This is a genomic window from Mesorhizobium sp. FG116, from assembly GCF_057809835.1.
Genome location: NZ_JBMDKS010000004.1, coordinates 113,722 through 223,550, shown reverse-complemented (window position 1 = coordinate 223,550; position 109,829 = coordinate 113,722). Strand labels below are relative to the sequence as shown.

113 protein-coding genes, 1 tRNA gene, 1 pseudogene and 1 riboswitch (1 of these 116 running past the window's edge) are annotated in these 109,829 nt (G+C 59.7%); of the genes and pseudogenes, 74 read left to right on the top strand and 41 right to left on the bottom strand.

Annotation, left to right across the window (positions count from 1 at the left end; genetic code table 11):
* Positions 1-112: 112 nt before the first annotated feature.
* The 5 genes from ACODTY_RS06030 to ACODTY_RS06010 are packed head-to-tail and all read right to left on the bottom strand — an operon-like array spanning position 113 to position 4,781.
* Positions 113-487, bottom strand: a complete 375-nt coding sequence (locus tag ACODTY_RS06030; RefSeq protein WP_488993374.1) for a bleomycin resistance protein — start codon at positions 485-487, stop codon at positions 113-115.
* Positions 484-798 carry a heme-degrading protein HmuQ gene (hmuQ, locus tag ACODTY_RS06025; RefSeq protein WP_488993373.1) on the bottom strand — a complete coding sequence of 105 codons (315 nt, stop codon included), beginning with the start codon at positions 796-798 and terminating at the stop codon, positions 484-486. The genes ACODTY_RS06030 and hmuQ overlap by 4 nt, the downstream gene beginning before the upstream one ends.
* Before the next feature lie 51 nt (positions 799-849).
* Positions 850-2,172, bottom strand: a complete 1,323-nt coding sequence (locus ACODTY_RS06020) for a TonB family protein (RefSeq protein ID WP_488993372.1) — start codon at positions 2,170-2,172, stop codon at positions 850-852.
* An 18-nt stretch (positions 2,173-2,190) separates the two neighbouring features.
* The gene (locus ACODTY_RS06015; RefSeq protein ID WP_488993371.1) at positions 2,191-2,625 is read right to left on the bottom strand and encodes a hypothetical protein; all 435 of its coding nucleotides are present in this window, start codon (positions 2,623-2,625) and stop codon (positions 2,191-2,193) included.
* Between the two features lie 14 nt (positions 2,626-2,639).
* Positions 2,640-4,781 (bottom strand): TonB-dependent hemoglobin/transferrin/lactoferrin family receptor, encoded by a 2,142-nt coding sequence (locus tag ACODTY_RS06010; protein ID WP_488993370.1) that lies wholly within the window; start codon positions 4,779-4,781, stop codon positions 2,640-2,642.
* Between the two features lie 199 nt (positions 4,782-4,980).
* Between ACODTY_RS06010 and hemP the strand changes: the two genes are divergently transcribed.
* Genes hemP through ACODTY_RS05985 form a run of 5 tightly spaced genes read left to right on the top strand, consistent with a single transcriptional unit; the run spans position 4,981 to position 9,122 of the window.
* Complete coding sequence (gene hemP / locus ACODTY_RS06005; RefSeq protein ID WP_488993369.1) at positions 4,981-5,190, top strand: hemin uptake protein HemP; 210 nt, start codon at positions 4,981-4,983, stop codon at positions 5,188-5,190.
* Between the two features lie 52 nt (positions 5,191-5,242).
* A complete protein-coding gene (locus ACODTY_RS06000; RefSeq protein ID WP_488993368.1) occupies positions 5,243-6,301 on the top strand; it encodes a hemin-degrading factor in 1,059 nt (352 codons plus the stop codon).
* Positions 6,302-6,311: 10 nt separating this feature from the next.
* Complete coding sequence (locus ACODTY_RS05995; RefSeq protein WP_488993367.1) at positions 6,312-7,205, top strand: heme/hemin ABC transporter substrate-binding protein; 894 nt, start codon at positions 6,312-6,314, stop codon at positions 7,203-7,205.
* A 13-nt stretch (positions 7,206-7,218) separates the two neighbouring features.
* Complete coding sequence (locus tag ACODTY_RS05990; protein ID WP_488993366.1) at positions 7,219-8,322, top strand: FecCD family ABC transporter permease; 1,104 nt, start codon at positions 7,219-7,221, stop codon at positions 8,320-8,322.
* A gap of 11 nt (positions 8,323-8,333) precedes the next feature.
* Complete coding sequence (locus ACODTY_RS05985; protein WP_488993365.1) at positions 8,334-9,122, top strand: heme ABC transporter ATP-binding protein; 789 nt, start codon at positions 8,334-8,336, stop codon at positions 9,120-9,122.
* 66 nt (positions 9,123-9,188) lie between these two features.
* On the opposite strand, the gene rirA is transcribed toward ACODTY_RS05985, so the two are convergent.
* Complete coding sequence (gene rirA / locus ACODTY_RS05980; protein WP_488993364.1) at positions 9,189-9,650, bottom strand: iron-responsive transcriptional regulator RirA; 462 nt, start codon at positions 9,648-9,650, stop codon at positions 9,189-9,191.
* Between the two features lie 276 nt (positions 9,651-9,926).
* Between rirA and ACODTY_RS05975 the strand changes: the two genes are divergently transcribed.
* Entirely contained in the window at positions 9,927-10,478 is a 552-nt protein-coding gene (locus tag ACODTY_RS05975; RefSeq protein WP_488993363.1) for a GNAT family N-acetyltransferase, read from the top strand.
* A 77-nt stretch (positions 10,479-10,555) separates the two neighbouring features.
* Here the strand turns inward: ACODTY_RS05975 and ACODTY_RS05970 are convergent, their stop codons facing one another.
* Positions 10,556-11,749 (bottom strand): hypothetical protein, encoded by a 1,194-nt coding sequence (locus ACODTY_RS05970; protein WP_488993362.1) that lies wholly within the window; start codon positions 11,747-11,749, stop codon positions 10,556-10,558.
* A gap of 258 nt (positions 11,750-12,007) precedes the next feature.
* On the opposite strand from ACODTY_RS05970, the gene parC reads away from it, so the two are divergent.
* Both parC and ACODTY_RS05960 read left to right on the top strand, forming a co-directional pair.
* Entirely contained in the window at positions 12,008-14,266 is a 2,259-nt protein-coding gene (gene parC / locus ACODTY_RS05965; RefSeq protein ID WP_488993361.1) for a DNA topoisomerase IV subunit A, read from the top strand.
* A gap of 174 nt (positions 14,267-14,440) precedes the next feature.
* A complete protein-coding gene (locus ACODTY_RS05960) occupies positions 14,441-15,625 on the top strand; it encodes an AI-2E family transporter (RefSeq protein WP_488993386.1) in 1,185 nt (394 codons plus the stop codon).
* Here ACODTY_RS05960 and ACODTY_RS05955 read toward each other — a convergent pair.
* The 8 genes from ACODTY_RS05955 to hemB all read right to left on the bottom strand — a co-directional run bounded on the left by ACODTY_RS05955 (position 15,613) and on the right by hemB (position 22,420).
* Positions 15,613-16,509, bottom strand: a complete 897-nt coding sequence (locus ACODTY_RS05955) for a DMT family transporter (RefSeq protein ID WP_488993360.1) — start codon at positions 16,507-16,509, stop codon at positions 15,613-15,615. The two genes, ACODTY_RS05960 and ACODTY_RS05955, sit on opposite strands and share 13 nt — an antisense overlap.
* A gap of 106 nt (positions 16,510-16,615) precedes the next feature.
* The gene (locus tag ACODTY_RS05950) at positions 16,616-17,368 is read right to left on the bottom strand and encodes an arginyltransferase (protein ID WP_488993359.1); all 753 of its coding nucleotides are present in this window, start codon (positions 17,366-17,368) and stop codon (positions 16,616-16,618) included.
* Between the two features lie 55 nt (positions 17,369-17,423).
* The gene (crcB, locus tag ACODTY_RS05945) at positions 17,424-17,876 is read right to left on the bottom strand and encodes a fluoride efflux transporter CrcB (protein ID WP_488993385.1); all 453 of its coding nucleotides are present in this window, start codon (positions 17,874-17,876) and stop codon (positions 17,424-17,426) included.
* Positions 17,877-17,957: 81 nt separating this feature from the next.
* Positions 17,958-18,020, bottom strand: a riboswitch (Fluoride riboswitch).
* Positions 18,021-18,055: 35 nt separating this feature from the next.
* Complete coding sequence (locus ACODTY_RS05940) at positions 18,056-18,526, bottom strand: RDD family protein (RefSeq protein ID WP_488993358.1); 471 nt, start codon at positions 18,524-18,526, stop codon at positions 18,056-18,058.
* Positions 18,527-18,596: 70 nt separating this feature from the next.
* Positions 18,597-18,962: a DUF423 domain-containing protein gene (locus tag ACODTY_RS05935; RefSeq protein ID WP_488993357.1), complete on the bottom strand. Its 366-nt coding sequence runs from the start codon at positions 18,960-18,962 to the stop codon at positions 18,597-18,599.
* An 18-nt stretch (positions 18,963-18,980) separates the two neighbouring features.
* Entirely contained in the window at positions 18,981-20,201 is a 1,221-nt protein-coding gene (locus ACODTY_RS05930; RefSeq protein ID WP_488993356.1) for an MFS transporter, read from the bottom strand.
* Positions 20,202-20,213: 12 nt separating this feature from the next.
* On the bottom strand, positions 20,214-21,263 hold the full coding sequence (locus ACODTY_RS05925) for an aldo/keto reductase (RefSeq protein ID WP_488993355.1): 1,050 nt from the start codon (positions 21,261-21,263) through the stop codon (positions 20,214-20,216).
* 125 nt (positions 21,264-21,388) lie between these two features.
* The gene (gene hemB, locus ACODTY_RS05920) at positions 21,389-22,420 is read right to left on the bottom strand and encodes a porphobilinogen synthase (RefSeq protein ID WP_488993354.1); all 1,032 of its coding nucleotides are present in this window, start codon (positions 22,418-22,420) and stop codon (positions 21,389-21,391) included.
* Positions 22,421-22,642: 222 nt separating this feature from the next.
* Between hemB and ACODTY_RS05915 the strand changes: the two genes are divergently transcribed.
* From ACODTY_RS05915 to ACODTY_RS05860, 12 genes are all read left to right on the top strand, one after another.
* On the top strand, positions 22,643-23,686 hold the full coding sequence (locus ACODTY_RS05915; RefSeq protein WP_488993353.1) for an enoyl-CoA hydratase/isomerase family protein: 1,044 nt from the start codon (positions 22,643-22,645) through the stop codon (positions 23,684-23,686).
* Complete coding sequence (locus ACODTY_RS05910; RefSeq protein ID WP_488993352.1) at positions 23,683-24,105, top strand: DUF6163 family protein; 423 nt, start codon at positions 23,683-23,685, stop codon at positions 24,103-24,105. The genes ACODTY_RS05915 and ACODTY_RS05910 overlap by 4 nt, the downstream gene beginning before the upstream one ends.
* Before the next feature lie 200 nt (positions 24,106-24,305).
* Entirely contained in the window at positions 24,306-24,821 is a 516-nt protein-coding gene (ldtR, locus tag ACODTY_RS05905; RefSeq protein ID WP_488993351.1) for a transcriptional regulator LdtR, read from the top strand.
* 315 nt (positions 24,822-25,136) lie between these two features.
* Complete coding sequence (locus ACODTY_RS05900; protein ID WP_488993350.1) at positions 25,137-26,390, top strand: L,D-transpeptidase family protein; 1,254 nt, start codon at positions 25,137-25,139, stop codon at positions 26,388-26,390.
* A 167-nt stretch (positions 26,391-26,557) separates the two neighbouring features.
* Positions 26,558-27,871 (top strand): serine hydroxymethyltransferase, encoded by a 1,314-nt coding sequence (gene glyA, locus ACODTY_RS05895; RefSeq protein WP_488993349.1) that lies wholly within the window; start codon positions 26,558-26,560, stop codon positions 27,869-27,871.
* Between the two features lie 126 nt (positions 27,872-27,997).
* Positions 27,998-28,462: a transcriptional regulator NrdR gene (nrdR, locus tag ACODTY_RS05890; protein WP_488993348.1), complete on the top strand. Its 465-nt coding sequence runs from the start codon at positions 27,998-28,000 to the stop codon at positions 28,460-28,462.
* A gap of 51 nt (positions 28,463-28,513) precedes the next feature.
* The gene (gene ribD / locus ACODTY_RS05885) at positions 28,514-29,590 is read left to right on the top strand and encodes a bifunctional diaminohydroxyphosphoribosylaminopyrimidine deaminase/5-amino-6-(5-phosphoribosylamino)uracil reductase RibD (protein WP_488993384.1); all 1,077 of its coding nucleotides are present in this window, start codon (positions 28,514-28,516) and stop codon (positions 29,588-29,590) included.
* A complete protein-coding gene (locus tag ACODTY_RS05880) occupies positions 29,590-30,207 on the top strand; it encodes a riboflavin synthase (protein WP_488993347.1) in 618 nt (205 codons plus the stop codon). The genes ribD and ACODTY_RS05880 overlap by 1 nt, the downstream gene beginning before the upstream one ends.
* Before the next feature lie 96 nt (positions 30,208-30,303).
* Positions 30,304-30,759: a 6,7-dimethyl-8-ribityllumazine synthase gene (locus ACODTY_RS05875; RefSeq protein WP_488993346.1), complete on the top strand. Its 456-nt coding sequence runs from the start codon at positions 30,304-30,306 to the stop codon at positions 30,757-30,759.
* 5 nt (positions 30,760-30,764) lie between these two features.
* Positions 30,765-31,271: a transcription antitermination factor NusB gene (gene nusB, locus ACODTY_RS05870; protein ID WP_056244396.1), complete on the top strand. Its 507-nt coding sequence runs from the start codon at positions 30,765-30,767 to the stop codon at positions 31,269-31,271.
* The gene (locus tag ACODTY_RS05865; protein WP_488993345.1) at positions 31,268-32,479 is read left to right on the top strand and encodes an MFS transporter; all 1,212 of its coding nucleotides are present in this window, start codon (positions 31,268-31,270) and stop codon (positions 32,477-32,479) included. Before nusB ends, ACODTY_RS05865 begins: the two co-directional genes overlap by 4 nt.
* Positions 32,480-32,730: 251 nt before the next feature.
* Complete coding sequence (locus tag ACODTY_RS05860; protein WP_488993344.1) at positions 32,731-34,872, top strand: sodium-translocating pyrophosphatase; 2,142 nt, start codon at positions 32,731-32,733, stop codon at positions 34,870-34,872.
* Positions 34,873-34,945: 73 nt separating this feature from the next.
* On the opposite strand, the gene ACODTY_RS05855 is transcribed toward ACODTY_RS05860, so the two are convergent.
* On the bottom strand, positions 34,946-35,395 hold the full coding sequence (locus ACODTY_RS05855; protein ID WP_488993343.1) for a BA14K family protein: 450 nt from the start codon (positions 35,393-35,395) through the stop codon (positions 34,946-34,948).
* A gap of 383 nt (positions 35,396-35,778) precedes the next feature.
* On the opposite strand from ACODTY_RS05855, the gene ACODTY_RS05850 reads away from it, so the two are divergent.
* Positions 35,779-35,853: transfer RNA gene (locus tag ACODTY_RS05850), tRNA-Lys, on the top strand.
* A 534-nt stretch (positions 35,854-36,387) separates the two neighbouring features.
* Here the strand turns inward: ACODTY_RS05850 and dprA are convergent.
* Genes dprA through ACODTY_RS05830 form a run of 4 tightly spaced genes read right to left on the bottom strand, consistent with a single transcriptional unit; the run spans position 36,388 to position 40,389 of the window.
* Positions 36,388-37,497 (bottom strand): DNA-processing protein DprA, encoded by a 1,110-nt coding sequence (gene dprA, locus ACODTY_RS05845; RefSeq protein WP_488993342.1) that lies wholly within the window; start codon positions 37,495-37,497, stop codon positions 36,388-36,390.
* A 23-nt stretch (positions 37,498-37,520) separates the two neighbouring features.
* Positions 37,521-38,108 (bottom strand): glycerol-3-phosphate 1-O-acyltransferase PlsY, encoded by a 588-nt coding sequence (plsY, locus tag ACODTY_RS05840; RefSeq protein ID WP_488993341.1) that lies wholly within the window; start codon positions 38,106-38,108, stop codon positions 37,521-37,523.
* A gap of 35 nt (positions 38,109-38,143) precedes the next feature.
* The gene (locus ACODTY_RS05835) at positions 38,144-39,430 is read right to left on the bottom strand and encodes a dihydroorotase (RefSeq protein WP_488993340.1); all 1,287 of its coding nucleotides are present in this window, start codon (positions 39,428-39,430) and stop codon (positions 38,144-38,146) included.
* On the bottom strand, positions 39,430-40,389 hold the full coding sequence (locus ACODTY_RS05830; protein WP_488993339.1) for an aspartate carbamoyltransferase catalytic subunit: 960 nt from the start codon (positions 40,387-40,389) through the stop codon (positions 39,430-39,432). The genes ACODTY_RS05835 and ACODTY_RS05830 overlap by 1 nt, the downstream gene beginning before the upstream one ends.
* A 174-nt stretch (positions 40,390-40,563) precedes the next feature.
* Here ACODTY_RS05830 and ACODTY_RS05825 point away from each other — a divergent pair, with 174 nt between their 5' ends.
* Both ACODTY_RS05825 and ACODTY_RS05820 read left to right on the top strand, forming a co-directional pair.
* Positions 40,564-42,195, top strand: a complete 1,632-nt coding sequence (locus ACODTY_RS05825) for a DNA alkylation response protein (protein ID WP_488993338.1) — start codon at positions 40,564-40,566, stop codon at positions 42,193-42,195.
* A gap of 229 nt (positions 42,196-42,424) precedes the next feature.
* Positions 42,425-42,712 (top strand): annotated as a pseudogene (locus tag ACODTY_RS05820) (DUF6105 family protein); the annotation flags it as partial.
* Here ACODTY_RS05820 and ruvX read toward each other — a convergent pair.
* A complete protein-coding gene (ruvX, locus tag ACODTY_RS05815) occupies positions 42,713-43,189 on the bottom strand; it encodes a Holliday junction resolvase RuvX (RefSeq protein WP_488993337.1) in 477 nt (158 codons plus the stop codon).
* A gap of 75 nt (positions 43,190-43,264) precedes the next feature.
* On the opposite strand from ruvX, the gene ACODTY_RS05810 reads away from it, so the two are divergent.
* The 5 genes from ACODTY_RS05810 (at position 43,265) to ACODTY_RS05790 (ending at position 47,227) form a co-directional block, all read left to right on the top strand.
* Positions 43,265-43,972 (top strand): metal-dependent hydrolase, encoded by a 708-nt coding sequence (locus ACODTY_RS05810; protein ID WP_488993336.1) that lies wholly within the window; start codon positions 43,265-43,267, stop codon positions 43,970-43,972.
* Between the two features lie 107 nt (positions 43,973-44,079).
* Positions 44,080-44,367, top strand: a complete 288-nt coding sequence (gene gatC, locus ACODTY_RS05805) for an Asp-tRNA(Asn)/Glu-tRNA(Gln) amidotransferase subunit GatC (protein ID WP_488993335.1) — start codon at positions 44,080-44,082, stop codon at positions 44,365-44,367.
* Positions 44,368-44,370: 3 nt separating this feature from the next.
* Positions 44,371-44,838 carry a GNAT family N-acetyltransferase gene (locus tag ACODTY_RS05800; RefSeq protein ID WP_488993334.1) on the top strand — a complete coding sequence of 156 codons (468 nt, stop codon included), beginning with the start codon at positions 44,371-44,373 and terminating at the stop codon, positions 44,836-44,838.
* The gene (locus tag ACODTY_RS05795; RefSeq protein ID WP_488993333.1) at positions 44,838-46,403 is read left to right on the top strand and encodes an amidase family protein; all 1,566 of its coding nucleotides are present in this window, start codon (positions 44,838-44,840) and stop codon (positions 46,401-46,403) included. The genes ACODTY_RS05800 and ACODTY_RS05795 overlap by 1 nt, the downstream gene beginning before the upstream one ends.
* Before the next feature lie 26 nt (positions 46,404-46,429).
* Complete coding sequence (locus ACODTY_RS05790) at positions 46,430-47,227, top strand: YdcF family protein (protein WP_488993332.1); 798 nt, start codon at positions 46,430-46,432, stop codon at positions 47,225-47,227.
* Positions 47,228-47,230: 3 nt separating this feature from the next.
* On the opposite strand, the gene ACODTY_RS05785 is transcribed toward ACODTY_RS05790, so the two are convergent.
* Both ACODTY_RS05785 and ACODTY_RS05780 read right to left on the bottom strand, forming a co-directional pair.
* A complete protein-coding gene (locus ACODTY_RS05785; RefSeq protein ID WP_488993331.1) occupies positions 47,231-47,935 on the bottom strand; it encodes a TIGR02281 family clan AA aspartic protease in 705 nt (234 codons plus the stop codon).
* Positions 47,936-47,940: 5 nt separating this feature from the next.
* Positions 47,941-48,174 carry a DUF1289 domain-containing protein gene (locus tag ACODTY_RS05780; RefSeq protein WP_488993330.1) on the bottom strand — a complete coding sequence of 78 codons (234 nt, stop codon included), beginning with the start codon at positions 48,172-48,174 and terminating at the stop codon, positions 47,941-47,943.
* Between the two features lie 149 nt (positions 48,175-48,323).
* Here ACODTY_RS05780 and ACODTY_RS05775 point away from each other — a divergent pair, with 149 nt between their 5' ends.
* Positions 48,324-49,319, top strand: a complete 996-nt coding sequence (locus tag ACODTY_RS05775; RefSeq protein WP_488993329.1) for a nicotinate-nucleotide--dimethylbenzimidazole phosphoribosyltransferase — start codon at positions 48,324-48,326, stop codon at positions 49,317-49,319.
* Positions 49,320-50,633: 1,314 nt separating this feature from the next.
* Here ACODTY_RS05775 and ACODTY_RS05770 read toward each other — a convergent pair.
* On the bottom strand, positions 50,634-52,157 hold the full coding sequence (locus tag ACODTY_RS05770) for a sensor histidine kinase (protein ID WP_488993328.1): 1,524 nt from the start codon (positions 52,155-52,157) through the stop codon (positions 50,634-50,636).
* Positions 52,158-52,293: 136 nt separating this feature from the next.
* Between ACODTY_RS05770 and ACODTY_RS05765 the strand changes: the two genes are divergently transcribed.
* From ACODTY_RS05765 to ACODTY_RS05750, 4 genes are all read left to right on the top strand, one after another.
* The gene (locus ACODTY_RS05765; protein ID WP_488993327.1) at positions 52,294-52,848 is read left to right on the top strand and encodes a thermonuclease family protein; all 555 of its coding nucleotides are present in this window, start codon (positions 52,294-52,296) and stop codon (positions 52,846-52,848) included.
* A gap of 144 nt (positions 52,849-52,992) precedes the next feature.
* On the top strand, positions 52,993-53,604 hold the full coding sequence (locus ACODTY_RS05760; protein WP_488993326.1) for a glutathione S-transferase: 612 nt from the start codon (positions 52,993-52,995) through the stop codon (positions 53,602-53,604).
* A gap of 27 nt (positions 53,605-53,631) precedes the next feature.
* A complete protein-coding gene (locus tag ACODTY_RS05755) occupies positions 53,632-54,249 on the top strand; it encodes a uracil-DNA glycosylase family protein (protein ID WP_488993325.1) in 618 nt (205 codons plus the stop codon).
* 105 nt (positions 54,250-54,354) lie between these two features.
* Positions 54,355-54,846, top strand: coding sequence for an Lrp/AsnC family transcriptional regulator (locus tag ACODTY_RS05750; protein WP_488993324.1), 492 nt, complete (start codon positions 54,355-54,357; stop codon positions 54,844-54,846).
* 17 nt (positions 54,847-54,863) lie between these two features.
* Here ACODTY_RS05750 and ACODTY_RS05745 read toward each other — a convergent pair whose 3' ends face one another.
* Positions 54,864-55,418 (bottom strand): hypothetical protein, encoded by a 555-nt coding sequence (locus tag ACODTY_RS05745; protein ID WP_488993323.1) that lies wholly within the window; start codon positions 55,416-55,418, stop codon positions 54,864-54,866.
* A 302-nt stretch (positions 55,419-55,720) separates the two neighbouring features.
* Between ACODTY_RS05745 and ACODTY_RS05740 the strand changes: the two genes are divergently transcribed.
* The 3 genes from ACODTY_RS05740 to ACODTY_RS05730 all read left to right on the top strand — a co-directional run bounded on the left by ACODTY_RS05740 (position 55,721) and on the right by ACODTY_RS05730 (position 58,420).
* The gene (locus ACODTY_RS05740) at positions 55,721-57,124 is read left to right on the top strand and encodes an L-serine ammonia-lyase (protein ID WP_488993322.1); all 1,404 of its coding nucleotides are present in this window, start codon (positions 55,721-55,723) and stop codon (positions 57,122-57,124) included.
* 75 nt (positions 57,125-57,199) lie between these two features.
* A complete protein-coding gene (locus ACODTY_RS05735; RefSeq protein WP_488993321.1) occupies positions 57,200-57,637 on the top strand; it encodes a DUF1489 family protein in 438 nt (145 codons plus the stop codon).
* Positions 57,638-57,727: 90 nt separating this feature from the next.
* Entirely contained in the window at positions 57,728-58,420 is a 693-nt protein-coding gene (locus tag ACODTY_RS05730) for a J domain-containing protein (RefSeq protein ID WP_488993320.1), read from the top strand.
* 46 nt (positions 58,421-58,466) lie between these two features.
* Here ACODTY_RS05730 and ACODTY_RS05725 read toward each other — a convergent pair whose 3' ends face one another.
* On the bottom strand, positions 58,467-59,834 hold the full coding sequence (locus ACODTY_RS05725) for a serine hydrolase (protein WP_488993319.1): 1,368 nt from the start codon (positions 59,832-59,834) through the stop codon (positions 58,467-58,469).
* A gap of 262 nt (positions 59,835-60,096) precedes the next feature.
* Here ACODTY_RS05725 and ACODTY_RS05720 point away from each other — a divergent pair, with 262 nt between their 5' ends.
* From ACODTY_RS05720 to clpA, 3 genes are all read left to right on the top strand, one after another.
* A complete protein-coding gene (locus ACODTY_RS05720; protein ID WP_488993318.1) occupies positions 60,097-60,429 on the top strand; it encodes a phasin family protein in 333 nt (110 codons plus the stop codon).
* Between the two features lie 265 nt (positions 60,430-60,694).
* Positions 60,695-61,021, top strand: coding sequence for an ATP-dependent Clp protease adapter ClpS (clpS, locus tag ACODTY_RS05715; protein WP_488993317.1), 327 nt, complete (start codon positions 60,695-60,697; stop codon positions 61,019-61,021).
* Positions 61,022-61,027: 6 nt separating this feature from the next.
* A complete protein-coding gene (clpA, locus tag ACODTY_RS05710) occupies positions 61,028-63,487 on the top strand; it encodes an ATP-dependent Clp protease ATP-binding subunit ClpA (RefSeq protein WP_488993316.1) in 2,460 nt (819 codons plus the stop codon).
* A 130-nt stretch (positions 63,488-63,617) separates the two neighbouring features.
* On the opposite strand, the gene ACODTY_RS05705 is transcribed toward clpA, so the two are convergent.
* Positions 63,618-64,040: an HIT family protein gene (locus ACODTY_RS05705; RefSeq protein ID WP_488993315.1), complete on the bottom strand. Its 423-nt coding sequence runs from the start codon at positions 64,038-64,040 to the stop codon at positions 63,618-63,620.
* Positions 64,041-64,111: 71 nt separating this feature from the next.
* Between ACODTY_RS05705 and ACODTY_RS05700 the strand changes: the two genes are divergently transcribed.
* Positions 64,112-64,447 (top strand): DMT family transporter, encoded by a 336-nt coding sequence (locus tag ACODTY_RS05700; protein ID WP_488993383.1) that lies wholly within the window; start codon positions 64,112-64,114, stop codon positions 64,445-64,447.
* Here the strand turns inward: ACODTY_RS05700 and ACODTY_RS05695 are convergent.
* The 3 genes from ACODTY_RS05695 to ACODTY_RS05685 are packed head-to-tail and all read right to left on the bottom strand — an operon-like array spanning position 64,416 to position 66,910.
* Complete coding sequence (locus ACODTY_RS05695) at positions 64,416-65,654, bottom strand: GNAT family N-acetyltransferase (protein ID WP_488993314.1); 1,239 nt, start codon at positions 65,652-65,654, stop codon at positions 64,416-64,418. The genes ACODTY_RS05700 and ACODTY_RS05695 overlap by 32 nt on opposite strands.
* A 54-nt stretch (positions 65,655-65,708) precedes the next feature.
* Entirely contained in the window at positions 65,709-66,434 is a 726-nt protein-coding gene (locus tag ACODTY_RS05690) for a glycerophosphodiester phosphodiesterase (RefSeq protein WP_488993313.1), read from the bottom strand.
* A gap of 11 nt (positions 66,435-66,445) precedes the next feature.
* Positions 66,446-66,910, bottom strand: a complete 465-nt coding sequence (locus ACODTY_RS05685; protein WP_488993312.1) for a RidA family protein — start codon at positions 66,908-66,910, stop codon at positions 66,446-66,448.
* Positions 66,911-67,048: 138 nt separating this feature from the next.
* On the opposite strand from ACODTY_RS05685, the gene ACODTY_RS05680 reads away from it, so the two are divergent.
* The 15 genes from ACODTY_RS05680 (at position 67,049) to lpxB (ending at position 81,603) form a co-directional block, all read left to right on the top strand.
* The gene (locus ACODTY_RS05680) at positions 67,049-67,882 is read left to right on the top strand and encodes a cell envelope integrity EipB family protein (protein ID WP_488993311.1); all 834 of its coding nucleotides are present in this window, start codon (positions 67,049-67,051) and stop codon (positions 67,880-67,882) included.
* Positions 67,883-67,897: 15 nt separating this feature from the next.
* Positions 67,898-68,176, top strand: coding sequence for a DUF4031 domain-containing protein (locus tag ACODTY_RS05675; protein ID WP_488993310.1), 279 nt, complete (start codon positions 67,898-67,900; stop codon positions 68,174-68,176).
* Positions 68,177-68,393: 217 nt separating this feature from the next.
* Positions 68,394-69,176 (top strand): 30S ribosomal protein S2, encoded by a 783-nt coding sequence (gene rpsB / locus ACODTY_RS05670; protein ID WP_488993309.1) that lies wholly within the window; start codon positions 68,394-68,396, stop codon positions 69,174-69,176.
* Between the two features lie 117 nt (positions 69,177-69,293).
* Complete coding sequence (gene tsf, locus ACODTY_RS05665; protein WP_488993308.1) at positions 69,294-70,214, top strand: translation elongation factor Ts; 921 nt, start codon at positions 69,294-69,296, stop codon at positions 70,212-70,214.
* 148 nt (positions 70,215-70,362) lie between these two features.
* The gene (pyrH, locus tag ACODTY_RS05660) at positions 70,363-71,085 is read left to right on the top strand and encodes a UMP kinase (RefSeq protein ID WP_488993307.1); all 723 of its coding nucleotides are present in this window, start codon (positions 70,363-70,365) and stop codon (positions 71,083-71,085) included.
* 86 nt (positions 71,086-71,171) lie between these two features.
* Positions 71,172-71,726 carry a ribosome recycling factor gene (gene frr / locus ACODTY_RS05655; protein ID WP_488993306.1) on the top strand — a complete coding sequence of 185 codons (555 nt, stop codon included), beginning with the start codon at positions 71,172-71,174 and terminating at the stop codon, positions 71,724-71,726.
* Positions 71,727-71,767: 41 nt separating this feature from the next.
* Positions 71,768-72,487, top strand: a complete 720-nt coding sequence (locus ACODTY_RS05650; protein WP_488993305.1) for an isoprenyl transferase — start codon at positions 71,768-71,770, stop codon at positions 72,485-72,487.
* Complete coding sequence (locus ACODTY_RS05645) at positions 72,484-73,299, top strand: phosphatidate cytidylyltransferase (RefSeq protein WP_488993304.1); 816 nt, start codon at positions 72,484-72,486, stop codon at positions 73,297-73,299. Before ACODTY_RS05650 ends, ACODTY_RS05645 begins: the two co-directional genes overlap by 4 nt.
* A 95-nt stretch (positions 73,300-73,394) precedes the next feature.
* Entirely contained in the window at positions 73,395-74,537 is a 1,143-nt protein-coding gene (rseP, locus tag ACODTY_RS05640) for an RIP metalloprotease RseP (RefSeq protein WP_488993303.1), read from the top strand.
* A gap of 217 nt (positions 74,538-74,754) precedes the next feature.
* Entirely contained in the window at positions 74,755-77,109 is a 2,355-nt protein-coding gene (gene bamA / locus ACODTY_RS05635) for an outer membrane protein assembly factor BamA (RefSeq protein WP_488993302.1), read from the top strand.
* A 74-nt stretch (positions 77,110-77,183) separates the two neighbouring features.
* Entirely contained in the window at positions 77,184-78,236 is a 1,053-nt protein-coding gene (gene lpxD, locus ACODTY_RS05630) for a UDP-3-O-(3-hydroxymyristoyl)glucosamine N-acyltransferase (protein WP_488993301.1), read from the top strand.
* Positions 78,229-78,693, top strand: coding sequence for a 3-hydroxyacyl-ACP dehydratase FabZ (fabZ, locus tag ACODTY_RS05625; protein WP_488993300.1), 465 nt, complete (start codon positions 78,229-78,231; stop codon positions 78,691-78,693). The genes lpxD and fabZ overlap by 8 nt, the downstream gene beginning before the upstream one ends.
* Before the next feature lie 13 nt (positions 78,694-78,706).
* Positions 78,707-79,540 carry an acyl-ACP--UDP-N-acetylglucosamine O-acyltransferase gene (gene lpxA / locus ACODTY_RS05620; protein ID WP_488993299.1) on the top strand — a complete coding sequence of 278 codons (834 nt, stop codon included), beginning with the start codon at positions 78,707-78,709 and terminating at the stop codon, positions 79,538-79,540.
* Positions 79,527-80,426 (top strand): LpxI family protein, encoded by a 900-nt coding sequence (locus ACODTY_RS05615; RefSeq protein ID WP_488993298.1) that lies wholly within the window; start codon positions 79,527-79,529, stop codon positions 80,424-80,426. Before lpxA ends, ACODTY_RS05615 begins: the two co-directional genes overlap by 14 nt.
* On the top strand, positions 80,416-81,603 hold the full coding sequence (gene lpxB, locus ACODTY_RS05610) for a lipid-A-disaccharide synthase (protein WP_488993297.1): 1,188 nt from the start codon (positions 80,416-80,418) through the stop codon (positions 81,601-81,603). The genes ACODTY_RS05615 and lpxB overlap by 11 nt, the downstream gene beginning before the upstream one ends.
* Positions 81,604-81,679: 76 nt before the next feature.
* On the opposite strand, the gene rpmG is transcribed toward lpxB, so the two are convergent.
* Both rpmG and ACODTY_RS05600 read right to left on the bottom strand, forming a co-directional pair.
* Complete coding sequence (rpmG, locus tag ACODTY_RS05605) at positions 81,680-81,847, bottom strand: 50S ribosomal protein L33 (RefSeq protein ID WP_006201775.1); 168 nt, start codon at positions 81,845-81,847, stop codon at positions 81,680-81,682.
* Positions 81,848-81,969: 122 nt separating this feature from the next.
* Positions 81,970-83,808, bottom strand: coding sequence for an LTA synthase family protein (locus ACODTY_RS05600; protein WP_488993296.1), 1,839 nt, complete (start codon positions 83,806-83,808; stop codon positions 81,970-81,972).
* 297 nt (positions 83,809-84,105) lie between these two features.
* Here ACODTY_RS05600 and fabD point away from each other — a divergent pair, with 297 nt between their 5' ends.
* From fabD to gmk, 7 genes are all read left to right on the top strand, one after another.
* Positions 84,106-85,047: an ACP S-malonyltransferase gene (gene fabD / locus ACODTY_RS05595; RefSeq protein ID WP_488993295.1), complete on the top strand. Its 942-nt coding sequence runs from the start codon at positions 84,106-84,108 to the stop codon at positions 85,045-85,047.
* A 53-nt stretch (positions 85,048-85,100) separates the two neighbouring features.
* Positions 85,101-85,838: a 3-oxoacyl-[acyl-carrier-protein] reductase gene (gene fabG, locus ACODTY_RS05590; RefSeq protein WP_488993294.1), complete on the top strand. Its 738-nt coding sequence runs from the start codon at positions 85,101-85,103 to the stop codon at positions 85,836-85,838.
* Between the two features lie 198 nt (positions 85,839-86,036).
* Positions 86,037-86,273: an acyl carrier protein gene (locus ACODTY_RS05585; protein WP_006203723.1), complete on the top strand. Its 237-nt coding sequence runs from the start codon at positions 86,037-86,039 to the stop codon at positions 86,271-86,273.
* Positions 86,274-86,307: 34 nt separating this feature from the next.
* Complete coding sequence (gene fabF, locus ACODTY_RS05580; protein WP_488993293.1) at positions 86,308-87,570, top strand: beta-ketoacyl-ACP synthase II; 1,263 nt, start codon at positions 86,308-86,310, stop codon at positions 87,568-87,570.
* 107 nt (positions 87,571-87,677) lie between these two features.
* A complete protein-coding gene (mltG, locus tag ACODTY_RS05575; RefSeq protein ID WP_488993292.1) occupies positions 87,678-88,877 on the top strand; it encodes an endolytic transglycosylase MltG in 1,200 nt (399 codons plus the stop codon).
* 27 nt (positions 88,878-88,904) lie between these two features.
* Positions 88,905-89,795 carry a YicC/YloC family endoribonuclease gene (locus tag ACODTY_RS05570; RefSeq protein WP_488993291.1) on the top strand — a complete coding sequence of 297 codons (891 nt, stop codon included), beginning with the start codon at positions 88,905-88,907 and terminating at the stop codon, positions 89,793-89,795.
* Between the two features lie 3 nt (positions 89,796-89,798).
* Positions 89,799-90,455 (top strand): guanylate kinase, encoded by a 657-nt coding sequence (gene gmk / locus ACODTY_RS05565; RefSeq protein ID WP_488993290.1) that lies wholly within the window; start codon positions 89,799-89,801, stop codon positions 90,453-90,455.
* Positions 90,456-90,476: 21 nt separating this feature from the next.
* On the opposite strand, the gene rsmA is transcribed toward gmk, so the two are convergent.
* The 6 genes from rsmA to lptF all read right to left on the bottom strand — a co-directional run bounded on the left by rsmA (position 90,477) and on the right by lptF (position 98,034).
* Positions 90,477-91,301 carry a 16S rRNA (adenine(1518)-N(6)/adenine(1519)-N(6))-dimethyltransferase RsmA gene (rsmA, locus tag ACODTY_RS05560; protein WP_488993289.1) on the bottom strand — a complete coding sequence of 275 codons (825 nt, stop codon included), beginning with the start codon at positions 91,299-91,301 and terminating at the stop codon, positions 90,477-90,479.
* The gene (gene pdxA, locus ACODTY_RS05555) at positions 91,298-92,326 is read right to left on the bottom strand and encodes a 4-hydroxythreonine-4-phosphate dehydrogenase PdxA (RefSeq protein ID WP_488993288.1); all 1,029 of its coding nucleotides are present in this window, start codon (positions 92,324-92,326) and stop codon (positions 91,298-91,300) included. Before pdxA ends, rsmA begins: the two co-directional genes overlap by 4 nt.
* A gap of 5 nt (positions 92,327-92,331) precedes the next feature.
* Complete coding sequence (locus tag ACODTY_RS05550; RefSeq protein ID WP_488993287.1) at positions 92,332-93,261, bottom strand: SurA N-terminal domain-containing protein; 930 nt, start codon at positions 93,259-93,261, stop codon at positions 92,332-92,334.
* A gap of 89 nt (positions 93,262-93,350) precedes the next feature.
* Positions 93,351-95,756, bottom strand: coding sequence for an LPS-assembly protein LptD (locus ACODTY_RS05545; RefSeq protein WP_488993286.1), 2,406 nt, complete (start codon positions 95,754-95,756; stop codon positions 93,351-93,353).
* Positions 95,756-96,844, bottom strand: coding sequence for an LPS export ABC transporter permease LptG (lptG, locus tag ACODTY_RS05540; RefSeq protein ID WP_488993285.1), 1,089 nt, complete (start codon positions 96,842-96,844; stop codon positions 95,756-95,758). Before lptG ends, ACODTY_RS05545 begins: the two co-directional genes overlap by 1 nt.
* Positions 96,841-98,034 (bottom strand): LPS export ABC transporter permease LptF, encoded by a 1,194-nt coding sequence (gene lptF, locus ACODTY_RS05535; protein WP_488993284.1) that lies wholly within the window; start codon positions 98,032-98,034, stop codon positions 96,841-96,843. Before lptF ends, lptG begins: the two co-directional genes overlap by 4 nt.
* Positions 98,035-98,348: 314 nt before the next feature.
* Between lptF and ACODTY_RS05530 the strand changes: the two genes are divergently transcribed.
* From ACODTY_RS05530 to ACODTY_RS05505, 6 genes are all read left to right on the top strand, one after another.
* A complete protein-coding gene (locus tag ACODTY_RS05530) occupies positions 98,349-99,854 on the top strand; it encodes a leucyl aminopeptidase (RefSeq protein WP_488993283.1) in 1,506 nt (501 codons plus the stop codon).
* Positions 99,855-99,874: 20 nt separating this feature from the next.
* The gene (locus ACODTY_RS05525) at positions 99,875-100,324 is read left to right on the top strand and encodes a DNA polymerase III subunit chi (protein ID WP_488993282.1); all 450 of its coding nucleotides are present in this window, start codon (positions 99,875-99,877) and stop codon (positions 100,322-100,324) included.
* 92 nt (positions 100,325-100,416) lie between these two features.
* Positions 100,417-101,043 (top strand): hypothetical protein, encoded by a 627-nt coding sequence (locus ACODTY_RS05520; RefSeq protein ID WP_488993281.1) that lies wholly within the window; start codon positions 100,417-100,419, stop codon positions 101,041-101,043.
* Complete coding sequence (locus tag ACODTY_RS05515; RefSeq protein ID WP_488993280.1) at positions 101,040-101,888, top strand: 23S rRNA (adenine(2030)-N(6))-methyltransferase RlmJ; 849 nt, start codon at positions 101,040-101,042, stop codon at positions 101,886-101,888. The genes ACODTY_RS05520 and ACODTY_RS05515 overlap by 4 nt, the downstream gene beginning before the upstream one ends.
* 64 nt (positions 101,889-101,952) lie before the next feature.
* The gene (locus ACODTY_RS05510; protein ID WP_488993279.1) at positions 101,953-102,396 is read left to right on the top strand and encodes a hypothetical protein; all 444 of its coding nucleotides are present in this window, start codon (positions 101,953-101,955) and stop codon (positions 102,394-102,396) included.
* A 118-nt stretch (positions 102,397-102,514) separates the two neighbouring features.
* Positions 102,515-103,111: a glutathione S-transferase family protein gene (locus tag ACODTY_RS05505; RefSeq protein WP_488993278.1), complete on the top strand. Its 597-nt coding sequence runs from the start codon at positions 102,515-102,517 to the stop codon at positions 103,109-103,111.
* Positions 103,112-103,174: 63 nt separating this feature from the next.
* Here the strand turns inward: ACODTY_RS05505 and ACODTY_RS05500 are convergent, their stop codons facing one another.
* On the bottom strand, positions 103,175-103,837 hold the full coding sequence (locus ACODTY_RS05500; RefSeq protein WP_488993277.1) for an outer membrane protein: 663 nt from the start codon (positions 103,835-103,837) through the stop codon (positions 103,175-103,177).
* 407 nt (positions 103,838-104,244) lie between these two features.
* On the opposite strand from ACODTY_RS05500, the gene ACODTY_RS05495 reads away from it, so the two are divergent.
* The 6 genes from ACODTY_RS05495 to ACODTY_RS05470 all read left to right on the top strand — a co-directional run bounded on the left by ACODTY_RS05495 (position 104,245) and on the right by ACODTY_RS05470 (position 109,356).
* The gene (locus tag ACODTY_RS05495; RefSeq protein WP_488993276.1) at positions 104,245-105,009 is read left to right on the top strand and encodes an SDR family oxidoreductase; all 765 of its coding nucleotides are present in this window, start codon (positions 104,245-104,247) and stop codon (positions 105,007-105,009) included.
* A complete protein-coding gene (gene uvrC / locus ACODTY_RS05490; protein WP_488993275.1) occupies positions 105,006-107,048 on the top strand; it encodes an excinuclease ABC subunit UvrC in 2,043 nt (680 codons plus the stop codon). Before ACODTY_RS05495 ends, uvrC begins: the two co-directional genes overlap by 4 nt.
* Before the next feature lie 109 nt (positions 107,049-107,157).
* The gene (gene pgsA, locus ACODTY_RS05485; protein ID WP_488993274.1) at positions 107,158-107,754 is read left to right on the top strand and encodes a CDP-diacylglycerol--glycerol-3-phosphate 3-phosphatidyltransferase; all 597 of its coding nucleotides are present in this window, start codon (positions 107,158-107,160) and stop codon (positions 107,752-107,754) included.
* Positions 107,755-107,758: 4 nt separating this feature from the next.
* A complete protein-coding gene (gene moaD, locus ACODTY_RS05480; RefSeq protein WP_488993273.1) occupies positions 107,759-108,010 on the top strand; it encodes a molybdopterin converting factor subunit 1 in 252 nt (83 codons plus the stop codon).
* Between the two features lie 5 nt (positions 108,011-108,015).
* Entirely contained in the window at positions 108,016-108,483 is a 468-nt protein-coding gene (locus ACODTY_RS05475) for a molybdenum cofactor biosynthesis protein MoaE (protein WP_488993272.1), read from the top strand.
* Positions 108,484-108,588: 105 nt separating this feature from the next.
* Positions 108,589-109,356, top strand: a complete 768-nt coding sequence (locus tag ACODTY_RS05470; RefSeq protein WP_488993271.1) for a YbaY family lipoprotein — start codon at positions 108,589-108,591, stop codon at positions 109,354-109,356.
* Positions 109,357-109,401: 45 nt separating this feature from the next.
* Here the strand turns inward: ACODTY_RS05470 and ACODTY_RS05465 are convergent, their stop codons facing one another.
* Both ACODTY_RS05465 and ACODTY_RS05460 read right to left on the bottom strand, forming a co-directional pair.
* On the bottom strand, positions 109,402-109,641 hold the full coding sequence (locus ACODTY_RS05465) for a DUF2188 domain-containing protein (protein ID WP_488993270.1): 240 nt from the start codon (positions 109,639-109,641) through the stop codon (positions 109,402-109,404).
* A 114-nt stretch (positions 109,642-109,755) separates the two neighbouring features.
* Positions 109,756-109,829 carry the 3' end of an NADH:flavin oxidoreductase/NADH oxidase gene (locus ACODTY_RS05460; protein WP_488993269.1) on the bottom strand. 1,030 nt of this gene lie beyond the right edge of the window, so 74 of the gene's 1,104 nt are visible here — the last part of the coding sequence; its start codon lies beyond the right edge, outside the window; the stop codon is at positions 109,756-109,758.

The following is a 109,829-nucleotide window of genomic DNA, read 5'->3' as shown; positions in this document are numbered from 1 at the left end:
GCCGAGCAAAGCGATGGCGATGCTGTCCGGGATCCATTCCGTGACATCGCGGCAGCGCGCTGCCGATGCAGAAGGTCGCCCAAACAGCGTCGTAGCAAAAATCCAGCTGCGCTTAGATTTCCTCTGGAGCGCAGCCGAACTTCAGCAGGTTGCCGTGCGGGTCCCAGACATAGAATTCCTTCATCTTCCAGGGTCGCACGGTAAACGCGCTGAGCTTCTCGACGCCGCGCGCCGAGAACTCGGCATGGAGGAATGGCACCTCGCCGCCGCGAATGTAGCAAGCCGACACTTCAGGCAGCTTGCGGTCGTCGGTTTTCCAGAAATGGATTTCCATCTCGTTGCGGCGAACGATCAGATACTGCTCGGCCTCATAGACGGTAACCGTGAAGCCGAGTTGGTCTTGATAGAATGCCTTCGTGACCCCGATATCGAGCGAAGGCAGAATCGGAATTGTTCGCGCCGGATCGGCTGGTGCCTCTGTGGTCATGCGCCCTCTACTGAAGCAAAGCCTTCGAACTGCGGGTGACCGAAGACGGTCAGCTTGCTGGTGCCGGCGTTCTTGTGCGAGTCGCGGAAATTCTGCGACTTGGTCCAGGCGACGAAATCGGCTTCGCTCTTCCAAACGGTATGAGACGCAAACAGCGTGTAGTTCTCGGCTTCGTTGAAAGCACCGCGCAGCAGGTGAAATTGTTCGAAACCGTTCATCTCGTTCAGGGTCGAGTTTCGGTTCTTCCAGACGTTTTCGAACTCTTCTTCCATGCCCTTGATGACCTTGAAACGGTTCATGGCAACATACATTGTGGCTATCCTCTCTGATTTATGCCGGATGGCTGTTGGAAACTTGGCTCCTCAGCGAACGCCGAGTGGCAGGGTAAACGCCCAACTGGATCGTCCAGCTTCGGGCGGGATTGGCGGGAAGGGCGCGGCGCGGCGCACCATGGCAATGGCTGCCTGGTCGAGTTCCGGCGAGCCTGAGCTGCGCACCACGCTGACGCCGCCGACACCGCCGCCGGCGTTGACGACGAACGTCACGTGGACGTCGCTGCGGGCCTTGGAGCGCGCGGCGCGCGAGATGGAGCGAACGGCGCGGCGCAATTTGGCGGCGACCTTGCCGGGGTAGTTGGAAACGGCGGCGTTGCCCGCGCTCGAGCTTGCGCCCTTGTTGGCGGCGCTGGCCGTCTTGCCCTGCGCATCGCCGTCCACGACACCGCGCTTGCTGTCGGTCTGGTTCTTGCCGCCGGAACCGGACGCGGCCTTTTCCTTCGCCGGCTGCTTTGCTGGAGCTTTTTTCTCCTGCGGCTTTTTCTCAGTCTTTTTCACCGACTCCGGTTTCTTGGCCTCGGCGGGCTTGGGCTTTTCGACCGGCTTGGGCTCCGGCTCGGCTTCGGCGGTCACGCGCTCGGGCTTCGGTTCCGGCACAACCTCCACGACCTCGGGGGTCTCAGGCTCGGCTGCTTCAACCACCGGCGCGACGACATTTTCAGTGTTCTCGGGCGTGACCGTCGTCGCTGTCAGCACTTCGGGCATCGGGCTTGCGGCGGCAACCTGCGTCGGCTCCTCGGTAACCGGTTCGACCTTGTCGGGAACGGCTGCCGCGTCCGGGACGTCCTCAGCCACTGGCTGGACGGTCTCCTGGACCGCCACCTCGGGCGTGACCTCTTCGACCGGCTCCACTGCCTCGGCGGTTTCCACCGGCTTTGCCTCGACCGTCTCAACGGGCTTGGCGTCGAGGAAGGGGATGATCGTCACCTTGGTGGCATCGGCCTCAACTGCGATGTCGCCGGCAGCGCTCTGGTCTTCGGGCGCATTGCCGAGCAGCACCAGTCCTGCTTCCTCACCGCCCTCGATGAGGATTTCGTCGGAACCTGTGGCGATGAAGGCAAACGCGACCGCAGCATGGAACACGCACGATGCGATCAGCGAAGCTTTCCACTTGCGGCTGCGGGAATTCGGCTTGGCGCGTGCCGGATCGAGCGGCTCAAATGCGGCCGGCGCAAGCTCAGCGCTTGTTCCCGAAAGTGTCGCATGTTCGGACTTGTCGCGCGTGCATATCTGGAGCGACCCGCGCGGGATGGCGAAGTCGGGATCGTCCGGCTCGGGCTGCAAGACGGATAGCCCGGCCAGTGGCCAGACCGCCGTCGTGCTACGCGAAAATGCCGGTTCCAGACCCAACGCCACAAAACCCCAAGATCATATGCCGAAGGCTATGCCCGTCTTCGTGCTGGTCTTCAACCGCTGCATGCAGGTGGCCGGTTCAATGCCTGCGCCTGCACATTCGGTGGAGTTGTTGACCAGCGCCCGCGAAATCTTGGCGCAATCCGTGCCGGCAAGATCGAAACGGACCACCTTCGTCTTTCCAGCAGGAAGCTCCTTGAAGTCGAGAACGGTCAGGCGATCGACCACACCAGTTTCGTTGAACAGCGCGATCTCGTAGGCCGCCTTGGAAAGATCGGACCCGAGGCCGTTGTTGACCACGAAGGTGAGGCGGCAGCCCTTGTCGGAGGGCTGCGCACCGTTGAGCTCAAGCGATAGGGTAGGACCGGGCGCAGCTTCCTGGGCAAGAGCTGCGCACGTCATCGAAGCCATGATTGCGGTGGCCGTCAGGAAACGGTTTCTTTGTCTCATGGCTCTTGCTCCCACTACCAGCCGAATTGCTTGGACAGGGACACCTTGAATGTCCGGCCCTTCGCGGCATCGTTGTGGAGGAACTCCTTGTATTGGGTGTTGAAGATGTTCTCCACGCCCGCCTCCGCGCTCCAACCCGCCAATTGTCCTTCTTGCGGCGTCCAGGACAGGAAGACATCGTGGACATTGAACGATTCCGCGAAACGAGTAGACCTTGGCGGCGGCACCGACGTATCCCTTGCCGGGTCCTGGGGTCCGGCAACAAATCGGGCCGTCCAACCGAATTTGAGATCGTGCTCGGGGATCTTTCCGCCCAAGGTCAATGAGAATTCGTGGGGCGCAACGGTAGTCAGATATGCACCCGTAATCTTGTTCTTGCCGATCACATGGGAATATCCAGCGTTGGCGAAGACATAGTCGGAATCGTAAGCAGCTTCGACTTCAAAACCGTAGATCTCTGCCTGATTGATATTTACGTAACCAGGTAGCGCGTTGGGTCCGCTCAGCAGTGCAGGGTTCAGGCTGATGAGATCCTTGATATCGTTGTAGAAGCCGGTGGTCTTGATTTGCAGGCCGTCACCTTGCTGAAGCAAATCGAATGCGGAAACGGCAAAGCCAAGTTCGTAGTTATTCGAACGTTCCTTAGATAGGTCCAGGCTTGGGTTGAAGGTGTTGCTGTTGCCCCCCGTTGAATAAACTTCGTCAAGCGTGGGAAAGCGTTCGGTATGCGCGATTGAACCGAATACTGCCAAGGTGTCGTTGAATTTGTAATGCGCGGCAATCTTTGGCGACAAAGCGGTATCGGTATCATCTTCCGTCAGGAGAGTTGAATCGCTGGGTGACAAGCGATGCCAATCGACTCTCATACCCGGAATGATTGTAAGACGCTCGTTCCAGATGAATTCGTTCTGGACAAATACACCTGTCTTCAGATCTGAACCTTCCGGATGGAAGTTTATGCCGGACGGAGTCCCAGCGACAGTGGTGGATTCAGCACTACGTACCTGGTAGCCGCTTTGCCAGCCATAGGTCAGGAAATTCTGCCAGCTATCGCCGCTCCATTCGCTGGTGTTCTGTGCATTGAATTGCCAGGTCTGGTAGCCATATTCCGTGTCGCAGATGAGCAGGCTGGTCGCGCAGGTGATCCCGAACATCGGGTTCCCACTGGCGTTGGTCTGGTCAACGGTCGTATCAGAAAATGATGCTGAAACCTTCAGGTCGAGCATGTCGCTGTCGCTGAACGGGTTCTCGTAGGATACGACGGCTGTCTTATCTATAACATGACGGTCAACCGTACCGAAAGTGGCGTCCGTACCGACTTGGGCATAGTTCTGGTCATCGGCATCCGAGTCCCACTGCTGGTATGAGACGCGCAGTTTTCCTTCGTCGCCGACGTTGAAAGTGCCCTTGGCCAGTCCTGACCATGCGGCGAAATCAGAACTAGGCACCAATGTTCCGTTGCCGGTTTCGTAAGAGTCGGCGCGACGGTAGTTGCCTGCAAACAGAAATTCCGCATTTTCGCTCAGCCGCTGTGCTAACACCGCAGAGCCTAGCCAACCGTTCTTGTTGCTATTGTAGGCGCCCTTCAATTTCAAAGCGCCGTTCTGGCCTTCTCCGATAAAGTCGGACGCGTCTTTCGTAGAAAAGTTGATGACACCGCCAATGGCGCCTGAGCCATAAAGTGTTGACGATGCGGGTCCACGCAGTACTTCGACCTTCTTGTAGAGTTCGGGATCGGAGAAAAATCCGCCCATACGGTACTGCTCGTAGTACTTATTGGCACCATCCACGGTTACGATAATTCGACCTTCTTCATTTGCAGATTCGGGAGCGCCGATGCCTCGAATGTTAAAAGTCTGGCCAAATACACGGTCCGAGCCGGAGGTGTTGACGCCTGGAATGCGCTTCAGAACATCGCCAACAGTGGTGGCCTGTTCCCGGTCGATATCCTCTTGCTCAACAACCGTAACCGACTGAGGGGTATCGATTGCAACTTTTTCGACGCCAGCCCCCAGGATCAAACGCTGGAGCAGGGTAACGCGCCCTTTCTTCTCAGCTTCGTTTGTTTGCTGTGCATGGGAGACCTGAACCCCCACAAGAACCGCTATTGCCGCTCCGCACATCAGAGCAGCCGTATTCCGAGCCACCAGCCCCATGTCCCAACTCCTGGTGTTTAAAACCATCTGTTGCTGGCTCGCGTACGCTTGCTGGCATTTTTGATCACTTACCGCACGTTAAATGTTGACTCATTTGGTCCGGTATTGCACTGACTAATAAACATGATTATTCGAGTCAAGAAATGAATTCGTCATTTCTGAAGTACCCGTGGCTACCTAACGAAAGGGACCGAGACCGATGAATGCTCATACTCCCAACGATTTCCGCTATCGCTTCCGCCGCCCAGAACAGGCGACGACGGTCCGGGTCGAACGCGCTCCGTTCTCCGTCAGGACGCTTTCGAGCAACAGCCTGTTTCAGGGCGAGCACGAAATCGGCATCGAACATCACGGTGCGCTCTACCGGTTGAAGATCACCCGGCAGGGGAAGCTCATCCTCAACAAATAATACAAGCGTCGCAAAAGCAGCCGATGCGGTGCGTCGCGAATACAGGTGAACAATGGACCAGCGCGTAAAACCAAGCCCGAACGAAATTCGTAGGGCTCGATCCGATAATCCCAAAATGCGTGAGCGCGACCTCTCCAGTCAGCTCGGTATCTCTGAAGCCGAGTTGGTCGCTGCTCATTGCGGCGAAGGGGTGGTTCGGATCGAACCGCGCGTCAGCGCCGTCCTCAATGGCTTGACCGCAGTCGGCGAGGTCATGGCGCTGACGCGCAATGAAAGCGCGGTCCATGAAAAGATTGGTGTTTACGACAAAGTATCGGTAGGTGAACACAACGCCATCGTTCTCAATCGCGACATCGATCTACGGATATTCCCGAAGAGCTGGGTACATGGCTTTGCCGTGGAGAAGCGAAGCGAAGGCGAAGTTCGCCACAGCCTGCAATTCTTCGACGGTGCAGGCGATGCGATTCACAAGATTCATCTGCGCCCGGCCTCAAACCTATACGCATTCCAGAAACTGGTTGCAGATCTGCAATCGACAGATCAGGGCCCGTCGATCGATGTGTTTCCACAGGCCGCGACAGATATTGAGGAATCGCCTGAGGCTGCCGGCACCGAGGATTTGCGCGATCGGTGGAGCAAGCTGACCGACGTCCATCAGTTCTTCGGCATGCTGAAGGCGCTGAAGCTTAACCGCCGCCAGGCTGTGCGGATGGTAGGGCAGGACTATGCTTGGAAGATCGACAATGAGGCTGTAGCGGCCCTTATGCATCATGCCGCCGCCGAAGCTACACCGATCATGTGCTTTGTCGGCAATCGGGGTTGCATTCAGATTCACTCCGGCCCGATCAAGGCGATCAAGCCGATGGGGCCGTGGTTGAATGTCCTCGATGAGACCTTCCACTTGCATTTGCGCCTGGACCACATCGATGAGGTCTGGGGCGTACGCAAACCAACCAAGGATGGCTTTGTCACCTCGGTAGAAGCATACGACGCGCAAGGCCGCATCATCATTCAATTCTTCGGCGAGCGTCATGAAGGCGAAACCGAGCGGGCGGATTGGCGTTTCCTGGCGGAGAACCTGCCGAAAGTTTCCACCTCCAAGGCGGGTTGAGGGCATCGGTATGTCAGTATTTTCGCGGTTTCTCGCAGGGGCTTCCGTAGGATTTGCGATTTTTCTGGCGGCTAACGCGCCTTCAATCGCCGATGAAGCCGTGGGCGCATTCAAGGACCCCTCGAAGGTTGCTTCCATTGGAGGATCGATTACTGAGATCGTCTACGCATTGGGCGAGGAGCATCGTCTTGTTGCGCGTGACTCCACCAGCACGTTCCCGGAAGCCGCATTGAAGCTTCCAGACGTCGGCTACATGCGCCAGCTTTCGCCGGAAGGTGTCTTGTCGGTCAATCCCAGCGGTATTCTGGCACTTGAGGGAAGTGGCCCGAAGGAGGCTATCGATGTCCTGAAGAAGGCGAGCGTACCCTACATCGAGGTGCCGGAAACATTCGACAACCAGGGCATCCTCGACAAAATTCGCGTCGTCGGTTCTGCTCTCGGGGTTCCCGAGAAAGCTGCGACACTCGCCTCCGAAGTTGACGGCAAGCTCAAGAAGGCCGAAGCGCAGACCGCCTCGATCAAGGAACGCAAGCGCATCCTTTTTGTCTTGTCGATGCAGGGCGGAAAGATACTTGCGTCTGGTTCAGATACGGCTGCGGATGGCATCATCCGCCTGGCCGGCGGCGTGAACGCGATCGATGGTTTTTCGGGCTACAAACAACTGGCCGATGAGGCGGTTGTCACGGCACGTCCCGATGTCATCTTGATGATGGATCGGGGCGGCGACCACTCGGTTGCAAATGACGATCTGTTCAAACACCCGGCAATCGCACCGACTCCAGCAGGACAGGCGCACGCAATCCTTCGGATGGAAGGTGGCTACCTGCTTGGCTTTGGTCCTCGCACTGCCGATGCCATCCATGACCTCGCCGTATCGCTCTACGGCGACAAGATCACTGATTGAACGGGCGCCGAAGATGGTCGATCAGACTGCCGGCGGTATGCCGGGCACGTTGAGATACGTGGCTGCCGGTGACCGTTCGTCCCGGGCGCGCCTTGTCATACTTCTGCTCGGTGTCGTGCTTGTGTTCACCATGCTGTTCAGCCTCGCGTCTGGCGCTTCTGATGCATCGGCCCTCAGTGTCGTTCGCAACTGGTTGTTTGGCGGAACGGCCGGCACAGATTTGCTGAGCATTCGTGACAACATCATTGTCTACGATATCCGCTTGCCACGTGTTGTCCTTGGCGCGCTTGTCGGTGCGGCGCTGGCGGTATCGGGCGCCGTCATGCAGGGGTTGTTTCGCAACCCGTTGGCAGATCCTGGTCTGATAGGCGTTTCGGCGGGTGCCAGTCTCGGTGCTGTCGCAGTCATCGTGCTCGGTGGCACGATGCTCGCACCGCTTACGGCGATATTCGGCACATTTACTTTGCCACTTGCGGCATTCATCGGCGGGCTTATCACGACGCTGGTGCTTTATCAGGTAGCAACACGACAGGGTCGAACCTCGGTGGCAACCATGCTTCTTGCCGGCATCGCGCTTGCGGCGCTTGCGATGGCGTTGACTGGCGTTCTGATATTCATGGCTGATGATCGCCAATTGCGCGACCTTACGTTCTGGCAACTGGGTTCGCTTGCAGGCGCGACCTGGCAAAAGATCGGTGCTGTCGGACCGGTGATCGTGGCGGCGATGGTTGCGATGCCATTTCTGGCACGGGGGCTGAATGCGTTGGCCCTTGGTGAGGCAACGGCCAGCCATCTCGGCATATCCGTGCAGCGGCTGAAATATATCGCTATCCTGAGTGTCTCGGCTGCGGTTGGCGCTGCGGTTGCAGTCAGCGGCGGCATCGGATTCGTTGGTATCGTCGTACCTCATCTTCTGCGACTGCTGATCGGGCCGGACAATCGCTATCTCTTGCCCGCTTCAGCGTTGCTGGGGGCTGCCTTGCTGTTGCTGGCAGATTCCGTTGCACGCACCATTGTTGCGCCTGCTGAACTGCCAATCGGCATTGTGACGGCACTGGCAGGCGCGCCGTTCTTCCTCTGGATATTGCTGCGCAAGCGCGGCATCATTGATTTGTGAGCGAGCCCGCAATGATTGAAGCTCGTGGCGTATCGGTATCGATCGGCAGGAAGTGCATCGTTTCGGATATCGACTTCGAAGCCCGGCCGGGCGAAATCGCGACGATGGTTGGCCCGAACGGGTCGGGCAAGACGACCTTCCTCAAGGCGTTGTCGGGAGAATATGCCTATAGTGGCCGCATCGCCGTCAACGGCAATGACCTGTCAGATTTGGCACCGGCACAAGCAGCTAGCGTGCGCGCGGTTTTACCTCAGGCAACGAGCTTGTCCTTTCCGTTTACGGTTCGTGAAATTGTCAAGCTTGGCCTGGTTGGCGGGCGTTCTGGCGTGTCGCCCAGCGAGGCGGAGCATCTGCCGGAGCAGGCTCTGGCGAAGGTTGACCTACAGGGTTTTGCCGGCCGTTTTTATCAGGAGTTGTCCGGTGGTGAGCAGCAGCGCGTGCAGCTCGCGCGCGTGCTTTGTCAGGTTTGGGCACCGGTTATCGATGGGCAGCCGAGATACTTGTTTCTGGACGAGCCCGTATCCAGCCTCGACATAAAGCATCAGCTGATCATCATGAACATTGCTCGCGACTTCGCCCAGCGCGGAGGTGGCGTTGTGGCCATTCTCCATGACCTCAACCTGACGGCAATGTTTGCTGATCGCATCTACGTCATGCACCGGGGCAACCTTGCTGCGGCCGGAACGCCGCGTGACGTTCTCAAGGATACGTTGATCGAGCAGGTATTTGGTTGCCGGTTGCGGGTAGGGGCGTTGCCGGCCGGCAATGCTCCTTTCGTGTTGCCGCAGTCTGCCATCTAGCAAACCGACAAAGCAAGTTCAGGCACGTCGCGTGACGACGGCTCTAACGCGAAGCGCCTGGCAGACCTATGCCGCTGGCGCGCGCTGGTCGAGATGGTCTATGCCCAGCGCCATGCGCATATTCGGGCGTGCAGCGATCAGGTCCGCGATGGTATGACGCTCGAGTACGGCGAAGAACGCGCCAAGCGCCTCGCGCAGGGCTGAATTGAGGCCGCAACTGTCGACGAGTGGGCATTCGGCGGCATCATTGTCAAAGCACTCGGCCATCGAAAAACTGTCTTCGGTGACACGAACCACATCAAACAATGTGATTTTTTCGGCAGGCCGGCCAAGACGCACACCGCCATTGCGACCGCGCACCGTCTCTACCAGACCGTTCTCCACCAAGGGCTGAAGGATCTTGAACAGGAACAGTTCCGATACCGAATAAGCTGCAGCGATTTCCGGAATGCGGCTCAACTTGTCCTTGTTGGTTCCGCAATACATCAGGATGCGCATAGCGTAGTTGGTCTGGCGCGTGAGCCGCATGGTCATTCCTCGCAAAACTGCTTGCCGGAATATGGGGTATACCTTGGAATAGTTCTAGACAAGCCAAAACAGGATAGATGAATTAATTTGTCACCTTATTCCGGAAATTCCGGGCATCAAGCCCGGAATCCCGGTGTTGCGCATTCCGCGACGTCATATCAGCCATCCACTTCCGACATGGCATATCGAGCCTGCCTCACTTGATGTTTATGGTGCAATGCACAATATTCATGCCGTCGACGAGCGACTCGGGGAGGAACCCACGAGGAGTGCGACATGGAACAGGATCTTCAAAGAGCCGTTCCCTTGATGGGGACGATCCGTCAGCTAAGACCTTCAGATCTTCCACGGTTTCGGGATCACCTTCTAAGACTTGATCCGGAGAGCCGGCGTGACCGCTTCAACGGCGTGACCGACAATACTTTTATCGAACGCTACGCCAATCGTTCCTTTGCCTCGGGTACCACCGTCATTGGTTATGTCGAGAATGGCGATGTTCTGGGGGCTGCTGAACTGCATGAGCGCGCCGAAGAGGCTGAGCCGACAGCAGAAATTGCCTTCAGCGTCGAACGGCATTTGCAGGGTCGAGGCATCGGGGCAAGCTTGTTCGAGCGTTTGATCATGCAGGCGCGGGGACTGGGCTACACCCAATTGCGGGTCACCACCCATCCGCAGAACGCAGCGATGCGGGCACTGGCCCGGCGCTACAATGCTATGCTTGTGTTTGAAGACGGAGAGACCGTCGGCACGATCCATCTTGACCCGCTGATGCCGCTCGGTCTGATCGCCTCTGGTGCGGTGCCGAAGCGGCCGCTTCGATTTGGCTGACCCGACTGCAGGCCGCCCAAAAAAGAAAAGGCCGCGCGTTTGCCCGCGCGGCCTTCGCTTAATTCAAGTGCCTAACATCAGTTCTCGTTTGCCTTGACTGCGACGCCAAGGGTCTTCGTGAGATTGAGCGGATTGGACATGGCATCCGCCATGATCATCGCAAAAGGAACCGGGGAGGCCGGCTGCGCCGAGATCGCAATGCTTTTCGGGTCGTCGAGATACTGGCTGACGGCAGCGGCAGCCTGTGCAGTCAATTCGGGGTTGTTCAGCTGAGCCAAACCGAAAGGCACGATTGCCTTTGCCTGGTTGGCGACATCCTTGGCGGACATGCCTTGCTGCTTGCCGAAGTACTCCAGAAGCCGGTTGGTCAGCGAATCGTCCGCGAAACGGATTGAAGCGCCATTGAAGGTCAATTGCTGCATCAGGCCGAGCATCGCCATACCTTGCGCGGAACTGTCCGCCCCCTCTGGCTGCGCGGCCATTTGTTTCTGCATATCCTGCAGTGACTTGATGAAGTCGACAGTGTAGCCGCTGATATCGAAGGTCATGCCGAAAGTGCCGGCATCATCGACTGTGATGTCATATTGCGAAAGCTTCATCTTGCCGTCGCTTGGCTGCCATGAGCCAGCAAGGCCGAGGCTGCCCGAAATTGTCTGGTAACCGAGAGCGTCGATGATTTCGCGGGACTTCGGATCTTCGACCAGCGAGAGGTCTCCGGTAAACTTTTTTGCCGAGCCGGTGAAAGCCATTGCCTCGCCATCGGCAGGCGGAGTGACATCCACCGTGAAGTTTTCCATTGAAAACGCGGTCTTGTCGGCAATTTTTACGGAAAGATTGGCCAGCTCGGCCGACTTATAGATCATCATTGAAGCCAGCGGATCAGTGCTGCCTTCGGCGGCAAGGGTCATGTCGTGAATGATGAACGGGCTTACATCCACGGTCGCGCCGTCCTCGCTTTTGGAGAACGGTTCCGTCGAAACCGTTTCGACCAGATAGCCGCCATCGGCCTCGATGATCCCCTCCAGCGTTATGTTGCCGATGGCCAGCCCTTCTTTTTCGGCAGGCGGCTTCACCGTTACGCCTTCAAGAACCATGCTGGACGCATCACCCGATATTCCGGTCCAGCTCATTTCCATGCCCTGATTTGAAAGCAGAGCCTTCAGTCGTTCGGCAACCGCCGCTGTGTCCTGGGCGAGTGCAGGGCTCAAGCTCATGCTGAACAGGAAGGTGGAGAAAGCCAGTTTCTGAAAAGTCGTGCGGTGGATGATCATCGCGGGCTCCAAAAGTGCCTGAGGCTGGTGGGATTCTTCATCTGTCATTTCAGTCCGGAAAGAACTGGACCGGAGCAAGGCGTTCGCGACACATTGGTCGAAATTCGCGAAAAAAGGCAATTGCCGCTACGCGGCACCTTGGCTGTTGTTTAACAGGTCCTGACTTGCCCCTAAGCCTGTCTGTGGAAACTGGGGCGTGGATTTCACCGATTGCGTCTTGCCCTTGCCGCGAATCAGTGCCTCGGCTAGTCCAAACTCATGGGAAAGAGCCTTTTGCCGCCTGACAATGGCGGTGGTGACAATATCGAGCCGGTCGATCTGAAGAAGGCGTTGGAAGAGCGCTATCTCGCTTATGCGCTGTCGACCATCATGCATCGTGCCTTGCCCGACGTGCGCGACGGGCTGAAGCCGGTCCATCGGCGCATCATGCATGCCATGCGGCTCCTGCGTCTCAATCCGGATCAGGGTTTTGCCAAATGCGCCCGCATCGTCGGCGAGGTCATGGGTAAATTCCACCCGCACGGCGACCAGTCGATCTACGATGCGCTGGTCCGGCTGGCGCAGGATTTTTCCATGCGCTACCCGCTGGTCGACGGGCAAGGCAACTTCGGTAACATTGACGGCGATAATGCTGCCGCCATGCGCTACACCGAAGCGCGCATGACAGACGTGGCCAGCGAATTGCTGGCAGGCATCACCGAAGACGCTGTCGACTATCGCCCGACCTACAATGAGGAAGACGAGGAGCCGGTCGTGCTGCCCGGCGCGTTCCCGAACCTGCTGGCCAACGGCTCGTCCGGCATCGCGGTCGGCATGGCGACCTCTATCCCGCCGCACAACGCGGCGGAACTCTGCGACGCGGCGCTGCACCTGATCGACAATCCGGATGCGACCGACGAAAAGATGATGGACTTTGTCCAAGGGCCGGATTTCCCCACCGGCGGCATCGTCATCGACAGTCGCGCCACTATCCTTGAATCTTACAAGACCGGCCGCGGCAGCTTCCGCGTCAGGGCGAAATGGCATCAAGAAGACCAGGGCAGGGGAACCTGGGCGATCGCCGTCACCGAAATTCCCTATGGCGTACAGAAGTCGCGCCTGATCGAGAAAATCGCCGAGCTGTTGATGGCGCGAAAGCTGCCCTTGCTCGATGATGTCCGTGACGAAAGCGCCGAAGATATCCGCATTGTTCTTGTTCCCAAGAGCCGCAGCGTCGATCCGGGCATCCTGATGGAGTCGCTGTTCAAGCTCACCGAGCTTGAAAGCCGTTTCTCGCTCAACATGAATGTGCTTTCGCGCGGCCGCGTGCCGAACGTCCTTTCACTGAAGGGCGTGCTCCAGGAGTGGCTTGACCACCGCCGCGACGTGCTCATCCGCCGCTCGCGCCACCGCCTTGGTGAAATCGAACGGCGGCTGGAGATCCTTGCCGGCTATCTCGTTGCTTACCTCAACATCGACGAGGTAATCAGGATCATCCGCGAGGAGGACGAGCCCAAGCCGGTAATGATGGCGCGCTGGTCGCTGACCGACACGCAGGCCGAAGCCATCCTCAACATGCGGCTGCGGGCCCTTCGCAAGCTGGAAGAATTCGAGATCCGCAAGGAATTCGACGGTCTGTCTGCCGAGAAGAAGCAGATCGAGGCACTGCTCGAGTCCGAAGCGAAGCAATGGAAGACGATCTCTTGGGAAATCCAGAAGATACGTAGGGATTTCGGACCCGAAGAGAACAAGGAGCTTGGGCCGCGCCGCACCAAGTTTGCAGAGGCCCCCGATCACGATCTTACCGACATTGCCCAGGCGATGATCGAGAAAGAACCGGTCACGGTGGTCGTCTCCGAAAAGGGTTGGTTGCGTGCGATGAAGGGGCATCTGACGGACCATGCCCAGCTTACGTTCAAGGAAGGCGATAGCCTGAAGCTGGCCTTTAACGCGCAAACCACGGACAAAATCCTAGTCTTCACCACGGGCGGCAAATTCTACACCATCGGCGCTGATCGTCTTCCGGGCGGGCGTGGACATGGCGAACCCATCCGCATCATCGTCGATATGGAAAACGACCAGGATATCGTCACCGCCTTCGTGCATGAGCCAAAGCGCAAGCTTCTTCTCGCGTCGCATCAGGGTAATGGCTTCGTGGTTGTGGAAGACGAAGTCGTCGCCAATACCCGCAAGGGCAAGCAGGTAATGAACGTAAAGACGCCGGACGAGGCAAAGTCCTGTATCCCGGTGGCGGGTGATCATCTCGCTGTCGTTGGCGAGAACCGCAAGATGCTTGTGTTTCCGCTTGCGGAAATCCCGGAGATGGCGCGTGGCAAGGGTGTTCGCTTGCAGAAGTACAAGGACGGCGGCGTGCTCGACCTCAAGACATTTGCAATTGAGGCCGGTCTCTCCTGGCAGGATTCGGCTGATCGAACCTTCACCAAGTCACAGGCTGAATTAACGGAATGGGTGGGCGCTCGTGCGTCGGCCGGCCGCATGGTGCCTAAGGGGTTCCCGCGCACCGGTAAATTTGGCTGAAGCCGGCCGGAAGTCCAATTGCGCAGAAGAGCAAACTTTCGTCAGGTTGGCTTGCTGTAACGATTGCTGCACAATGCGGGCGCATAGTGCGCCAGACAATCGATGGCGCGGGGTTTGGAGCAACAGCGTTTGAACGAACAGGAAAGTCACAAGAACAGGCGCGAATTGCGTTTGATGGGCCGCGCTGCACCCGTTCGGGCCGCAGTGGTTCAGCCTTTGTCGGCAGCACGCTGGCTTCTTATCCTGATTGTTGCAGCAGGCGTCTACTTCTTCCACGGCTTTCTGGTGCCCGTGTTGGCGGCCCTCATAATCGCCTTTGCGAGTTGGCCGCTCTATCGGCGGCTGCTGGCGGCAGTCGGTGGGAGTCGTACTATAGCGGCCACCTGCGCGATCCTTTTGATCCTCACGTTCCTGATCGTGCCGATCGCCTTCGCCAGCACCTATGCCTTCAACGAAATACACGAGTGGGTGGTCTGGGCTGTCGAAGCCAATAGGATTGGCGCGCCAACACCGCACTGGATCCTGGCGCTGCCGGTCGTCGGCGTGTGGCTTGATGAGCAGTGGACGCTCACTCTCAACCATCCGGGCGGAATCGGCGAGCTGATCCAGCTGGTCAGCGGCGCCAATATCGGCAGCATTTATCGCGGCGTGGTGGCCGCAGGCGGCAGTGCCTTCAGCCTCCTGTTGGCGCTGCTATTCATGCTGATTGCACTCTTTTTTACCTATCGGGATGGCGAAGCCTTCGCCGCCCAGATCGATCGGATTGGCGAGCGCATACTGCCAACGCGTTGGGAGCGGATTTCGCGCGTGGTGCCGGCGACGATCAGCTCGACAGTAACGGGCATGACGTTGATCGCGATAGGTGAGGGCGTCGTCCTCGGCATTGCCTATTGGCTGGCCGGCGTTCCTTCCCCTGTGACCCTTGGCGCATTGACTGGACTGATGGCCTTGATTCCGGGCGGTGCACCGCTTTCCTTCACGCTGGTGTCGCTCTATCTGGTTGCCAGCGGTTCGCCCGTTGCCGGTGTTGCATTGTTCATGTGGGGAACGGTGGAGCTTTTCATCGTCGACAAGACGTTGCGCCCCAAGCTGGTTGGTGGGCCCATCAAGCTCCCATTCCTGCCGACTTTTTTTGGTTTGGTCGGTGGGGTCAAGACGATGGGCTTCGTCGGCCTTTTTGTCGGCCCTGTCCTGATGGCGCTGTTGGTGGCGATCTGGCGCGAATGGCTGCACGAAACTGAAACAACCGAAATTGCCCCGGCGTCGCCCGTGCTTGTTGAACAGCGCGAAACGACTTTGACAATCGAGGAAGAACAGACGTCAGAATACCGATCGTCGCGGACCACTCAGGCCGGATGACGAACCACGGAAGCGGTCCGCCGCTTTCGCCCTTGGACAAGCTGCCACGTTGAATGCGCGATAAGCGTGACGATCAGGATTGTTCCGCCAATCAGACTGTCGCGTGTCGGCACTTCCGAAAAGATCATCCAGACCCATACCGGCGCAAGCACGGTCTCGAGCAGATAGAACATCGCAACTTCCGGTCCCGAAATGTATTTGGGTCCATTGGCGAGGCAGAAGAACGAAATTGGCATGATGATTGCGCCGTTGAAGATAATCCACCACGGTTCGGCGATATGGAAGCCCACGCCTGATACCATGTAGGCCGCGATGGCGAACGGAAAGATCACGCCGACCAGCGCGGTGAAGCCCATGTCCTTGCCGCTGGCGCGCGAAATGGTGATGGCACAAGCGATGCAGAAAGCAGAGGCAAGCGCCATCAGATTGCCGAACAGGTTGCCGGTTCCAAGCGAACTGCTGACGATGATCATGACGCCGAAGATCATAAGCGCCATCGCGACCAGCGTTACGGGTCGCGGCCTTTCGCGCAGGAACAGCCAGGATAAAAGCGCTGCAAACATCGTGTTGAAGGCGAGAATAAAGACGAGGTCGGCGGTCGAGGTGTGAAACACCGCAGTAATGAAGGTGATCGATCCGATGCCGTAAAGCGTCGCGACTACCAGCCCGTCTCGTCCGGGTATGAGTTGCGGCGCTTTTGGTGTCAGCCACCGCCACACTGCCCAGATCAACAGGGCCGCCAAAAAGGTCGTGCCGCTGCGTACCAGAAGAATTGACCATGCCTCACCGTTGGCGAGACGGACCAATGGAATGTCCACTGTCAGGGCCATGCCGCCTATGGCGGTTAAAACCAGGCCTTTGGTGTGGTGGTTTGTTTCTGACAAGGCAAAGACCCCGGCTGGCGGATGAAGGGACATCCAGATTTTTGTTGAAGAAACTCAGTCCCGCAGGACTATCGGCCGGTCGTTCTGCTCGGATCTGACGCCATTGTCACGAACCCGAATAACGCTCCCAGCCTTTTGGCCCCAAATGTTCTTGCGGCTGGAAGCGCATCTTATAGTTCATCTTGCGTGAACCATTGACCCAGTAGCCGAGATATACATGGGGCAATCCCATCGCCTTGGCGCGGGTGATATGATCGAGGATCATGAACGTGCCGAGTGATCGGCTGTCCAACTCGGGATTGAAGTAGGAATAGACCATCGACAACCCGTCGGCCATCTTGTCGGTGAGCGCAACTGCGATCAGTTCTCCCTGGCCCTTGCCGGTGATGAACGTGTCCGGGCCGCGACGCCGATATTCGATGATCTTCGTATCGACGTGCGTGTCTTCAACCATCATGGCGTAGTCCAGCACGGTCATGTCCGACATGCCGCCACGACGGTGACGTGCATCCAGATAGGCGCGAAAAAGGGAATATTGCTCTGTCGATGGTTCCGCAGCCTGCATGACGCCTACGAGGTCGTCATTTTCTTGCATGACGCGGCGCATATTGCGGCTCGGTACGAATTCCTGCGTCACGATGCGCACAGAGACACAGGCGCGGCAGGTCTCGCATGCAGGCCGGTATGCGATGTTTTGCGAACGTCGAAAGCCGCCTTGCGTCAGCAGGTCGTTTATCTCCGGAGCCTTGTCGCCGACGAGATGGGTAAAAACCTTGCGCTCAAACTGGCCATCGAGATACGGGCAGGGCGATGGCGCTGTCAGGAAAAACTGCGGCGACTGGGTCGGGTGGTGCGTCATTTAGCCAAAAAGTAACTCCACGACTCGCTCTACCTTGGCGTGGTCTGCAAAAAATTCAAGAGTTTTGCGGTGGTACAGGCCTACCTTCTTCTTCGATGGCAATCTGGGCGATGCGAACATCGCGATTGAAATGCGTCGCGATGAGGTGTCCGACCGCGACAGCGCCGACACATAGCACCACCGATGCCACGACATTTGCCGACGCTCGCACGACCGCACCGCTGCGCAACAGGTCCAGCGTCTGCAGGCTGAACGAGGAAAATGTGGTGAAGCCACCGCAAAGACCGATCATCACAAACATGCGAGCGCTTTCCGATGCCGGGTAACGACCATCGGCCAAGGTCAGCGTGCCAAACAGACCTATGAGAAAAGACCCGCCTGCATTGATGAGAATTGTTCCCCACGGTAGCGATCCCGAAATTGGTAAAGCCAGAACCGAGATCAGGTAACGAGCGAGACTGCCGATTGCGCCGCCGATCATCACCGCGAGGCATGTGGAAAAGGACACTTGATAATACCCTCCGTGAGCGCAGGCATAAAAAAACCCGCTTGCGGCGGGGTCTTTAAGACGCATCCCTACCGCGGTTTCGTTGCGGTAGGAGTCATCAGCCTTTGCAGGCGGTTTCGGGGGAGCTCCATCCCCATCGCGGCCAGTTTAGGCGGCAGCCGGGGTTTACACAAGCCTGCTCAGCGGTCCGTTCGCGAAACCGCTGTGCCAAGCAAGAGGTCGTGCAATGTGCGCTTACGGTCGGAAAACAGGGTAACCAGCAGCACCAGCGGCGTCAGGATCACGTTGCCCGCCCAAAACAGCACGGAGTGAACCACGGCTGTCATCCCGTCGATGCGTCGCCCATCGAGCCGGTCGAGGCGTATGTTCATCAGCTTCATGCCGGTGGTTGCCTGGTCCGCGCTGCCCAAGGTGTTCCAGATGTAGAGGATGGCCACCGCCGGCACCAGAATGCCGAATAGCGCCCAGCCAATGCCGAATGTCAGCAAGCCGAGCACAAGCACCAGAATGGCAAATGGGATCGTCAGCAAACCGACAATGAGGTAGTCGATGGCGAAAGCCATGATGCGGCGGGTGCGCACGCCCTCATAGGCACGCACATCGTCCAGTCGACCTGTAATGATTTCACCGTCAAGAACGCGGGCGTTCATGCTTACCCCTTCTGGTTCGGCTCACTCGTTTAAGCCGGTAGACATCAGATGGGAGAACACGGGATCTATTTCAAGATTTGTCGGCCATGTCTTGCTTCGCGGTCGGGCGCAGTGCCGAGAGGGCGATGCCAAGCCATCCGGCAATAAGAAGTGTGCCACCGACTGGCGCGGCGAAGGGGAAGAGACGCGATCCGATAAAGTCGCGAGCAAGCAGATCACCGCTGAACACGATCAGCCCGACTATCAGGATGTAGCTTCCCGTACGTAGGACGCGATTGGCATTGAGAAGACCGGCGGCAAGAAAAACAGGCGCGTGCATAAGCAGGAAAGATGCCGCGGTGCCAATGAATGCTCCGCCACGATGGGCTGCCGCCGCTGAAAGCACCACGCCGGCTGCTCCGCAGAGCCCGGCGGCAAACACAAGAATGCGGCTCATTTCACTATCTCCGCGAGGTCATTGATTGCGGCGGGCCTGAGCCAGCCAGTTGTACGCCGCGCCAAGTGCCATAAGCACGCTCGTCCCCAGGAAAACTGCCGGCATGCCGAAATGGCCTCCCACGAAACCGCCAAGCACCGGACCCGCCACTTGGCCGACATATTGGGCCGAGATCGAATAGCCAAGCACATTCCCGCCGACACGATCCGGCACGTTGTGGCGAATGACGCTGGTGATCGACGGCAACAACCCGCCAAGCGCAAGTCCCATGAGAAAACGCAGTGCCACCAGTTGCCAGCTTTCGGTGACAAAGGCCTGCGGTACGAGCAACAGTGCGGCAACCGCGAGCGCTACGATGACGACATTCCAGTGGCCGACCCGGTCCGCGAGCCGGCCAAGTCGTGAGGCTGATAAGATGCTGCCCAGTGCCGCCGCAGACATCACCACGCCTGCAACAAGCGTCACCCGCGCTTGGTCTTCGACCAGTTGCGCTACATATACCGTGATGATCGGCTCGATCGACATGTTCGCAAACATCAAGAGCATGCCGGTGAACAGCATGGCGACAACCGGGCGCTTGTCAGGGATCGAACGCCACGCGCCGTCCTGTTTCGTCTTGGCTTTGCCCGGAACCCGCCGGTCCTCCTTGATCAGGAAACTCGTGGCGAGAAAGGCAAGGAAGATGACGCCGCCGCAAAGCAGGAACGTGGCGCGAATACCGATAAGCGGCGGCAACCCGCCACCGATCAGGGGGCCAACGAGATTGCCCCCCATGATTCCTGCCGACAGGACGCCCAGCGCCCAGCCGGAGCGTTCCTTCGGCGTCTGCATAGCGACAAGGATTGTCGAGCCGGACGAGTATCCGCCAGCAAAGCCGACCAGCAGCCGCAGCAACACCAACTGTTCAACGCTTTGCACCATGCCCATAAGCGACATGCAGATAGCCATGCCGAGGCTGGCGCGCACAAGCATCAGCTTGCGGCCATATCGGTCGCCGAGCCTGCCCCAAAGCGGAGCGACCAGCGCGGCCGCGACGAATGTCGCCCCATAGGCGATGCCTGACCATTGCACGATCGATGCGTGGCCCTCTGCGCCAAGTTCCGCCACATAAAGCGGGAGAAACGGCAACAGGAGCGTCATCGCCACGATTGTCGTGAACGAGCCAAGGAAGCAGACGGCGAGATTTCTCCGCCAGTGAATGCTGTGCGCGTCGTCGTCGGCGCTGGTCGCAGTCGTCACAGTGAGATGGTCTCAGATGCGCGGGCTGGTTCGGTCCAGAACCAGATCCGCTTCGCCAAAACTCCTGTGGGCGGTGGCCTGCTGGTGCCAATACGGATAGAGCACCGGCGGCAGACTGACCGCATCGAGTTTCTTCTTCTCGTCCTCGCTCAGGACAAGGCTTGCCGCGGCGATATTGTCCTTGAACTGCGCTTCGTTGCGCCCTCCGATCACCAGCGTCGATACCGCCGGGCGCTGGAGCAGCCAGGCCAGTGCGATCTGCGCGGAAGAGATGTTACGCTCCCTGGCAATCTCGTTGAGTGCATCGACGATACGCCAAAGCCTGTCCTCATCGCGGATCGGCGGTTCATGCCAGCCCGACAATTGCCGGGCAGTTTCCTGGTCGCGGCTGTATTTTCCAGACAGAAGGCCGCCGGCAAGCGGGCTCCACACCATGACCCCAAGCCCTTGGTCAACGGAGATCGGAAGCAACTCGTATTCCGCTTCACGAGCTTCCAGCGTGTAGTGGATCTGCTGCGTCACGAACCGCGGATGGTTGTTTCGCTCGGCCACTCCCAGCGCCTTCATAATGTGCCAGCCGGAAAAATTCGAGCAGCCGACGTAACGGACCTTGCCTTGCTCGACCAACGTGTCGAGCGCCGCCATGGTTTCTTCAACCGGTATCAGCCCATCCCACTCATGCAGCAGGTAAATGTCGATCACATCGGTTTTCAGCCGCTTCAGGCTGCGCTCGCATTCGCGGATCAGGTGGTGCCGCGACAGGCCCTCGTCGTTCGGGCCGGGTCCGATCTTCAGGCGCGCCTTGGTCGCGATCAGCACGTCGTTCTTGCGCTTGCCATCCAGTACTTCGCCGATGATCTCTTCCGACAGACCGTTCGAGTAAACATTGGCCGTGTCGATCAGGTTGATGCCTGCGTCAAGGCAGAGGTCGATCAGGCGGCGGGCGTCGGCAACATCGGTTTTTCCCACGGCAGCGAATTTGCCGGCGCCGCCGAAGGTCATTGTGCCCATGGTCAGCGTCGAGATTTTCAGGCCTGAGCGGCCAAGATAGCGGTATTCCATTGGATGTTCCTGACTGGTTCGCAAAACCGGCGGCGCGTTCAGTTTAGATTGTCGGGCACGCCGGTGATGCCGGGCATATCACAAGCCGGCCGGTTCATTCGAACACAAACCCGTCAGGAAAACAGCTATCGCTTCAGCATTTCCGCGACCGTAGGCGCGAAATAGGTGAGGATGCCGTCGCAGCCGGCCCGCTTCATCGCTAGCAGGCTTTCCAGCATCGCCCGTTCGCCGTCGATCCAGCCATTGGCTGCTGCCGCCTTGATCATCGAATATTCGCCCGATACCTGATAGGCGAAGGTCGGCATGGCGAACTGGTCCTTCAACTGGCGCACGATGTCCAGATAGGGCAGGCCGGGCTTGACCATGATCATGTCGGCACCTTCGAGGATATCCTGCTCGGCCTCGCGCAGCGCCTCGGCGGAATTGGCGTTGTTGATGTAGTAGGTTTTCTTGTCGCCCTTAAGCAGGCCCGCAGTGCCGATCGCATCGCGGTAGGGACCGTAGAAGGCGGAATCGAATTTCGTCGCGTAGGACATAATGGCCACGTCCTGAAAACCGTTGGCGTCGAGCGCCGACCGGATAACGCCAATGCGGCCGTCCATCATGTCCGATGGCGCGATGATGTCGGAGCCGGCTGCCGCCTGCAGCACCGCTGCCGCCGTAATCTGCTCCACACTTTCATCGTTGGCGATAATGCCGTCGCGCAGGATGCCGTCGTGGCCATGGCTGGTGAACGGATCGAGCGCCGCATCGGTGATGATGCCGATTTCCGGTACCGCTGCCTTGATGGCGCGGGTGGTGCGGTTGATGAGATTGTCCGGGTCGAGAATATGCGAACCCGTTTCGTCGCGCAGGCTGAGGTCCACCTTCGGGAAAGTCGCGATGGCCGGAATGCCGAGCTTGGCGGCGCGTTCGGCTTCCTTGACGGCGATATCGACTGAATAACGAAAAACGCCGGGCATCGCTTCGACGGGCTGGCGCACGTTGGTGCCCTCAACGACGAACATCGGCCAGATCAGGTCGTCGACGGTGAGATGGTTTTCCTGAACGAGGCGCCTCGACCACGCCGCCTTGCGCATGCGCCTCAGCCGTCTGGAGTTGGTGACTTCGTCTACGCTCAGCGCGCCTGCCGCTTTGGTGGGTGCGAACCTGTTCATTTCCAAACTCCGCTCGAGCGGCCACTGCTGCGCCCGGGTCTGCTCTACATGCCGCAAAAACGAGAATGGGATCGTATCTATTCCCGAACTGCGCTCCGCAGGAGCTTTTAGCATGAGGGAAGGCCTTCGACCAATGCGACATCGTTGTGTCGGCATTGACGCATCCATGTGCCGCCCTTAGCACTTTCAGCCGTACTTTCACCGGAAGGGGATTCTCGGCGTATGGATTTTGGCGGCGGCGATGAAATCCGTTTTGACGTCGAGGGGCGGGCAGGCGTCGTCACGTTGAATCGCCCGAAGGCCCTAAATGCCGTCACGCACAAGATGGTCCGTGCGCTCACCGAGGCCTTGGAGGCATGGCACGAGGATGATGGCGTTCAGCTTGTCGTGATCCGGGGCGAGGGCAGGGCGTTCTCGGCAGGCGGCGACATTCTTCAGGTCTACGAGGCCGGCAAGGCCGGACAGCTTCCAGTCGAGTTCTTCGCAGACGAATACAGGCTGAATGCCCTGATTGCCCGTTTCGGCAAGCCATATGTCGCGCTCATTGATGGTATCGTGATGGGTGGAGGCTTCGGCGTGTCGTTTCATGGTTCGCACCGCGTCCTGACTGAAAACGCGGTATTTGCCATGCCGGAAGTGGGTATTGGCTTCTTCCCGGACGTCGGGGGCAGCCACATCCTGCCGCGCCTTGCCGACAGTTTCGGCCTGTATCTCGGCCTCACGGGAAACCGCATCAGATACGGTGACGCGCTGGCATCTGGATTGGCCACGCATACGATCAAGGCTGCGGAACAGGCGGAGTTTTTCGACACACTGGTCAAGAGTGGCGAACCCGATCAGGTGTTGGCCCGTTTCCACGCACCTGCAGCCGCTGAGACCGACGCAGCAACTCTTGCGTCCGTCCACCGGCACTTCTCCGCCGGCTCGTTGGGCGACATCCTGGCAAGCCTGAGGCAGGCAGCCGCGTCCGACGAATTCGCCGCGAAGACATTGACGACGATGCTGTCGCGGTCGCCGACAAGCCTGAAAGTTGCGTGGCGTCAGATCAAGGCAGGGGCCCAACTTTCTATGGACGATTGCATGCGCATGGAGTTCCGCATCCTCAACCGCATGCTGGCCGGCAAGGATTTTTACGAAGGCATCCGTGCTGCCCTTATCGACAAGGGCTCAGTGCCTGTGTGGCAGCCGGCCAGCCTTGATGCCGTCAGTGAAGAACAGGTTGAAGCCTATTTCGCCTCTCTGGGCGCACGGGAATTGGTCCTGTGAGCGACAGTGTTTCGAGACGGCCAGCACTTCAGCCGACCGCCACCGAAACCATATTCGCTTGGTTCATGCGCATCGTTGCGGCCTACTGTCTTCTGTTTGGCGTGCTGTACTGGATCAGGTTGATCGGGTTTTACCCCGGGACGTTGTTCCGTTTCGACCTGATGCCTGTTCATTGGCAGATTGCCGCGTCTGCGCTTGCGGTGCTTTTTCCATTCGCGGCTGCGGGCCTTTGGATGCTTGCGCCTTGGGCGCCGGTTATCTGGTTTTTATGCGCTTCCGCCGAAACCGCCATGTATGTCGGCTTCCCGCAGTATTTTGGCGAGCGCTGGCCGATTGCATTTATCCATGCCGCCGTTGCGTTGATCTACATTGCGCTAAGGCTGCTGATGCATATGCAAAAGCGGAAGGAAGCGCGGTAGTTCAGGCTCTGCGTGTTCAGTAAATATTTAGGTTAACTTTCAGAATGGACGTGACCATTCATTAAGCCTCTCAGCGACCTGTTACCGGTAAGCTCTTGTTAGCCTTGGCGTTTAAGTCGAATTTTATGAGTATTCGATAGTGTCGGTCCCAAGGTGAGAAAAACAAAAAATCACCGGGCGACAAACGAGAGGCAAAGACAATGAACAACCCGCGTCCTGCGGCGAAGTCCGCAAACGTATCCGACGACCGCCGTGAGGCGATCCGCTCGCTGTACATGGAATCGCTCCAGCTCGTCGAGCGGTTGCACCGCCGTCTTCTTGACGTCATCAAGGATGAGTTCGACCGCAACGGCCGTTCCGACATCAACGCCATTCAGGCACTGCTGCTTTTCAACATCGGCAACGCTGAATTGACGGCCGGCGAATTGCGCTCGCGTGGTTACTACCTCGGCTCCAACGTTTCCTACAATCTGAAGAAGCTGGTCGATCTAGGCTTCATCAATCACCAGCGCTCGCGCATTGACCGCCGTTCGGTGCGGGTCAGCCTGACGGACAAGGGCTCCGACGTCGCGGAAGTCGTGGCCGGCCTTTACGAACGTCACGTTGGCTCGATTGAGCAGGTTGGCGGCATCAATACCGACGAATTCAAGCAGATGAACCGCGCGTTGCAGCGCTTGGACAGGTTCTGGAACGATACCATCGCTTACCGCATGTAAGTGATCGCTGCGCCGACTGGCGCGAGTTTGAGAGCCAAGCAAGGCCGGTGCCCAAAAGGCACTGGCCTTGTCTTTTGTGTCACTGAGGTTGGCATGATTGGCCAATGCGCCACGTTGCCGCCATATTCAAATGAAAGCGAAAGACGAGTAAGGTAGCGGTAGGAATGCTCCTACCTGTCTGGAACCTTGTTTCGGCGCGGTGCGTTTTTTACGCCGATGTGATGCCGGTATGGTTGGCGAATTGTTAAGTTCGGCCAGCCTAGAGTGCCGGCCCGTATCGCCTGAACATAGACTGGAAGAATGTCTGGAACGCCCATGAAAACCAGCCGCCGTATGTTTTTGTCCGGAGCCTCTGCGATCGCAGCTTCTGTGATCGCAGGTGGAGCCAGCGCACAGAACGTCGTTGACGATATCCTGAAGGCCGCCGGTCGCGGCAACTGGGATGACACTTTCGATGCTCGCGCCACCGGACGCGGCAAGGTGGCCTCGACGCTGCCCATCTTCAGCCCGCAGACGATTTCCTACACCGAGCAGGCGATTGCCCAGTATCAGGACATCGTTGCACGCGGTGGTTGGGAGCAGGTACCTGCGACCAAGAAGCTGAAGCTTGGCGTCATTGATCCTGACGTGGTTCCGCTGCGCAAGCGCCTGATGGTGTCGGGCGATCTGCCGCAAAGCGCGGGTTTTTCGGAATCGTTCGACTCTTACGTGGATGCTGCGGTGAAGCGCTTCCAGGCCCGCCATGGCCTGCCGGAAGATGGCGTCCTCGGCAAATATTCCTATCTGGCGATGAATGTTGCGGCGCAGACCCGCCTCGGCCAGTTGGAAACCAATCTTGGTCGTTTGCGTGAAAAAGCTGGCACGCTCGGCGACCGCTACGTCCTGGTCAATATCCCGGCAGCCCAGATCGAGGCGGTGGAGAATGGTCGCGTCGTGCTTCGGCACACGGCAATCGTTGGAAAGATCGACCGCCAGACGCCAATCGTAAATTCCAAGATCAACGAAATCATCGTCAATCCGTATTGGAACGCCCCGGTTTCCATCGTGCGCAAGGACATCATTCCGCTGATGCGCAAGGATCCGGACTATCTGAAGAACAGCAAGATCAGGCTGTTTGCGCCCGATGGCAGCGAAGTCGATCCGATGACCGTGGATTGGTCGACGGAAGAGGCGGCCAAGTACCGTTTCCGCCAGGACCCGGGCGCTGGCAACGCAATGGCCTCGGTCAAGATCAATTTCCCGAGCCCGGACGGCGTCTACATGCACGATACGCCGCAGCAGAGTTTGTTCAACAAGCTGATTCGCTTCGATTCTTCGGGCTGCGTGCGCGTCCAGAACGTACGCGACCTTGTAACCTGGATCCTGCGCGACACCCCCGGCTGGGATCGTCAGCATTTCGAGGCGGCGATCAAGACCGGGGAATCCCAGCCGGTTGCCGTCACCAATCCTGTTCCGGTCCACTTCCTCTACGTTTCGGCTTGGTCTACCGGCGATGGCGTCGCCCAGTTCCGTGACGACGTCTACGGTTGGGACGGCGTGGACGAGTTGCAGATCACATCGTCGCTCTAGCACTTGGCTGCTATGAATTTGGAAAGGCCGTCCTCAGGGCGGCCTTTTTTCGTTGGCGGCGACGCATTGCCGCAATCGGACCAGCGAATTTCGCCCCGCGCACGTGGCGACCGCAAGGCAAGTATGTTAATGGCGCGCAGACCTTTGCAGCAAGGATGTTTCACGCCATGGCAACACAGTCGGCCGCCTCCAGCCAACTCAATTCCTTCTTCGAAACGCCGCTCTCGGAAGTCGATCCGGAAATCTTCGGCTCGATCCGCAATGAGCTTGGCCGCCAGCGCCACGAAATAGAGTTGATTGCCTCTGAAAACATCGTCTCGCGCGCCGTTCTGGAAGCGCAAGGCTCGATCATGACCAACAAGTATGCCGAGGGTTATCCGGGCAAGCGCTACTATGGTGGTTGCCAGTTCGTAGACGTTGCCGAAGAGCTTGCCATCGAGCGCGCCAAGAAGCTGTTCGGCTGCAACTTTGCCAACGTGCAGCCGAATTCCGGCAGCCAGATGAATCAGGCCGTTTTCCTGGCGCTATTGCAGCCGGGCGACACCTTCATGGGCCTCGACCTCAATTCGGGCGGGCACCTGACCCACGGTTCGCCGGTGAACATGAGCGGCAAGTGGTTCAAGGTCGTCTCCTACGGTGTGCGCAAGGACGATCACCTGCTGGACATGGACGAAATCGAAAAGAAAGCCCACGAACACAAGCCGAAGCTGATCCTGGCCGGCGGCACCGCCTATTCGCGCATCTGGGACTGGAAGAGGTTCCGCGAAATAGCTGATTCTATTGGCGCTTACCTGATGGTCGACATGGCGCACATCGCCGGCTTGGTCGCTGCCGGCGTGCATCCTTCGCCCTTGCCGCATGCGCATGTGGTGACGACTACCACCCACAAATCGCTCCGCGGCCCTCGCGGCGGAATGATCCTCACCAATGACGAGGACATCGCCAAGAAGATGAATTCTGCGGTGTTTCCGGGTCTGCAAGGTGGCCCGCTGATGCACGTCATCGCAGCCAAGGCGGTGGCGCTTGGCGAAGCGCTGAAGCCGAGCTTCAAGGTCTATGCCCAGAATGTCGCCGACAACGCTAAGGTTCTGGCATCGAGCCTCAAGGAAACCGGTCTCGATATTGTCTCTGGCGGTACGGACAACCATTTGATGCTGGTGGACCTGCGCCCGAAGAACGCCACTGGCAAACGCGCCGAGGCGGCCTTGGGGCGCGCCAATATCACCTGCAACAAGAATGGTATTCCTTTCGACCCGGAAAAGCCGTTTGTTACCTCCGGCGTTCGTCTTGGTACACCAGCCGGCACCACGCGCGGCTTCGGCCAAGCCGAATTCCGCGAAATCGGCAAGCTCATTGCCGAGGTTCTCGACGGATTGAAGGCCGCCAATTCCGATGAAGGCAATGCCGCCGTCGAGGCTGCTGTCCAGAAGAAGGTCGTGGCTTTGACCGAGCGCTTCCCGCTCTATCCGTATCTTGGATAATCCACGGGAATAGAAAATCGGGCACAGCCTCGCTATCTGTGGGGAGCGGGGCTGCGTTGTCTTTGCCATTTGGGCAAAACACTCTAGCCTTTCGCGCAGTTAAGAATCGCGTAGCAAAGGCTTCATATGCGCTGTCCTTATTGCCAGTCCGAAGATACGCAGGTGAAGGATTCCCGGCCCGCTGAGGATGGTTCGGCCATCCGTAGGCGGCGCGTTTGCCCTGACTGCGGCGGCCGCTTCACGACCTTTGAACGGGTCCAGTTGCGCGACCTTGTCGTTGTCAAGAAATCCGGCCGCAAAGCGGCTTTCGACCGCGACAAGCTTTTGCGCTCGGTAGAGATCGCGGTTCGCAAGCGCAACGTCGATCCTGAACGCATCGATCGTGCCGTGACCGGTATCGTGCGCCAGCTTGAAAGCTCCGGGGAAACCGAGATCCCGTCAGCAGAGGTAGGCAGGCTAGTCATGGAGGCGCTCAAGTCGCTCGACGACGTCGCCTATGTCCGCTTCGCATCCGTCTATCGCAACTTCCGCGAGGCGAAGGACTTTCACGAGGTTCTTGGCGAATTGAAGGGTGACGAGGAGGGCGGTTAAGTGGCGGGCGAGGCGGCAGTAACCGCGCAGGAGAGGCTTGATCGCCGCTATATGGCGGCCGCACTCCGCTTGTCGCGGCGCAATGCCGGCCGCACGTCAACCAACCCGGCCGTCGGCACCATTCTCGTGCGCAATGATGGCGCAGGCGCCATGATTGTCGGTACAGGCGTTACCGCAATTGGCGGACGTCCTCATGCTGAGGCAGAGGCGCTGGTACAGGCCGGCGAACTGGCGCGCGGAGCCACGGCCTATGTGACGCTTGAGCCGTGCGCCCATCATGGTCGCACGCCGCCATGTGCGAATGCGTTGGTCAATGCCGGTGTTTCGCGTGTAGTCGGGGCGGCAAGTGATCCGGACACACGTGTTTCCGGCAAGGGATACGCGATCTTGAGGGAGGCTGGCATCGAAGTTGTCGAGCGGTTGCTCTCGGCAGATGCTTCCGATCAGATGGCTGGGTATCTGACACGCTCATTGAGGAAGAGGCCTGAAGTCATTCTAAAGATTGCTGTTTCATCTGACGGAAAGATTGGCGCCAACGGTCAGGGGCAATTTGCAATTACCGGGGATATGGCGAGGCGCGAAGTACATCTGATGCGCGCCGAGGCCGATGCAGTTCTGATCGGTATAGGCACGGCGCTAGAGGACGACCCGGCGCTGACGGTTCGCCTGCCTGGTCTTGAGAACCGTTCGCCGGCTCGCATCGTGCTTGATCGCGAAATCCGATTGCCGGAAACTTCGAAGCTGGTGGCGGATGCGGACCGAGTGCCGCTCTACATTGCCTCCGACGCGTCGGCAGATCCGCATCGTAAGGCAACGCTTGAGCGCCGAGGCGTGCGCTTCGTGGGCACCGAACTGCATGATGGTCAGATTGCACTACCGGAACTAATGGAAGATCTGGCCGCTCTCGGCATGGCCAGTGTCCTCGTCGAAGGCGGTGCTGCAGTTGCACGGTCTTTTCTTGCGGAGGGATTGGTCGATCGCATCGTGTTGTTCCATGGGCCTCGCGAGATTGGACCGGCCGGGATTGCAGCGCCGATCGATCCTGACCATATACCGCCAGGTTTTCACAAAGTGCGCGAGATGCGCCTCGGTGATGACAGCTATGCGGAGTGGGTGAGGGATTACTGATGTTTACGGGTATCGTCACTGATGTGGGCACGGTCGCGGCGATTAACCCTTTGAAGCAGGGCGTCGGTCTGCGTATCGAAACGACCTACGATCCCGAAACCATTGCCATCGGAGCCTCGATTGCATGTTCGGGCGTCTGCCTTACCGTTACTGCCTTGCCTGCGAAAAAGACAAACGCGCGTTGGTTCGAGGTCGAGGCGTGGGAGGAGGCGCTGCGGCTGACGACGGCGTCTGCTTGGCAAGCTGGTAGCCGCATCAATCTTGAGCGCGCGCTCAAGATTGGCGACGAGCTGGGCGGCCACATCGTGTCCGGGCATGTCGACGGAATGGCTGAGATCGTGGCGCGTGAAGACGAGGGCGATGCGGTACGCTTCACGCTGGACGCGCCGCGTGACTTGGCCAAGTTTATCGCGCCGAAAGGGTCGGTTGCATTGGACGGCACATCGCTCACTGTGAACAAGGTGGAAGGCACACGTTTCGATGTACTTCTGATCCATCATTCGCTGGCGGTCACCACTTGGGGTGAGCGCAAGGTTGGTGACCGCGTCAACCTGGAGATTGACACCATGGCCCGCTATGCAGCGCGCCTTGCGGAAGCATCCACCCAAGGCCTGTAACTGCAACTTGGCGTGATTACCCGATAGAACGTTTCCAAGGCTTGCGGACGGTCGCGCTTCGGCCTAATTGACCGGCTCCTCCGGAGACGCAAAGACATGGCCAAGGACAAGAAACTCAAGCTTCTGATAATCGAGGCGCGCTTTTACGACGACCTCGCGGATGCGTTGCTGGATGGCGCAAAGGCTGCCCTTGAGGATGCCGGCGCCAAGTATGATGTTGTCACCGTTCCCGGTGCGCTGGAAATCCCGGCCGTAATCTCGTTTGCCCTTGATGCTGAGGCATCGGGCGGTAAGGGCTATGACGGCTATGTGGCGCTGGGCACGGTGATCCGCGGCGAGACACACCACTTTGATATCGTTGCCAACGAATCGGCACGTGCACTGATGGATCTCTCGGTGCAGGAAGCGATTTGTGTCGGCAACGGCATCCTGACGACGGAAAACGAGGAACAGGCCTGGACCCGCGCAAAGCGCAGCGAAGGCGACAAGGGTGGTTTTGCAGCGCGTGCTGCCCTGACGATGATTTCCCTTCGCACGAAACTCGGAGCCTGAACGACGTGACTGATCCAACGGGCAGCGGCCAGCCGCCGGTACGACAGGCCAACAAGCGCGGCGCCGCGCGCCTTGCGGCTGTGCAGGCGCTTTACCAGATGGATGTCGCCGGTAGTGGTCTCCTGGAAATCACTGCGGAATATGAAGCATTCCGGCTCGGCAAAGAGGTTGACGGTGCGCTCTATCGCGAGGCGGATGCGCAGTGGTTTCGCGGCATTTTGGCCGGTGTTGTGGAAAACCAGAAGACCCTTGACCCGATCATCCGACAGGCCTTGACCGAAGACTGGCCGCTGTCGCGCCTCGATTCCACGCTACGCGCTATCCTGCGTGCGGGCACTTACGAGTTGATGCGACGCGAAGAAGTTCCGGTCGCCGTGATTGTCTCGGAATATATTGATATTGCCAAAGCGTTCTATGATGAGGACGAGCCAAAGCTCGTCAACGCGGTATTGGATCGCGTGTCGCGCCGGGTGCGCGGCGAGGGACGGGGCAAAGGTAAGGAAATTTCATGACAATTGGGCATGCTGATGCCGAGCGCGAAGCTCGGCGTACAGCCATCATTCTTGCAGCAGCACAGGCAATCATCGGATCTGCAGGTCCGATCTGTTTCGCGCTCGGTGCGCTTGCCGGACATTATATGCTTGGGACGGACAAGTCTTTGGCGACCGCTCCCTTGACCGGGTACAATGTAGGCGTGGCTCTGGGCGCGCTGCCGGCAGCGGCGATTATCCGCCGGCTCGGCCAGCGTGACGGCTTTTTGACCGGCACGGGCATCACCGCGCTCGGCGCACTGGCGGCGACGATTGCGTTGTTCCAATCCAGTTTTTGGGGTTTTGCGTTCGGCTTGCTGCTTATTGGTACCGGTGGAGCATTCGTCCAGCAGTTCCGCTTTGCGGCGGCAGACAACGCGCCACCAGAATTCAAGGCGCGAGCCATTTCCTTCGTTCTGGCTGGCGGCGTTTTCACTGCTGTGCTCGGCCCACAGGTCGTAATTTTCACCAAGGACCTTCTTGCGCCGGTCATGTTCGCCGGAGCGTTCGCCGCACTGATCGTGCTCTCTGGTGTTGGTGGTATTGTCCTTGCATTTCTGCGCACCGAGTCGTCTGCAAAAACCGCAAAGGCGGCCGCTGGAACTGGCCGGTCGCTGGGCGAGATCGTCACCCAGCCGCGCTTTGCGGTGGCGTTGCTATGCGCGGTAGGTTCCTATGCGTTGATGACCTTCGTCATGACCGGCGCACCACTTGCGATGGTGGGCTGTGGCTTTACCTCAGACGAAGCCACGCTCGGCATCTCGTGGCACGTCATGGCGATGTTTGCGCCAAGCTTCTTTACCGGGCGGCTGATCCATCGGTTCGGCGCTCCAACCATCGTTGCCGTGGGCTTCGCCTTGCTGATCGGCTGTGGTTTGGTGGCATTGTCGGGCATTCAGCTCTGGCAGTTCTGGGTGGCTTTGATCCTGCTCGGACTGGGTTGGAATTTTGGCTTCATTGGCTCGACGGCGATGGTGGCCGATTGCTACCGACCCGAAGAAAAGGGCAAGGCGCAGGGCTTCCACGATTTCGTTCTGTTCTCCAGCGTGGCCTTCGCTTCACTGATGTCCGGTGCGGTCTACAATGCCTGGGGCTGGAATATGCTTGCCTGGATTGTCTTGCCGATAGCTGTTCTCTGCCTTGTCTTGCTCGGCATGCTGCAGGTCAGCATCCGCAGGCAGCCCGCCTGACCAAGGCTCTGCGGTGGTCGCCGCAGAACTCGCCAGTTTCAATCGATAAAACCAGTCGGCGGTGCGAAATGCACCGCCGATGTCTTATCCTTTAGGGCGAAAACGGGGCAAAAACCGAACAATATCTTGACGTTCGTTCACCTGTTTCGCATAAGCCGCTGCGAACGATCGGATTCCGCAACCGGGTCCGGTTTCGTCTCCATCGGCCCGGAGGGGGGTTCTTTCGGGCCATCACTCGAGGAAAATCCGGCATGACCATGCTTTACGTCGTCATCGCCTGCGGTCTGCTCTCTGTCCTATACGCCATCTGGGCGACACAGTCGGTACTAGCGTCCGACCAGGGCAATGCACGCATGCAGGAAATCTCCGCGGCCATCCGCGAAGGCGCCCAGGCCTACCTGGCGCGCCAGTACACCACCATCGCCATCGTTGGCATCGTTGTATTCATTCTGGCCTGGTGGCTGCTTTCTGCAACCGCTGCATTCGGTTTCCTGATTGGTGCGGTCTTGTCGGGCGCTGCCGGCTTCATCGGCATGCATGTCTCGGTTCGCGCCAATGTGCGCACCGCGCAGGCTGCTTCCAACAGCCTCGCTGCCGGCCTGGACATTGCATTCAAGTCGGGTGCTATCACCGGCATGCTGGTTGCCGGCCTCGCGCTGCTTGGCGTGTCGGTCTATTATTGGTTTCTGACTGGTCCGCTCGGCCATGCGCCCGCCAGCCGTGAGGTTGTCGACGCGCTTGTCGCGCTCGGCTTCGGCGCATCGCTCATCTCCATCTTCGCCCGTCTCGGCGGCGGCATCTTCACCAAGGGTGCGGACGTCGGCGGCGATCTCGTCGGTAAGGTTGAAGCAGGCATTCCGGAAGATGATCCGCGCAACCCGGCTACCATCGCCGATAACGTTGGCGACAATGTCGGCGACTGCGCAGGCATGGCTGCCGACCTGTTCGAGACCTATGCCGTGACGGTTGTTGCGACGATGGTTCTGGCTGCCATCTTCTTTGGCGCGGCTCCGAACCTCGCCGATATGATGCTCTATCCGCTGGTCATCTGCGGCGTCTGCATCGTTACATCGATCATCGGCACATTCTTCGTAAAGCTCGGCTCGAACGGCTCGATTATGGGCGCGCTTTATAAGGGCCTCATCGTCACCGGTATTCTGTCGGTTGGCGGTCTTGCCGTTGCCAACCAGTTGACGATCGGCTGGGGCGACGTTGGAACAGCCAACGGCATCGCCTTGACGGGTACCAGCCTGTTTGTGTGCGGACTGATCGGCCTTCTGGTGACGGCGTTGATCGTGGTGATCACCGAGTACTACACCGGCACCAACAAGCGCCCGGTCAACTCGATCGCTCAGGCTTCAGTGACCGGCCACGGCACCAATGTCATCCAGGGCCTCGCGGTTTCACTGGAATCGACGGCGCTGCCGGCCATCGTCATTGTCGGCGGCATCATTGCCACCTTCCAGCTCGCAGGCTTGTTCGGTACGGCGATTGCCGTCACCACCATGCTCGGCCTGGCCGGCATGATTGTGGCGCTCGACGCTTTCGGTCCGGTGACTGACAATGCCGGCGGCATTGCCGAAATGTCTGGCCTGCCCAAGGAAGTGCGTCATTCGACGGACGCGCTCGACGCAGTTGGAAACACCACCAAGGCGGTCACCAAGGGCTATGCCATCGGTTCGGCCGGCCTCGGCGCGCTCGTGCTGTTTGCTGCATATTCCAACGATCTGCAGTTCTTTGCCGCCAATGGTGCGCAGTACCCGTACTTCGCTGATATGGGCAGTGTGTCGTTCGATCTTTCGAATCCGTACGTTGTCGCCGGCCTGATCTTCGGCGGCCTGATCCCGTACCTGTTCGGTGGCATCGCCATGACCGCAGTGGGCCGCGCTGCCGGCTCAATCGTCGAGGAGGTGCGCAAGCAGTTCCGCGAGGATCCGGGCATCATGCAGGGAACTTCCAAGCCTAACTATGCGCGTGCGGTCGATCTTTTGACCAAGGCAGCGATCAAGGAAATGATCATTCCGTCGTTGCTGCCTGTTTTGGCTCCGCTTGTCGTCTACTTCGGCGTTCTGCTGATCTCGGGTTCGAAGGCTTCCGCCTTTGCCGCGCTCGGCGCCTCGCTGCTCGGCGTTATCGTCAATGGCCTATTTGTGGCCATTTCGATGACCTCTGGCGGTGGCGCATGGGACAATGCCAAGAAGTCGTTCGAGGATGGCTTCACGGACAAGGATGGCGTCAAGCACCTCAAGGGCTCTGAAGCACACAAGGCTTCGGTCACGGGTGATACCGTCGGCGATCCCTACAAGGATACCGCTGGTCCCGCCGTCAACCCGGCGATCAAGATCACCAACATCGTGGCGCTGCTGCTGCTTGCGGTTCTCGCTCACAGCTAAGTCAGACGTCTCTAGATGCAAAAACCCGCGGGAGCGATCCCGCGGGTTTTTCTTTGGGCGTTGCCGTTACGGTTCAGCGATAGGGTGAATAGCACTGCCGGCGTGGGCCGTTGTAAGGTTGGAACGTATTGTCGTAAGCTCGGTAACTGCGGTAGCGGTCGTAACACCAACGAGCGTGGGCATTGCCGCCGATATAGGCGGGCGGCGCGTCGTTCGCGATGGCTCCGGCGATTATCGCGCCCGTGGCAAAAGCAGCCAGCGGGAACCAGAAATCACCGTGACGGCGGTATCCCCGGTGATATTCGCGATAACCACGGTGACCGTTGTAATATGCATTGTTCCGGTCCCGGTTGAATCCACGCCTTTGCCACGGACGATAGTCGACCGGCTGTGCATTCAATGATGATGAAGCAGGTTGTGTGTACGGCGCATAAGCTGGTGCTGCGCTCACGGCGCTTGGACTTGCGGCAAGAAACGAAGCCGAAAGAACGGAAGCCAGCAGAGCTGTGACAAGGCGTTTCATGATCTTCTCCTGACAACGCAAAACAACGTCCCTTAGTCGTGGCAACGTGATTTTCCAGAAATAGTTCCCATGAGTTATTATATTTAATATTGATAATATAAATATGACGGTCCGTTAGCGTTGTTTTGAGAGTGCATACGAATCGTTCAACCACATCTGGAAATCGGGGGTGCCGATGATGTGCGGTGCGAATGTGAGTAAGACCGAAAACGCCGCGTTTTTTCCGGTTGACCGGTAAGAACTCCCTCCCTATGTTCCGCGCAATTCCGGGGTTGATCGCGCCTTGGAAATGCTGCGGCTTTGTCCTGGGCAGCGCGAAGCAAGTTTCCTTTGGAAAGACCCGAAGGGCAGGTCGTCCCGACCAAGGTCTGGACGGTTTGGATGGGCCGGTAGCTCAGCGGTAGAGCACGTGACTTTTAATCATGTGGTCGAGGGTTCGATCCCCTCCCGGCTCACCATCTCAAATGAATAAATCAACTGCTTTTTCCTGCTGATGGCTTCGCGGACGCGCATCGGCCTTGCTTGACTGTCTGCCCATATCTGGCACTAATAAAGGCTGGTGGTATCGGGTGATGTAATGCTTCAACAGGGTCTTGCAATTTTGGCTTGGGTTGTAGGCGCCGCCGTCGTTGTGGGCGTGGCAGGCGCGATCGTTGGGGAAGCGCTGCGATTTATCAGTCGCCGCGTCACCAGTCCGAGAGTTGCGTGGCTTTGCGGTAATCTGTCGTTGGGTGAGGGGTTTGGCCTCGGTCTACTCGCCGCAAGCTTCATCGTAGCGGGAGCCTATGCTGTTGTAGGTAGCGAAATTGACTTCGGCTACGCGTGGCTTCGTTATGCAGTCGGAGCTGCTGTAGCTTTTGCCGCATATGGCATCGTGGCATCACGCCGATCGGCCTGACAGCAACTGGCCAGCTGCCTATCCATGACTTGGCGGCTTAGTTTGCGCGGTAAGGGGCTTTGCTGGAATTTGCACGTGTTCGGCGTATTCCGAACTAAGTATCTCTAAACACCAGTGAAACGCTGCCGCCGGTATGACGTTCGAGGCGTCCGGCCAGATCCAATTCCAGAAGCACCATCGAGACCTGGGCGGGGTGCAGGCGGGTGTGTGCGATGATCTCGTCGATTTCTATCGGCGTTGGCCCGAGGGCTTCCATGATGAGACTACGCTCGTCTTCGCCGTGAGACGGGCTGCGTGACAGGTCGGGCGGTTCCTCGAGCGCAAGGTTGGGCGTGCTTGACCGGGCGGAAAGTGGGGCAACTGCGCTCAGCACGTCCGCTGCTTCGGTCACAAGGGTCGCGCCGTCCTTTAGCAACCCATTGGTGCCGCCGGCACGCGGATCAAGTGGCGAACCGGGAACGGCGAAGACCAATCGTCCCATTTCACCAGCCAATCTTGCACTGATCAGGGAGCCGGACCGTTTCGCCGCCTCGATCACGACCAAGCCGAGAGCCATTCCGGCCACTAGGCGGTTGCGTCGCGGAAAATCCTGGGCTCGCGGTTGCCACCCGAACGGCATCTCCGATACGACCGCACCGCCACGATCGGCAATCTCGCGGCAAAGGTTCGCGTTTTCCGGCGGGTAGGGCACATCCAATCCTCCGGCAAGAACGCCGATCGTACCGCTCTCTAGGCTCCCTTGATGCGCTGCCGTATCGATCCCCCGAGCAAGGCCCGACACGATGCTGTACCCGTCACGTCCAATTTCACCGGCCAGCGTTCTTGCCATCTTGATGCCGGCAAGCGAGGCGTTACGCGCACCCACAATGGCGATTGACGGCAGGTTGAAAACCTCTCCTTTGCCAATGATAGCCAGCAACGGCGGCGGGTGGTCGATCACCTTGAGCAGCGGCGGGTAGTCAGGCTCGCCGACGCATACAAACCTTGCCCCATGCCGGTTTGCCTTATCCATCTCGGCTTCGGCATCCGAAAGGCTTGGAATGTGGACTGTTCTTCTGGAACCGGTAGCCGCCATCAGTTCCGGCAGCATCTCAAGCGCTGTCTCAGCCGATCCGAATCGGTTGATCAGATCCCGGAATGACGCAGGCCCGACATTCGAGGTGCGGATCAACCTGAGCCAGGCGATCCGTTGCCGGTCGCTCAACCTTGGTCCTGGCTGCACCTGTGTCACCCCTTGGCGCCGATCCGACCTTCGGTGCCCGCCATCAGGCGTGAGATGTTGGTGCGATGCTTGTAGATCAGGATGATACTCATCACCGCAAACAGCCCAGCAATGACCGGCGTTGCTAGAAACCACAATGCGATCGGAACTATGACCGCCGCACTCAGTGCCGCAAGCGATGAATAGCGGAACAATATTGCCATCAGCAGCCATACAGCCGCGAAGATCAGTGCCGCTTGCCAGACCAGTCCGATCAGCACGCCGAGATAGGTTGCGACACCCTTGCCGCCTTTGAACCCCAGCCACGCCGGAAAAAGATGTCCAAGGAAGGCTCCAAAGCCGGCGAAAAGCCCAAATTCCATCCCATAGTGTCCGGCGATCAGAACCGCAGCGGTACCCTTCAGCATGTCCAGGATAAGCGTGGCGGCAGCAAGCTTCTTGTTGCCGGTGCGTAGCACGTTGGTCGCGCCAATATTGCCCGAGCCGATGGAACGCACATCGCCAAGACCAGCGGCACGGGTCAAAAGCAAGCCGAATGGAATCGAGCCAAGCAGGTAACCGAAGATCAGGGCCGCGATAGCAGCGTAGGTCATGTTTCCCCCTCGGCTGACCGGTTCGAAGTGCCGGTCTAGGCCGAAAATACTGTGCGGCCCGCAACCATCGTTTGCAAGACCTTGCCTTGCAGCCGCGCGCCTTCGAAACAGGTATTCTTGGAGCGCGAGCGAATGGCGCTTTCACTCACGATCCAGGGTTCTTCGAGGTCAACCACAGCGAGGTCGGCCGTCGCTCCGGGCTTCAAAGAACCACCCGGCAGGTCAAACAACCGGGCAGGGGCTGTGGACAGCGCTTCTACTACGCGCATCAACGGCACCTCGTCGTTGTGGTGAAGGCGCAACGCCACCGCCAGAAGTGTCTCCAATCCTACCGCGCCGGCTGCGGCATCGGCGAAAGGCAGGCGTTTGGTATCGACGTCCTGCGGGTCGTGCGAGGAGACGATCAGATCAACCGTGCCCTCCTTGATCGCCTCGATCATCGCCAGCCTGTCTTCCTCTGCTCGCAACGGAGGTGCGAGACGGAAGAAGGTGCGGTACTCGCCGACATCGTTCTCGTTCAGCGACAGATTGTGGATGGCGACACCTGCCGTCACATTCGCACCATCGCTCTTCGCCCGCTTGACCGCATCGGCTGCCATGGCCGTTGAGATCTTGGCGGCATGATAGTTGCCGCGTGTGAGGCGCGCCAAGGCTAGGTCGCGTTCGAGCGGGATCGTTTCCGCTTCGCGCGGGATGCCGGCAAGGCCCAGCCAGCTTGCGTAAAGTCCTTCATTCATGACGCCTGCCGAGGCGAGATCGGCGTCTTGTATCTCATGCGCGATCACGGCTCCGAAATCGCGCGCATAGGTCAGCGCCCTGCGCATCACCAGTGAGTTGGAAATGGTATGTCGGCCGTCGGTGAATGCGACGGCGCCGGCCTCGCGCAGCAAGCCGAACTCCGTCAACTCGCGGCCTTCCAGGCCCTTGGTTATCGCCGCCGCGGGAAAGATGTTGACGCTCGCCGTATCCTTGGCAGTGCGCAGCACGAATTCCACTAGGGCGACATTGTCGATCACCGGGTCGGTGTCGGGCATCATCACGATTGAGGTTACGCCACCCGCTGCCGCCGCCGTACTGGCTGACGCGATCGTTTCGCGGTGCTCACCGCCGGGTTCTCCGATGAAAACGCGGCTGTCGACCAGCCCCGGGATGATCGACTTACCAGCGCAGTCGATCACCGTAGCGCCTTCCGGAGTGCCCTGGTTCAAAGCAGCCTTGCCGGCGGCAGCGATCTTCTTGCCATCGACAATGACCGAGCCGATCTCGTCGATCCCCCGCGACGGGTCGATGATGCGGGCCCGGCTGAAAACTGTCGTGGCCATCAGCCGCGCCCCTCCGGGTTGCGGCGCGGGTCGAGCAGCGCTTCCATCACCGCCATGCGCACGGCAACACCCATTTCGACCTGTTCCTGGATCACGCTTTGCGGTCCGTCGGCGATTTCCGAAGCGATTTCAACGCCCCTGTTCATCGGCCCCGGATGCATCACCAGCGCATCGTCCTTCGCCGCTTTCAGCTTTTCAGCGTCTAGGCCGAAGTAGCGGAAATATTCGCGCACCGATGGTACGAAGCTTCCGGCCATGCGCTCACGCTGCAGGCGCAGCATCATCACCACATCGGCATCCTTCAGGCCTTCGGCCATCGAACGGGCCACGATCACGCCCATGCGTTCGATGCCGGAAGGCAACAGAGTGGAGGGAGCAACGACCCGCACCTGTGCGCCAAGTGCGTTCAGCAAGATGATGTTGGAGCGCGCCACGCGCGAATGCAGGATGTCTCCACATATCGCCACTATGAGTTTCGATAATGGACCCTTGGCGCGGCGGATGGTCAGCGCGTCGAGCAAGGCCTGCGTCGGGTGTTCGTGCGTGCCGTCTCCGGCGTTGACCACCGAGCAACCGACCTTTTGGGCCAACAAGGCCGCTGCGCCTGCGGACTGATGGCGAATGATCAGGATGTCGGGGCGCATGGCGTTCAAGGTCATCGCCGTGTCGATCAGCGTCTCACCCTTCTTTACCGAAGAGCTTGCCACCGACATGTTCATGACATCGGCGCCGAGGCGTTTGCCGGCAAGCTCGAAAGAAGACTGGGTGCGGGTTGATGCCTCGTAGAACAGGTTGATCTGCGTGCGGCCGCGCAGTGTCGACGTTTTCTTCTCCGATTGTCGCGAAATCGCTACCGCGCGGTCTGCGCGCTCCAGCAGTGTCTCGATGTCAGTTGGGGAAAGGTCCCTTATGCCAAGCAAATGGCGGTGAGGGTAGATTGGCAGGGAGCTGTCTGTCATCGGCTGGACCATCTCTGGCCGGTGCTATAGGGCGCGCGCACTGGCCCCGCAAGCGCTGCCTTTGGACAGAGCCCATTCTCCCCGGTATTTTCGTCGCGCTCCCGTGCGACAATCGTCTATAAAGCCGCTGTTGCTGCGGATTCGACCGTGGCGGGCAGATCACAAGGACCGCGCGTGACCGACGACGTGACGAACCAGCCGCCGCCGCTGACCGGCACCAATGCCTGGCGGGGCGATCCCTTGCTCATTCAATTGGCAGAGCAATTCTCCGAGCCGGTACGCAAGGATCTCGACGGTCTGGGCCGTTTTGTCCTGACCCATGAAGCGCAGGAGTTGGCGCGGCTGGCCAACACGGATTTGCCGAAGTTGCGCACGCATGATCGGCAAGGTCGCCGCATCGATCAGGTTGAATACCACCCGGCATACCACGCATTGATGCGCCGCTCGGTGGCCAGCGGTCTGCACTCCTCTATCTGGGAAAATGGCGACGCTGAAATCGGCCGGCGTCATCAGGTGCGTGCGGCACGCTTTTTCCTGACCGCACAGCTCGAGACCGGCCATCTATGCCCTATCACCATGACCAGCGCCTCGCTTGCCGCGCTGATGGGCAATACCAAGCTGTTCCGCGAATGGGCGCCACGCGTCACCACCCGCAAATATGACCAGGGCCAGAAGCCGCCGGTCGAAAAAACCGGGCTTACGCTTGGCATGGGCATGACCGAAAAGCAGGGCGGCACAGATGTGCGTGCGAACCTTACGCGTGCGGAACGTGCCGGATCCACCGGATTCTATCGTTTGAGCGGGCACAAATGGTTCATGTCGGCTCCGATGTCGGATGCCTTTCTGGTGTTGGCGCAGGCAGCCGAAGGCCTATCCTGCTTTCTAGTACCGCGTATACTTGGCGACGGAACCGGCAACGGCTTCCGCTTCCAGCGATTGAAGGACAAGCTCGGCAACCGCTCCAACGCCTCTTCTGAGGTGGAGTTCGACGGCGCTATCGGCGAGATGGTTGGAGAGCCCGGCGCTGGCGTCAAGACGATCATGGATATGGTCACGCTCACCCGGCTCGATTGCGCAGTCGCTTCATCCGCACTCATGCGCGCCGGATTGGCCGAGGCGGTTCATCACGCGCGCCATCGGCAGGTGTTCGGCGCAAAGCTCATTGACCAGTCATTGATGCAGCGCGTCCTTGCCGACATGGCGCTCGACGTTGCAGCGGCCACCGCGCTGTCGTTCCGGTTGGCCCGCTCGTTCGATGAGGCTGCAGGCGATCGCGGCGAGGCGGCCTTTGCCCGCGCAATGACCCCAGTGGTCAAATATTGGGTCTGCAAGATCGCTCCTGCACTGCTGTATGAGGCCATGGAGTGCCTAGGCGGCAATGGTTATGTCGAAGAGGCCCCGTTGGCTCGCTACTATCGCGAGGCGCCGGTCAATGCGATCTGGGAAGGGTCCGGCAACGTCATGGCATTGGATGTGTTGCGAGTGCTCGACCGTGCGCCTGGCCTGTTTGAAGATGTGCTTTCCGGCATTGACCGCGATCTAGGAGCAAGCGGAAGGGGCACGATAAGTGTGCTGAAGGCAGCCATGCAGGTCGCTTCGACGGATGAAGGGTCGGCCAGGTTGCTCACCGAGCAGTTGGCTCTAGCTTCTGCAGCCGCCGAGTTGCGAAGGTTGGGGGCAGGGCGAATCGCAGATGCCTTCGTCGAGACGCGGCTCGCCGGACAGTGGCGGACCACCTATGGAATGCTAGATTCGCGCCACGATTCTCGTCTCATCATCGACACGCTTTATCCGCAGGCCAACTGACTTCAGCCAATGCGAGGCCACTCGCGGCCGCCCTCTGCATATCCGTTAACCTTAATAAATGGTTTCATTTGCGGTGCTCGCCGGCAAGGCCCACTGTTAACGATACCTGAACGGAAATGGCCATGCGGACCGAACACGATTCATTGCCGATCTCACTGCTCGATCATATCGGTTGCGGGCATCTGCCGTTCGATCCGGACGCATGCACTCGGGCGGAGGGGCCGGTCTGATGCGCTACGTATTCGCACTTTGGGCTGCGCCGCTCCTTCTGTTTTGGGGATGGTTTTTCGTTTCGTTCAACGACATGAACTTCGGCTATGTCATGTTGAGCAGGCAGTTCCACGACCTTCTGTTCCAGGTCTATGGCAACATCCTCGGTCTTGATCCCGCCATCATCCCTGGCATGGTCGCCAAGGCGTGTATCGTGGATACGTTGCTGCTCGTGGCTTTTTGGGCATTTCGCCGCCGTAAGCTGATTTGGGCCTGGGTCAAGGCAAAGCGTGACGGCGTCGAACCTTCAGCGCCCGACGCCCAGTTGGCGGAGCCTGTCGAGAACGCCTTGCAGGATAAAGGCAGCAGCAGCCGAATCGATCTTCCCGGATCTTTTGCGCCGCGAAAAGTCCATCTCGATCAGGGTGCGCTCGGCAGCCACGGTCGATAAACGTTCATCCCAGAACGCAAATGACAGGTCGGTCAATTGTGCCATGTTGCGCACGAATGCCCGTGATTTCTGTGCGCGTGGCCCTTCGGAGCCATCCATATTGATCGGCAAGCCGATCACGATTGCGCCAACGTTATCTCTTTGAAGCATCTGGAGAAGCGCTGCCGCATCAAGCGAAAACTTCTTGCGCATGATGACTGGACGCGGGTGTGCGAAGGAGAATCGCTGGTCGGACACCGCGACGCCGATCGTCTTGTCACCAAGATCGAGACCGGCCACGGTCTTTCCCGATTCAAGATGCGCTGGAAGGTCTTCGACTTCAATTACGTTCAAGACCTGCGGGCCTTCCTTTGACATGGGTGGCCAGACTTCTATCCTTCACAATAAAGAAAATCGAGGACGCTTGTTATGAAACTGACCTGGTATGGACACTCCGCCTTCCGCATTGAAACGAAGGACGCCAGGATCCTTATAGACCCTTATCTTATCGGCAACCCTTCGTGGTCGGATGGGTGGGAAGGGCCAGCTGAAGACATTACCCATGTGCTGCTTACCCATGGCCATGACGATCACATCAGCGGCGCGGCGGAGGTCCTAAAGAAGTCCGGCGCAATGCTGGTCGCGAATTTCGAAATATGCATGTTCCTGGTCGGCAAGGGTGTCAACGGCGACAAGATCAATCCCGGCAACATCGGCGGAACCGTCGATTGCGGTGCGTTTACCACGACCTTCGTTCAGGCGGTGCATTCCTCGTCATCACTGGGCGAGGGCGGTTTGAACACCTATCTCGGCAACCCTGGCGGACTGGTGCTGCATTTTCCCGATGAAGAGACGCTCTATCACATGGGTGATACCGACATCTTTTCCGATATGGCGCTCATCAACGAACTGCATGAACCGAAGATCGGCATCGTGCCGATTGGCGACCGCTTCACCATGGGCGGAGCGGTGGCAGCTCTTGCCTGCCGGCGTTTCTTCAAGTTTGAAACCACGGTGCCTTGCCATTTCGGCACTTTCCCGATGATCGACCAGACGGCGGACAAGTTTGTTGCCGGCATGGAGGGATCCGGGGTCAAGGTTGCCTTGCCGAAGATCGGACAGACGATCGAAATTTGATCTATCGACGGATCGTCGGTGCGCGAGCGGGACATGCAAGGTTGCGCAGTGCCCGCCGCGCGGCTATAGCCCAAGCAGGTTTTTCCAAGGCTTGAAGCAGGCTTCCGATGTCCGTTGATCTTCAGACAGTAAAGCGCGTAGCGCGCCTTGCCCGCATCGCGGTTAGCGATGAAGAGGCTTCGCGCATGACCGGGGAACTCAACACGATCCTTGGCTTCGTCGAACAATTGAGCGAGGTGGATGTTTCGGGTGTCGAACCGATGACCTCGGTCACGCCGATGGAGATGCGCAAGCGTCAGGACGCCGTCACCGATGGCAACAAGGCCACCGACATCGTTGCCAACGCGCCGGCAACCGAAGAGAATTTCTTCCTTGTGCCGAAGGTGGTGGAGTAGGCCTTGGCTGTCGGGATCACCGTCGAGACGCCTTTGCAGGACGACGTGCGTGCGCTTGTCGCGGCGTTGAACGCCTATCTTATCCCGCTGACGCCTCGCGAATATCAGTTTCAATTGACCGTCGAGCAGATGGCCGAGCCGTCGGTGACTCTGTTTGTCGCGCGCGAGCAATCTGGCCGCGCAGTCGGCATGGGCGCGCTCAAAGATCACGGTACCGGTCAGGGCGAAGTGAAGCGCATGTTCACTCTGCCGGAAGTGCGCGGCCAGCGGGTTGGCTCACTTCTGCTGCAACGCATCGAGGCGCTGGCCCGCGAGAAGGGCATTGGCCGTCTCGTACTCGAAACCGGAGAGGCGCCAGGCTTTGAACCCGCCTACCGTGTGTACGAACGCGGCGGCTTCGAGAAATGCGGCGCGGTGCTCGACTACCCCGATTCCGGCCATTCCCGATTTTACGAAAAGAAGCTTTCCTGATGACCGATCTGACCAGACTGACGATAGCCGAGGCCCGGGCAAAGCTGCGTAGCAAGGAAATCAAGGCGGCGGAAATCACCGACGCGTATCTTGCTGCGATTGAGCAAGCCAATCCCGTTCTGAATGCCTACATCACTGTCACACATGACAAGGCTCGCGACATGGCCAAGGCCTCGGATGCGCAGCTGGGCAAGGGTGAGGGCGGTGCCCTTGAAGGTATACCGCTTGGCATCAAGGACCTCTTTGCCACCGAGGGCATCCACACCCAGGCGTGCAGCCACGTGCTCGACGGTTTCAAGCCGCGCTACGAATCGACGGTAACGGCGAACCTGTGGGCAGACGGTGCCGTCATGCTTGGCAAGCTCAACATGGACGAGTTCGCCATGGGCTCGTCCAACGAGACGTCCTATTACGGGCCGGTCATCAACCCGTGGCGGCGCTCACGTATCGAAACATCGGTAACGCCGACCACGCATCACGGCGATGGCGGGTTCACGTCTCCCAGCGGCATCAAGACTGAACGCGCGCTGGACAATGCACAGCTCGTACCGGGCGGCTCCTCTGGCGGTTCGGCGTCTGCCGTCTCGGCGTTCCTCTGTGCCGGTGCCACCGCAACCGATACGGGCGGATCGATCCGCCAGCCTGCTGCTTTCACCGGCACGGTCGGCATCAAGCCAACCTACGGCCGCTGCTCGCGCTGGGGCATTGCAGCTTTCGCCTCCTCGCTCGATCAGGCCGGTCCGATTGCCCGTGACGTGCGCGATGCCGCGATCCTGTTGAAATCGATGGCGTCGGTCGATGCCAAGGACACCACCTCGGTCGATAGACCTGTGCCGGACTACGAAGCGGCGATCGGACGGACGATCAAGGGCATGAAGGTCGGCATTCCGAAGGAATACCGCGTCGATGGCATGCCACAGGAAATCGAGGCGCTGTGGCAGAAGGGTATTGCCTGGCTGAAGGAGGCCGGTGCCGAGATCGTCGATATCTCCCTGCCGCACACCAAATACGCCTTGCCCGCCTACTACATCGTGGCGCCTGCTGAAGCCTCGTCCAACCTCGCGCGCTATGACGGTGTCCGCTACGGCCTGCGCGTGCCGGGCAAGGACATCGTCGACATGTACGAGAAGACGCGCGCCGCGGGCTTCGGCAACGAGGTCAAGCGCCGTATCATGATCGGCACTTATGTGCTGTCGGCTGGCTATTACGACGCCTACTATCTGCGGGCTCAGAAGGTGCGCACCCTCATCAAGCGCGATTTCGAGAATGCCTTCGCTGCCGGCGTCGATGTCATCCTGACCCCGGCGACGCCATCTGCGGCCTTCGGTATCGCGGATGAGGATATGGCTTCCGATCCGGTCAAGATGTACCTCAACGACATCTTCACCGTTACCGTGAACATGGCCGGCCTGCCGGGCATTTCCGTTCCGGCCGGCCTCGATCCCAAGGGATTGCCGCTTGGCTTGCAGCTCATCGGCCGGCCGTTCGAGGAAGAAACGCTGTTCCAGACCGCGCACGTCATCGAGCAGGCGGCGGGAACCTTCCAGCCGCAGAAGTGGTGGTAAGTTTCTTGATCGGGTGAGGTTGGGGCATGTTCTTCTACCTCTCCAAATTCTTCTGGGCCGTCGCTCAACCGCTCAACCTTGCCATCATCCTCTTGCTGGCGGCGCTCTTGGCCGCCTTCATCGGGTGGAGGCGGCTTTCGGTAGCTGGCACCACACTGGCCTTTCTCGTCCTGGCAATATCCGCCTGGACGTCGGCGGGTGCGCTGATGCTGAACCCGCTGGAGGAGCGTTTCCAGCGTCCGCAGCCGCCTGCCGCAATCGACGGCATCATCGTACTTGGCGGCGGCTTCGAGGGCGCGATCAATCTGGCGCGCGGCGGCTATGAATTGAACAAGGCCGGCGATCGCTTTGTCGAAGCCGCAGTGCTGGCGCGGCGCTATCCGGATGCAAAGATCGTAATATCCGGTGGGCTGGGCTCGGTGTTGCTTGATGGCGAGGAAGACGCCACCACAGCTTCGCGTCTGCTGACGGCGCTTGGCGTTGCCCCGGAGCCTTTGATCCTCGAGGGCAAATCCCGGGATACCTACGAGAACGCGCTCTTCACCAAGGAACTGGTGGCGCCGAAGTCCGGCGAAAGATGGCTGCTCGTTACTTCCGCCTTCCATATGCCGCGCTCGATGGCTCTGTTCGAGAAGGCCGGCTTTGCGGTTATCCCTTGGCCGGTGGACTATCGTACATCGGGCAGGGAGGGCGTGGGCTTCTTTACCGACAACACGGCGGATTCCCTGCAAAACACCACGCTGGCAATTCGCGAATGGATCGGTCTGGTCGCCTATTGGCTGTCGGGCAGGATCGACACGCCGTTTCCGGGACCCGCTAGCTGAGCATCAATCCCTGAGCGTCATGCGGTCGCCGCGCACATCGAAACCCGACAGCGAGCCGATGAAGTTCATGCCGAGCAGGCTCTGCTGGAGCGCACCCGGTGCGGCGACCAGCACCGGCATGTCGTGGCGCACGATGTTGCCGATTGAAATTTCGTCGGCGCGCACCGCCGAGGCGCTCGCCGTGCCGTTGGCTGTAGAGACCTGCACAGTGTAGCGCAGCGCTTCCGGATCGTAGCCGACGGCGCGGGCGTCGTCCGCGGTCAGAACCGTGGATGTTGCGCCGGTATCGACCACGGCGCTTATCTGCTTGCCGTTGATCGTCATCAGCGTTTCGAAATGGCCGCTGCGCGCCTTGTCCAAGGTGACGGTGGCGCGGCCGTCCTCGACGCTGAGCATCAGCGGGCTGCCGGGAACGAGGCCGGCGGTGACGCGGCTGGCGAAATCCTGCAGTTCGTAGCGATACTGGTAGCCGGCGATCAGCCCGAGCACGATGACCGCCCAGAGGCCCAGCGTTCCAAACATCTCGCCGAAACGGCGGCCCGAGCGCAAAAGGCCTGCACCGATGACCGCACCCAACACGCCAAGCCAGATCAACTGGCCAAAATCGTCATTTGCGAACCCCAGCGTGCTGCCAGAGGAATGGTTGTAGATGAGCATGGCAAGCGCCACGCCAATGATGCCAAGGATGATCCAGAGGCCGCGGCTCATGTCGGTCAGGATGTTTCGCTGCGTTCGCGCGCCATGCGTGAGCGTCGGGTTTCGCGGCGCGGCTTGCGCTCCACCGTTTCCAGCCTTGCCGGCAACTCGCCCATGATCTCGCGCCGCGTTTCGGACGTCATGCTGATCCAGCCGGATATTTCGTCGCGCGTGCGCCCGCAGCCGAAGCAATATCCGGTCTTCATGTCTATCGAGCAGACCAGAATGCAGGGCGATTCAATTGCGGTCATGATTGGATCCAGAACTATTCTCCACATGGTGCAACGGAAGGGACGATGCAAGTCCTTCCTATTTCGTCGCATGTCGCCGTTTTCGCGCCATTCTTCATTGTCTCGGGATTTCCCGGGGTTTATGCCGCAGGCAAACCCAGGGACGCCCCATGACCAGCGCATTGCCTTTCGACGATTTCCGCAACCTCCTCGCCGCGCTGCCCGCCGCCGACGGCAACGCCGCAGCGACGGTGCGGGAGGTTTTCGCCAAAGCGGACAAGCCCGAAGGCTCGTTGGGACGCATCGAGCACATTGCTGCATGGTTAGCTGCGTGGACCGGCCGTGCCCGCACATCGGTCAATCGCCCGCTGGTCGCGATATTTGCCGGCAATCACGGCGTCGCGCGCCACAATATTTCGCCGCGCCCAGTCAGCGCCACCGCGAGTGCGGTTGAAATGTGCGCGGCCGGTGGTGCGGCGATCAATCAGGTTTGTCTTACCTTCGATCTTGGCCTCAAGGCATTTGACCTCGCTTTGCATATCCCAACCGGCGACATCACCACAGAGGCTGCGCTGGACGAGCGCGGATGCGTCGCCACCATGGCATTCGGCATGGAGGCCATCGCGGGCGGCTCTGATCTTTTGTGCCTTGGCGATCTCGGCGTGGGTAATTCGACCGTGGCGGCTGCCTTGTTCGCCGCGCTTTTCGGCGGCAAGGGGGCCGATTGGGTTGGTCCCGGATCGGGCGCGGATGAGGCCATGGTGACGCGCAAGGCCGACGCCGTCGATGCTGCCTTGGCATTTCACGGCTCTCATCTCAAAGACCCGCTGGAAGCGTTGGCGCGCGTGGGCGGACGCGAATTCGCGGCAATCGTCGGCGCGATACTTGCCGCCCGCACCCAGCGCATTCCCGTCCTGATCGACGGCTTTGCCGCCACCGCCGCCGCCGCCGTGCTTTACAAGGCCAATCCCGCTTCGCTCGATCATTGCCTGCTTGCCAGCCTCTCAGCGGAACCGGCGCATCGGCGTGCTGCCGAACTGCTGGGCATGAAGCCGTTGCTGGACCTCGGAGTCAGCCACGGCGAAGGGGTAGGGGCCGCGCTTGCCGCCGGGCTGGTAAAGGCTGCGGCACAGACTGCTTCCGGCATGGCGCTGGCCTTGAAGTAGCAAGGTACGCTTGTTCATCGCGACGCTGCCTTTCACGTCCGGGGGCCTTCTGCATCGCTTTTGTGCTGCCTGAAAGTCACGGAATGGATCCCGGACAGCCTCGCCATCGCTTTGCTCGGCTCGCTTCCGGGATGACGCGATGGGTAGGAATTGCTTCTTCGCGTGAAGGGACCTTTCCCTTCGTCATCCTCGGGCAAGCCTGAGCGCAGCGAAAGGCGCGACCCGGGGATCCATGCCGTGAGGATTGAGGGTGTGAGGTGGCTCAGAATGAGGAGCCTTCCTTTGCGCCCTTTGTGCGCTGCCGTTTGGTCACGGCATGGATCCTAGGGTCTCCGCACGGCCAGAGGCCTGCTCCGCCCTAGGATGACGAAGAGATGGATATGCTTATTCATCGCCACGCCCGGCTAAAGCCGTCTGGCCATTGTCAAAGAACTGACCTCATCTGAGAGGTCGGGAGGACGGGCGGCCGTTCGGTCGCTCGTTTAGTATAGTAATGCGGCCTTGCGGCCGCCCGTCCGGTGGTCTTGCCTCACCGGGGGCAGCACTCACGCCGAAGGCCCCGATCAAGGCCCGGACTTGGGGGCTCATCACCCAGCCGCACACCGTTATGCGACCAATCCGGCACCGACGCCCTTCCCTGATACCCGGTGCGCACCAGGTCTCCCGCAAGGGCGATGGGACGGATTATGGGGGGAGATGGAGAGGACGTGGATAAGTGGGGTGGAAGATTTTTGCGGAAGTGAGTGGGAACAAGGGGTTGGGCGACGAGTGTGGATGAATTGATCCACAGTTCTGAGCCGCCTACACCCTGCCGCGATGTCACGGAATGGATCCCGGATATTCCTTCCTCGCTTCGCTCGCAAGTGAATTCCGGGATGACGAAGCGGAGGGTTTGCGCTCCCATTTCAGGTGACCAAGCGGAGAGGTTGCACTCCCCAGCAGAGATGACGAAGCGGAGAGGGTGCACCCCAACGCGCTTTGGGATCACGTCTGACTAGCCGGTCTTGCACCCAATGAGGAGAGACTTACACACCACGTCATCCCGGAAGCGAGCCGAACGTAGTGTAGGCGAAGCTGTCCGGGATCCATTCCGTGACAGTGCGGCAATGCTCAGGCGAGGTGGAAAACAGCGCAAATGTAAGCGCGCCCTGCAATGAGTGGATGCGCCAATTTCCAGCCGCCGAGAATGATCCCGGATATTCCTTCCTCGCTCCGCTCGAAAGCGAATTCCGGGATGACGAAGCGGGGAGATTGCGCCCCAACTTCAGGTGTAGGAGAGGAGAGGGGACAGCTTCCGGTATATAGGCGGGCAGGTCACCGCCGCCTTGCGTTGACGACTTCCTTCGTTGGCAACGCGGGCAATTCTTCCATCACGCGCGTGGGCGGGAAGATGACGATTGCCTCGGTTCCTTCACGCAGCTTGGAATGAAGCTGGAAATCGCCGCCATGCATGGCAATCAGGCCCTGAACGATGGGCAAGCCAAGCCCGGTGCCTTGTTCGGCGCTCTTGATGGCGATCGAGCCCTGGCCGAAGGCAGACAGCACCACGGGAATTTCGTCCGCCGGGATACCCGGTCCGTTGTCCTTGACGGAAACATACTGCCCGCCGCCGGCGGTCCAGCCGACACGGACGCGCACTTCGCCTTCCGATGGCGTGAACTTGATGGCGTTGGACAGTAGGTTGAGCAGGATCTGCCGCACGGCGCGCTCATCCGCAAACAGGCGCGGCAGCGTCGGCTCGAACTCCTGGATGATCTTGATGTCCTTGTTGCGGGCCCTCAGCTCCATCATGTGGCAACTGTCTTCAGCCAGCGCCAGAAGCGTCACCGGCTCTTCATTGAGCTGGTAGCGGCCGGCCTCGATGCGCGACAGGTCTAGGATTTCGTTGATGAGGTTGAGCAGGTGCTGGCCCGAGTCGTGAACGTCGCCCGCATAGTCCCGATAGGTAGGATTGCCCATCGGTCCCAGCACTTCGTTGGCCATCACTTCGGAAAATCCGAGGATTGCGTTAAGCGGTGTGCGTAGTTCGTGGCTCATCGAGGCGAGGAACCGCGATTTCGCCAGGTTTGCTTCCTCCGCGCGCCGGCGCGCCTCGTCGGACATCGCGTTGGCCGTCTCGAGTTCGGCGATCAGGGAATCCTTTTCGGAGCGGAACGACATCAGCATGACCGACGACCGATTGAGGTGATGCGCCACATAGGAAAAAAACGGCAGAGCCACCGCAAGCAGACCAAGCATGACCATTTCGATCGGCATCATCGGCTTGGTGATGACATAGGCGTAGACGAGAAGGGGGACCGCGAAGGTCGCGACCAGCGCACCGCTTAGCGAGGAGGTCATGATGGCGGTGGCCGCCATGGCCAAGAGCAGCACCACGGCCTTGATGACCGGAAACTGGTCGATGCCGCAGGCGCCGCAAGTCAGCGAAGCGAAGTAGGCCCAGCCGAGCCCGCTGATGAAGTGCGCGCCGAGGAAGGAGCGTTGCGTCAGCTTGGGTTTGATGTCCGACGCCTCGGTCTTGCTCGTGTGCCTGGCAACCAAGGCGAGACCGGCGTGGAAAACCACGGTAAGCGCGGCCCAGACCAGCATCTGGCTGCCCATGCCGGCCAGCACGCCGGCAGCGGCGATTGCCGCGACAAGCAATGGAATGACAGCGACGCTGCCAATCATGGCATGCGCATGCAGTTTCAGCATTTCACGGTCGAAATCGGGGCTGCCGGATTGCTGCGCAAGACGGTCGCGCGTCTTGCGGACGGCTCGCGCCACATCGCTGTTGCGATGTGGTCTGCGCCGATCCACAATGAACTTGTCCGCCGTATTTGAGCGTTGCAAGGGCATTAAAAACTTCAGCTTATGCGGGTAGCCTATTCAATTGCTAACGCTACGATCGAATGCTTAAGAACTTGTTTGCCATATGAGGGGTCAGTGGTCGCAAAGGCCCCGGCGCCGCTATTTTCTGCAACAAAAGCGCAGTTTGCCGCGCCGCCTGCTCGACTATGCCGTGACGATCGTGCTGCTCGGGACCCTGATCGTTCTCACCGCACGGTTGAACGAGATGGACACGCGCACCGCCGAGGGCAGGGCGGTGATCGTAGACGGCGATTCCATCGAACTTGGCGGGCAGCGCATCCGCCTGCGCGGCATCGATGCGCCGGAGTATCGCCAGACTTGCAGCAGGAACGGCTCGGAATATCCGTGTGGACGCGCTGCGCGCGAGGCCTTGGTGCAACTGACTGCCGGCCGGGCAGTGACGTGCAGCGGCTGGCGCAACGACCGCTACGGCCGCTTGCTGGCCGACTGCAAGGCTGGCGGGATCGACCTCAACAGCGCGCAGGTCGCCGCCGGATGGGCTGTCGCCTATGGCGATTTCGAGGGCGAGGAAGCACGCGCCCGCGCCGCCAAGGCCGGCATCTGGGCCGGAACATTTGACTGGCCGCAGGATTGGCGTGCCGCAAGCAACGGACGCGTCGAGCCGAAGCATGATCTACTGGCTGCGATTTGGGATTGGCTGGAGCGGCTCTGGCAGTAGAGCCGCTCCAGCTCCTTGTTTGAGCCGCATTTCCGGACGCAAAACCGCTTCGCACTTTTGCTGGAAATGCTCCATGAGGCTTATTCCACACCCTATATCAACTGCCTATAGTTCGCGGCGACATGCACTCCCGGGGAGATTGGAATGAAACTTTTCGACGGCGGGCGGGCACCCAACCCGCGCCGCGTGCGCGTATTCCTGGCGGAAAAGGGCATCAGCGTGCCGCTGGTGCCGGTGGACATGGGTGCCATGGAGCATCGCGGCGAGGCAGTGCGCGCGCGCAACCCCTTGCAGCGCCTACCGGTGCTTGAGCTGGACGACGGCACGATCTTGACAGAGTCCGTCGCCATCTGCCGCTATTTCGAGGAACTCCACCCAGAACCTGCCCTGTTCGGGCAAGGTGCGCTCGGCAAGGCGCAAGTGGAGATGTGGCAGCGGCGCATGGAACTGAATTTCATGGCAAGCGTGGCGCATGCGTTTCGCCATGTGCATCCGGCGATGAAGGACTGGGAAGTGCCGCAGATCCCGGAATGGGGGGAAGCGAACAAGCCGAAGGCTGTCGAGTTCCTGCGCTTTCTCGACACGGAACTGTCCGGGCGCGAATTCGTTGCCGGGGATGCCTATTCGATTGCCGATATCACGGGCTTGATTGCCGTCGATTTCATGAAGCCGGCGCGCATCAAGGTGCCGGACGACTGCGTAAATGTGCTGCGCTGGTATCAGGCTGTGTCCAGTCGGCCGAGTGCTGCCGCGTGATGCAAGCCGCAATGCGGGTTCTCCAGCATGAGCCCTGAGCTTTCCCGCCTGACGGCGGAGGTCCGCGCCTGCCGCATCTGCGTCGAGCAGCCGCTGGGCAAGCCGCTGCCACACGAACCGCGCCCGGTGGTCGTGCCGTCGTCCACGGCGCGCATCCTGATCGCCAGCCAGGCTCCGGGCACCAAGGTGCATCTGAGCGGCGTGCCGTTTACCGATGCTTCGGGCGATCGGCTGCGCAGTTGGCTGGGCGTGACCGGCGACGAGTTCTACGATGCGGAAAAATTCGCCATCGTGCCGATGGGGTTCTGCTTTCCGGGGCAGGACGCCAAGGGCGGCGACCTGCCGCCGCGCCGCGAATGCGCGCCGGCGTGGCGCGAAAAGCTGATAGCGTCGATGCCGCAGATCGACCTCGTGCTGACCATCGGCATCTATGCGCAATCATGGCACATGGGCTCGACGCGGCATCCGTCGCTGACCGAGACGGTGATGAACTGGCGGGCGATCTGGCAGGCACCGACGGCAACCAAGGTGTTGCCGCTGCCGCACCCCTCGTGGCGCAATACGGGCTGGCTGAAGCGCAATCTCTGGTTCGAAATGGAATTGCTGCCTTTTCTGAGAACAGAAATCCGCAGTCGGATCGGGTGATATTGCAGCAAGATATCACCCGTATATGCCACATTTTGCGGAATTTTTTTCTTGTGAGGCGGCCTGATCCAGAGGATTATAGATCATCTTTCCTCAGGAGATCCTATGGACCGCCTCGACAGAAAAATTCTCCGCCTTTTGCAAGAAGATGCGACGCTGGCGGTTGCTGACGTTGCCAAGAAGGTTGGCCTCTCGACCACGCCTTGCTGGCGGCGCATCCAGAAGCTGGAGGAGGAGGGCGTCATTCAGCGGCGCGTGGCGGTGCTCAACCCCGAGAAGATCAATGTGCGCGTCAACGTGTTCGTCTCGATCCGCACCAATTCGCACAGCCACGAATGGCTGCGGCGCTTTTCCGAGGTGATCCAGGAGTTCCCCGAGGTGGTGGAATTCTACCGCATGAGCGGCGATGTCGATTACCTGCTGCGGGTCGTCGTGCCCGACATCGCGGCCTATGACGCGTTCTACAAGCGACTTATCTCTAAGATCGAAATCCGCGACGTGTCATCGACCTTCGCGATGGAGCAGATCAAGTACACGTCCGAGCTGCCGCTGGACTACATGGTGCTGGACAAGGAATCGGGAGCGAGCGCGGCCTGAGGCCGCGCGATTTTCCGCTAGTTCTTGGCGATCGAGCCGACTGAAACCGCGTCCACGCGCTTCAGGTTCATGCCGATGACCGGAACGACCTGCTTGTCGACGCGTACCGAAACGGTGACGACCATCGAGTTGTCGTCCGGGATGCGGGCCTGCATCAGGCCGTTCAGCTGATTGCGGTTGATGTTGAAGACGACCTTGCGGGCATCGACCACGCTGCCGGAGATGATGTCGAGGCCGGCACCGGCTGAGCCACCCATGAAGGTGCCCTTATAGCCGTTGCGGCCCTTGTTCTCGACCGTGGCCGACATCTGCTGAGTGAAGACGCCAACGCGGCAGGCGCCATCAAGCGTCATTCCGACTTTTTCAGCGGGCGACGAGCCTGTGAAATTGCAGGTGAATTTCGTGCCCTTGTACTTGCCGGCGATGATTTCGCCGGGGCCGACCCATTTGCCTTCGACGGACTGGAAGAAATCCTTGTCGCGACCGCCGGCGGACGCCGGCATAGTCAAGATTGTGCTCGCCGTTGCAGCCATTGCCAAAGGCAGAACGAAAGACGCGATCACACTTTTCATCGATGGCACCCGGCAACGGAAAGACTGAGGAAGAACTCCGTCGAACCATGAACAAGATTGGTTAATGCTTTGTCACTGGACGGGTCGGCGGAACGAATTTGCGGTCTGAACCGGTCAGCGTTTCCTGAAATTCGGCGGTTGGCGCGGTTGCCTGCCAAAGCTGCTGCTTCAATGTCGCGTCGGGAGCAGCAAAGGTCGACTTGAATGATGTGGCCGAATCGAAAAGAGCAGAAAAGCAATAAAGCAGGCTATATGTACGTATCTGGTGTGCGCCTGCCTTGGGTTTGGGAGATCTAGGTACCTTGTTCCTTTCGGTTTTCGATCTGTTCAAGATTGGTATCGGGCCATCGAGCTCCCATACGATGGGGCCGATGACGGCTGCTGCGCGCTTCCTGGCCGAAGTCATCTCCGACGACTGGCCACGCCCGACCGGAGCGCAGGTGGATCGCCTGGGGGCAAGCCTACACGGGTCGCTGGCCTATACCGGCCTCGGCCATGGCAGCGACAGAGCGGTGATTCTGGGCCTGACCGGCCTTGTCCCAACCACCGTCGATCCCGACCAGGTCGAAGGGATCATTGCGGAAATCAATGCGAAGAAGCGCATTTCGCCGCCCGGACACCCGGCTTACCGCTTCGACCCGGCTACCGATCTCGTATTGGACAAGAAGACGCCGTTGACCGGCCACGCCAACGGCATGGCTTTCTATGCCTACGATGCCGGCGGCCGGCTGCTGCTCAAGCGCATCTACTACTCGATCGGCGGCGGGTTCGTCGTGTCGGAAGAAGAATTGCAGCGCATGAAGGCGCGCGGTTCGGCGACCACCGAAGCCAAGAAGGTGCCGCATCCATTCAGGAACGCCGTCGAGATGCTGGCCATGGCCGCCAAGAGTGGGCTCAGCATCGCCGAAATGAAGCGCGCCAATGAAGAAACCCAGATGGGTCGCGAGAAGCTGGATGACGGCTTGGACAGCATATGGGGTGCGATGAGCGGCTGCATCGACCGTGGCCTCTCGCAGGACGGCATCATGCCCGGAGGCCTGAAAGTGCGCCGCAGGGCGCGGCAGTTGCACGACAAGCTGCAGGAGCAGTGGAGCCAGAACCGGCCCAATCCACTGCTCGCCAATGATTGGCTGTCGATTTATGCAATGGCGGTGAACGAGGAAAATGCGGCCGGTGGCCGGGTGGTGACGGCGCCGACCAATGGCGCGGCCGGCACTCTGCCTGCCGTATTGCGCTACTGGATGCATTTTCATCCAGAGGCCGATCAGCAAAGCATCCGCGACTTCCTGCTCACGGCTGCGGCGGTCGGCGGCATCATCAAGAGCAACGCATCGATCTCGGGCGCGGAAGTCGGATGCCAGGGTGAAGTGGGGTCCGCATCCGCCATGGCTGCTGCCGGGCTTTGTGCGGTCATGGGCGGCACGCCCGAGCAGGTCGAAAACGCGGCTGAGATCGCCCTGGAGCATCATCTGGGAATGACGTGCGATCCGGTCGGCGGACTGGTGCAGGTGCCTTGCATCGAGCGCAACGCGCTCGGTGCGGTGAAGGCGGTGACGGCTGCATCGCTGGCCATCAAGGGCGATGGCAAGCATTTCGTACCGTTGGACGCTGCGATCGAAACGATGCGCCAGACCGGTCTCGACATGAGCGAGCGCTACAAGGAAACCAGCCTCGGCGGCTTGGCCGTCAATGTCGTGGAGTGCTGATTCTGCTTGTGCATAGAGGTCCTGGCGCCCGGTCGTGACATTGAATGACGGCCGCGCCGGGTCTAGATTTCGGCCATGGCACTGAACATCCTGAAATTGTGTGTCGGCTGCGACAGCGTCGAAGACCTCGAAGAATGGGTCGAATCCTGCCTCGCTGAGCGTCGTCGCAACAATCAACCGGTAGAACATTGGCACACGACCCGCATGGTGCCTTCACGCGGTTCGGAAATCACCGACGGCGGGTCGCTCTACTGGGTCATCAAGGGCAACGTGCAATGCCGGCAACTGATCACCGAGATCAGGCCGTTCACCGATGGCGAAGGCATTGGCCGCTGCCAGTTGATGCTCGACCCCGAAATCGTGCGCACGGACTGGCAACCGCGCAGGGCCTTCCAGGGGTGGCGCTATCTGAAGCAGACCGATGCACCGGCAGACCTTGGCAAGGGCAAGGGCGGCTTTGCCGAAATGCCGCCGAAGCTGCGCCAGGAATTGGCTGAACTCGGCCTTCTGTAGTTTCGCTCGAAACAGGCATAGTATCATCGTTCTCGCAGCGAACGCGCCAGTGCGCGTGATCGCGTGCGGTATTCAGGATGGTCGGAAGATATGGCTTTGCTGGCTGCAGTTGTTGCCGTGGTTTTGGTTCTGCTGGTCGCGCTCGGCGGGTTCCTTCGCGCCGATCCTCAGGCATTGGCCCGCAACATCAAACTGAGCGGACCGGTGTTCGCGGGCCTGGCAGGAACGGCCCTGCTTTTTGCAAGGCAGCCGCTTTGGGGTGGGCTGATCCTTTTCGTGGCGATCGCCTGGTACAGCTTCTCGGCAAGAAAACGCCGGGAAGAACCTGCCAGCAGGGCGCTTGTGCGGACCGCGGCGCTTGAAGTGGAAACCGAACACAAGACAGGGAAGGTCGAGGGTCTTGTGCTCGCCGGCCGTCAGGAAGGCAGAACGCTCAGCTCATTGGATCTGGAAGAGTTGAGGCGGCTCTATGCGGAACTGGCTGCCGACACAGAAAGCCAGAACCTACTTGAGGCGTATCTTGATGGCAGATTTCCCATCTGGCGCGAAGACACGCAGGCGAACAGTGGTAAGCGGCTGCGTATTGCGCCAGGTCCGCGCGCCATGACTAAGCAGCAGGCCTACAAGATCCTTGGTCTTGAAGCGGGAGCCGCCGCGGCGGATATCCTTGAGGCGCACCGCCGCCTGATGCAGAGCCTGGGCTCCGATGTCGGTGACGGCACGTCTGTCTTGGCGGCGAGGCTTAACGAAGCCAAGGACGTCCTGCTCTCCAATCACGACTGACTCTCCTTCGATCCGAAACTTGTCCGGGAGATTGTCCACGCGTCGCCTACTGTTCGATGGCGAAGCACTCGATGCGCTTTTTCTTGAGGGCCTTGCAGGCCTTCTGTGCTGCAGTCTGGTTGTCGAAGCCGCTGAACCGCGCACGGAAATAAGTCACGCCGCCCTTGCTGAAGGGCATTGTGAAACCCGATGCATCCGCCAGCACAGCGCTGGCCTGCCTGGATGTCTTGTCGAGGACGGCTTCGGCTTCCGACTTGCTTGGCGACGATGCGATCTGCACGACCCAGCCCGACGGCAGGGAAGCCGTGTTCACCGGGTCGACATGAGCCGGTTCCGGCTCGGCATAGGCCTGTTCAAAGGGAACCTCGGCAGGCGCGGCTGCCACGACCTTGACGGACTTCTTGGGAGTAGGGGCTGCGACCAAGGCCGGAGCAGCACTCGCGACGACAACTTCCTCTGCCTGCGGGCGGTTGTCCGGTGTCGGTGCGTCGTGCTTGGGCAGTATCACCTTGGCAAGAGCCTGCACGGGTGAGCCATTGTCCGACTTGGCAATCAGGTCGCCACCGCCGCGCCGCGACGCCTTGGGCAGATAGGAGGTGATGAGCTTGGCCATCTGGTTGTCGCGGCTGGCGCCGGAGGTGCCGCCCATGACCACCGCGACCATGCGGCGGCCATCGACCGCAACCGACGAGACGAGGTTGAATCCGGACATGCGCGTATAGCCGGTCTTGATGCCATCCACGCCCTTGATGCGGCCAAGCAGGCGGTTATGGCCATTGATGCGCTGGCGCCCATACATGAACGAGCGCTGCGAGAAGTAGCCGTAATATTGAGGGTAGTGCTCTCTCAGCGCGATGCCGAGCGTGGCCATGTCGCGAGCGGTGGTGAATTGGCCCGGATTGGGCAGGCCGTTCGCATTGCGGAATACAGTGCCGTTCATGCCGAGCGAACGCGCCTTTGCGGTCATCATCTGCGCGAAGTTCGATTCGCTGCCGCCCAGCAATTCAGCCAGGGCCGTAGAGGAATCGTTGGCGGACTTCGTCACCATGGACAGGATTGCAGTCTCGACGGAAACGGAACTGCCCTTGCGCACGCCAAGCTTGGTTGGCGGCTCGGCAGCGGCGTTGGCCGAAAACGGAACCTGGGTCGACTTGGTGATCTTGCCCTTCGAAAGCGCCTCGAAGGTCATGTAGAGCGTCATCATCTTGGTGAGCGAAGCCGGATAGCGACGGGCGTTGGCGTTCGACGCGTACAGCGTCTTGCCGGTATTGGCATCGATAACGATGGCCGCATCACGCGCGGCGTGCGAGGCACTGGCTGCAGCCAGCACGAAAGAGACGGCCATGGTGACCGTCGCCAAGGTTCGAAATGACCATGCGGATTTGGAAACGATGCCTGACAACGCCTGACGCACTGATTTTTCCTTTGGATTTTTGTTGCGGTCGAGGCGGCAAAGGTCCGCCCTCATTTTTTGCCAAACTACGGAGGCACCGTTACCAATCCGTTTATGGTAACCGGCGCGTTCACCATTTTTATCGGCATTGAAACGATGTTTATTCGAGTTTTACGGGTAGGCGACAGGGCCAAGGCCGGTCGGGATCGTTGACTTTTTGTGCGTTGCACAATACATATCTGGCATCGCACAATTTCTCCCATCGTCTACAGGAGCATGACCGATGTCCGAACAGACCTACGAAGATTTCAGCAAATACGGCAAGGAATTCGCCGATTCCGGCCTCAAGAGCTTCGCCTCGCTCTCCAAGGGCGCGCAGGCAATCGCAGTCGAGGCTACGGACTACACGAAGAGGAGCTTCGAAGCTGGCAGCGCCGCAGTCGAGAAGCTGCTTTCGGCAAAGTCGTTCGAGAAGGTCATCGAAATCCAGAGCGATTTCGCCAAGCAGTCCTACGAATCGTTGGTGGCCGAGGTCACCAAGATCAGCGACCTTTACGCCGAACTGGCCAAGGACGCCTACAAGCCGTTCGAATCGGTCGTCGCCAAGGCCAGGTAAGCCTCCGCGAAAAACGTTGACGCCGGCTTTTTGCCGGCAAGGGAACCCGGTTGCGCCCGCGCAGCCGGGTTTTTCGTGCTTTCCAGAGTCAAGCTGTTAGGGATTTTGCGACTTCACGCAACATTGGCCGCATGGCCATATTGTCACCTAGGCAGAAGGGCTTAAAATCTGATCCGGAACACCTACATGTCGTTTCGCATGGGGGCTGGACGAGAGGCAGGGTTAAGTGACTAGCAGTCTGGTTGCCACGACTAAGGTAGCGCGCATGCAAAATGGCGGCGACGGCAATGGGGCCGGTCGCGGAACAACTGTCATCACGCGCACCCAAACCAAGACGAAGAAGCCCAGCCTTTATCGTGTCCTTATCCTGAACGACGACTACACCCCCATGGAATTCGTCGTTCACGTGCTGGAACGGTTTTTCCAGAAGGACCGCGAAGCGGCCACACGCATCATGCTCCATGTTCACAATCACGGAGTGGGAGAGTGTGGGGTCTATACTTTCGAGGTGGCCGAGACCAAAGTGTCTCAGGTCATGGATTTCGCCCGACAGAATCAGCATCCGCTGCAATGCGTGATGGAGAAGAAGTGAGGTAATATGCCGGCTTTCTCCCAAGGCTTGGAAAAGGCACTTCACCAGGCACTGACGCTCGCCAACGAGCGCCACCATGAATATGCAACTCTTGAACACCTGCTTCTGGCGCTCATCGACGACGCCGAGGCGGCGGCCGTGATGCGCGCCTGCAACGTCGATCTCGATGATCTGAAGCAGACCGTGCTTACCTATATCGATACCGAACTGGATAATCTCGTTACCGGCTATGACGAGGATTCCAAGCCGACTGCCGGTTTCCAGCGCGTCATCCAGCGCGCGGTGATCCACGTGCAGTCGTCCGGTCGCGAGGAAGTCTCGGGCGCCAACGTGCTGGTGGCGATCTTCGCCGAGCGCGAGAGCCACGCCGCCTACTTCCTGCAGGAACAGCAGATGACGCGCTACGACGCGGTCAACTACATCTCGCATGGCATTGCCAAGCGCCCGGGCACTTCCGAAAGCCGTCCGCCGCGGGGTGCCGAGGACGAGCAGTCCGGCGTGAGCGGGGACCAGCAGGACGATGGCGGCAAGAAGAAGCAGCAGGACGCGCTGACGGCCTATTGCGTCAACCTCAACACTAAGGCGCGTGCCGGCAAGATCGATCCGCTGATCGGGCGCTCGTCGGAGATCAACCGCACCATCCAGGTTCTGTGCCGCCGCTCCAAGAACAACCCGCTTTACGTGGGAGATCCGGGCGTCGGCAAGACGGCGATTGCCGAGGGCCTGGCCAAGCGCATCGTTGAAGGCGACGTGCCGGAAGTGCTGGCGGACGCCACCATCTTCGCGCTCGACATGGGCACGCTTCTGGCCGGCACCCGTTATCGCGGCGACTTCGAGGAACGCCTGAAGCAGGTGGTCAAGGAACTCGAGGATTATCCGGGCGCGGTGCTGTTCATCGACGAGATCCACACGGTGATCGGTGCCGGCGCTACCTCCGGCGGCGCGATGGATGCGTCGAACCTGCTCAAGCCGGCGCTGTCGTCTGGCGCAATTCGTTGCATTGGATCAACGACTTACAAAGAGTTCCGGCAGTTTTTCGAAAAGGATAGGGCGCTTGTGCGCCGCTTCCAGAAGATCGACGTCAACGAGCCGACCGTCGAGGATGCTATCGAGATCATGAAGGGCCTGAAGCCCTATTTCGAGGACTTCCACAAGGTCAAGTACACGACTGAGGCGATCAAGGCTTCGGTGGAGCTTTCGGCGCGGTACATCAACGACCGCAAGCTGCCGGACAAGGCGATCGACGTGATCGACGAGACGGGCGCTTCGCAGATGCTGGTGCCCGAAGGCAAGCGCAAGAAGACCATCGGCATCAAGGAGATCGAGGCGACCATCGCCACGATGGCGCGCATTCCGCCGAAGACGGTTTCGGCCGACGACGAGAAGGTTCTGGCCGGTCTGGAGACCGAGCTGAAGCGGGTTGTCTACGGTCAGGATACGGCCATCACCGCGCTGACGTCGGCGATCAAGCTGGCGCGGGCGGGCCTGCGTGAACCGGAAAAGCCGATCGGCTCCTACCTGTTCTCCGGCCCGACGGGTGTCGGCAAGACAGAAGTAGCGCGGCAACTGGCGGCGTCGCTCGGTGTCGAACTGATCCGCTTCGACATGTCGGAATATATGGAACGTCACACCGTCTCGCGGTTGATCGGCGCACCTCCCGGCTATGTCGGCTTCGACCAGGGCGGCCTTTTGACAGACGGCGTAGACCAGCATCCGCATTGCGTGCTGCTGCTTGACGAGGTCGAGAAGGCGCATCCGGACCTGTTCAACATCCTGTTGCAGGTGATGGACCACGGCAAGCTGACGGATCACAACGGCAAGCAGATCGATTTCCGCAACGTGATCCTGATCATGACCACCAACGCCGGTGCATCCGATGCCCAACGTGCGGCGATCGGCTTCGGTTCGACCAAGCGCGAAGGCGACGACGTCGAGGCGATCAACCGGCTGTTCACGCCGGAGTTCCGCAATCGTCTCGATGCGATCATTCCGTTCGGTTCGCTGCCGGTGCCGGTCATCCATCAGGTGGTGCAGAAGTTCGTGATGCAGCTCGAGGCGCAGTTGTCCGAGCGTGGCGTGACCTTCGACCTTGCGCCGGAAGCCATCGCCTGGCTGGCCGACAAGGGCTACGACGAGCGCATGGGCGCGCGTCCGCTGGGTCGCGTCATCCAGGAGTACATCAAGAAGCCGCTCGCCGAGGAAGTTCTGTTCGGCAAGTTGAAGAAGGGCGGCATCGTCAAGGTGACGGTGGAGAAGAAGGACACCGGCGAAACCGGCCTCAAGCTGGAATCGGTTGCCGACGAGGGCAAGATCAAGCCCAAGAAGGAACCGGAAGAGACGGTGAAGCCGCGCAAGGCGCCTGCGAAGAAGGCCGCCGCCAAGAAGGTGGTCGCGCAAAAGCCGACGCCGAAGTCCAAGGACGGCGGCAAGCGCAGCCTTGTGCCGCAATTGCCGCGCAAAGGCTGACAGCCGCGCCGCGTAAAGAAAAAGCCCCGGAAACGGGGCTTTTTCTTTGACTATTCGTGATGCTCTTTTAGAGCCTGCAAGGCGCGTTGCCGCGTCAGCGGGCCAGATTGGCCGTCAATAGGCGCAAAAGTCAGCGCTGCAACGCCGCGCGCAGTTTCTCTGCGTTGGCGGCCAGCACCTCCGGCTTTTCCATCTCGCCCGTATGCGGCTTCAGCGGCACGCCGTCGAAGCATGGGATGATATGGACATGCAGGTGGTAGACCGATTGGCCGGCCGCTGCTTCGTTGAATTGGGACACCAGTACGCCATCGGCGTCGAAAGCTTCCTTCGCGGCGCGTGCAACTTTCTGGACAGTTGAAAGCAGCGAGGCAAATACGGCCGGATCGGCATCGAGCAGGTTGCGCGAGGGGGCCTTGGGCAACACCAGCGCATGGCCGGTTGCTTGCGGCATCACATCCATGAACGCCACGGTATCATCGTCTTCATAGACGCGGTGCGAAGGCAGTTCGCCGCGCAGGATCCTGGCGAAAATATTGTTGGTGTCATAGGCCATCGTTTGTCTCTCACGCGGTAATTGCGTAGGCATATTCAATTCGCGGGCGCATGAATCAAGAGGGCGCGGTGATACTCTGGAATTATATCTACCTGCTGGTCGCAATCATGTTCGAGGTTGTGGCGACAACCGCGTTGAAGGAGACGCAGGGCTTTACCCGGCTGATGCCGTCGCTTGTCGCGGTGGCGGGCTACGCGTTCGCATTCTATTTCCTGTCGTTGCCCTTGCGCACCATGCCCGTCGGCGTTGTCTACGCGATCTGGTGCGGCGCCGGCATCATCCTGATCACCGCCATCGGCTGGCTGTGGTTCCGACAGGCGCTCGACGCACCGGCGTTGATCGGCATGGGCCTGATCATGGCCGGCGTCATCGTCATCAATCTGTTTTCGAAGACCCTCGTTCACTGAGCTGCAATTCGCCCTTGCGAAACGGGGTGTGGTCCTCAAGGTAGTCGCTGGTCATCGCTACCTCGCGCCGCTCGCGCTCAAGATAGTCGGCGATTGCGCGTCTGAGGCCAGGATGCGCGATATAGTGGGCTGAATGCGTCGTCACGGGCCGGTAGCCACGCGCCAGCTTGTGTTCACCTTGCGCTCCGGCCTCGACGACTTTCAGCTTGCGCTCGATCGCGAAGTCGATGGCCTGATGGTAGCAGACTTCGAAATGCAGGAAGGGGTGATCTTCGATGCAGCCCCAATTGCGCCCGTAAAGCGTGTCCGAGCCGATGAAATTGATCGCGCCGGCAATGTAGCGCCCGTTGCGCTTGGCCATTACGAGCAGGATGTCGTCGGCCATGCGCTCGCCTATCAGGGAAAAGAAGGTGCGGTTGAGGTAGGGTCGCCCCCACTTGCGGCCACCCGTATCCATGTAGAAGGCGTAGAAATCGTCCCACGCACGCTCGGTAATGTCCTTGCCGGTCAACCGCTCGATTGAAATGCCGGAGGACAGCGCCTCGCGCCGTTCCTTCTTCAACGCTTTGCGCTTGCGCGAAGCAAGCGTTCCGAGAAAGTCGTCGTAGGAGCAAAAGTTCTCATTGAAGAAATGGAATTGCTGGTCGGTACGGTGCAGGAAGCCGGCCGCGCGCAGCACCTCAAGATCGTCATCTTGCACGAAGGTGAGGTGGGCTGACGATACGCCGTATTTTTCGGTTACCGCCGTCACGGCGGCTGCCAATCCCGCCTTGATGGCGGCACTGTTTTCCCTGGCTTCGACCAGAAGGCGAGGGCCGGTCACCGGCGTGAACGGAACCGAGCATTGCAGTTTCGGATAATATTGCCCGCCGGCGCGCTCGAACGCGTCGGCCCAGCCGTGATCGAACACGTATTCGCCCTGACTGTGTGATTTCAGATAACAAGGAACGGCACCCAGAAGCGTGCCGTCCGCTCTCTCCAGCCGCAAATGGTTTCCTTGCCACCCATTGCGCGGCACGGCACAGCCGGACTCCTCAAGCGAACTCAAGAAAGCAAATGAAAGGAAAGGGTTATAGCCGTCTTCCGATGTGCTTGTCGTCCCGCGAAGCCTGCTCCACTCCTCAGCGGTAAACGCACCGATGCTTGTGGCCACGCGCACGGCATAGTCTGCCGCGCCCGTTTCCGCTTCGTTGTCGCCTTGATCCATGGCCATTTACTTATGACATGCCGAGATTGGCACAAGGGGCGGCGCGCGGCCGGCTCAGGCCACGGCGCTGCTCGGTTCGAACCCCTCGAAAGTCATCTGGTCGGCATATTTGAAGGTCAAATCCACAGCGGGCTGATCACGCACCGTCCATGTGATGACCGGCATGCCAAGCTTCTTGCGCACGAAACTGACGAACCGGTTCGGCAGGTCTCCGGCAGCGTAAGAGGTGAAGGCGATGTCATGCGCCAGCATGGTGAAGTGAGCTTCGATTTCGTGATCGCGCGTGCCGTAGGCCGTGAGCCCGCCAGGAATGCCCGGCGCGTCCTTCGAAAAGTCGCGGATCAGCCAATGATCGAACGACATGATCGCGGCCTTGCCGTCATAGTTCTTCAAATGACGGCCGACAGCCGCGACGAGACCCTCGTCGCGGCCGGGGGTACCTTTGACCTCGATGACCAATGGCACGCGGCCATCGACCAGCTTGAGCAATTCCCCGAGCGTCGGCGGATGGTCCTGGGTTCCGCCGACCCTGAGCGTGGCAATCTCCGCTGACGTGCGCTGCCAGACGAAGCCGTCTTGTCCGGTCAGTCGTTTCAGGTCGCCGTCATGGATGACGACCGGAACGCCGTCTGCTGTCAGGTGTACGTCGCACTCGATTGCGTAGCCGCGGTCGGCGGCGGCAGCGAATGCCGACAGCGTGTTTTCCCAACGCGCTTTGTTGAGGTCATGAAAACCGCGGTGCGCGATCGGCCGTGCGGTCAGCCAGGAGAGGTTGCTCATAGTCGAGATGCTCAATCGACTTCGAGGATGGATTCGATTTCGACAGCAGCGTTGAGCGGCAGCGCGGCCATGCCGACGGCAACGCGCGCATGCTTGCCGCGTTCACCGAGCACTTCGGCGAAGAAATCGGACGCGCCGTTGCCGACCAGATGCTGTTCGGTGAAATCTGGCGAAGACGCCACGTAGATATTGATCTTCACCAGCCGCCGGATCTTTTCTAGGTCGCCGAGCGCAGCCTTGGCCTGTGCAAGAATGTTGATCGCGCAAAGCCTGGCAGCCTCTTTTCCGGCTGCGACGTCGAGATCACGCCCGAGCAGGCCGGTTACCGCGAGCTTGCCATCCTTCATCGGCAACTGCCCTGAGGGAAACAACAGATTGCCGCTTCTCACGAATGGAACATAGTTGGCAGCGGGTGCGGCTGCTGCGGGCAGCGTGACGCCCATTTCGCTTAGCCGCTTTTCGATTGTTTCGCCCATGGTAATTCCTTATTGCTTGATGTCGCTGTGGGGGACGGGCTGAAATTGCTATTTTTGCCTCGCTTCCGCCACGACTTTTTTTAAGCTGGACCACTCTTACATACGGCCTGCATCAGCGGCCACGATCGGAGCTTTTATATGCGCGCAACGCGCCTTGCATACACTGCCGTGCTGCTGCCGATCACCTTATCCACCGTGCCCGCTTTAGCGGTGCCGGTGCTGCAACCGCATCGCGCGGTCTACGATCTGTCGCTCGACAAGGCTTCCGACCGTTCCGGCATCACCGGGATTTCCGGCCGCATGGTCTATGAGTTCAACGGCTCGCCCTGCGACGGCTACACGGTAAAGTTCCGCTTCGTGACCCAGATCGCGGCCAATGACAGCACACGGATCACTGACCAGCAGACGACGACGTTCGAGGATGCGGAAGGCAAGACCTTCTCGTTCGTCACCAAATCCTTCGTCGATCAGGATCTCGACAAGGAGGTCAAGGGTACGGCTCACAAGGAGGCCGGCGGGCTGAAGGTGGAACTGGACAAGCCCGAGCGCAACACCGTCGAGCTCTCGGCAACACAGTTTCCCACACAGCACCTGGTGGAACTGATCGGCAAGGCCGAAAAAGGCGAAAACTTTTACGAAACCAGCCTCTTTGACGGTTCCGAAGATGCCGACAAGGTGATGACGACGACCGTGATCGTGGGCAAGCCCGAGGTTGCAAACAAGGACGATCCGGAGCTTCCGGCACTGGCCAAGCTTGGCAGCGACAAATACTGGCCGGTCGACATCGCCTATTTCGACGAATCCGCGAAGGACGGCGGCGAGGAGATGCCGCAGTACCGCATCAGCTTCAAGTTGCACGAAAACGGCCTGACGCGCGACCTGATGATGGACTACGGGGATTTCTCCATGACCGGCAAGCTGGTGAACCTGTCGCTTTTCGATCCGGCCCCGCAGAAAACCTGCAACCAGTAGCAGCCTCGGTCGCCCATGGCGGTCTATGTCGATGCCGCGATCTGGAACTGGGCCGGCCGGCGCTGGTGCCATCTTCTGGCAGACGAGACGGATGAACTGCACCGTTTCGCAGGCCAACTCGCCATCAAGCGCTCGTCTTACCAGGGGCCGCCCAAGACCTCGGCGCCGCACTACGACATTACGGGCTTCGAGCGTGACCGGGCGGTGCGGCTTGGCGCCATCGAGTGCAGCCGCGAAGAGATCGTCGCCATATTCAGGCGGGTGAAAGTACCCAACGGCAAAAAGCCGCGGTAGTCCTTGCCACCTCGCGCGGGCGCGCTGCTTGCGTTTCTCGGCACAAGCATCTATATGCGCGCACATTCCACACACGGACTTTGGTGTCTGCCCGGGAGAAATCCGGCTGAAACCTCCGGTGGCGGTCAAGACAAGCTCCGAAATGCGCAAGCCTTTCGATCCGGCGAATCCGAAACCGTCAAGTGTCCGTGGAGGTCAACCGGAAAGGAACTAAAGAATGGCATTGCCAGATTTCAGCATGCGCCAGCTTCTCGAGGCTGGTTCACACTTCGGCCACCAGACCCACCGCTGGAACCCGAAGATGGCGTCCTACATCTACGGCGCCCGCAACAACATCCACATCATCGACCTGTCGCAGACGGTTCCGCTGCTGCACCAGGCCCTGAAGCAGGTTTCCGACACCGTTGCCCGTGGCGGCCGCGTGCTGTTCGTCGGCACCAAGCGCCAGGCTGCCGACATCGTTGCCGATGCCGCACAGCGTTCGGCCCAGTACTATGTCAACTCCCGCTGGCTTGGCGGCATGCTGACCAACTGGAAGACGATCTCCAATTCGATCCAGCGCCTGCGCAAGCTGGACGAGCTTCTGGCGGGTGAGGCTCAGGGCCTGACCAAGAAGGAACGCCTGAACCTCGACCGCGAGCGCGAGAAGCTGAACAAGGCGCTCGGCGGCATCAAGGACATGGGCTCGACCCCGGACCTGATGTTCGTGATCGACACCAACAAGGAAGCGATCGCCATCCTCGAGGCCAAGCGCCTCGGCATTCCGGTCGTGGCCATCATCGATTCGAACTGCGATCCGGACAAGATCGATTTCCCGATCCCCGGCAACGACGACGCGGCCCGCGCCATCCAGCTCTATTGCGACCTGATCGCCAAGGCTGCCCTTGACGGCATCGCTCGCCAGCAGGGTGCGCTGGGTGTCGACGTCGGCGCTTCGGCTGAAGCTCCTGTCGAGCCGGCTCTCAACGAGACGCCCGCCAGCGACGCTTCCGAAGCGTAATCTGCAAAGGCCGGCTCTGGCCTTCGCATTCCCACTATATTGACGCGCTATGCGTCTGGCATTGGCGCACCACCGTTCCCCGGTGATGCGTATGCCATTTGAACAAAGAGGCAAAAAATGAGCATTTCAGCAGCACAGGTCAAAGAGCTCCGCGACTTGACTGGCGCAGGCATGATGGATTGCAAGGCAGCCCTTGCCGAGACCAATGGCGACATGGAAGCCGCAGTCGATTGGCTCCGCAAGAAGGGCATCTCCAAGGCCGACAAGAAGGCGGGCCGCACGGCGGCCGAAGGCCTGATCGGCGTCGAGCAGGGCCTGCGCGAGGCGTCTATCGTCGAAGTGAATTCCGAGACCGATTTCGTGGCGCGCAACGCAGCCTTCCAGGAAATCGTTTCGAACATCGCCAAGGTCTCGCTGGCTTTCGGTGCGACGGATGCCGTGGCTGCCGCCAAGTATCCGGGTTCCGACAAGTCTGTTACCGACACCGTCAAGGACGCCGTCGGCACCATCGGCGAGAACCTCGGCTTCCGCCGTTCGGCCAAGCTCAAGGTTGAGCATGGCGCCGTTGCGACCTACGTCCACAACGCCGTCGCCGACAATCTCGGCAAGCTTGGCGTGCTGGTCGCAATCGAGACCACCGGCGATGCGCACAAGGCAGCCGCCTTTGCCCGCCAGGTCGCCATGCATGTCGCCGCGACGAACCCGCTTTCGCTCGACACGGCGGCTCTCGATCCGGCAGCAGTTGAGCGCGAGAAGGCTATCTTCGCCGACCAGGCCCGCCAGTCCGGCAAGCCGGAAAACATCATCGAAAAGATGGTCGAAGGCCGCCTGCGTAAGTTCTACGAGGAAGTCGTGCTGGTGAAGCAGGCTTTCGTGCTGAACCCCGACGTAACGGTGGAGCAGGCATTGAAGGACGCGGAAAAGGAAATCGGTGCGCCGGCCAAGATCAGCGCCTATCTGCGCTTTGCGCTGGGCGAGGGCATCGAGAAGGAAGAGACCGACTTTGCGGCGGAAGTCGCAGCCGCCGTGAAGAACTGACGGCTCTTAACCGCACCATCAAATCATACGAAGGGCGTCGCGTGACATCGCGACGCCCTTCGTGTATCGGGTCAGCCAATCAATTGAAGGCACTGTACAGAGCAACCGGCAGCGGCGCCGGGACTGTCTGGCCAAATCCGAGGAACAGATGACGGCTAAGCCCCTATACCGACGTGTCTTGTTGAAAGCGTCGGGCGAAGCGTTGATGGGTGAGCAGCATTTCGGCATCGATGTTTCCGTCGTGGATCGCATCGCTTCCGACATTGCCGAAGCCCGTGCGCTCGGTGTCGAGGTTGGCGTCGTCATCGGCGGCGGCAACATATTTCGCGGCGTAGCGGTCGCTTCCAAGGGTGGCGACCGGGTGACCGGCGACCACATGGGCATGCTGGCAACCGTCATCAACTCGCTGGCCTTGCGCACGTCGTTGAACAAGATCGGCGTCGAAGCGGTCGTGCTCTCCGCAATCGCCATGCCCGAACTCTGCGAAAGCTTTTCCCAGCGCCAGGCCACCGCCTACATGAATCAAGGCAAGGTGGTGATATTCGCCGGCGGCACCGGAAATCCATTCTTCACGACTGATTCGGCCGCCGCCTTACGCGCTGCCGAAATCGGCGCGGATGCTCTCTTCAAGGGCACCCAGGTCGATGGCGTCTATTCGGCGGACCCCAAGAAAGACCCGAAGGCGACGCGCTTCGAGCGCATCAGCCATGCCGAAGTGATAAATCGTGGGCTTTCCATAATGGATACTGCCGCGATTGCGCTTGCGCGTGAAAATAACATTCCGATAATCGTCTATTCCATTCATGAGAAGGGTGGTTTTGGCGAGATACTGAAAGGCGGCGGGCGTTGCACGGTCGTCGCGGACAACTGATCGGGGTTCGCTTCAGCAACCGCATGTGCGCCTGAACGGCGGCGCGTATCGGCACTACCCTGAACAAACCGGCCCAGGAGAAGACGATGAACGGCAATTTCGATGACTTGAAACGGCGCATGGATGGGGCAATTGCCGCCTTCAAGCACGATCTCGCATCGCTGCGTACGGGGCGCGCGTCCAGCAATCTTCTCGATGCCATCCAGGTCCAGGCTTATGGCACGGCCATGCCGATCAACCAGGTCGCGACTATTTCGGTGCCCGAACCGCGCATGGTCTCGGTGTCTGTCTGGGACAAGTCGATGGTGAGTTCCGTTGACCGCGCCATTCGTGAAGCCAATCTCGGCTTCAACCCGATCGTCGACGGCACCAATTTGAGGATTCCGCTGCCTGAACTCAACGAGCAGCGCCGCAAGGAACTGGTCAAGATTTCCCACACCTATGCCGAGAATGCGCGTGTTGCCGCAAGGCATGTGCGCCGCGACGGCATGGACGGGCTGAAGAAGGCGGAAAAGGACGGCGAGATCGGCGAAGACGATCACCGCAAGCGCTCCGACCAGGTCCAGAAACTGACTGACGAAACCATCAGCATGATCGACAGCCTGCTCTCCGAAAAGGAAACGGAAATCATGCAGGTTTAACCTGAGGTCAGGACCTGAGCGGCTGATCTGAAAGCGGAAGCATGACAAGCCCGGCGCATGTCGCGATCATTATGGACGGAAACGGACGCTGGGCGAAGGCGCGAGGTCTGCCGCGCGTTGCCGGCCACCGCGCCGGCGTGGAGGCGCTGCGCAAGACGGTTCGCGCGGCTCCGCAACTGGGTATCTCCTACCTGACCGTCTACGCATTCTCTTCGGAAAATTGGTCTCGGCCGAAATCTGAGGTGAGCGATCTCATGGGCTTGCTGAAGCTGTTCATTCGCCGCGACCTTGCCGAACTGCACCAGAACGGCGTGCGGGTGAAGGTGATCGGCGACAAGGCCAGCCTGCAAACCGATATTCGCGGACTTCTCGAGGAAGCAGAGACACTTACCGCGGGCAATGATGCGCTTACGCTGGTGATCGCCTTCAACTATGGCGGCCGCGACGAGATCGTGCGGACAGCCCAGAAACTCGCCTTGGCGGCGGTTCGAGGCGAAATCAGCGTCGATTCCATCTCGACTGATAGTTTTGCGGCATCGCTCGACACCGCTGGCATCCCCGATCCGGAACTGGTGATCCGCACCAGCGGGGAATTGCGCCTTTCGAACTTCCTGCTCTGGCAGGCTGCTTACAGCGAACTGGTTTTCCTGCCTTGCTACTGGCCGGACTTCAGCCAGGATCACCTTGCCGACGCGCTGCGCGATTTTGCCGGACGCGAACGCCGGTTCGGCGGCCTTGCGCCGCGTGAAGCTGCTTCATGAGCAACCTGCAACTCAGGATCATTTCCGCCATCGTCATGGCCGCCGCTGTGTTGGTGTTGACGTGGCTGGGCGGACTGCCGTTCAGGCTTCTTTCGGCGCTTATCGCCGGCGCAGTATTTTATGAATGGACCCGCATGTCGCGCCGCTCGCCGGCATCCGGTATCGGTCTGTTGCCAGAAGCGCTGATGGTTATCTTGCTGTTGGCCCTAGTTGTCGGAATATCGGCGCCGATGCTTCTGGTCGGCATCGCCTTGGCTGTGATCATCGCTGCCGCCTCATCGGCGCAACGCGCGGCGGGGCAATGGGATGCCTCCGGACTTGCCTACGCGGCGCTTTCCGGCTTCTCGCTTGCCTACCTGCGCGACGGGGACAAATCGGGCCTGCTCGCAATCCTGTTCCTGTTTGCAGTGGTGTGGACCACCGATATCGCCGCCTATTTCGTTGGCCGCGCCGTGGGTGGGCCGAAACTGGCGCCCTCCATTTCGCCGGGCAAGACGCAGAGTGGCGCGCTTGGTGGTACGGTTGGCGGTGTTGCAGCGGGCCTTATTGTCGCTGCGGCGGCGGGGGCGGGAAACTTGATGTTCCTGACCTTAGTCGCGCTGGTGTTGTCGATTGTGTCGCAGGCAGGGGACCTTTTCGAATCCTGGGTCAAGCGCCGCCATGGCCGCAAGGATTCCAGCCAGCTCATTCCTGGGCACGGAGGTGTGATGGATCGCGTCGACGGGCTTGTTGTAGCGGCGTTTGCCCTGTACGTGATCGGATGTCTGGCGGCATCGGCCGACAATCCGGCTCATGGATTGTTTGCAGGTTGAGTAAGTTCGGGGCCATCGACAGCCGCCACGGATTTGCCGGTTTTCAAGCCACAGTCAGGCAGCCGCCGCCTTATCGGGTGAGTTGAGGACGGAATTTGAACGAGCTTTTGCATGCGCTGTTCAGCACTCAGGGTTTTGTGATCGGCACTTTGGTGCCGTTCCTTTTCGTGCTGACCGTTGTCGTCTTCGTTCATGAAATGGGACACTACCTCGTCGGCCGTGCCTGCGGCATCGGGGTAAACGCCTTTTCAATCGGCTTCGGACCGGAACTGATCGGCTTCAACGACAGGCGCGGTACGCGCTGGAAGCTTTGTGCGATCCCGCTTGGCGGCTATGTCAAGTTCGTCGGCGACATGAACGCCAGTTCCAGCCAGCCAAGTTCAGACGAAATCGCGGCTTTGAGCGAAGCACAGCGCAAAGTGGCTTTCCACACCCAGCCAGTCTGGAAACGCGCGGCGACAGTGTTTGCCGGCCCGGCGTTCAATTTCCTTTTGACGATAGCGGTTTTCGCCGTGCTGTTTTCGATACACGGCCGCTACGTCGCCGAGCCGATGGTGGCCTCGGTGAACCCGGATAGCCCGGCTGCGGCAGCAGGCATTGAACCGGGTGACCGTTTTGTCAGCGTCAATGGCGAAAAGGTCGAGACCTTTGCCGACGTACAACGCCTGGTGTCCGGCAGGGCAGGCGATCCGTTGACGTTTGTCATGTTGCGCAACGGCGCCGAGGTCAGCCTGGTGGCGACGCCCCAACCGATGGAACAGGAAGACGCGCTTGGCAACAAGATCAAGGTCGCTGTGATTGGCGTCGTCAACAACCAGGAACTGGGGCAACCGAGGCTTATCACCTACAGTCCGATAGGCGCGCTCGGGGCGGCGGTCGAGGAAACGGTTCACATCGTAGAGCGCACGGGGCAATTCCTGACGCGATTCGCTGTAGGGCGCGAGGACAAGTGCCAGTTGGGCGGTCCGGTGAAAATTGCCGGCATGTCCGCCCAGGCCGCAAAGCTGGGTTTTGACTGGTTGGTTCAATTGGTCGCGTTGCTGTCCGTCGGCATAGGTATCTTAAATCTGCTGCCGATTCCGCCGCTCGATGGCGGGCACCTGATGTTTTATGGCATTGAAGCGGTCATCAGGCGTCCCGTTTCGGAACGGATGATGGAAGCAGTCTACAGAACGGGCATGCTGCTGGTTCTCGCCTTCATGGCCTTCGTATTTTGGAACGACCTGTTTGGGTGCTGAAATCATGAACGAATTCCAACTCTTCGGCGCCCATATTGAGATGTCGTTTACCATGGCTGGGGATATGCGTGACGCGAAAGCAACGCCGGAAGGCGAAGTAAACACTAATTAACCAGAAGCCTTGCGTGTAGGGAAAATCCGGTTAATACGGTATGGGAATTTACCGCACGTCCGGTTTTCTCGCCGTGGGGACTACGAGAAAAGGTTATATAGCCCGATGAAGGCAGTATCCAAGTTTCTGAGCGCCGCGTCCGCGGCAGCTTTGTCTGCGGCGCTCGTTGTGCCCGGGGCTCTTGTCGTGGAGATGGCATCCATCTCCGCTGCCGAGGCCGCTGTTGTCAGCCGAGTCGAGGTGCGCGGAAATTCGCGTATCGACGCCGACACGATCCGCAACAACATCTCGATCAAGCCAGGCAAGGCGTTTTCCAGCGCCGACATCGACGAGGCCGTGAAGGCCCTGTTCGGCATGGGCTTGTTCTCCGACGTTCAGATCACGCAGTCCGGCTCTGCCTTGGTTGTGACGGTTTCCGAATATCAGGTCGTGAACCAGGTGCTGTTCCAGGGCAACAAGAAGCTCAAGGACGTAGCGCTGGCCAACACTGTGCAGCTGAAGCCGCGCAGTTCCTATTCCCAGGCCGCGGTCGATGCCGACATCGAGGCCATCAAGGCGGCTTATGGCAATATCGGTCGCGATGACGCGACGGTGACCAGCCAGATCATGGATCTTGGCGACAACCGCGTGAACGTCGTTTTCAACATCAATGAAGGCGGCCGCACCAAGATCGCCGCTATCAATTTTGTCGGCAACAGCGCCTACAGCAGCCGTCGGCTTTCCGACGTCATCAACACCAAGCGTTCGAACTTCCTGTCTTTCGTGATGCGCGACGACGTGTTTAACGAAGACAAGCTCAAGGCCGACGAGGAACTGCTGCGCCGTTTCTATTACAATCACGGCTATGCTGACTTCCAGGTCGTTTCCGCCTTTGGCGAACTGGATGACGCGACCAACCAGTACACCGTCACCATCACGGTGGAGGAAGGCGCGCGCTACAAGTTCGGCGACGTCAGCGTAGACAGCTCGATTCCGGAAGTTGACAGCAAGTCGCTGGAGTCGCTGGTCGAGACCCATTCGGGTGACACCTATAATGCCAAGGATGTCGAAAACACCATTATCGCGCTGACCGAGCGGGTGGCCGGCCAAGGCTATGCCTTCGCGCAGGTGACGCCGCGCGGCGACCGCAATTTCGAAAACCACACCATTTCGGTGGTTTACACGATCGATCAGGGCACCAAGGCCTATGTCGAGCGCATCGAGATTCGCGGCAACGCCCGCACGCGCGACTACGTTATTCGTCGTGAGTTCGATGTTAGTGAAGGCGATGCCTTCAATCAGGTGCTGATCCAGCGCGCCAAGAAGCGTCTGGAAGCCTTGGATTACTTTGAGCGCGTCGAGATTTCGACGGCGCCGGGATCCGAGCCGGATCAGGTGATCCTGGTCGTTGACGTGGTCGAGAAGTCGACCGGTGAGTTCTCGATTGGCGCCGGTTACTCGACCGGTGGTGACACGCCCGGCGCGTCGGTGCAGGGTTCGGTTACCGAGCGCAACTTCCTCGGTCGCGGCCAGTTCATCCGTTTCTCGGCTGGCGGTGGCAAGCATTCGCGCGATTACTCGTTCTCGTTCACGGAGCCCTATTTCCTGGGTCGCCGTATCGCAGCGGGCTTTGATATCTCCAAGTCTACGCGCAATTTCGATGGTAAGTACGACAGCGAGACCACTGCCGGAACGGTGCGTTTTGGCTTGCCGATTACCGAAAATATCTCGACGCAGATTGCCTACAATCTCTCGCAAGAGAAGTATTCCTATGACGAGGATTGCACCACTCCGACTTGCGGTTTGTCGGTGGCGATTCAGGACGGAATTGCGCAGAGCCCATGGGTTAAATCCTCGGTTAGCGGCAACCTGATCTACAACACCATCGACGACATGAAGAACCCGCATTTTGGCATCTACGCCAATTTTGGCACCGAGGTCGCAGGATTGGGCGGCGATGCGGAGTTTGTGAAGTTCACGGCTCGCACCTCTGTCTACCAGACGCTATCGGAAGAAATGGATATCGTGGGGCTTGTTTCGGCGGGAGCTGGCCATATCCAGGGCTTTGGCGACGACAGCCTTCGCGTGTTCGATCACTTCCGCAGCAATGATCGCATGATCCGTGGCTTTGAGTACAATGGGATCGGCCCGGTAGCTTCTGATGCTAGCGGCGACCATCTCGGCGGTACTACCTATTTCAATGCTTCGGCTGAAGCGCAGTTCCCGATGCCGCTCGTTCCCGAGAGCTTCGGCTTGCGCGGTGCGGTATTTGCGGATGCAGCAACTCTTTACGGCAGCAAGGTTGCCGTTGGCAACGTAAACCAGGCTTCGGCCGATATGCATTGGCGTGCATCTGTGGGTGTAGGCTTGATGTGGGCGTCGCCGTTCGGTCCGCTGCGTATCGACTACGCTGTGCCTGTGGTGAAGGAAGCGACGGACGACGTGCAGGAATTCAACTTCGGCATCTCGACCCGCTTCTAAACAGTGGGTGACGACACTTCCGGGCAATTGCGCCCGGAATGGAGTGATCCGATCCAGCTGGATAGTGATCTGGAATGACCGAACCGGTGTTTTTTGTGCCGTCACGCCCCTATACGGCGAGTGAGGTGGCTGTTCTCACCGGTTCGACGCTGAGCAATCCTGCCTATGCCGATACGGCCATCGAAACGATAGCCTCAGCCACCGAAGGTGGCGACAAGGCGCTCGTGTTCGTTGAAGGCAAGCGCAATGCAGCGTTGATGCCGGCGTTGCGGGCTGCAGCGGTGCTTTGTCCCATCGAGCTTGCCGACCAAGCCCCGACCGGGATTGCAGTTCTCGTCAATCCGCGCGCACAGCAGGCGTTTGCCATGATTGGCCGCCTGCTTTTTCCAGCAGCGGCAACGCCGGTCCCGTTGACCTCCGAGCGCGGAGTGTCGCCACAGGCTCATGTCGATCCAAGCTCCGTGATCGAGGCCGGCGCCATCATTGAGGCTGGTGCGGTGGTAGGGCCGAATGTCGCCATCGGCTCAGGCACCGTTGTTGCACCCAATGCCGTCATCGGTACATCGTGCCGGATTGGACGCGATTCCTATATTGGCCCCGGCGTCGCCGTCCAGTATGCCTTGATCGGCAACCGCGTCATCATTCACGCTGGAGCCAGCATAGGCCAGGACGGGTTCGGCTTCGTTCCCGGCGCGAAAGGTCCCGAGCGCATGCCGCAGATCGGCCGTGTCGTGATCCAGGACGATGTCGAGGTGGGTTCGAACACCACTGTCGATCGCGGCGCCATGGCCGACACCATCATAGGCGAGGGCACCAAGATCGATAACCTGGTCCAGATCGCGCACAATGTTCGGATCGGCCGGGGTTGCGTCATCGCCGGCCAGTGCGGCATATCCGGATCGGTTACACTGGGCGATTTCGTCATGCTTGGCGGGCGCGTGGGCATCGCCGATCACATAACGGTCGGCGACCGCGTTCAGGTCGCCGCGTCTTCCGGCCTGATGTACGACATTCCGGCGGGTGAACGCTGGGCGGGGATGCCGGCGCAGCCGATGCGCGACTTCTTCCGGGAATTGTCGGCGATCCGCGCTTTCACCAAACATTCGAAGGGGGAGAAGAATGGCTGACGCCGCCGGCTCCACACTTGAGACTGTCGAAATCCTCGAACTGATGAAGCTGTTGCCGCATCGGTATCCGTTTCTCATGATCGACAGGATCGTCGAAATAGACGGCGACGATTCAGCCGTCGGCGTGAAGAACGTCACCATCAACGAGCCGCATTTCCAGGGCCATTTCCCGGATCAGCCGGTGATGCCGGGTGTGCTGATCGTGGAGGCGATGGCGCAGACGGCGGGTGCGATCTGCATTCGCCTTGTCGGAGCGTCGAAGCCGTCATTGGTGTATTTCCTCACCATCGACAATGCGAAATTCCGCAAGCCCGTTGTTCCGGGCGACCAGTTGCGTATTCACGTCAAGAAAATTAAGAAGCGGGGAAATCTTCTCAAGTTTGCCTGCGAAGGCCTCGTCGATGGCGCAAAGGTCGCAGAAGCCGAAATCTCGGCCATGATGGTCGAGAACGGTTAGAATTCAGGTGCCTATGGAAAACCAGACAGTCATTCATCCTTCGGCGGTTGTCGAACCGGGCGCGCAGCTTGGCGCTGGTGTCCGCATTGGCCCGTTCTGCTACGTCAACGCCGATGCGACCCTTGGCGACAACGTTGAACTGATTAGCCATGTATCGGTTCTGGGCGCGACGACGGTCGGTGCTTCGAGCAAGGTTTTCCCGATGGCAATCCTCGGCGCAGCGCCGCAGAACGCCAAGCACAAGGGTGGACGCACAACGCTTATAATTGGCGCCAATTGCACAATCCGCGAAGGCGTGACGATGCACACAGGTACCGACACCAGCCTCGGCACGACGGTGGTTGGGGAGAATGGCAATTTCCTTGCCTATGCCCACATCGCTCATGACTGTGTGGTTGGAAAGAACGCTACCTTCGCCAATGGTGCGACCCTGGGCGGACACTGCGAGATCGGCGACAACGTCAACATCGGCGGACTGACGGCGGTGCACCAGTTCGTGCGTGTTGGCGACAACGCGTTCCTCGGTGGTTGCTCGGCCGTTGTGGGCGACGTCATTCCGTATGCGATCGCTGTCGGTAACCGTGCCAAGCTGCGCGGGTTGAACATCATCGGCTTGAAGCGGGCCGGCCTGCCGCGCTCGGAAATCCACCTGCTTCGCAAGTGCTACAACACGATCTTCGACCGCGCCCATCCTGTCGGCGAAAACATTGAAGCGGCCAAGGCTGAATTTTCGGCCTCACCTATTGCCATGAAGATCATCGACTTCATCACCAGCCGCGGCAAGCGGCACTATGCGGTGCCGCCGCTCAAGGGCGGGGCCGGCGACGGACCCGATGACGAGGACTGATAGTCCGCCGGGACTTCAGCTTGGCCCCGGTGCCCGCATCGGTATCGTAGCCGGTGGCGGCAATCTTCCCGTCAGCATAGCCGCTCATCTGGATGAGCACGGTCACAAGCCGTTCGTCGTAGTGTTGGAAGGCGAAGGGGATCCTGCGGGACCGCTCGGCAAATTTCCGCATGAACAGATGCGCCTGGAAGAGATCGGTAGCCTCGTTGCGCGGCTCAAGCGCAACAATGTCACGCACATGGTGATGGCCGGCGAGGTGAGGCGCAGGCCGCGTCTGTCGGCAATCCGGTGGAACGCCGGCCTTCTGGCGATGTTGCCGCAAATCATGCTCGGCCTCGCGCGCGGCGACGATGCGCTGTTGCGGGTGGCGCTACGATACCTTGAGGGGCAAGGCACCAAGGTCGTGGGCGCGCACGAACTCGTGCCGGAACTGGTTGCTTCCGAGGGGTGTTTTACCAAGACGGTGCCGCAGAAGGCGGATTGGCGCGACATCAAGGCCGCCTATGAGGCTGCGATGGCCATTGGCGCGCTGGACATCGGCCAGGGTGCTGTCGCGATAGGTGGGCGTGCCATCGCGCTGGAAGGCATCGAAGGCACCGATGGCCTGCTGGAACGCGTAAAGGGCCTGCGTGGTCACGGGAGGCTGGCAGGCAAAACGAGGGGTGTTCTCGTCAAGTGTTCCAAGCCGGGCCAAGAGATGCGCACGGACCTCCCTTCAATCGGACCGCAAACCGTAGACGGCGCACACGCGGCCGGTCTCGCCGGAATTGCGGTAGAGGCAGGACGTTCGCTTGTGCTCGATGGACCGGAACTGGTTAGACGGGCGAACGAGCTTGGACTCTTCGTGATTGGCCTGCGCGCAGGGGAGCCGCAAGATGGCAACTGAGCGCCCGTTGAAGATTGCGGTGATTGCGGGCGAAGAGTCCGGAAATCTGCTTGGTGCCGATCTGGTGCGGGCCTTGTCGAAGGCCACGGGGCGCGAAGTGCGCGTGGTCGGCGTTGGCGGCCGGCAGTTAGCGGAGCTTGGGCTCACTTCGCTTTTCGACGCCAATGAGATAGCGCTTATGGGCGTGAGCGCGGTGCTGCGCGGTTTGCCGCGCCTGATTATGCGCATAGGGCAGGCGGCAAAGGCGATTGTGGCGGAAGCACCGGACTGCCTTGTCACCATAGACAGCCCTGATTTTTCGCTGCGCGTGGCGAAAAAGGTGCGGGCGGCAGAGCCCGATCTGCCCATCATCCACTATGTATGCCCCAGCGTGTGGGCATGGCGGCCCGGCAGAGCCGTCACAATGGCCCAGTTCGTCGACCATATTTTGTGCATCCTGCCCTTCGAAGTCGAGGCGCTGAAACGCCTCAAAGGGCCAAACGGCACCTATGTCGGCCATCGTCTCACTCACGAGGCTGGAGTCTTGAAAGCAGCAGAAGCACAAGCCGCGCCTCGAGACCTGTCGAACGACCGCGTCAAGACATTGCTGTTGCTGCCGGGCTCGCGCAACGGCGAGGTAAGTCGGTTGATCGAGCCGTTCGGCAAAGCGGTCTCGATCCTGAAATCTCGGGGCCATCGCCTTCGACTGGTACTGCCGACCGTTCCACATGTTCAAGAACAGGTGCGCCAGCGCGTTGCCGCATGGGACCAGCAGCCTGAGATATTGCTGGAGCCTGATCGCAAATGGCAGGCTTATGGACGTGCAGACGCCGCGCTGATTGCGTCGGGCACCGTATCGCTGGAACTAGCCCTGTCAGGCGTTCCGATGATGTCGACCTACAAATTGGACGCTGGCGCGCGCATCCTGCAACGATTCGTGCCGATATGGTCGGGGCTGTTGCCCAACCTGATCGCGGACCGCCCGGTTGTTCCCGAAGTGTACAACGAATATGTCCGCCCCCAGTCGCTTGCCCGCTACATCGAGGCGTTGTGGTCCGACAGCGGCATGCGGCGGTGGCAGATCGACGGATTTCAGGAGGTCAGGCGGCGAATGCACACTGACCGGCCGGCCGGCGAACTGGCTGCTGAGGTGGTGCTCAAGACCATCCGCAAGAAGGCTGGCGGAAAGCCGATCTAGAACAAGCGCCCAAGAATCAAAAACCCCCGGCCGGAGCCAGGGGTTTGGAAACGTCAGGTGCCACTGAGACCAGTGATTACTTGATCTTGGTTTCCTTGAATTCGACGTGCTTCTTGGCAACCGGGTCGTACTTGCGGAACGAAAGCTTGTCCGTCTTGGTACGGCTGTTTTTGCTGGTCACATAGAAGAAACCGGTGTCGGCGGTCGACAAGAGCTTGATCTTGATATTCGCGGCTTTAGCCATGATTTCTATCCGTTGGTATTCTTGGGGTTGAGCCGCAACTGCATGGGCCTTTGCCCCGACGCGGAAACTTGGCGCGACACATAAAGATTGCGCCTGAAAAGTCAAGCCTTCGGCACAATGCCTCAACTCGTATGGGCGACCAGCTTGTTCACGGTTTCGGGGAAGAAGTCCGGTGCGCCATGATGCTTGCCGAACATCATGTCATATTGCAGGTAGCGATAATCGCGCACTGCCGGATCAATTTCCTTTTGCCTTGCCCAGTCGGGCGTGGCCTGGCCATCTTCGCTCAGAAGCAGATTGCGGTCGACGACATCATACCGCTCGGCAAGGTTCTTCAGGAAACCCGTGTAATAGGGGTGCGTAATGCCCGCAGCCTCAAACACGTGAAGCGGCAGGAAAGACGGGCTGACGGTTCCGATGTTTTCCGACGGGCCGGTACGGTTCGACCAGACGACGAGCGGCGTTCCACGATGCAGGCGCATGTTCTCGGCCGATTCCTTGCGCGGCGCCACGTTATCCTTGAGGAAGCCCGTCTCAACATAGACCGGGCCGAGCGGCGGCAAGTGGTCGCCGAAGAAGGCGATGACGGTCGGGCGTTCGCGCTTGCTCGCCCAGTCGACAAGCCGCTGCAGGTTACGGTCGGCGTCAGCCGCACCTTCTGCATAGCTTTGCAGCGAATCGCGCGCCCACTGGCTCGTCTGCGCCTTCACCTGATGTGTCGCGTCGCTGTAGCGGTTCGGCTCATAAGGACCGTGGTTCTGCAGGCTGACCGCGAAGAAGAAGAACGGATTTTCGGTCGTATCCGCCTCGCGCATGATCTCGTCTGTCATCGACTCGTCGGACGCAAGCGGCCCCCGCTTCTTCATGTAGGCGAGGTTTTCTTCGGACTTGAACTCATCGAAACCGAAGGCTGCGTAGACCGGTGTGCGGTTCCAGAACCAGTTCGTGCCCGGGTGAATGGCGCGCGTTTCATAGCCTTCGCTGCGCAGGAACGTGGCCATGGAAGGCACGGGCGAGCGCACGTATTGCTGGTATGGAATGCTGCCGGCCGGCAGGAAGGCATTTGAAAAGCCGGTCAGGGCCTCGAATTCGACGTTGGCGGTCATGCCACCAAACTCAGGCGAAAACACTTCACCGGATTGCAGCTTGCGGACGCTTGAGATCGGGTCAGGGGTGATGGTGACGCCGGGCAACTTGGTCGGGTCCCAGAAGGACTCGCTCATGACGATGATGATGTCGGGCTTTTCCTCGGGGAGAGACGCCGCGACGGTCGGCTTCTGGATCGCCGCGATCGCCTTGTCGGAATAATCCTTCGGCGCGGTGACATGCGCCATCGGAACATTCAGGGCGAAAGCGAGCGCAAAGCCGTTGCTGGCGTAGTTTTCCTTCTGGTCCCACATCATCGGGATGATCTGAAGCCTGTCGCGCGTCCAGGAAAATGTCGCGTAGTCCATAAGCGAGACGAAGAAAGCGAGCAGGGGCAGAGTAAGCAGCAGGCGGGCAGCGCGGCCCTTGTAGCTCATGGCCCAGACGCGCCGGCGCCATTGACGCCAGATATAGACCAGCAAGGCGAGCCCGGCGACGATGCCAAGGGCCATCGCGATGCCGGTCAGCGGACGTTCACGCACCAGAAGCGGCATAAGCTCGAAAATCTGGCGGGCGTAGAGGAAATCGGTCGGATAGAGTGGGTCGCCGAGATAGAGCGATTTCTGATGGCCGACGAAAGCAAGCGTCAGGGTCAGCGGTGCTACAACCAGAAGTCCCTGGTAAATGCGCCCGAGCAGGGCATCGAGGCCAATCAGGATCAGCGCGAAGAGGATGATGGTGGTCCAACCCGGCTTGAACGGTTGGGCGAAGAAAGCGATGGTGCCGGACAGGTCGCCGCGGAATATCCATTCGATGGCGAATACGAGGATGGCTGAAGCGAGGAGCGTGAAGACGCCATAACGCGCGCCTGCCATGGCCATTCCAGGCCCGCCATCGCTTCTCGCCGCAAGGGCGTATCGTTCACTCTTTGCCAACTCAACTTCCCCGGCCACACGCGGCGTCACGAAACTGTCACGTCATTGTCACGAAAAGCTAGAGCTTGTGGCAAAATTGGGAAGAGCCGGCGAACAAATCGTGTTTGATTTTAACGATGCGTGATCAAAAAAGCCTTGTTTCTATATGCGTTTGACCGGCGCAGGCACGTCGGAGCAGGCTTGACTTGGGCCGCCGGGATGGGCGACACGCAGAGAAAGCAGCGATAGAGGCAGATCATGGCAATCGCATTCACGTTTCCGGGGCAAGGAAGCCAGGCCGTTGGCATGGGCAAGGATCTCGCCGATGCGTTTCCAGAGGCGCGCCGCGTTTTCGAAGAAGTTGACGAGGCACTTGGCGAAAAGCTTTCGACCCTGATGTGGGAAGGACCGGAAGAGACATTGACGCTGACCGCCAATGCGCAGCCAGCGCTGATGGCCGTTTCGCTCGCGGCAATCCGGGCACTCGAGGCGCGCGGCTTTTCGCTGAAGGGCAAGGTTGCCTACGTCGCGGGCCATTCGCTTGGCGAATATTCAGCGCTCGCCGCAGCAGGCTTTATCTCAGTGGCTGACGCTGCGCGCTTGTTGCGCATACGTGGCAACGCCATGCAGGCTGCCGTTGCGCCGGGCGAGGGCGCAATGGCTGCGATCATCGGCCTTGAACAGGCCGATGTGGAAGCCGCTTGCTCCGAAGCCGCGAACGGCTCGGTCTGCCAGATCGCGAACGACAATGGCGGTGGCCAGTTCGTGATCTCCGGAACCAAGGAAGCCGTTGAACGCGCTGCGAAAATCTGCACAGAAAAAGGCGCGAAGCGGGCCTTGATGCTGCAGGTTTCCGCCCCTTTCCATTCGGCGCTCATGGCACCGGCGGCGGGCGCGATGCGCGAGGCGCTGGCCAATGTGGCGCGACATGCTCCGGTCGTTCCGGTGGTGTCCAACGTGTCGGTGGTGCCAACGAGCGACACAGACGTGATAACCGCCCGGCTGGTCGAACAGGTGACCGGTCGCGTTCGCTGGCGCGAAACCGTCGAGTGGTTCGCGGGCAATGGCGTTTCCACCTTGTATGAGGTTGGCGCGGGAAAAGTGCTGTCCGGACTGGCGCGGCGCATCAATCGTGATATCGCAGTGGGTGCCGTCGGCACATCCGCCGATGTCGATGCGGCCCTGGCAGCATTGGGCTGAGATAATCCAATCGACCCCACCCGTGTGAAGGGTGCGCTCTTGAGGAGATGGGAATGTTTGATCTGACTGGCCGCAAAGCGCTGGTGACGGGTGCAACCGGCGGAATTGGCGAGGCAATTGCGCGTATCCTGCATGCCCAGGGCGCTATAGTCGGCCTGCATGGCACGCGGCTTGAGAAGCTGGAAGCGCTGGCTGGGGAGCTTGGCGAGCGCGTAAAGCTTTTTCCAGCCAATCTGGCCGACCGCGACGAGGTCAAGGCGCTTGGCCAGAAGGCAGAGGCTGAGTTGGAAGGCGTCGATATCCTCGTCAACAACGCCGGCATCACCAAGGACGGCCTGTTCGTGCGTATGTCCGACGCGGATTGGGACAGCGTGATCGACATCAATCTGTCCGCGGTTTTCCGGCTTACCCGAGAGTTGACGCACCCGATGATGCGCCGCCGCCATGGCCGTATCATCAACATCACGTCGGTGGTCGGTGTTACCGGCAATCCGGGGCAGGCGAATTACTGTGCCTCGAAGGCTGGCATGATCGGCTTTTCGAAGTCGCTGGCGCAGGAAATCGCCACCCGCAATATCACCGTGAACTGCGTGGCGCCCGGTTTCATAGAATCGGCCATGACCGACAAGCTGAACGACAAGCAGAAAGAGGCCATCATGGCCGCAATTCCCGCTAAGCGCATGGGAACCGGCGCGGAAGTGGCGTCGGCGGTGGCTTATCTCGCTTCGAATGAGGCGGCCTACATCACCGGCCAGACCATCCATGTGAATGGCGGCATGGCGATGATCTAGGATTGGTCCGCGCCGCTGGATCGATTCGCGTTTTACCTTGGACCTGCGTGGTTTTTCGTGTAACTGCCCCGCATCTTGATGGTCCGGGTGATATCCGGTTTGCTTGTGTTGAGTTTTAAGCAGAACCATCTTTCAGCTTGATTAGCGTCATTCCGACCGCTAACGAAGACAGACAAACTTGAAGACGAGGATGCCCAAATGAGTGACACCGCAGAGCGCGTCAAGAAGATCGTTATCGAGCACCTCGGCGTTGACGCCGACAAGGTAACGGAACAGGCGAGCTTCATCGATGACCTGGGCGCGGACAGCCTTGATACCGTCGAACTCGTCATGGCTTTCGAAGAAGAATTCGGCGTCGAGATTCCTGATGACGCAGCCGAGACGATCCTCACGGTCGGCGACGCCGTGAAGTACATCGACAAGGCATCGGCCTGATCTTCCCAGCGATCAAATTCCGGAAGATTTTGCGATGAGGCGAGTGGTCGTCACAGGCCTCGGCCTGCTTTCTCCGTTCGGCATGGGCTACGAGCACGGTTGGAAGGAACTTCTGACCGGGCGTAGCGCTGCTCGACGGGTGACGGAGTTCGAGGTTGACGATCTGCCTTGCAAGATCGCGCACATTATTCCTCGCGGCGATGGCACCAACGGGACATTCAATCCCGAGGCCGTGCTTGAGCCGAAGGAACTGCGCAAGATCGGCGAATTCATCCTCTACGGGATCGCTGCCGCCGACGAAGCGTTGAAGGACTCTGGCTGGGAACCGAAGACACCGGACGAGCAGTTTGCCAGCGGCGTGTTGATCGGTTCCGGCATCGGCGGCATCGAAGGCATCGCCGAAAATGCCATAACGCTCAAGGAGCGTGGCCCGCGCCGCATCAGCCCCTTCTTCATTCCGGGACAGATCATCAACCTTGTGTCAGGCCAGGTTTCGATTCGTCATGGTTTGAAAGGCCCGAACCACGCAGTCGTAACGGCTTGCTCCACAGGAGCGCACGCGATTGGCGATGCGGCCCGGCTGATCATGTGGGGCGATGCCGACGTCATGCTGGCGGGCGGCGCGGAAGCGCCGGTCACGCGCTTGTCGCTGGCCGGATTTGCGGCCTGCCGCGCCTTGTCGACCGAACGCAATGAAACGCCGGAGGTCGCATCGCGACCCTATGACCGCGACCGTGACGGCTTTGTCATGGGCGAGGGCGCTGGTGTGGTGGTTCTCGAAGAGCTCGAGCATGCCAAGGCGCGTGGCGCCAAGATTTATGCCGAAGTGACCGGCTACGGCCTGACGGGCGACGCCTACCACATCACGGCGCCGTCCGAGGATGGCGACGGCGCGTTCCGCTGCATGACGGCGGCACTCAAGCGCGCCAATCTGAAGCCCGCCGACATTGACTACATCAATGCGCACGGCACTTCGACAATGGCCGATACGATCGAACTGGGAGCCGTTGAGCGGCTCGTAGGCGACGCGGCGTCCAAGATTTCGATGTCGTCCACCAAGTCCTCCATTGGGCACTTGCTGGGAGCGGCGGGCGCTGCCGAGGCGATCTTCTCGATCCTCGCCATTAGGGACAATATCGCGCCTGCCACGATCAATTTGCAGAACCCCGAACGGGAGACTGCAATCGACCTGGTGCCGAACAAGCCGCGCGCCAGGCAGATCGACGTGGCGCTGTCGAACTCGTTCGGCTTCGGCGGAACCAACGCGTCGCTCGTTTTCCAGCGCTATAATGGCTGACAAGCCACCGGCATTGCCGCTGGTGATGCTGGAATGTTGCCAATTTCGCCATATTCGCTCCTACTGTGCAGGAGGGGATTCGTCGCGGTATAAAATTGTAGGGTGCAATGAACACCAATCCTGGGGGTAACGGGGAGTTTAGCCAGCGGCCGCCGCCAGTGCCGGGGCTGATTGTACCCAAAACCGCGAACGAAGCGCTGCGTCCGGAAGCCGGGACGCCGCCACCGAAGCGCTCGCGCGCATCGCGCAGCCAAGTCGTTGTTTTCATGAATTTCCTCGTGACGCTGGTGCTGCTGGTGATCGTGGGCGCAGGACTTGCCCTTTATTTCGGCAAGCAGGCGTTCAACGAGCCGGGTCCGTCGGCGAACGCGGACACCTTCCTCGTCAAGCCGAATACGGGTGTCCAGGAGATTGCCGATCAGCTCGAGCGACGTGGCCTGATCAGCGATGCGCGCGTGTTCCGTCTCGGCGTACGCGCCTACGACAATGACCAGTCGCTGAAGGCTGGCGAATACGAGATCAAGCCACAGGCTTCGATGCACGAGATCATGGATCTCCTGAAAAGCGGCAAGTCGGTCATGTATTCGCTGACTGTCCCCGAAGGCATGACGGTCGAACAAGCTTTCCAGCGGGTGGCATCCCAGGAGGCTTTGACTGGTGACATGCCATCTGTGTTGCCGACAGAAGGCAGCCTTGCGGCTGACACCCTGCGCTTCACGCGTGGCGCGACGCGCCAGCAGATGGTCGACAAATTGCTTGCCGACCAGAAGGAATTGGTGGCCGAAATCTGGGCGCGCCGTTCTCCCGATCTGCCGCTCGCGAACGAGCAGGAATTCGTCACCCTTGCTTCGATCGTGGAGAAGGAAACGTCGAAGAGCACCGAGCGTTCGCGCATCGCCAGCGTATTCCTGAACCGGCTCGCCAAGGGCATGCGGCTGCAATCCGATCCGACGATCATCTACGGTCTGTTCGGCGGCAAGGGCAAACCGGCCGATAGGCCGATCTATCAGTCCGATATCGATAAGCCCACGCCGTATAATACATATACGATCAATGGCTTGCCGCCGACTCCTATTGCAAATCCGGGTCGTGCCGCGCTCGAAGCGGTAGCCAATCCGTCGAAGACCGATGACCTTTATTTCGTCGCTGACGGCACTGGCGGTCACGTGTTTGCCGCTACTTTGGACGAGCACAACGAGAATGTTGCGCGCTATCGTGCATTCCAGAAAAAGCAGGCGGAGGAAGCGGCTAAAGCCGGTACCCAGCAGCCCGCGCCTGGGACTGATGGAGCCGCGCCCGCGCAATAGCAGGGCATTTGCGGCCGGGGGACTGAAATGAATCTGCAAAGCATGACCGGGTTTGCACGCGCCGTTGCTGAACATGACGGCAATGCAGTCGCTTGGGAGGTCAAGTCTGTCAACGGCAAGAGCGCCGAGGTGCGGCTGCGAATGCCTCCGGGCTTCGAGCGGCTGGAGGTATCGGTACGCCAAGCCATCCAGAGGCGGTTTGCGCGCGGCAGCTTCCAGGCAACCCTGACGGTTACGCGGCCTGCCGGCACGCAATCTCAACCGGTGGTCAATGAGGCTTTCCTGAAGGACGTGGCCGGCTTGGCAAAGCGGCTGCAAGAGCAGTTCGGCATCGCGCCGGCCAGCGCCGACGGCTTGCTTTCCTTGCGCGGTGTTCTCGATCTTCCAGAAGTTACCGAGACGGAAGAAATGCGCTCCGCTCTCGACGCGGTGATCCACGCAACGCTGGATGTGGCGCTGACCCATCTTCAGCAGGCCCGGCAGGCGGAAGGCGAAGCACTTCGCGCGCTTCTGGCGGGCCATCTGGATGCGATCGAGGCGCTGACGCTGCGGGCAGAAGCGGACCCCTCTCGCGAGCCTGCTTCAATCCGGTCAAGGATAGCAGAGCAGGTCAAGCTGCTGCTGGACCCCGGTGCAAATCTTGACGAGGCCCGACTCTACCAGGAGGCTGCATTCCTGGCGACCAAGGCGGACATTCGCGAGGAAATCGATCGGCTGAAGACGCATGTCGTATCGGGTCGCTCGTTGCTCGGTTCCGGCGGTGCTATTGGTCGAAAGCTTGATTTTCTGGCGCAGGAATTCAACCGCGAATCGAATACTCTGTGCTCGAAATCGAACGCGGCCGCGGTTACCGCCATTGGGCTGGAGCTGAAAGCGGTCGTCGATCAGTTTCGCGAACAGGTCCAGAATCTGGAGTAACAGATGCCTGCCAAAGATGCCGGCTCCCGCATCCGCCGTCGGGGCTTGATGCTCGTATTGTCGTCGCCGTCCGGCGCGGGCAAATCCACCATCGCGCGCAACCTGATCGAGAGCGATCCGGAATTCGAGCTTTCCGTCAGCGTGACGACCAGGCCGCGGCGTGGCAGCGAGATCGAGGGCCAGCACTACCACTTCAGATCCAGGCGGGATTTCGAAATCCTGCGCGATAATGACGAGTTGCTGGAATGGGCCGAAGTGCACGGCAATTTCTACGCGACGCCCCGCGAACCCGCCGAAAAGGCGATGGCCGAAGGGCGCGACATGCTGTTCGACATCGACTGGCAAGGCGCCAAGCAACTGAAGGAAAAGGTGCGCGGCGACATTGTTTCGATCTTCATATTGCCGCCCTCGATGAAGGAACTGAAGGCGCGATTGAAGCGGCGGGCAGAGGATCAGGAAGCCGTCATCGAGACGCGGTTGACAAATGCGCGCACAGAAATCGAGCATTGGACCGAGTATGATTTCGTCGTCATCAACGACGACCTCGACCGTGCTTTTTCCGAAGTGAAATCCATCGTGACAGCGGAGCGGTTGCGTCGCGACAGGCGGCCGGGACTGTTTGATTTCGTCTCTGGACTGCTGGACGAGAGTACGGATTGACCTTTTCGCTTTAAAACGCGCTCAGACCGCGTTTGTCAGCCTGACGAATTCTTCGACGCTCAGCGTCTCGGCCCTTCGCGTGGCATCTATACCCACGGCTTGCAGCAAGGCTTCACCGCCAAGGCTTTTGAGGCTTTGCCGCAACATTTTGCGGCGCTGGCCAAAGGCAGCTTCCGTGACACGGCCGAGCTTCTTCACATCGGCATCGAGCGGCTGCGCGCGCGGCACGAGATGCACGACAGACGAGGTCACTTTCGGCGGCGGTGTGAAGGCCTGCGGGGGAACGTCGAACGAAATCCTGGCGTCTGTTCTCCAACCGGCAAGGACGCCTAGCCTGCCGTAGGCATCGCTGCCGGGGGTGGCAACGATGCGTTGCGCGACCTCGCGCTGGAACATCAGCGTCATCGATGTATAGAACGGCGGCCATTCGGCAACGGTCAGCCAGCGCACGAGCAGTTCCGTACCGATATTGTAGGGCAGGTTTGCCACGATCTTGATGGGCTTGCCCTGCGCCAACTCGGCGAAGTCCGTCTTGAGCGCGTCTCCGGACACAATTTCAAGCCGGCCGGGGTAGTGGGCCGATACTTCTGCCAAGGCGGGCAGGCAGCGCTCGTCACGTTCGATGGCGATGACGCGCTGTGCGCCGTTTGCCAGCAGCGCTCGCGTCAGGCCTCCGGGACCGGGGCCGACTTCGACGACCGTCGTTTGCATCAGATCGCCGGCGGCGCGTGCGATCTTGCCGGTCAGGTTGAGGTCGAGCAGGAAATTTTGCCCGAGCGCCTTCTTCGCCTGAAGGCCGTGACGGTCGATGACCTCACGCAGAGGCGGCAGGCCATCCAGGCTCATTGGCGTTCGTTCGCGCTGATGGTGTCGGCGAGTTGGCGCGCGAGTTTCAGCGCAGCGATCAGGCTGTCCGGCCTCGCAATGCCTTTGCCCGCGATATCGAACGCAGTGCCGTGATCCGGCGACGTGCGAATGAACGGAAGCCCAAGCGTGACGTTGACCGCTTCATCGAACGCCAGCGCCTTTGCCGGGATGAGTGCCTGATCGTGATACATGCACAACGCCGCATCATAGCCCGCACGGGCGCGCGGATGAAACATGGTGTCGGCCGGTAGCGGCCCGAAGGCATCGATGCCCTCAGCACGTAACGCTGTGACGGCAGGCAAAACAATATCCCGGTCTTCAGTACCCATCGAGCCGCCTTCACCCGCATGAGGGTTGAGCCCTGAGATGGCAAGGCGCGGCTTTTTGAGGCCAAACCGGTCGCGCAAATCCGCAGCGGTTATGCGAGCGGTAGATATGATTAGCTCGGTCGTCAGTGCCTGAGGCACTTGCGAAAGCGGGATATGGATTGTCACGGGTATGGTGCGCAGGTCAGGACCAGCCAGCATCATGACGGGCATGACCGGCTTGCCGGTGCGCTGAGAAGCGAGGTGTGCGAGGTACTCGGTATGGCCGGGAAAGCGAAAGCCGGCGTCATAAAGCGGCTTTTTGGCAATGGGGCAGGTGACAACCGCAGCCGCCTTGCCACGAAAACAATCGTCAACCGCCCGGTCGATCGCCTCGATCACCCCTTGGGCGTTCGCACTATCGGGAATGCCGGGCTGGTTGCTGAGACGGGAGGAAAGCGGCGCGACTGGCAAGCTGGACCGGAACAGGTCGCAGGCTCGTGAAGGCTCGGTTTCCGCAAGCGGGATATCGATACCCAGCATTTGGGCGCGGGCGGCGACCACGGCTGGATCGGCGAGAAGATAAAACGGAGGCGTGGCGTTGCCTTGCCGGTTTTGCCAAGCGGCGATGGCAATTTCAGGACCTATGCCCGAAGGATCGCCGATGCTGACGGCAAGCGGGACGCCAACTTTTTCCATGTTGTTCAGCGCTGGACGATGCGTGCCTTCTTCTTCAGATCGTCCATGTATTTCTTGCTGAACTCGTCGGTCTTGCCGCTGGCATCGCCTTCACTCTGGAATACCATCTGCGCGACCTTGTCATCGGAAACCTCGCGCGCGCTGCACACGCCGATGAACTCGACGCCACGCTCCGTTTCGCGAACGGTCGTAGCCGCGCCGGTCTTGGTCTTCTTGATCTGCTCTGCCCAGTCCGGCGGAAGTTGCGGTGCAAGCACGCGCCCAAGGTCACGGACGGTGACGTCAATCAGGCCCTTGGCGAACTCGTGCGTCGTGCCGCAGCCATTGAAGCGTCCGCGCATCGCCTCGGCTTCACGCTTGCGCTTGCCAAGCGTGGCGCCGCGCTCGGAAGCGGGCACGACGAAAATAACCTGCTGCAGCATGTATTCCGTGGCTGTGGGCTTGCTGCCGCCATTGTCCAGCATCTTTCGCACGACGTCTTGCTGGCTGAGGCCGTTGCCGCCGCCTTGTTCAGCCCGATAACGCGCGCTGAGAGCCTGGTTCCAAGCCAACTGGGCCCGGATGAACTCCTTGAAATGTTCCTTGGTGACGCCGCCCTGAGCCATGACGCCGTCGAGCTGCTTCAACTGCATCTTGTTGTTGGAAGCGAAGCGGGCGTAAGCATCGTTGACCTGCTGGTCAGTGATGCGAATTCCGAGCCGCCGGGCTTCGGTCAAACGTATCGTCTGTTCGATCATTTCGTTGGCCGCATCGCCCTTGCGGCGCTGCAGGCGCAGGAACGCGGACCTGTGCTGAATGTCGCCCGTGGTGACCGGGACGTCATTGACGATGTATTTGATCTGGCTGGCCATCGCAGGTGGCGTCATCGCGGTAAATGAAACCGCCGTGGCAGCAATGAGCAGGGCTAGGCTTGCTGAAAAGATGTACTTCCGCATCAAGGCAATCCGGGTTGTTCTTCGTTTCTTGCGGTATGCCAACTCATGCCTGCTCTATGCGGCAAAACCGTGTCGGCATCCGTGGCTGACTATTCAGTAAAGGAACTTGTCGCCGACCCAAAATCGCCCAATGTGCGGAACGAGATGTTGAATCCAATGCTTTGCGACACTTCCTTCGTGTCCCGGTCACGTGTCTCGGAGAACGTCATCAGATAGGTGAAGCAATCGTCCGCGTAACCGAAGCCGATCCCGTCCCTGACCAGGACATTCGTTTGCAGGTCATAGGTGCCCGAGCCGAAGATGCGCCAGTTTTCGCTAAGCTGCGCCGAACCGCCAACCATAACTTCGTGCCGGTCTTCGGCAAATCCATAAAGCGGCTGCTTCTGGATGAAGGCATACTTGGCCGACACGGAAATCGGTTGCCCGGTGAAGCCGAGCTTCACTTCCGAGCGCCGGACTTCCAGGGTCTGCTCGTCGAAGCGTCCGCTGAGCGACGCCGACAGGCCGCTCGGGCTGGCTACGCCGACCAGACCGACGAAATCGGACGTGTCGGTTTCAAGGCCGGAATTCGCTCCGACATTGACCATGTCCGGTTCTGCAAAGGAATTGCGGCCATCCAAATGATAGGATTGGCCAAACAGACCGTTGGTCGTCCAGCCATTCTCGAAGCTGCCGGAATAGCGCACACCCAAATTGGCGCGCGTGCCGCCTTCGATGCGGTCATAGCCGGAGAACTTGTCGCGCTCGAACAGCGTCGAGGCGTCGAACACGAAGCTTTGTGCGTCTTCGTTCGGAACGGCGAGGCCGCCGACGTAGGTCTCGTTCGGGCGAACGAACAACTGCGCCATCGGTTCGAAGACGTGCGAAGAACCGACGCTGGAGAACAGGATCGGGAAGCGCCATTCGAGGCCCAGCGTGGCCATGCTGCGGAAGAACGACGAGCGCACATCCGCAGTGGTGTTGATGTCCGGGTTGGCGGCCATGTCGTTGATTGCGGCCAGCGATCCCGACGACGCATTTACGAAGTTGCCATCGGCCTGGAATGCCAGCAGCGGCGTGAACACCATACCGCCATCGGTGACGAACGAACGCTTCCATTCGGCTTCGGCAGTCAGGCGACCTGACTCACCTTCGATACCGCGAACGCGCTCGAAAAAGCCGGGGTTGGTCAGGGAGTCCGCCGTGTCGAGATTGCTGCGATGCAGTGCCCGCGCATTGAGATTCACGGAAAGCTGGCCGCCCGCAAGCGGAGTATCCGGAATATAGGCGTAATCGAATGAGGGCAGGACCCAAGGCTGCTCGTCGTTCCTGGCGCGCGGGTCGCTGTCCAGAAGTCGTTCCTGAACCTGGAACTTCATGCCCCTCAGGTCGAAATAGTTCCGGTCGTTCAGGCCGGTGAGATAAACTTCTGAGCGATGGACGTAGTCGCTGAAGCCATCGATCTTGTAAGTGCGGGCAAAGTTCTTGTCCGACTGGAGCATGATGTCCCAGCCGAAATCCCATCTCGAATTGATGGCGAACTGGCCTTTGGTGCCCATCATGCCGCGAAGCTTGTTCGGGTCGCCTGCAGGGCCGCTGTCGACCGTATTGGCGTCAAATGAACCGGGGTCCTGCTGGTGGATACCAGCAATCTTCAAATTGTACTGGCCGTTATTGAAACGCTGACGCCACTCCGCTTCACCAAGGAAACCCTGCTTGGTGAAGTAGTTGCCCTTGACGGTCAGGTCGTAGGTCGGTGACAGCGCGAAATAGTAGGGAATGCCGACGCCAGCACCGAGTTCAGTATTGTAGCTGACCGAGGGGAAGAGGAATCCGCTTTTGCGCTTGACCGTTGGGTCCGCTATTTCGAACGCCGGCAGATAGGCAATCGGGAAGCCGAAGAACTCGAAGTTGGAGTCTTCAAAGCGAACGGTCTTCTTCTGGCCGTTCCAGATGATCTTGCGCGCCTTCACGCGCCAGATGGGCGCCTGGTCGGGCTTGTCTTCGCAAGGCTCGCAGGCGGTGTAGACGCCGTTGTGGAACGTCGTCAAAACGCCGCCCATGCGCTCCGCGCTTTCGGCTGCGAAGTAGGTCTTGTCGACCGTCTCGACTCGCAATGCGTTGACGAATCCGTCGGCAAAGTCGTCTGTGATGTCGATGTGGTCGGAATTGATCTTGGTGCCGTCGCTCTGGACGATCTGCACATTGCCGCTCGCCACGAGGCGTTGCGTCTGGCGATTATACTCCACGCGCTGTGCGACCAGCCGGTTGCCGCCGTAGTCGATCTGCACTCCTCCGACGGCGGTTACGGTCTGCGCGTCATTGTCATAGACGAGCGTGTCTGACTCCAGAAGCATCTGAGCGCCGGCCGGAATTTCCGCGGACAAATCAGGTACTTCTTGCGCCCAGGATGGAACGGTCACGGCACCCGCGGCGAGCAGGCACGCAAGCCCGCTCACTCCACACAGGAGCGCGAAACGGCTCGACCGTCCGTTCTGCAAACCCGCCCCCCTCACTAGCCGTCTTCCTTGTACAAAAGGAACGTTACCCCGAAAAACATTGCCACAACAACTGGAAACCATGCCGCGATCAAAGTCGGCACAAAACCAGCCACGCCAAATGCTTTGACGAGGACCGAAACGACATAAAGCAGAAACCCGGCGACAACGCCACCTAGAATCATCGTTGCCGATTGGCCCATACGCGCAAAACGCATCGAAACCGTCGCAGCGATAAGCGTCATGGCCACCAGAAGAAATGGCAGCGCCACGAGCGAATCGAACTGCATTGCGAAGGCATTTGCACTGAGGCCAAACGAGCGGGCAACCTCAATCTTGCCCGGCAAGTCGTAGAAGGGAATGGTTTCCGGCCGCGCCAGCCTCTCCTGCACGAACTCCGGCTTCAGATCAGTAGGGATCTGGACGAGTTTCTGGAGTTGCTTGGTTCCTGCGTCAGTCACGGAGCTGACGTCATGGAGTTCCCAATATCCGTCGCGCAGAAAGACGCGCTTGGCGTCCTTGCGCTCGATGATCTCGCCGTTCTTGTCGAGAACGAAGAAGGTCGCATCGGCCATCTCCAGTCCCTGGTTCAAGATGGCGCGGGCACCGATGATCGTGTCACCCGACTTGGTTTTTTGACGAATCCAGGGAGTTGAGTCCTCGTCCACGGCATTGGAGGTACCCGAACGGAGCAGGCTTTCGATGTGTTGCGAGCGGGAAAGGCCATGCGCGGCGAGGGGATTGAGCACACCTACGGCAAGCACACCGAATAAGAGCGCACCAAGGCAGACCGGCAGCAGGAATTGCCATGCCGAGATGCCGGCTGCGCGTGCGACCACCAGTTCGTACTTGCGATTGAGCGAAACCAGCGTGGCCATCGCGGCAAACAAGCCAACGAAGGGGACGGTCTGGAGTACGAGCATGGGAACGCGAAGCGCGGAAATGAGTGCGCCGATCTGATAGCTGAAGCCCGGTATGCGTGAGGTCCGGCTGGTGAGTTCCGTAAAGTCGATCAGGAACACCAGCGCAAAAATGCCGAGGAAGAACCACGTCGTAATCGTGGCATATCGGAAGAGGAAATATCGCCCGAGTGTCCAGCCCATCAAGCCGACCCTCGGTTGGAATTGGCGCCACGATACCGAAGCGAAGCGAATGCGTTGCGGACCCGGCTCACAAGTCCGACGACCAAATCGACCAGTCCGATCGGAAGTTCCATGGAGCGTTGCGTTCTGATGAACCAGATCGAAACGAGCCCCATCCCGATGGGAACAGCGTACATTAGGTAGCCAAACAGCGGCTCGGTTCTCGACTGCCCTTCGGCGAAGAACGCTACCCAGCGAACCAGCAGGGCGATGCAGATGGTCGTGACCAGGGGATGGATGCGGGCTTCACGATGCGACCGGGCGTCCCCTGCCACTGCCAGCGCAATCAGCGCGAAAGTGATCGGAAACATCCATTCGGAAAAGCGCTTGTTGATCTCGCTGCGGTAGCTTCCTGGCTCCTTCTTGTAGGCATCGTCGTTGGGATCTGGATTGAGAAGGTATTGGGTCGTTTGATCTTTCGGCAGCCGCACGACACCGCCCGTGTTCGACCCGAAGGCGGAAAGATCGAACGCATATGACGTGAAGTGAACGAGCGACACGCTACCGTCGACCGTTTTGCGATGAATGACGCCGTCGCTCATCAACAGCGCCTTGTCGTCGCCTTGATCGACCACCGCGCCACGCTTGGCGTAGTAGACCAGATCGGTCCCTTCCTGCCGTGTATCGGCGACGAAGATACCGCCTAGCTGGTTTCCGGGGAGGCGCTCGCCGATCTGCACGAACAGGCCGTTTTCGACCTTCCGGAATGTTCCTTCCTGGATCACCAGTGACAGAAAATCGGCGCGGGCGTTGGCGACGAGGTCGCGGTTCTTCTGGCGCGCATAGGGCTCGACGCCATTTTGAACGACGAAGCAGAAAATGCTGGCAGCGAGCGCGACCATCAAAACGGGCTTTACGACGGTCAGCCTCGACGCACCTGACGCATTTATCACGACGAGTTCCGAATCGGCGTTCATCGCGCTCAAGGTTTGGGCGACCGCGCCTGCAATCGCGAACGGAACGACAATCGGTATGACCGTTGGAAGGATGAGGGTGGCCACCTCGAAGAAGGTGAAGGCCGATTGCCCGCTATCGGTGACGAGGTCTATGCGCGCCAACACCTGCGTCGTCCAGACGATTGCCAACGTCCAGACCAGGGCGGCCAGCGACAACACGAGCGCGCGCCGCAGTATGTAGCGTTCAATCACCTTCATGCAGAGGGAGTTCTCAACTGGCTTTCCGGCATCGCGCCTCAGAACTGACTATCCGTCCGGCCGTGCCTGTACAACAGGCACACCAACCGGTCTCTCGGGAGCATGCTTTCTCGCCCGCGCCAATGTCGCGAACAATGGATAAGAAAGCGCGAAGGCTCATGGTTAATGATGGCTTGTGGCGAAAACGTGCGTCGGCCTGCGGCGAAACGCCCGTTGGCATCGTCTGCACGCGCCATTCTCCAACATGGGTTGCCAAATGACGGAAAACGACGAAATGTCGCTTTCCCTTCAGAATAACCGCCAAGCAGGTCTTCATGGCTTCGATATCTTCCGTGACGTTTTCCAGGTTCGCAGCGCCCAAGAAGGGAGTTGTGTACGTCTTGTCGGCCGAGGAGGCGGGCATCGGGCCCGAAGCGTTGAAATATGTGCCGGCCAAAACAGTCGATCGCGCGCTTGCGGCCGCCGATTTCTCCGGAAAATTTGGCACTCAGGTGGAAATTCTCGCACCTCAAGACACGGCCTTCGACAAGGTTACCGTGATTGGGGTGGGAAATATTGCCGGCCTGGATGAACACGCCTGGATAAAGCTCGGCGGAATCATTGCCGGTGCGCTCGGCAAAGCTTCTGAGGCGACCATCATCCTCGATTTGCCCGATACGACAGTGAGCGGTGCCGATGCCGCCAACGCCGCAGCGGGAAGCCTGCTTCGCAGCTATGTCTTCGACAAGTACAAGACCCGTTCGTCGAACGGTGACAGTGACGGAGACGCGCCCAGGAAGAAAAGCAGCAAGGTAACGATCATGTGCGCCGATCCGACATCGGCGAAGAAGGCGTTTTCCGCCGCCAAGGCAATTGTGGACGGCGTGGTGCTTGCGCGCGATCTCGTCAACGAGCCGGCCAACATGCTTGGACCGGTCGAGTTTGCCACGCGCATCAAGGAACTGGAGGCGCTCGGCGTCACGGTCGAAATCCTGGCTGAAAAGGAAATGAAGAAGCTGGGAATGGGTGCGCTGCTTGGCGTGGCGCAGGGATCGCCGCGCGGTGCGCGGCTTGCTGTCATGCAATGGAATGGCGGCAGCGCCAAGGACAAGCCGGTGGCGTTTGTCGGCAAGGGCGTCACATTCGATACCGGCGGCAACTCGATGAAGACCGCGTCCGGCATGGAAGAAATGAAGGGCGACATGGGCGGCGCGGCCGCTGTCACAGGCTTGATGCATGCCCTGGCCGCACGCAAGGCCAAGGCCAATGTCGTTGGCATCGTCGGGCTGGTCGAAAACTCTGTCGATGGACATGCGCAGAGGCCCGGCGACATCGTGACCTCGATGTCCGGGCAGACCATAGAGGTGCTCAACACCGACGCCGAGGGGCGTCTCGTGCTGGCAGACGCGCTTTGGTACTGCAACGACCGCTTCCAGCCGCGGTTCATGGTCAATCTCGCGACGCTGACGGGCGCTATCATGGTTGCGCTCGGCCAACATCACGCGGGGCTGTTTTCCAACGACGACGAATTGGCAGGCCGGCTGGTGGGGGCAGGGTCGGCAACGCAGGAGAGGCTATGGCGCATGCCGCTTGGCAGCGAGTACGACAAATTGCTGGAATCGAAGAATGCCGACATGAAGAACATCGGCGGCCGTTATGGCGGCGCGATTACGGCGGCCCAGTTCCTTCAGCGTTTCGTCAAGGATACGCCGTGGGCGCATCTCGACATTGCCGGCACGGCGATGGGCGCGCCCGCAAGTGAGATCAATACGTCATGGGGTTCCGGTTTCGGCGTCAGGCTGCTCGACCGGCTTGTCCGCGACCACTATGAACGCCCGTAGCTTTGTGCTGATTGGCGGTCATGACCGAGATCCTTTTCTACCATTTGACGGAGTCGACGCTTGAGGATGCGCTTCCGGGCCTGCTGGAACGCAGTATCGGTCGTGGCTGGCGCGCGGTCGTGCAAACCGGTAGCGAAGATCGGCGCGATGCGCTCGACCAACATCTGTGGACGTTTCGCGATGATTCCTTCCTGGCCCATGCGAGCGACCGTGAGGCCTTTCCGGCAGAGCAACCAATCCTGTTGACCACGGGAGACGGCAACCAGAATGATGCACAGATCAGGTTTCTGGTCGATGGCGCCGAACCGCCTGATCTTGGCAGCTATGAACGCGCGGTTTTCCTGTTCGACGGCCACGATACGGCGCAGGTCGAATCTGCGCGACAACATTGGAAAACAATGAAGTCGGCCGGGCACGCGGTGACTTACTGGCAGCAAACGGCGGATAAAAGATGGGAGCGGAAAGCGTGATTGCGGCCAACCGGTGCAAGGTTTTCGCAAAAGTCTTGCTGGTTGAGGCGGATAGCCCCCACCTTTGTTCCCAAACGATCTGAGAACGACTGATGCGTCTTTTTTTCTTGCTGGTGCTGTTGGCCGGTCTTGGCATGGGTTTCATCTACCCCTGGTCGATCAGCAATTTCTCAGGCCGGGAAATAGGAGCCTGGCCGGTCTATCGCCAGGGCCGCTTTGAACCGGTCGATGTTCGTCTGGCCCCGACGGACGCCCCGGTGCGCGTTCTGGTAGACTTGACGACAGATGCCAACGATCTCTTTGCACCTGTCGGGGCCGTGTTGACCATTACAGCCTCGGAGAGCGGCAAGACGGTTCTTGCCGAGACGCTTCGCTTCGCCGGCGAATCGCAAATTCGGGACAAGAGCCCGCAAGTTGCGCAAAAGGTCGCGCGCGACGATGCCGGCGTGATCGCAGAGGTGCATGACGGCACGTACCGGTTCAACGTCGGTCGCGGCGATGCCGAAGGTCCGCAGATCAAGGCTGTCGATCTGGTCTTGCGTGCCGGTTCGGGGGAGGTCGATGCGCGCTTCCAGCCGATCGGCATTTCCCTGATGGCTGTCGGCTTCATCGGCTTCGTTCTGGCGTTGCGCCGGAAGCGTTCGGCCAATCCGCAGAACCCCAATTCGCAACCGCCGCCGCCGCGCTGGGGCAGGGGTGGCGGCATCGACGGGAAATGAACTACCGGCACGCCTATCACGCGGGAAATTTCGCCGATGTCGTCAAGCACGCGGTACTGGCCCGGATCGTCGAATACCTGAAGCAGAAGGACAAGGCGTTCCGGGTGATCGATACCCATGCCGGCATCGGGCTGTATGACCTCTCGTCGTCTGAGGCTGGCAAGACCGGCGAGTGGCACGGCGGCATTGGCCGGGTAACAGATGCGAACCTCGATCCAAAGCTCGAGGCGTTCCTGGCACCGTACCTTGATGCGGTGCGCGCGGCCAATCCGCAGGGCGGGCTGGCGCATTATCCAGGTTCGCCCTTTGTCGCGCGCCATTTGCTGCGCAAGCAGGACCGCCTGTCCGCCATCGAACTGCATCCGCAGGATGCCGCGCGGTTGAAGTCTGTGTTCGCCGGCGACATTCAGGTGAGGGTGATTGAGCTCGATGGCTGGCTTGCCCTTGGCGCGCACCTGCCGCCAAAGGAAAAGCGCGGACTTGTGCTGGTTGATCCGCCGTTCGAACAGGCCGGCGAATTCGATCGCCTGTTGAATGGGCTGAGCAAGGCGCACCAGCGATGGCCGGGCGGGATTTACGCCTTGTGGTATCCGATCAAGGACCGTGACGCAGTTGCCGGGTTTCGCCGGGGATTGGCCGAGAGCGGCATCCCCAAAATCCTCGATATCGGCTTCGATACCCGGCTGCCGGGCAGGGAGCCGAGGTTGGATGGCAGCGGGATGGTGGTAGTCAACCCGCCTTTCACACTGGAAGAGGAGCTGCGAGGCGCGCTTCCTGCCTTGCATGGATTGTTGACTGAGGAGCCCGGAGCGCCCTGGTCTGTGAGATGGCTGACGGCCAGATAATGTGACGCTTGACCGCGACCGCCGAAATCCTCACAGTGCGGCCAAATCGCTTCGAGAGGCTGATATGATCCGTGCCATCAAGTCTGCAGTCCTTGCATTCTCCTGCCTTTGCGCACCCGTGGCGCTTTCTTCGGTGGCGCACGCGGCCGACCTTTCAACCTATGTCGACGAAGGCGATGCGAGCGTGTGCAGCACGCCCGCCGTGTTGAGCCGCATCACCAGCCGCTTTGACCATCAGGTCCACAACGTGCCGAACCTTCCGGATGTGGCGATCACCGATTTCAGCCGTATCCATTTACACCGCAGTCTGCCTGCCAGCGAAAGGTGGCCGATTGCGCGCCACTATTGCGGCGCCACCGTCACCTTGTCGGACGGCCGCGATCGCGACATCTGGTATCTGATCGAGGAAGGGCAGGGCTTCGCGTCCGTCGGCGACAATGTCGAGTTCTGCGTTTCCGGGTTCGACCGCTGGATGGTCTATAACGGCGCTTGCCGCGTCCTGCGCTGAACGCCCCTCATGCCTTGATTGACCGGTTTCGGTCGCTCTTCGGTTGAATTCCTGTCATTGGCCGTTGCTTTGAGCAAGGCGCGGAATAATGTGCCGCAGCCAATAACAGGAAACGACTATGTCCAAACTGCTCTACGCCTCAGCATCGCCTTATAGCGCCAAGGTTCGCATGGCCGCCGCCTATGCCGGCATTGCCATTGAGGCCGTTCCGACCAAGACCGACGACCAGCCCACGGTTCTGGTCGGGGCGAATCCGCTCGGCAAGATCCCGACGCTGCTGCTTGACGATGGCGCTGTCGTCTATGACAGCCGCGCGATCACGCAATATCTGAACCGTCTGTCCAAGAACGCGCTGTTTCCGCGCAATCCAGAAAAGCGCACTGAAGCGGAGGTGCTCGAAGCGTTGGCGGACGGCATCTGCGATTGCGCTCTTTCAATCATCTATGAGCGCCGGATGCGGCCCGAAGAGCACGTTTTCCAACCCTGGATCGACAAGCAGTGGGAAAAGGTGACCCGCTCGCTCGATCACCTGAACGCCAACCCGCCCAAGCTGCCGAAGAAGATCACGGTCGGTCAGATCGCGTTGCGCGCTACGCTGGGCTATCTCTCGCTGCGTTTCGAAGGCAAGTGGGAGAAGGGGCACGGGCGGCTGACGCGTTGGGCTGCTCGCTTCGACGAGAAGTTCCCCGAGTTGAAGGGCCTGACCCCTTCCTGAACTAACGCAACAAAAAAGCCGGAGCGAAAGCCCCGGCTTTTTCGTTCTGGTCCGATCGTCAGATCAGAACTTCATACCAACGCCGAACGTGACGCGGTTGTCGCGGGCGTCGAAGTCACGTGCACCGGCGCCAGTGTTGAAATCCTGGCTGCCGTAGTCGGTGTAGCGGTACTCGACGCGGCCGAACACGTTGTCGGTCAACTTGATGTCTGTGCCGACACCAGCGGTCCAGCCGAACATGGTGTTGCGATCGCTACCGACGGCGTCGGTGATCTTGACGCTCTGGCCTGCACCACCGGCCGTGCCGTAGAGCAGGATGTCGGGGCTAACAGCGTAGCCGAGGCGCGCGCGTAGCGAACCTTCAACGCCACCTTCGGATTCAACGCCGGCATTGTCGCCCTTTACGCCGTTGTATCCGAGATCGCCTTCGGCACCGAGCACGAAGTTGTCCATCTGATAGTTGTAGCCGACGAACGCGCCGCCGAGGAAACCATCCGTGTTGATGGTGTTGCCGGGCTCTTCAACGCGGCCGCTGAAGCCGTAGCCGATGTTCACACCGGCGTATGGGCCAGCCCAGGAGGCGACGGGAAGTTCAGCAACTGGCGCCACGGGTGCCGGCGGCTCTTCCATGACAACGTCGGCGGCGTATGCGGGGATCGCAGAAGCGAAGGCAATCAGCCCAAGGGCAACGGCTGCCGGCCTTGCGAATTTGAGATTGGTAGTCATTGGTTCTAACTCCTTGAGCCACAGACACTGGCTTCCTTGACCTGAAAGGACGGTCGAACTGGGAGATAACGATCCCGCCTTTCATCGGTTCCGGAATTTGGTGATCAAATGCGGCGGAACCGAACCTGAACTTGGGTCATTCCCCGGCGCAAATGAGGCTGAAGCTTGACGTTGCATCGAGGCAACAGCTCTGTCAGCAGTGTGTGCCCCCGATTGCTGCACCGCGCTTGGTGCAAGGCGTTGCGACCGCTATATTGGCGGCGTCGAACATCCGTGATGAGCCGAATCGCATCCCGCAAGGCCGCTTTTGCCACATTGCAGCCTCAGGAACGAACGGTGTCTGAACGCATCTAGTCGGAAGACTGCGCCGTCAGGGGCGCGGTTCGACCAGATATGGAAAGTGAAAAATGACACGAATCGCTGGAACGGCATTGATAACGGGTGGCGCGCGGCGGATTGGCCGCGCAATTGTCGAGGATCTCGCCGCGAATGGGTTCGCGGTTGCCATTCACAGCAACAGTTCTGCCGATGAAGCTTCCGCTCTTGCAGAACGCATAAGGAAAACGGGCGGCAAGGCATCAGTTGTCGTTGCCGACCTGACCGATATGGTGGCGGTGGCCGAGGTGGTCGAAAAGGCGGAACGTGCATTGGGACCGGTCTCCCTTCTGGTCAACAATGCGTCCTTGTTCGAGGACGATTCGGTACTCGATTTCGATTGGCCGGAATGGGATCGGCATTTCGACATTCACTTGAAGGCGCCGGTACTGTTGGCTCAAAGATTCGCCAAGGCTTTGCCCGAAGCGATGGATGGCTTGGTCGTGAATGTGATCGACCAGCGCGTGTGGCGTCTCTCGCCACGGTATTTTTCTTATACCTTGTCGAAGTCTGCGCTTTGGACCGCAACCCAGACCATGGCACAAGCACTTGCGCCGCGCATTCGTGTCAACGCGATCGGTCCGGGACCAACGCTTAGGAACACGCGGCAGGATGACAGCGATTTCCGCCAGCAGGTCGATGCCTTGCTGCTAAAGCAAAGTCCCGACCTTTCGGAATTCGGGGCAACTATCCGCTACCTTTGGCAGGCGCGCTCGGTGACCGGCCAGATGATCGCACTTGACGGCGGCCAGCATCTTGCGTGGCAGACGCCGGATGTGGCAGGCATCGTAGAATGAGTACAGGCGACAACGGCAAGGCCCGTGGCCGTGCCGCAGTGGACGATCTTCCGGATACCGATCTCGACGATGACGCGGCAGAGGATACTGTCGCGCCTGCCGGCCCGGATGTTGCGTTCACCGCCATAGATTGGACCCCGCATGCCGGCGACGCTGACGGCAAGGTTGGTGCGGAAGTCATCCAGACACTCGTCAAGCGCTTGCCCAATGCACCCGGCGTTTATCGCATGATGAACGCGACTGGCGATGTGTTGTATGTCGGCAAGGCCCGCAGCCTGAAGAAGCGCGTAACCCAATACGCGCAAGGCAGGTTCCACACCAATCGCATCGGGCGGATGGTTCGTGAAACCGCGACGATGGAATTCGTCGTGACGCGAACCGAAATTGAAGCTCTGCTTCTTGAAGCTAATCTTATCAAGAGGTTGCGGCCTCGTTTTAACGTCCTGATGCGGGACGACAAGTCCTTCCCTTACATTTTGATCACGGATGACCACCTGTCACCCGGCATCTACAAGCATCGCGGCGCACGTTCGCGAAAAGGCGACTATTTCGGCCCGTTCGCTTCAGCGCAGGCTGTTGGCCGCACCATCAATTCGCTTCAGCGAGCGTTTCTATTGCGGAGTTGTACGGATTCGTTTTTCGAGAACCGGACACGCCCGTGCCTTCTGTTTCAGATCAAACGCTGCGCAGCACCGTGCACCGGCGAGATTTCGCATGCGGACTACGCAGCCCTTGTGGCGGAGGCGAAAGATTTCCTGTCCGGTCGCAGCCAGAAGGTGAAATCCGAAATCTCGATCGCCATGCAGCACGCGTCCGACGAGCTCGATTTCGAACGGGCGGCCATCTACCGCGATCGGCTTGCAGCGCTGTCGCATGTCCAGAGCCATCAGGGCATAAATCCTCAATCCATCGAGGAAGCGGACGTTTTCGCCATCCATCAGGAGGGCGGCCAGACCTGCATTCAGGTATTCTTCTTCCGCACCGGGCAGAACTGGGGCAACCGCGCCTATTTCCCGAAAGCCGATCCGGCTCTCGATGCCGCTGAAGTGTTGGGATCGTTCCTGGCCCAGTTTTACGATGACAAACCGACACCGCGGAGCATTCTTCTTTCGCACGCTGTCGAAGAGCAGGATCTGCTGACCGAGGCGCTGACCACGCGGGCGGGACGCAAAGTCTCGCTATCCGTTCCGCAGCGGGGCGAGAAGAAGGACCTGACGGACAGCGCTTTGCAAAATGCCCGCGAGGCGCTGGGCAGGCGCTTGGCCGAGACGTCCACGCAGACCCGGCTGCTGGCCGGATTTGCCGAAACATTCGGTTTGGAAAACGCGCCACAGCGCATCGAAATATACGACAACTCCCACATCATGGGCACCAATGCCGTTGGCGCAATGGTCGTCGCGGGGCAGGAAGGCTTCATCAAAAACCAGTATCGCAAGTTCAATATCCGCTCGACCGACATTACGCCGGGAGATGACTTCGGCATGATGCGCGAAGTGATGGAGCGTCGGTTCTCCAGATTGCTGAAGGAGCATGGTGACGAGCAAGGCGAAGCTATTGAAGGGCCGGCCTCGGATGGTTTTCCGGCCTGGCCCGACGTCATCCTGATCGACGGTGGTCAAGGGCAGATGACGGCGGTGCGCAAAATTCTGTCAGACCTTGGTATCGAGGATCGGGTGGTCGCAATCGGCATTGCCAAGGGGCAGGATCGCGAAGCGGGCCGCGAGCGCTTCTTCGTGAAGGACAAAGCTTCTTTCACGCTACCCGTGCGCGATCCGGTTTTGTATTTCATCCAGCGCATGAGAGACGAGGCGCACCGTTTTGCCATCGGCTCGCACCGCGCCCGCCGCAAGAAGGAAATGGTCAAAAATCCGCTGGATGAGATCAGCGGCATCGGGCCGGGACGCAAGCGAGCACTGCTTTTGCATTTCGGCACGGCCAAGGCCGTCAGTCGCGCTGCCGTCGAGGATCTCATGACCGTGGAAGGCATTTCCGAGCGCGTCGCCAAAATTGTATATGACCATTTCCACGAGAACCGCTGATGAATGTCAGATTTGCGCCTCTTTCCTAGGCCAGTCGGCTTTCGACAGTTGACCCCTGACACCGCCTTCTGATTTGAGTAGTCAGACGCAAAACAAGAGTCCGCACACCATGGCCAGACGCGCATTCAACCTGCCCAACATGTTGACATACGCCCGCATCATTGCGGTGCCGCTGGTGGTCCTGTGCTTCTTTCTGGAAGGGCACCTCAAGTCGAGCGATTTCGCGCGGTGGTCTGCGCTGGCAATTTTCCTTGCCGCCAGCATCACCGACTACTTCGATGGGTATCTGGCTCGCGCCTGGCAGCAGACGTCGAACATTGGCCGGATGCTGGACCCGATTGCCGACAAGCTGCTGGTTTCAACCTGCCTGCTGCTGCTTGCTGCAGACACCGATTGGCGCGGCGGCATCGCCGGCTGGTCGCTGTGGGCGGCGATCATCATCCTGTGCCGTGAAATTCTCGTGTCCGGATTGCGCGAATATCTCGCCGCGCTGAAGGTGAGCGTGCCGGTGACCAAGCTTGCCAAGTGGAAAACCGCGATACAGATGGTGTCCATCGCCTTTCTGCTGGTCGGACCTGCCGGCGACAAGATTTTCCCTTACACGACGCAGACCGGCCTTGTACTTTTGTGGATTGCCGCGATCGTCACCCTTTACACCGGGTACGACTACTTCCGCGCGGGCTTGAAGCACATCGTCGACGAGTAGCGCCATGAAGCTCATCTATTTCGCCTGGGTACGCGAACGGATCGGGAAGCCGCAGGAAGACGTGGAACTGCCGGGCGACGTCGAGACGGTTGCAGATCTTCTGCGCTGGCTGCGTTCGCGCGGCGAAGAGTATGAGAACGCATTGCAGTACCCTGATGTGATCCGCGTGGCGATCGATCAGGAACATGTCGATCACCGCGAGAAACTGGGTGCTGCAAGGGAGATTGCGCTCTTTCCTCCAATGACGGGAGGGTAAACAGCGTGCCAGCCTTCAAGCCCGTGGTCCGCATTCAGACGGAAGATTTCGATCTTGCCGATGAAGTTTCAAGGCTGACAGCGGGCCGCACGGATATCGGCGCCGTCGTCACTTTCTCGGGACTGTGCCGCGATGAATCCGGCCGCCTTGCCGCGCTGGAACTTGAGCATTATCCGGGCATGGCCCAGGCCGAAATCACCCGAATTGCAATTGAAGCATCGGAACGCTGGCCCTTGCAGGGACTTGCCGCGATCCATCGCTACGGCAAGATTTCCCCGGGCGAAAACATTGTCCTCGTTGTCGCCGCTTCGACCCATCGGCAGGCCGCTTTCGAGGCAGCCAGCTTCGTGATGGACTTTCTCAAGTCCAAGGCTCCGTTCTGGAAAAAGGAACATCAGGCGGACGGTTCGGAGGGCGGCTGGGTCGATGCCAAGGAGTCCGACGAGGACGCTCTCGCGCGCTGGAAGCGCTGACCGCGAATTCCCGTAACCTGAGAATACCTTGGAACAGCCTTGGTTTCTCCGCATTCGCCCGTTCTTTTGCAGCCGGTCTTTTGGCGGTGCAAACGAGGGCGGGATATGCTGGAAAAGCTGGCTGAACTGATGGTCTTCGGGCTGGTGCCCCTTGTGGTCGGCATGATGGTGACACCGGATCACGCCGTGGCTGCGGACAAGATCCTGAAGGGCGAAATCATGTACCGCGAGCGCATCGCGCTGCCGCCCAATGCGCAGGTTACGGTTCAACTTGCCGATGTCTCGCTGGCAGACGCTCCGGCTGCGGTCATCGGTGAGCAGACGATTTCGCCGGCCGGTCAGGTTCCGATCAAGTTTGAAATCAAGTTCGACCCGTCGGTAATTCAACCCAACATGACCTATGCGTTGCAGGCGCGCATCTCGGTCGACAACCAGCTCTGGTTCATTACGGATACCCGTCACCAGGTCGATCCGCTTTCAGATGCTTCGCAGACCATCATGGTTCGCAAAGTATCCGGCGATGGCGGTGCCGTCTCGGAAGCGATGTTCGGCAAGGACTGGAAGGTGGATTTCATTGATGGCATCGACATGTTGCCGGAGCCTCGCGCCACCTTTCGTGTCGAAGAAAACGGTCGGATTGGTGGAAAGGGGCCTTGCAACGGCTACTTCGCCAACGCGAAGATCGATGGTTCCAAGATGACGATAGGACAAGCAGGCGCGACGATGATGGCCTGTGCACCCGATCTCATGAAAGCCGAACAGGGTCTGTTCCAGGCCTTCGCCAAGGTTGCGTCGTATGAGCTGGTAGACGGCACGCTGACGATGACCGACAAGGACGGTAAAGACGTCTTACGGTTCGTTCCTGCAAACTGAGTTCAAGTTCGATCGAAAGAGCTTGATATGAACGGGACGGCTCGCTCAATCCGAAATTTCGGTTTGCGGGCGGTCCCGGCCATCTGCCAGCTCGTCGTGCCATTTTCCCTCGGCATCCTCATACTGGATGCCATCTGACGACCCGGCGACCTGTTGCTCGGCGGAGGCGATTTCCGCTGCACGAAGAGCATCTTCGTGGGTAGGAAAAGTTTCCGAGTAAGTTTCGCCCACCTTGTATGCCCAACCCCCGTCGTGCTCGACGATTTTGTAAATAAGCTTCGCCATTTCGGTCCTCCGGACTGGATGAAAAGTCTCCATTCGTGTGGTGCCAAACGCAAAGCGGGGCCGTTGGTTGCAACGGTAACCCAAGTGGAATCCGTATGGAAAACGGATACCGGTTCAGTCGGACGCCTTCATCCAATGTTGCATCGTTGTCACCGAGCGGGCCAACTGCGGTGCCGGATGGATTTCTT

Excerpts from the sequence above, each read along its gene's own strand:
- pyrH (WP_488993307.1), top strand. The coding sequence starts at position 70,363 with ATGACGGCTAAGCCCCTATACCGACGTGTCTTGTTGAAAGCGTCGGGC.
- ACODTY_RS05755 (WP_488993325.1), top strand. The coding sequence starts at position 53,632 with ATGAGCCCTGAGCTTTCCCGCCTGACGGCGGAGGTCCGCGCCTGCCGC.
- ACODTY_RS05510 (WP_488993279.1), top strand. The coding sequence starts at position 101,953 with ATGATCCGTGCCATCAAGTCTGCAGTCCTTGCATTCTCCTGCCTTTGC.
- ACODTY_RS05750 (WP_488993324.1), top strand. The coding sequence starts at position 54,355 with ATGGACCGCCTCGACAGAAAAATTCTCCGCCTTTTGCAAGAAGATGCG.
- ACODTY_RS05960 (WP_488993386.1), top strand. The coding sequence starts at position 14,441 with ATGGGCCGCGCTGCACCCGTTCGGGCCGCAGTGGTTCAGCCTTTGTCG.
- fabZ (WP_488993300.1), top strand. The coding sequence starts at position 78,229 with ATGGCTGACGCCGCCGGCTCCACACTTGAGACTGTCGAAATCCTCGAA.
- ACODTY_RS05470 (WP_488993271.1), top strand. The coding sequence starts at position 108,589 with ATGCTGGAAAAGCTGGCTGAACTGATGGTCTTCGGGCTGGTGCCCCTT.
- ACODTY_RS05520 (WP_488993281.1), top strand. The coding sequence starts at position 100,417 with ATGCGTCTTTTTTTCTTGCTGGTGCTGTTGGCCGGTCTTGGCATGGGT.
- ACODTY_RS05585 (WP_006203723.1), top strand. The coding sequence starts at position 86,037 with ATGAGTGACACCGCAGAGCGCGTCAAGAAGATCGTTATCGAGCACCTC.
- ACODTY_RS05495 (WP_488993276.1), top strand. The coding sequence starts at position 104,245 with ATGACACGAATCGCTGGAACGGCATTGATAACGGGTGGCGCGCGGCGG.
- ACODTY_RS05735 (WP_488993321.1), top strand. The coding sequence starts at position 57,200 with ATGGCACTGAACATCCTGAAATTGTGTGTCGGCTGCGACAGCGTCGAA.
- clpS (WP_488993317.1), top strand. The coding sequence starts at position 60,695 with ATGCAAAATGGCGGCGACGGCAATGGGGCCGGTCGCGGAACAACTGTC.
- ACODTY_RS05970 (WP_488993362.1), bottom strand. The coding sequence starts at position 11,749 with ATGATCATCCACCGCACGACTTTTCAGAAACTGGCTTTCTCCACCTTC.
- ACODTY_RS05685 (WP_488993312.1), bottom strand. The coding sequence starts at position 66,910 with ATGGGCGAAACAATCGAAAAGCGGCTAAGCGAAATGGGCGTCACGCTG.
- ACODTY_RS05875 (WP_488993346.1), top strand. The coding sequence starts at position 30,304 with ATGGCCAAGGACAAGAAACTCAAGCTTCTGATAATCGAGGCGCGCTTT.
- ACODTY_RS05570 (WP_488993291.1), top strand. The coding sequence starts at position 88,905 with ATGAATCTGCAAAGCATGACCGGGTTTGCACGCGCCGTTGCTGAACAT.
- fabF (WP_488993293.1), top strand. The coding sequence starts at position 86,308 with ATGAGGCGAGTGGTCGTCACAGGCCTCGGCCTGCTTTCTCCGTTCGGC.
- lpxD (WP_488993301.1), top strand. The coding sequence starts at position 77,184 with ATGACCGAACCGGTGTTTTTTGTGCCGTCACGCCCCTATACGGCGAGT.
- ACODTY_RS05500 (WP_488993277.1), bottom strand. The coding sequence starts at position 103,837 with ATGACTACCAATCTCAAATTCGCAAGGCCGGCAGCCGTTGCCCTTGGG.
- ribD (WP_488993384.1), top strand. The coding sequence starts at position 28,514 with ATGGCGGCCGCACTCCGCTTGTCGCGGCGCAATGCCGGCCGCACGTCA.
- hmuQ (WP_488993373.1), bottom strand. The coding sequence starts at position 798 with ATGTATGTTGCCATGAACCGTTTCAAGGTCATCAAGGGCATGGAAGAA.
- pdxA (WP_488993288.1), bottom strand. The coding sequence starts at position 92,326 with ATGGAAAAAGTTGGCGTCCCGCTTGCCGTCAGCATCGGCGATCCTTCG.
- ACODTY_RS05530 (WP_488993283.1), top strand. The coding sequence starts at position 98,349 with ATGGCTTCGATATCTTCCGTGACGTTTTCCAGGTTCGCAGCGCCCAAG.
- ACODTY_RS05830 (WP_488993339.1), bottom strand. The coding sequence starts at position 40,389 with ATGACAGACAGCTCCCTGCCAATCTACCCTCACCGCCATTTGCTTGGC.
- ACODTY_RS05780 (WP_488993330.1), bottom strand. The coding sequence starts at position 48,174 with ATGACCGCAATTGAATCGCCCTGCATTCTGGTCTGCTCGATAGACATG.
- ACODTY_RS06010 (WP_488993370.1), bottom strand. The coding sequence starts at position 4,781 with ATGGGGCTGGTGGCTCGGAATACGGCTGCTCTGATGTGCGGAGCGGCA.
- ACODTY_RS05720 (WP_488993318.1), top strand. The coding sequence starts at position 60,097 with ATGTCCGAACAGACCTACGAAGATTTCAGCAAATACGGCAAGGAATTC.
- ACODTY_RS05775 (WP_488993329.1), top strand. The coding sequence starts at position 48,324 with ATGACCAGCGCATTGCCTTTCGACGATTTCCGCAACCTCCTCGCCGCG.
- gmk (WP_488993290.1), top strand. The coding sequence starts at position 89,799 with ATGCCTGCCAAAGATGCCGGCTCCCGCATCCGCCGTCGGGGCTTGATG.
- ldtR (WP_488993351.1), top strand. The coding sequence starts at position 24,306 with ATGAACAACCCGCGTCCTGCGGCGAAGTCCGCAAACGTATCCGACGAC.
- ACODTY_RS06000 (WP_488993368.1), top strand. The coding sequence starts at position 5,243 with ATGGACCAGCGCGTAAAACCAAGCCCGAACGAAATTCGTAGGGCTCGA.
- ACODTY_RS05770 (WP_488993328.1), bottom strand. The coding sequence starts at position 52,157 with ATGCCCTTGCAACGCTCAAATACGGCGGACAAGTTCATTGTGGATCGG.
- ACODTY_RS05990 (WP_488993366.1), top strand. The coding sequence starts at position 7,219 with ATGGTCGATCAGACTGCCGGCGGTATGCCGGGCACGTTGAGATACGTG.
- plsY (WP_488993341.1), bottom strand. The coding sequence starts at position 38,108 with ATGACCTACGCTGCTATCGCGGCCCTGATCTTCGGTTACCTGCTTGGC.
- clpA (WP_488993316.1), top strand. The coding sequence starts at position 61,028 with ATGCCGGCTTTCTCCCAAGGCTTGGAAAAGGCACTTCACCAGGCACTG.
- mltG (WP_488993292.1), top strand. The coding sequence starts at position 87,678 with ATGAACACCAATCCTGGGGGTAACGGGGAGTTTAGCCAGCGGCCGCCG.
- fabG (WP_488993294.1), top strand. The coding sequence starts at position 85,101 with ATGTTTGATCTGACTGGCCGCAAAGCGCTGGTGACGGGTGCAACCGGC.
- ACODTY_RS05880 (WP_488993347.1), top strand. The coding sequence starts at position 29,590 with ATGTTTACGGGTATCGTCACTGATGTGGGCACGGTCGCGGCGATTAAC.
- ACODTY_RS05730 (WP_488993320.1), top strand. The coding sequence starts at position 57,728 with ATGGCTTTGCTGGCTGCAGTTGTTGCCGTGGTTTTGGTTCTGCTGGTC.
- bamA (WP_488993302.1), top strand. The coding sequence starts at position 74,755 with ATGAAGGCAGTATCCAAGTTTCTGAGCGCCGCGTCCGCGGCAGCTTTG.
- glyA (WP_488993349.1), top strand. The coding sequence starts at position 26,558 with ATGGCAACACAGTCGGCCGCCTCCAGCCAACTCAATTCCTTCTTCGAA.
- ACODTY_RS05745 (WP_488993323.1), bottom strand. The coding sequence starts at position 55,418 with ATGAAAAGTGTGATCGCGTCTTTCGTTCTGCCTTTGGCAATGGCTGCA.
- lptF (WP_488993284.1), bottom strand. The coding sequence starts at position 98,034 with ATGAAGGTGATTGAACGCTACATACTGCGGCGCGCGCTCGTGTTGTCG.
- ACODTY_RS05785 (WP_488993331.1), bottom strand. The coding sequence starts at position 47,935 with ATGAGCCGCGGCCTCTGGATCATCCTTGGCATCATTGGCGTGGCGCTT.
- ACODTY_RS05835 (WP_488993340.1), bottom strand. The coding sequence starts at position 39,430 with ATGGCCACGACAGTTTTCAGCCGGGCCCGCATCATCGACCCGTCGCGG.
- ACODTY_RS05515 (WP_488993280.1), top strand. The coding sequence starts at position 101,040 with ATGAACTACCGGCACGCCTATCACGCGGGAAATTTCGCCGATGTCGTC.
- fabD (WP_488993295.1), top strand. The coding sequence starts at position 84,106 with ATGGCAATCGCATTCACGTTTCCGGGGCAAGGAAGCCAGGCCGTTGGC.
- ACODTY_RS05940 (WP_488993358.1), bottom strand. The coding sequence starts at position 18,526 with ATGAACGCCCGCGTTCTTGACGGTGAAATCATTACAGGTCGACTGGAC.
- ACODTY_RS05860 (WP_488993344.1), top strand. The coding sequence starts at position 32,731 with ATGACCATGCTTTACGTCGTCATCGCCTGCGGTCTGCTCTCTGTCCTA.
- ACODTY_RS05795 (WP_488993333.1), top strand. The coding sequence starts at position 44,838 with ATGACCGATCTGACCAGACTGACGATAGCCGAGGCCCGGGCAAAGCTG.
- ACODTY_RS05935 (WP_488993357.1), bottom strand. The coding sequence starts at position 18,962 with ATGAGCCGCATTCTTGTGTTTGCCGCCGGGCTCTGCGGAGCAGCCGGC.
- gatC (WP_488993335.1), top strand. The coding sequence starts at position 44,080 with ATGTCCGTTGATCTTCAGACAGTAAAGCGCGTAGCGCGCCTTGCCCGC.
- lpxB (WP_488993297.1), top strand. The coding sequence starts at position 80,416 with ATGGCAACTGAGCGCCCGTTGAAGATTGCGGTGATTGCGGGCGAAGAG.
- ACODTY_RS05915 (WP_488993353.1), top strand. The coding sequence starts at position 22,643 with ATGGATTTTGGCGGCGGCGATGAAATCCGTTTTGACGTCGAGGGGCGG.
- ACODTY_RS05900 (WP_488993350.1), top strand. The coding sequence starts at position 25,137 with ATGAAAACCAGCCGCCGTATGTTTTTGTCCGGAGCCTCTGCGATCGCA.
- hemB (WP_488993354.1), bottom strand. The coding sequence starts at position 22,420 with ATGAACAGGTTCGCACCCACCAAAGCGGCAGGCGCGCTGAGCGTAGAC.
- parC (WP_488993361.1), top strand. The coding sequence starts at position 12,008 with ATGGGAAAGAGCCTTTTGCCGCCTGACAATGGCGGTGGTGACAATATC.
- ACODTY_RS05975 (WP_488993363.1), top strand. The coding sequence starts at position 9,927 with ATGGAACAGGATCTTCAAAGAGCCGTTCCCTTGATGGGGACGATCCGT.
- rsmA (WP_488993289.1), bottom strand. The coding sequence starts at position 91,301 with ATGAGCCTGGATGGCCTGCCGCCTCTGCGTGAGGTCATCGACCGTCAC.
- nrdR (WP_488993348.1), top strand. The coding sequence starts at position 27,998 with ATGCGCTGTCCTTATTGCCAGTCCGAAGATACGCAGGTGAAGGATTCC.
- ACODTY_RS05645 (WP_488993304.1), top strand. The coding sequence starts at position 72,484 with ATGAGCAACCTGCAACTCAGGATCATTTCCGCCATCGTCATGGCCGCC.
- tsf (WP_488993308.1), top strand. The coding sequence starts at position 69,294 with ATGAGCATTTCAGCAGCACAGGTCAAAGAGCTCCGCGACTTGACTGGC.
- ACODTY_RS05925 (WP_488993355.1), bottom strand. The coding sequence starts at position 21,263 with ATGGAATACCGCTATCTTGGCCGCTCAGGCCTGAAAATCTCGACGCTG.
- ACODTY_RS05525 (WP_488993282.1), top strand. The coding sequence starts at position 99,875 with ATGACCGAGATCCTTTTCTACCATTTGACGGAGTCGACGCTTGAGGAT.
- lpxA (WP_488993299.1), top strand. The coding sequence starts at position 78,707 with ATGGAAAACCAGACAGTCATTCATCCTTCGGCGGTTGTCGAACCGGGC.
- ACODTY_RS05705 (WP_488993315.1), bottom strand. The coding sequence starts at position 64,040 with ATGGCCTATGACACCAACAATATTTTCGCCAGGATCCTGCGCGGCGAA.
- uvrC (WP_488993275.1), top strand. The coding sequence starts at position 105,006 with ATGAGTACAGGCGACAACGGCAAGGCCCGTGGCCGTGCCGCAGTGGAC.
- ACODTY_RS05690 (WP_488993313.1), bottom strand. The coding sequence starts at position 66,434 with ATGAGCAACCTCTCCTGGCTGACCGCACGGCCGATCGCGCACCGCGGT.
- ACODTY_RS06015 (WP_488993371.1), bottom strand. The coding sequence starts at position 2,625 with ATGAGACAAAGAAACCGTTTCCTGACGGCCACCGCAATCATGGCTTCG.
- ACODTY_RS05550 (WP_488993287.1), bottom strand. The coding sequence starts at position 93,261 with ATGCGGAAGTACATCTTTTCAGCAAGCCTAGCCCTGCTCATTGCTGCC.
- rpsB (WP_488993309.1), top strand. The coding sequence starts at position 68,394 with ATGGCATTGCCAGATTTCAGCATGCGCCAGCTTCTCGAGGCTGGTTCA.
- ACODTY_RS05615 (WP_488993298.1), top strand. The coding sequence starts at position 79,527 with ATGACGAGGACTGATAGTCCGCCGGGACTTCAGCTTGGCCCCGGTGCC.
- ACODTY_RS05680 (WP_488993311.1), top strand. The coding sequence starts at position 67,049 with ATGCGCGCAACGCGCCTTGCATACACTGCCGTGCTGCTGCCGATCACC.
- ACODTY_RS05855 (WP_488993343.1), bottom strand. The coding sequence starts at position 35,395 with ATGAAACGCCTTGTCACAGCTCTGCTGGCTTCCGTTCTTTCGGCTTCG.
- hemP (WP_488993369.1), top strand. The coding sequence starts at position 4,981 with ATGAATGCTCATACTCCCAACGATTTCCGCTATCGCTTCCGCCGCCCA.
- pgsA (WP_488993274.1), top strand. The coding sequence starts at position 107,158 with ATGGCCAGACGCGCATTCAACCTGCCCAACATGTTGACATACGCCCGC.
- ACODTY_RS05790 (WP_488993332.1), top strand. The coding sequence starts at position 46,430 with ATGTTCTTCTACCTCTCCAAATTCTTCTGGGCCGTCGCTCAACCGCTC.
- moaD (WP_488993273.1), top strand. The coding sequence starts at position 107,759 with ATGAAGCTCATCTATTTCGCCTGGGTACGCGAACGGATCGGGAAGCCG.
- ACODTY_RS06030 (WP_488993374.1), bottom strand. The coding sequence starts at position 487 with ATGACCACAGAGGCACCAGCCGATCCGGCGCGAACAATTCCGATTCTG.
- ACODTY_RS05695 (WP_488993314.1), bottom strand. The coding sequence starts at position 65,654 with ATGGATCAAGGCGACAACGAAGCGGAAACGGGCGCGGCAGACTATGCC.
- ACODTY_RS05600 (WP_488993296.1), bottom strand. The coding sequence starts at position 83,808 with ATGGCAGGCGCGCGTTATGGCGTCTTCACGCTCCTCGCTTCAGCCATC.
- ACODTY_RS05995 (WP_488993367.1), top strand. The coding sequence starts at position 6,312 with ATGTCAGTATTTTCGCGGTTTCTCGCAGGGGCTTCCGTAGGATTTGCG.
- rirA (WP_488993364.1), bottom strand. The coding sequence starts at position 9,650 with ATGCGGCTCACGCGCCAGACCAACTACGCTATGCGCATCCTGATGTAT.
- ACODTY_RS05865 (WP_488993345.1), top strand. The coding sequence starts at position 31,268 with ATGACAATTGGGCATGCTGATGCCGAGCGCGAAGCTCGGCGTACAGCC.
- ACODTY_RS05650 (WP_488993305.1), top strand. The coding sequence starts at position 71,768 with ATGACAAGCCCGGCGCATGTCGCGATCATTATGGACGGAAACGGACGC.
- ACODTY_RS05810 (WP_488993336.1), top strand. The coding sequence starts at position 43,265 with ATGAAACTGACCTGGTATGGACACTCCGCCTTCCGCATTGAAACGAAG.
- ACODTY_RS05675 (WP_488993310.1), top strand. The coding sequence starts at position 67,898 with ATGGCGGTCTATGTCGATGCCGCGATCTGGAACTGGGCCGGCCGGCGC.
- ACODTY_RS05505 (WP_488993278.1), top strand. The coding sequence starts at position 102,515 with ATGTCCAAACTGCTCTACGCCTCAGCATCGCCTTATAGCGCCAAGGTT.
- frr (WP_488993306.1), top strand. The coding sequence starts at position 71,172 with ATGAACGGCAATTTCGATGACTTGAAACGGCGCATGGATGGGGCAATT.
- ACODTY_RS05985 (WP_488993365.1), top strand. The coding sequence starts at position 8,334 with ATGATTGAAGCTCGTGGCGTATCGGTATCGATCGGCAGGAAGTGCATC.
- ACODTY_RS05760 (WP_488993326.1), top strand. The coding sequence starts at position 52,993 with ATGAAACTTTTCGACGGCGGGCGGGCACCCAACCCGCGCCGCGTGCGC.
- ACODTY_RS05465 (WP_488993270.1), bottom strand. The coding sequence starts at position 109,641 with ATGGCGAAGCTTATTTACAAAATCGTCGAGCACGACGGGGGTTGGGCA.
- ACODTY_RS05950 (WP_488993359.1), bottom strand. The coding sequence starts at position 17,368 with ATGACGCACCACCCGACCCAGTCGCCGCAGTTTTTCCTGACAGCGCCA.
- rpmG (WP_006201775.1), bottom strand. The coding sequence starts at position 81,847 with ATGGCTAAAGCCGCGAATATCAAGATCAAGCTCTTGTCGACCGCCGAC.